This window comes from Streptomyces qinglanensis (assembly GCF_900111245.1).
Lineage (GTDB): Bacteria > Actinomycetota > Actinomycetes > Streptomycetales > Streptomycetaceae > Streptomyces > Streptomyces qinglanensis.
In genome coordinates this window covers 1-89,405 of record NZ_FOGO01000021.1, presented here as the reverse complement: position 1 = coordinate 89,405, position 89,405 = coordinate 1, and the positions used below count along the sequence as shown (strand labels likewise).

Below are 89,405 nucleotides of genomic sequence, written 5' to 3'. Positions count from 1 at the left end.
TGGGTCGCCGGAGAGGCCGCCCGCGAGCGCTACCGGCTCGCCGAGGTCGGCGTGGACGACAAAGACGTCGTCGAAGTCGGCCGCCCCCAACTCGCTCCCATCCGGCACGCCGGTGCCCGCGCGGCAGGTGGCGGAGACGGTCTGCTGACCGTGCTCTACGCGCCCACCTGGGAGGGGTTCACCGACGATCCGGGCAACACCTCGGTGCTCACGGCGGGGGAGAACATCGTCCGGGCGCTGCTGGCCGACCCGAGGGTGCGGCTGCTGTACAAACCGCACCCGATGACCGGTTCGATCGACCCGCGCGCCGGCGCAGCGGACCGGCGCATCCGCGCGCTGGTCCACCGCGCGGGCGCCGGGCGTGCGCAGCCGGATCCGGAGGCGGTCGCCGCGCTGGAGGAGGCGACCCGTGCGCTGGAGGAGCTGACCCGCGCCGACCTGCGGCAGCACGCGGACGAGGTGGAGCGGATGCTGCACCAGCAGGCGCCCGCGCCGGGCCGTGCCCAGCAGACGGCCGAGGCTCTGCGCAGGTGGGAGGAGGCGTACTGGGCGGCGCGGCCCGCCGGGCAGCACCAGGTCGTCGACGGCCCGCGGCCGGGGCTGTTCAGCTGTTTCAACGAGGCCGACGTGCTCGTCTCGGACGTCTCCTCGGTGGTCTCGGACTACCTCACCAGCGAGAAGCCGTACGCGGTCGCCAACACCAGCGGGATGACCGAGGACGGCTTCCGCCGCGCCTTCCCCACCGTGCGCGCGGCGACCGTGCTGGGCCCGGACGGCGCGGGGGTTCCCGGACTGCTGCGGACCGTGCGGCATCCGGAGGAGGACGCGCTCGCCCCGGCCCGCGCCGCGCTGAAGGTGCGGCTGCTCGGCCCGGCCGAGCCCCCCTCGCTGGTCCGCTTCGACAAGGCCGTGCAGGCCCTGGCGCGGGAGGCCGAGGTCCGCGCCCGGCACCTGCGGGAGGACGGCCCGGACGCGGCCGCGTCCGGGCCGGATCAGGCGCGGGTCGGGGTGCTCGGCGAGGACGGCCGGCCCTGACGGCTCGCGGCGTCCGCCGCCGCGCCGCCCCGGGGGGCCTGTTCGGCCCCGGCCTGCCGCATCTGGTCCGCCGGGTGCGGGGCGAGGGAGCGCAGGGCGAGGACCAGGTTGTTGTTGAGCGAGAAGTAGAGCTGGACGGCCTGGCCGCTGTCGCCGAGCCGGGTGGGCGGGACGACATCGGTCTTCTTGCGGTCCGGCAGGTCGCCCAGCAGCCGCCCCAGGCGCATCCTCTCCGGGCCGAGGCCGGGGCGCAGCCACAGGTCCCACACGCCCTCCGGGGCGCCGTCGGCGAACGCGGCGGGGAGCTCGAAGGGCAGCTCCATCCGCACGGTGTCCGGGTGGTCCGTGCCCTCCGCGTTGTCGCCGCTCCACCGTCCGGGGAACTCGAACGCCTGGCGCGGGTTGTCGCGCGGCACCGCCGCCAGCACCGGCCCGCCGGACAGTTCCTCGGTGCGCCGGGACAGCGCCGGGCGCGTGCCCCGCCCGTACAGCCGCGCCGTGAGGGTATAGCCATGTTCGCCCAGCTCGATCGAGGTGACCTCCGCGTGCCGGGTGCGGGACCAGGCCCGCACGGCGAGGTAGCCGTCGCCGGTGACATAGGGGATCCGCGGATTCAGGGTGCCGTCGCCGGCGAGCGGCGGCGGCGTGGAGAGCAGGTGCGCCGTCTCCACGAGGAGGGCTTTGACCCGCTTGGCAGCGCCGTCGGAGGTGCGCTCCACGTAGGCGTCCCACCGGGCCTCGTACAGATCCGTTCCGGAGCGCTCCAGCCGGAGGGTGACCCAGCCGTCCGCGTCCGCCCGGTCGCGGGACGGCAGCGGGAGGCGGACCGGTGCGGAGTCGTCCCGGTGCCGGGGGTGCAGGGACAGTACCGCCGCGCCCTTGGGGAGCGTGTCGGCCCGGAGCCGCACCAGCAGCGCCCCGTCCCGCTCGGCCCGCGCCCGGGCGACCGGGCGCCGCATTCCCTTGGGGGTGCCGCCCGGTGCGCCTCCGCCCACCCGCAGGGCGCGGGCCACGGGGCGCAGCGCGGGGACGAGCGCCCGCGGCACGAGACGGCGGGCGGTCCGTGCGACCCGCACCCGGCGGCCCGCGCGGGGGGCGGATGCCGCGGATGCGGACTGCCGGGCGGCAGGCTCGCGCGGTGTTCCCGACCCGGTCCGCGCGTCTTCCGCCGACTGCGTGGAGCCGGCACGCTGTGTGGATCCGGCCGATTGGACGGGTCCGGCCGACTGGACGGGTCCGGCCGCCTGGACGGGCCCGGTCGACTGCGCGGGTCCGGCCGGCTGTGCGTGCCCGTCCGCCTGGGCGGATCTCTTCGGCTGTCCGGATCCGGTTGCCCCCGCCGGTCCGGTCGCCCGTCCGGGGCCGCCGCTCGGCGGTGCGGCTTCCGGTACGGCGCGGCCGGGGGCGGCGCCCGCGCCGGGACGGCCCGCCAGCAGCCGGGTCATCAGGGCCTCGTACTCGCCCGCCACCCGCTGGGGGCAGTAGCGGGCGGCCTTCTCCCGGGCCGCGCCGGCCATCCGGGAGCGGAGGTCCGGGTCCTCGATCAGGTGGAGCAGGGCGTCGGCGTAGCCGCGTACGGTCGTCTCCTCGCTGCCGCCCAGCGGGGCGAGCAGCCCGTCCTCGCCGTTGGTGATGATCTCTCCCGGTCCGTACGGGCAGTCGGTGCTGACGACCGGGACGCCGCAGTGCATGGCCTCCACCAGGGTCATGCCGAAGGACTCGGCGTCGGAGGAGACGGCCGCGACGGAGCCCTTCGCCCACTCCGTCTCGATGGGGGAGTGGACGCCCATCAGGAACGCGCGGTCGTGGAGGCGGAGGTCGTTCAGGGTGGCCCGCAGCGCGTCCTGCTGCGGGCCGCGCCCGTACAGCCGCAGCGACCAGTCGGGGTGGACGCCGGCGACCAGTGCGAAGGCGCGCAGCAGCCGGTCGTACCGCTTGACCTTGATGAGGCGGCCCGCGGCGACGATGAGCTTGGCCGCTCCGTCGGAGGGCTCGACCTGCGAGGCGGGTACCGCGTTGGGCACGCAGGTGATCTCGGCCCGCACCTCGGGCAGGGCGGCGCGGTAGTCCGCTGCGTCCGCGTAGGAGACCGTGACGAAGGCGTCCAGGTGGGCCAGGGCGGCGTCCTGGTGGCTGCGGATGTGGTCGCTGTGCATCGCGTGGGTGAGATGTTCCTGCCCGATGCGCAGGTAGCGGTCGGTGCCGTAGGCGGCGAGGTAGTCGTTGATCTTCGGCCGGGTCCCGATGACGACGTCCGCGTCCAACCGCTCCAGCACCTCCCTCACCCGCAGGTCGCCCAGCCGGGTGGCGATGCCGCGCTCGACGTGGTCGCGGCCCTCGATGAAGCGTTCGCTGGGCCGCCGGTAGTCCGGGTGGTCCCCGTCGTAGCCGGGGGAGGAGCGGCGCAGGTCGATGAGGGAGGTGAGGGTGACGCGGGGGTCGAAGGCGAGTGCGGGTTCCTGGCGCGACCGGCGGAGGCTGACGACCTCCACCTGGTGCCGATCGGCAAGCGCTCCGGAGAGGTTCACCGTCGACCTGATCGTCCCGCCGATTCCGTAGGCGTTGTCCAGCAGGAACACGATCTTCATCCGCGGCTTCCCCTTCTCCGTGCTGCGCATGTCCACATGCTCGAAAACAGATGATTTCCACCGCCTATTTGAGGTGTGAAAAGGGAGGGGATGCGCTCGTAACACTCGTATGTCCCTCGTTCGGCCCTCGCGGCGGCATGCCGCGCCCGGATGGGCAGCCGCCGCGCCTACTGTCTGATCAATGGCCTCGAAGATCATCGACCCAGCCGGACCGGGCGGCACCGACGGCGGCCCGCCCGCCGGTTCCGGCGTGCCCGCGGACGGCGCGGACGCCGAGGGGGGCGCGGGGGCCGCCCCGGCGGCGGCCGCTTCCGGGGCGCGGACCGACCGCGGGGCGCGGGCGCCTTCCGAGGCGCCGGTCGCCTCCGCGGCGCCCTTCGGTCCTGGGGCGGTGGCCGGTTCGGAGGCAGCGGTCGACCCTGGGGCTGCAGTCGCCTTCGGGACACCTGCCGGTGCGGCCCCCAGCGCGACCGACGACGCGACCGACAGCAGCGCCGGGGGCGCGACCGACGGCACGGGGCGCCCCGCGCGGGACCCGTTCCTCGACAACGCGAAGTTCCTGCTCATCGTGCTCGTCGTGATCGGCCACACCTGGCCGATGGGGCTCGTCGAGGGCTCCCGCACCGTCAAGGCCGGCTATCTGTGGATCTCCGCCTTCCACATGCCCGCCTTCATCCTGCTGAGCGGCTACTTCTCCCGCGGCTTCACCGGACGGCCCGCGCAACTGCGCAAGCTGGTGGCCGGGGTCCTGGTGCCGTACCTCGTCTTCGAGGTGCTCTACACCGCGGTGGAGACCGCCGCCTGGGGGAAGCCGTTCCGGCTGACCCTGACCGAGCCCACGTTCGTGTGCTGGTTCCTGGCCGCACTCTTCGTCTGGCGGCTGACGGTCCCCCTGTGGCGGGTGATCCCCTGGCCGCTGCCGGTCGCCGTGCTCGTCTCGCTCGCGGCCGGCACCTCCACGCTCGGGGACGACCTGGCGCTGCCCAGGGTGCTGATGTTCCTGCCGTGGTTCGTCCTCGGACTGGCTCTGCGGCCCGCCCACTTCGCCCGGCTGCGGACCAGCGTCCCGCTGCGGTGGTGCGCCCCGCTGGTGCTCGCGGCCGGCGGCGCCGCGGCGTACGCCCTCGCACCGGGCACCGATGTGCACTGGCTGTGGATGAGCTACGGCCAGGCCGAACTGGGCGCGACCACCCTGCCCTACCTGCTCGTGCGGCTCGCACTGTTCGCGGTGACGGCTCTGATGACCGGCGCCTTCCTCGCGGTGGTGCCCCGGCGCACCCGGTGGATCACCGCGTTCGGCGCCGTGACGCTGTACCCGTACCTGCTGCACGGACTGCTGACCACCGCCGCGCACGGCTACGGCTGGGACGCGCCGCTGCGCCCGCTGGGCCCGCTGGGTGCCGGTTTGCTGACGGTCTGCGGAGCCGCCGTCGCCGTACTGCTGTCGACCGCGCCCGTACGGCGGCTCGCGCGGCCCCTCATCGAGCCACCGGTGCCGGGCCTCACCCGGCCGCGGCGCCGGGGACGCTCGCCCGGAACGAGTGAGCCAAGGACGGCGTGATGGCCTGGGACCCTTTCACCGACACCTTCGTGACTCCGTCGCGCACGGCACCCGGCGCCGCGGCCCCGCCGCGGACCGGGCCGCCGGACGGCGACGCCGCAGCGCGGTACGCGCCCACGGTCTCGGCCCTGGGCTCCTGCGCCGGGCCGGACGGCTCCGGCGGCGGCGCTCTCCCCGGCCCGCCCGGGCCCGCCTCCGGGCTGCCCGGGCCCGCCCCGGCGCCGCCCTCCTCCGGCATCCGGCGGCCCGGGGAGCCCGGCGCGGCGGACGAGGCCCGAGGGGTGCGCGAAGACGACCTCGGCGGCGCGGAGAGACCGGCCCGAGGGCCCCACCGGAGACCGGACCGAGGACTTCACCGGCGGGCCCTCGGCGCCTCCGCGGCAGGGCGGCAGAGCGGACGCGACCCGTTCCTCGACAACGCGCGGTTCCTGCTGGTCCTCCTCGTCGTCCTGGAGCACAACTGGGCACCCGTCGCCGACGCCATGCGCGGCGTCGAGGCCGCCTCGCTGCTGGTGTACTCCTTCCACCTGCCCGCCCTCGCGCTGGTGTGCGGCCACCTGTCGCGGAACTTCACCGGGCGGCCCGACCAGATGCGCAGGCTGCTGACCCATCTGCTGGTCCCCTACCTCGTCTTCGAGGCGGCCTTCGCGGGAATGCGCACCCTCTTCTGGGAGCAGCCCTTCGCCGTCACCCCGACCCGGCCGTCCTTCGCGTGCTGGTTCCTGCTGGCGCTGTTCGTCTGGCGGCTGACGGCGCCCCTGTGGCGGGCCGTCCGCTGGCCGGTGGCCTTCGCCGCGCTGCTGTCGGTCGCCGCCGGGTTCACCGACCTGGGAGACGAACTGGCCCTGTCCCAACTGCTGATGTACTGGCCGTGGTTCGTCCTGGGGCTGCGGCTGCGCGCCGACCGGCTGCGCCCGCTGCGGAACCGTGCCGCGCGCAGGTGGGCGCTGCCGGTGCTGGCCGCCGCGGCGGTGGGCGCCTGGTGGGCGGTGCCCCGGGTGAGCCGCGGCTGGCTGCTGATGGAGGCGGGCGCCCACGAACTGGGCCTGCGTCCGCTGCCGTACGTGGGGGTGCGGCTCGCGCTGTTCGCGCTCGGCGGCGTGCTCGTGGCCGCGTTCCTCGCGCTGGTCCCCGCGCGCCGCACCGGCTACACCGTGCTGGGTGCCTGTGCGCTCTACCCCTTCCTGCTGCACGGGCTCGTCGTCGAGGCCGTGCGGCAGACCGGCGGCTACCAGGTGGTGGTCACCGGCGGCCTGCTGGCGGTGGTGGGGACGACGGTGCTGGCCGTGGGGCTCACCATGCTGCTGGGGCTGCCGCATGTGCGGCAGGTGCTCTGGCCGCTGGTGGAACCGTCGTTGCCCGGATGGCTGCACGGGAGGGCCGCGGCCGAACCGGGCGACGCCGCGTCCGACGGGCGGCTCCCCCGGGTGCGGGCCCCGCAGCAGGGAAGCGGCCGGGCCGCGGAACCCCACGCGGGCGGGGCCCGGGTACCGGGCCGGGTCGCGAACGGCGGCTGAACCCCGGGTGGCCGCGGCGCTGCGGCTCGCCGAAGCTCTGCCGACACCCGGCGCGGCGGGCTCCGGCCCGCCCCGGCGGGCGGTACAGGTCTCAGGGACGCCCGTACGCACCCTTACCGAGGAGAGCGCCTCCCATGACGACCACCGCCTCGTCCGGCCGGGCTCTGCCCGACGCCGCTGCCGCTGATGCTGCCGCTGACGGTCCGGAACCGCCCCGGCCCCGGACCTTCGAGGAGGTACCCGGCTGGTTCTACCGCACGGACCTGATCCTCTTCGACTGGTTCCTGACCCGGCAGCGCGAGCTCCGGCACCGCGGCGACCTGCTGGAGATGGGTGCCTATCTGGGCAAGAGCGCCGTTCTGACGGGCGGCTACCTGAACGGTCCGGACGAACGCTTCACCGTCTGCGACCTCTTCGACTCCGAGGCCGCGCCCGACGACGCCAACGGGCGCGAGCTGCGGCGCTCCTACGCCACACTGACCCGGCGCGCCTTCGAGGCCAACTACCTCGCCTTCCACGACGCGCTGCCGCGGATCCTGCAGGCGCCGACGACAGCGGTGCCCGGCGAGGTCGCGGACGGCAGTTGCCGCTTCGTCCACGTGGACGCCTCACATCTGTACGCGCATGTGCGCGGGGACATCGCCGCCGCGCGGGACGCCCTCGGTCCGGCCGGGCTCGTCGTCCTGGACGACTACCGCTCCGATCACACGCCCGGTGTCGCCTGCGCCACCTGGCAGGCCGTGCTGGAGGACGGTTTGCGGCCGATCTGCGTGTCCGGCCACAAGTTCTACGGCACCTGGGGAGACCCGGAGCCCTGGCAGGACGCGCTCCACGCCGACCTGCGAGCCCGCGGCAAGTGCTGGCTGCAGTGGCAGGAGGTCGCGGGACGGCGGCTGCTGCTGGTGGGGGCCCGCAAGGCAGACCCGCCGGTGCTGCCCGTCTCGCGGCATGCCGAGTCCGGTACCGCCCGCAGGCCCGCACTCCGCGCGGCCGCCGTCCGGCGGCTCGCCGTCGACCTGCTGCCCCCGATGATGACCCGCGCCGTGCGCCGGGCCCGCCGCTGACCCGCCCGCCGCGACCGGCTCGCCCGCTGCGACCGGCTCGGCGGACTCGGTGCGCTCAGCACAGCCGGCGTTCGGCCACCAGCGGGTCCGGCGGGATGCGCAGGGCGGTGCGGGACCAGGAGCCCCGCAGATTGCTCCAGAAGCGGCCGGGGGTCAGCGGCGCCCGGGTCGAGTCGAGGAGGTCGGGCAGCGGGCCGCAGGTCAGCGCGTGCCGGGCGGCCCGTACCCGGCGCGGGTCGACGCCCCGGGGCACCGGTGCGCCCGGCGCGGTCAGGTCGGCGAGGATCCAGGCGCGGTCCAGCGGCTTCTCGTGCCCCGCCTTGCGGTGCGAGACGGGCTCGGTGTGGGCGCCCAGCGGGTTGCCCAGGCCGAGGATGTCCACGACCCGGCCGTCCAGCGGGAGGACGGCCCCGGCCAGCCCCAGTCGCGCCTCCGCGCCCGCGACCGGCGCCCGCACCCGCGGCGCCAGCGGCACCAGCGGGAACCCGGAGTCGCGGGGCAGCCGGAGCACCAGTGTGTGCCCGCCCTCGCGCAAGGCGTGCCGGGCGACCAGGGTGAAGTCCCGCGGCGCCGCGGTGTGGTCGTACTGGCTCACCGGATGGTGCGCGCCCAGGGCCTGCTGGTAGACGCTGTGCGAGTCGAAGACGATCCGCTCGTCCTCCAGGCTGCCCAGCGGCGGGCGGAGTGCGACGAGGCAGACCAGGCCCCAGCCCGTCACCGCTGCGGTCAGCAGGGCCGCCGCACGTCCGAACGGCAGCAGGAGGACGGGCAGCAGGAGCAGGAAGAGGGCGGGCAGCACCATCCGGCCGTGCATGAAGTCGCCGCCGACCTTCACCACGAAGAGCGCCGAGAGCAGCCCCGCCACGACGGGCGCCGCCACGAGCGCGGCGTCCGCCCCGCGCGCCGCTTCCGGCGCACAGCCGCTGCTGCTGCCGCTTTCGCCTGTGCTGCCGCTGCCGCTGCCGCTGCCGCTGCCGTTTCTGCTTCCGTTTCTGCTTCCGCGCCGGACCCGGACCAGGTGGAGCACTCCGTACGCGGCGAGGAGCCCGAGCGGCACCCACAGCAGGTACGGGTCCAGGGTGTTGCGCAGGTAGTACCAGCCGTAACCCCACTGGCTTCCGGAGGCTTCCTTGGCGATGGCCGGGAGCGGGACGAGTACGCCGTAGTACCCGGCGCGGAAGAGTTCGTAGCCGCCGGGCAGCGCGACCGCCGCGCAGGTCCAGGCGAGCGCGGTGCGCGGCCGGGGGCGCCGCACCACCCACAGCGCGACCAGGAACACCGCACCGACCAGCACGAGATCCGGCCGCACCAGCGGGCCCAGGCCGAACACGAACGCGGTGGCGGGCAGCGCCCGTCCGGGTGCGGTGAGTGCGTGCCGCAGCCCGCGGGGCGCGGGCGACTCCCGGCCCCGGTCCCGTTCCGGATCCGGGGCCGGGTCCCGTTCCGGTTCCGAGCGGGCCCGGACCAGCAGCCACCAGCAGCCGCCCAGATAGCCGAAGGACAGCCCGCTCTCCAGCCCGGAGGTCGCGTAGTCCCAGGTGGCGCAGAGCGGGAGCAGCACCAGCACGCCGACGGGCAGCAGCGCGCCCGCAGGCCGGTGCAGGCGGATCATCCGGCGGGTGCCGTCCAGCGCCAGCAGGAAGCCCGCCACGGTGCACAGCAGCCCCAGGGCGACCGCGAGCCGCAGCGGGTCGTCCACCCCGGGGACGCTGCTCCCGGCGGCGAGCAGCCACTGCCAGAGCGTCCCGGTGGAGGTCTCCGCGCGCTCGCCGGCGTTGTAGACCGGGCCGTTGCCCGCCAGGATCTGCCGCACGGTGCGGGTGTAGATCAGCGCGTCGTCGTTGGTCCAGCGGTGCCGGTACCCCAGGACGAGGACGGTCGCGCCGCAGGCGAGGACGGCGAGCGCGTTCCAGCGCTGGACCAGTGTGCCGGGCAGACCGAAGGCCCGTGGTCCCTGCGCCGGTTGGGGGACGGGGATCTCGTCGGAGCGGGACATACCGCCAGCCTCTCCCCGGGTCCGCCGGGCCCCGTGGGTGCGGCGCGCCGCCGGGTTGCCGCTCACCCGGTCGGCGGAGGGGCGCCGCGGGAAGCGGCGGAGTCCGGGTGGCCCGCGCGCGCCGGTCGCCGGACATGCCGCGTGCCGCGGCCATATTCGGCCTCGGACCGGTTCGCCGGGCCGGACCGGGCTGGAGCGGTCTCCGGCCCGCCGAAGCGGCCCCGGACTGCCGGCTCCGGCACGTCCGCTGTGCCTGCCGTGATTGCTGTGTCTGTCGTGTTCGTTGCATCCGTTGTGTCCGTTGTGGAGTTCCGCCCGTACTGCCCCGCACAGAGAGCGAGCCGTCATGCCCACTGCCGAGCCCACCCCCGACCCGGCCTCTCCCGATCCGGTGACTCCGAATCCGGCCGCCGCCCCCGGACCGGCCTCGTCCTTCCGCCCGCCGCACCACACGCGCGCGGGGGGCTTCCGCGCACTGCCGGGCGCGCAGGTCTCCGAGCGGGCCGCCGTCGGGGACGGCAGCACCGTGTGGGAGCTCGCGCAGGTGCGCGAGGGTGCGGAACTCGGCACGGAGTGCGTGGTCGGGCGGGGTGCCTACGTCGGTGCGGGGGTCCGGATCGGCGACCGCTGCAAGCTGCAGAACCACGCCCTGGTCTACGAGCCCGCCGTCCTGGGCGACGGCGTCTTCGTCGGACCGGCCGTGGTCCTCACCAACGACCGCGCCCCGCGCGCGGTGGAGCCGGACGGTGCGCTCAAGCGGGCGGGCGACTGGGAGGCGGTGGGGGTCACGGTCGCCGACGGCGCCTCCCTCGGCGCGCGTGCCGTGTGCGTGGCGCCGGTGCGGATCGGCCGCTGGGCGATGGTGGCGGCGGGTGCCGTGGTGACAGCCGACGTTCCCGACTTCGGCCTCGTCGCGGGCGTTCCGGCGCGCCGCATCGGCTGGGTGGGCCGGGCCGGGGTGCGGCTGCGTCCGGTGCCGGAGCGGCCGGGGGAGTGGGAGTGCCCCAGCACGGGCGAGCGGTACCGGGAGCAGACCGAGGAGGACGCCGCCGGGGCGGCCGGGTCCGGCCCCGGGCTCCGCGAGGTGCGGCCCGTGGAACACGGGGCGGGGGTGCGGGGCCGCTCGTGACGGGGGCCGGGCTGTCCGCGCTGTGACGGGAACCGGGGCAGGTCCGGGCAGGTCCGGACCGGCCCGAGGCGAGGGCCGGGTGGTCCGCGCCGCGAGCGGCACCGGGCGGGGTGCCCCGTGAGGAGCCGGGCGGGGCCCTGTGAGGAGCCGGGCTCCGGACGGCGCCGGTCCGCTCACGGAGTCGGCGCCGCTCACGGAGTCGGCGCCGATGACGGGGGACCGGGGGTCCGTTCCGTGACGGAGGGCACGCGGACGGCGCCGCCGCGCCCTCGTCCGGGGTGCGGGTGTAGGCAATACGAGTGATTTGTACGCAAATCATGCAAGAGGGTGGCCGGATGCGGGTCCACATAGGGCGAATCTGCCGGGGGAACCGGAGGGCACATCCGCATGCAAGGGCTGCGAAAAGACATGATTCCGGCTGCCAAGCCCACGATTCCGGCCGCCAAACCCGTACTCGGGGACGACGAGGTCGCCGCCGCCGTGCGGGTCCTGCGGGACGGCCGCGTGGTCCAGGGCCCCGAAGTGGCGGCGTTCGAAGAAGAGTTCGGGTCGCTGGTCGAGGGCCGTCCGTGCGTCGCCGTGAACTCGGGCACCTCGGCGCTCCATCTGGCGCTGCTCGCGCTCGGCATCGGGCAGGGCGACGAGGTCGTCGTCCCCTCGTTCTCGTTCGCCGCCACGGCGAACGCGGTACGGCTCGCCGGTGCCGAACCCGTCTTCGCGGAGATCGACCCGGAGACCTTCTGCCTGGACCCGGACGCCGCCGCGGACGCCGTCGGTCCGCGTACCGCCGCACTGCTGCCGGTGCACCTGTACGGCCATCCGGCACCCATGGGGCGCCTCACCCAGCTCGCGCAGCGGCACGGGCTGGCCGTCGTCGAGGACGCCTGCCAGGCGCACGCCGCCGCGCTGCACGGGCGGCCGGTGGGCGCCTTCGGGGACGCGGCCTGCTTCAGCTTCTACCCGACGAAGAACATGCACGCCCTGGAGGGCGGCATGGTCGTCGTCCCGGACGCGGAGCGGGCCCGCACCCTGCGGCTGCTGCGCAACCAGGGCATGGAGCAGCGGTACGAGAACGAGATCGTCGGTGCCAACATGCGGATGACCGACGTGGCGGCGGCCATCGGGCGGGTGCAGCTCGAACGGCTGCCGGAGTGGACCGAGCAGCGACGCACCAACGCCAAGGCGCTCGACGCGGGCCTGGCCGGCGGACTGGTCACCCCGCAGGTCGCCGACGGCGCCCGGCACGTCTTCCACCAGTACACGGTCCGGGTACCGGGCGGCTCCGCCGTACGGGACGCCGTCCAGCGCGAGCTGCAGGCCGCGGGCGTGGGGTGCGCCGTCTACTATCCGACGCCCATCCACCGGCTGAAGCCGTACGCGCACCTGGGCGCCGACCTCCCGGTCACCGACCAGGCCGCCGCCGAGGTGCTCTCGCTGCCCGTGCACCCCGCACTCACACCCGAGGATCTGGAACGGATCGTGGCCGCAGCGGACAGCGCGGCGTGCCGGGCCGGAGTGACCCGGTGACGGCGGCGAGGGCGGCCTCGGCGGCGCCGACCGCGGCCGCCGCACCCGTGGCACCCGCGGCCAACGAGCCCAGGACGGCCCGCGCGTCCCACACCGGGTCAGGCCCTGGGGCGGCCGCCGCTGCCGCGCCCGAGGAGCAGCACACCGGGTGCGGTCCCCGGCGGCGGCTGCGCGCCGGACTCGTCGGACTGGGTGTGATGGGCCGCAACCACGCGCGGATCCTCTCCGCGCTGGACGGCGTGGAGTTCGTCGGCGTCGTCGACCCGGCCGGAGCCCCGCACACCGGCGGGCCCCTGCCGCCCGGCGTGCCGGTGCTGCGCGAAGTGGCCGACCTGCTGGCGCTGGGCGTCGACTACGCGGTCGTCGCCTGCCCGACCGCGCTGCACGAGGAGGTCGGCCTGCAACTCGCCGCGCACGACGTGTGCGCGCTGCTGGAGAAGCCGCTGGCGCACACGCCGGAGGCCGCACGGCGGCTGGTGCACGCCTTCGAGGAGCGCGGCCTGGTCGCCGGGGTGGGGCACGTGGAACGGTTCAACCCCGCGCTCCAGCAACTGCGCACCCGCCTGGAGGCAGGGGAGCTGGGGGACCTCTTCCAGGTCGTCACCCGGCGGCAGGGGCCCTTCCCGCACCGCATCGCCGACGTGGGCGTGGTCAAGGACCTGGCCACCCACGACATCGATCTGACGAGCTGGATCACCGGGCAGGGCTACGCCTCGCTCTCGGCCCGCACCGTCTCCAAGAGCGGCCGCGAGCACGAGGACATGGTCGCCGTCGTCGGCTCGCTGACCGGCGGCACCATGGTCAGCCACCTGGTGAACTGGCTCAGCCCGCTCAAGGAGCGCTTCACCGCCGTCACGGGCGAGCGGGGCTGCTTCGTCGCGGACACCCTCACCGCCGATCTGACGTTCCACGCCAACGGCGCGGTGGCCACCGAGTGGGAGGCCCTGCGCGCCTTCCGCGGGGTGGCCGAGGGCGACGCGGTCCGCTACGCGTTCCCCAAGCGCGAGCCGCTGCTCGTCGAGCACGAGCGGTTCCGCGACGCGGTGCGCGAGGGCACCGGTGAGGGCAGCGGCATCGTCACGGCCCGCGACGGGCTGCGGACGGTGGAGGTGTCGGCGGCCGTGCTGCAGTCGGCGCGCGAGGCAGGCCGGGTACGGGGCGGCGCGCCCCCGGCCGGGGGAGACGCGGCCGGGCCCCTCGACCCCCTCGTGGTGGCCTCTCCCGTCGGAACGGCCACCGCGGCGCCGGACCCGGGCGGACCGGCACCCCACGACGCGGCCGTCCACGACCCGGTGGTCCTCCACGATCCGACGATCCCGCACGATCCGACGGCCCCCATCAACGCGGAGCACACGGCATGAGGCACACGCACCGCAGCATCCGGCGCCGGACGGCGCGCGGCAGCAACGCCCCCGAGGCCCCCGACGCGGCCGCCGGGCGGATGGCCGGGAGCGCCGCGCGGCAGGGTGAGGAGCGCCCCCGGGGGCGGCCGCGGCTGGCCGTCGTCGTCGGCAACACGATCGCCGGGGACTCGCGGGTGCAGAAGACCGCGATCGCCGCGGCCCGGGCGGGCTGGGACGTGACGCTGGTGGGGCGCAGCCCCTCCCGGCGGCGCGAGGAGTCGGTGCTCGGCCCGGTCCGCGTCATCAAGGTGCCGGTCTCGGCGCATGTGCGGGCCGTGGTCGCCGCCGAACGCCGCCGCCCCGGGGTGCGCAGCCGGCTCACCCAGTTCGGACTGCCCGACGACGCCGCCTGGGTGCGGGCCCGGGCCGCGCACGCGGCCTGGGTGCGCGAGCAGACGGCACGCGTCGGCTGGCTCGCCGGCCCCGCACGCGAGCGGCCGGCCCCCCAGGAGCCGCGGTCCGCCGCGCTCGCCCGGCAACTGGCCCGGGAGGCGCTCCGCGGATGGGTGCGGGCCCGCCGGTACGCGCACCGGGGCCGCGGCCGCGCCTACCGGTGGGAGTGCCGACGGGTCGCGGGTGCGACGCGGCCCACCGGCGACTGGCGCACCGACTGGCCCGAACTGCTCGACATCGACCTGGCATTCGGCCCGGTCGTCGAGGAGCTGGAACCGGACGTCATCCACGCCAACGACCATCTGATGATCGCCGTGGGTGCGCGCAGCGCCGCCCGGCTGCGGGCCCGCGGCGTGCCCACCCGCTGGCTGTACGACGCGCACGAGTACGTCCGCGGCGTCGAGTGGCCGGACGCGGTGCGCGCCGCCGCCTTCCCCGGGGTGGAGGAGGAGTTCATCGGCCGGGCCGACGCGGTCGTCACCGTCTCCGAGGAACTGGCCGGCATCCTGCGCGAGGCGTACTCGCTGCCCACCGAGCCGCTGGTCGTCGCCAATGCGCCGGTCCGCGAGACCGTCAGCGCCACGGCGGGCGAGTGCGTCCGCGTCCGGGACGTGTGCGGACTGAGCCCCGACGTGCCGCTGCTCGTCTACGCCGGATGGATCGGCCCCGAGCGCGGACTGGACACCGCGGTGGAGGGCCTGGCGGAGCTGCCGCACGCCCATCTGGCGCTGGTCGCGGGCAAGGAGAACGCGACGCTCCAGGGGCTGCTGGCCCGCGCCGAGGAACTGGGCGTCCGGCAGCGGGTGCACGTGGTGCCCTACGTGCCGCAGGAGCAGGTGCCCGACTACCTCTCCTCCGCCGACCTCGGACTGGTCTGCTTCCGGCACGTGCCCAACTGCGAGATCTCGCTGCCCACCAAGGCGGCCGAGTACCTGCACGCCGGACTGCCGATGGTCACCAGCGGGGTGCGCACGCTGCGCAACTTCGTCGAACGCACCGGCGTCGGCGAGGTGTTCGCCACCGAGGACGTCCGCTCCTTCGTGGCAGCCGTGCAGCGCGGTCTCGCCAAGCGGAGCACGCTGGCCGCCCGGATCACCGGACCGCTGCTGCGGGAACTGTCCTGGGAGCAGCAGTCGGCGGGACTGCTGGACCTCTACGAGCAGCTCGCGGGCCCGGCCGCCGCGGCCCGCCTGGCGCCCCGCGGCGTGCCGTGGTCCGCCACCGAGCAGCCCGGACTGGGCGCCTCGGGCCGTGCCGCGTCCCCGGAACCGGCGCAGCCCGGCGCGGCGCCGTCCGCGTGGCGGTCGCTGGGCAGCACCCCGGTACGGCTCGGTCTGGGCTGCGCCAACTCGGCCGGTCAGCTCGCCGGATTCGCGCGGGCCCTGTGCGAGCGCCGCCAGGACCTGTCGGCCGAGGTCGTGATGCACACCCACGACCAGAGCGTCATCTATCCGGCCGACATCTACGCGATCGGCGAGCGCACCGGCGACCTGGGCTTCCAACTGGAGCGGGCCCACCGGGTGCTGGGCTCCTACACGCACTACCTGGCCGACTCCTTCACCCCGGCGCTGGGCCGGCTCAACGGCGGCCACATCCAGGACGACCTGCCCTCGCTGTCCGCCGCCGGGATCAAGGTCGCCCTGCTGGCGCACGGCAGCGACGTGCGCGACCCCCAGCGGCACATGAGCCGTTATGAGCACTCCCTCTTCCACGCGGCCGACGAGGCCGTCCTCAAGGCCCTGACGCGGAAGAGCGCCCGCAACCGGCGGGCGGCGGCGCAGAGCGGACTGCCCCAGTTCGTGACCACCCCCGACCTGCTGGAGGAGCTGCCCGGGGCCCGCTGGGCGCCGCTGGTGGTCGACACCGGGAGCTGGGCGAGCGAGCGGCCCGCCATGGAGCGCTCCCGGCCCGTGGTCGTGCACGCGCCCTCCAAGCGGTGGACGAAGGGCACCGAGAAGGTGGTGCCGGTGCTGGAGGAGATGGACCGGCGCGGGCTGATCGAGTTCCGGATGCTCACCGGGGCGCCCTGGAGCGAGGTGCAGGAGCTGGTCAAGGGCGCGGACGTGGTCGTCGACCAGTTCGCCGTGGGCACCTACGGCACCTTCGCCTGCGAGGGGATGGCCGCGGGCCGGCCCGTCATCGCCTTCCTGGACGAGCGGCTGCACCGGTCGGTCGGCATCCGGCCCCCGATCGTCAACGCCACCCCCGCCACCCTGCGCGGCGCGGTCGAGTCGCTGCTGGAGGACCGGGACTTCGCCCGGCGCACCGCGCAGGAGTCGGCGGAGTACGTCCGCACCTACCACGACGGCACCTACACGGCGGACGTACTGGACGGCTTCCTGCGCTGAGCGCCGCGCCGCCTTCCTCGGCGGCGCGCGACGGCCGGCAACAGACGGCCGACAACAGAAGGGGACACCCGTGGAGTTCGACAGCGGAGCCGGCACGGACGGCACACCGGGCGCGGAGCAGCGGTCCGCGCCCACCGGGCGGCGGGGCCGGATCGTGATGCTGGTCTGCAACGGGGTGGAGGGCGACTCCCGGGTGCAGAAGACCGCCCGGTCGGCCGCCGCTGCCGGGTGGGAGGTGGTGCTGCTGGGCCGCTCCCCCGACGGGCGGCCCGCGTCCTGGCGGCTGGGCGGGGCGCAGGTGCGGCTGCTGCCCGTGCCGACCCCGCTCGCCCGCCCGCCGCGCGCCGCCCGGCGCCCCCTGCTGACCCGGCCGCTGGCCTACGGGCCGGCCACCGCGCCCTACCGCGCGCAGCGCGTCAAGGCGTGGCGTGACGAACTGCGCACCCGCCGCGCCGCGCTGGCCGCCGACCGGCGGTCGGCGGTGTACGCCGCGGCGCGGCTGGCCGGTCCGCGGGCCGCCGCCCGGCTCGCCCAGCGCTGGGTGGGCTTCCGCACCCGCCAGCTCGACCGGGGGACCGCGCTGCGCGGCACCGGCAGCCCGCTGGACCGGGCGGCTGTGGCCGTGTGGCGGCGCGCCCTCGAGGAGCGCTGCTGGCGGCGGCTGTGGCCCGCCCTCTACGACTTCGAACTCGCCTACGGGCGGACCGTGGACGAGCTGCGGCCCGACCTGATCCACGCCCACGACTTCCGGATGCTGGGGGTGGGTGCCCGCGCCAAGGTCCGGGCGGCGGCGGCCGGGCGGGCGGTGAAGCTGGTGTGGGACGCGCACGAGTACCTGCCCGGTGTCCGGCCCTGGCAGCACGACGTGCGGTGGCTGCCGGCCCATCTGGCGCACGAGCGCGAGTACGCGCCCTGCGCGGACGCCGCCGTCACCGTCTCCGGCACCCTGGCCGCGCTGCTGCGCGAGGCGCACGGGCTCGCCGAGGAACCGGCCGTCGTCCTCAACGCGCCGGAGGCGCACGCCGCCGCCACCGGCACCGCCGCCACCACCGACACAGGCGCCCCCGCGAGTGCCGCCGCAGGCCGCCCCGGGCCGGGAAGCCCGGCGCCCTCCGGCACCGGGACCGGGTCGCCCGACGGCACGGACGGCAGGGACGGCAGGGATGCCGGGGACGGCACGGACGGCAGGGACGCCGGGGACGGCGGGGACGGCGGGGACGGCGTGCCGAGCCTGCGTGCGCTCTGCGGCATCGGCACCGGGACCCCGCTGGTCGTCTACAGCGGCGCGGCAGCCCCGCAGCGCGGGCTGGGCACGATGGTGGAGGCGCTGGCCGAACTGCCCGAGGTGCACACGGCGCTGGTCGTGCCCCGGCCCTCCGCCGGATACCTGCGCGAACTGCGCGCGCGAGCGGCGGAGCTGGGGGCCGCCGAACGGCTGCACGTCCTGCCGTACGTGCCCTACCGGCAGGTCGTCCCCTTCCTCGCGGAGGCGGACGCGGGCGCGATCCCGCTGCACCACTGGACGAACCACGAGATCGCGCTGATCACCAAGTTCTTCGAGTACGCGCACGCCCGGCTGCCGCTGGTGGTCAGCGACGTCAGGACGATGGCCGCCACCACCCGGGAGACCGGCCAGGGCGAGGTCTTCCGCGCGGAGGACACCGCCGACTACGTCCGCGCCGTGCGCGCGGTGCTCGCCGCTCCGGAGCGCTACCGGGCGGCCTACGAGCGTCCGGGCCTGCTGGAGCAGTGGACCTGGGAGGCCCAGGCCCGCACGCTCGACCGGATCTACGCCCGGCTGCTGCACCAGGCGGCGCCGGAGCGACCCGACCATCAGGAGCAGCCGGAAGGAGACGGGAATGCGGATCTGCGTGGTGGCGCTCGGGAAGATCGGGCTGCCACTGGCCGTCCAGTTCGCGGCCAAGGGACATCAGGTGACGGGCGCGGACACCGACGCGCGCGTGGTCGCGAGCGTCAACGACGCGGCGGTGCCGTTCCCCGGTGAGGAGGGGCTGGCGGAAGGGCTGGCCGAGGCGGTGCAGGCGGGCCGGCTGGCCGCGACGACCGACACCGCGGCGGCCGTCTCCGATGCGGAGGCCGTCGTGCTCGTCGTCCCGCTGTTCGTCGACGAGCGCGGTACCCCCGACTTCCGGGCGATGGACGCCGCGACCCGCGCCGTCGCCGCCGGGCTGCGCCCCGGCACGCTGGTCAGCTACGAGACGACGCTGCCGGTGGGCACCACCCGCGACCGGTTCGCGCCGCTGCTGGCGCAGGACTCGGGACTGCTGCCCGAGCGGGACTTCTCCCTGGTCTTCTCCCCCGAGCGGGTCTTCACCGGCCGGGTCTTCGCCGACCTGCGCCGCTACCCCAAGCTGGTCGGCGGGATCGGCCCGCACTCGGCCAAGGACGGAGTGCGGTTCTACGAGTCGGTGCTCGACTTCGACGTCCGCGAGGAACTGCCCCGGCCCAACGGGGTGTGGGACCTGGGCTCGGCAGAGGCCGCCGAGCTGGCCAAGCTCGCCGAGACCACCTACCGGGACGTCAACATCGCGCTGGCCAACCAGTTCGCGCGGTTCGCCGACCGGTCCGGCGTGGACATCGACGCCGTCATCGACGCCTGCAACACCCAGCCCTACAGCCACATCCACCGCCCGGGCATCGCCGTGGGGGGCCACTGCATCCCGGTCTACCCGCGGATGTACCTGTGGAACGATCCGGAGGCGGCCGTCGTCCGCGCCGCGCGCGAGACGAACGAGGCCATGCCCGCGCACGCCGTCGACCTGCTGGCCGACGCCTACGGCGAACTGCGCGGCGCCGACGTGCTGGTGCTCGGCGCGGCCTACCGGGGCGGGGTGAAGGAGACCGCCTTCTCCGGTGTCTTCCCCACGGTGGCCGCGCTCCGCGAGCGGGGCGCGCGCCCGTACGTGTCCGACCCGCTGTACGCGCCGCACGAGCTGGCCGACATGGGGCTGCGCCCGCACACCGGGCAGCCGGTGACCGCGGCCGTGGTCCAGACCGACCACGCCGCCTACCGGGAGCTGTCCGCCGACCGGCTGCCCGGCGTGCGCGTCCTGGTCGACGGCCGCCGCGTCACCGACCCGGCACTGTGGGCGGGTGTGCGGCGGGTGGTCGTCGGGGACGGCGGCGGCCGGGAGGCGGTGGCGGTATGAGCACGGACAGCCGGGCGGCGTCCGGCACCGCCGGGCCGGACGGGGCCGCCGGCCCCGACGTCAGCGTCGTCGTCGCCGCCTTCGACACCATGCCCTACCTCACCCGCTGCCTCTCCTCGCTCGTCGAGCAGACGATCGGGCCGCGGCGGATGGAGGTGATCGTCGTCGACGACGGCTCCACCGACGGCAGCACCGAGGAGATCGCCCGCTTCGCCGCGCAGCACCCGGACCTGTTCACCACCGTGCGCCGGACCAACTCCGGCGGCCCGGCCGCGCCCTGCAACCAGGGCCTGGAGCGGGCGCGCGGCCGCTACGTCTTCTTCCTCGGCGCCGACGACCACCTCGCCCCCGAGGCGCTGGAGCGCATGGTGGCCATGGCCGACGACTGCCGGTCGGACGTGCTGCTGTGCAAGATGGTCCCGGTCGGCGAACGCACCGTCCCCACCGGTGTGTTCAGCCGCTCCACGCCGGTGATCCGGCTGGTCGGCGACGGGCTGCCGTGGGCACTGTCCAACACCAAGCTCTTCCGCCGCACCCTGGTCGAGGAGCACGGCATCCGCTACGACGAGTCGATGCCCGCCTTCAGCGACCAGCCGTTCGTGCTGGAGGCGTGCGTGCGCGCGGCCCGGATCTCGGTGCTGGCCGACCAGCCGCACTACTTCGCCGTCCGCCGGGCCGACTCCAGCAACATCACCTACCGGGCCGGGCCCGAGGTCCGGCTGCACTGCGCCGAGCGGCTCTTCGAGGCCGCCTGCCGCTTCCTGCCGCCCGGCCCGCTGCGGGACGCCTTCCACAAGCGGCACTTCCACGTCGAGGTCTTCCAGCTCTTCGGCGCGGACTTCCCCGCCCTCGACCACGAGGTGCGGCAGGCCGTGTGCACCGGGGCCGCCCGGCTGATCGGGGCGTACGGCGACGGGGTGCTGGAACGGCTCGACCCGCGCCGCCGCCGCACCCTGGAACTGGCGTGGCGGGGCGAGGTGGCAGCCCTGTGCGCCGAGATCGCCGCCGATCCCGAGCGGACCTCGCGCCCGGTCACGCCCGCGGGCCGCGCCTCGCTGGTGCGCTGGCTGCGCGGTCCGGGCGGCGCCGGCCGGCCCCCGCGGGGCGGGGGCCGGCAGCCGGTCGGTTGAGTGCCTCGGGCATGCCGGTCGGTGGGGTGCCTCCGGCGTGCCGGTCGGTTGAGCGCCTCCGGCATGCTCGTCGGTTGAGCGCCTCCGGCGTGCCCGTCAGTTGAGCGCCTCCGGCGCGGGCGGCGGCTCGGCACCGCCCGCACCCCCGGTCACCGCGCCCAGTTTCCGGGCCCGGGGCCGGGCCGTCTCCGCCCCGGCTCCGGTCGGCTCCGCCTCGGCTCCGGTCGGCTCCGCCCCGGTTCCGGTCGGAGCCGGCCCGTTCCCGGCCGGGTCCGGTCCTGCCGCTCCTGCCGCTTCCGCCGCGAGGGCCGCCTCGGCCTGCTCCGGGGTGGGCGCCGGGCGCCGTTCCGCGAGCGGCACCACCGGCGGCAGCGCCGCCGCGTCCTCGCCCAGCAGCACCCTGCGCACCGCGCGTTCGGCGGCGAGCCCGTCGTCCCAGGGGCAGAACCGCTCCCGGAAGGCACCGCGCAGCGCCCGGGCCTCCGGACCGCGCCAGGTGCCGCTGCGGAAGACCGCCGTCAGCTCGTCCTCGGTTCGGGTGACCGGGCCCGGGGTCTCGCCCGCCCGGCCGGAGAGCAGGTCGAAGTAGGTGCCGCGGGCGTCGCGGTAGCTCTCCCAGTCGGGTGCGTGGACGACCAGCGGCCGGTCGAGATTGGCGTAGTCGAACATCAGCGACGAGTAGTCCGTGATCAGCGCGTCCGCCGCCAGGCACAGGTCCTCGACCGAAGGGTGCCGGGAGACGTCGCGCACCAGCCCGCGCGCGTGCAGATCGCGCAGCACCGCGTCCCGCCTGTAGTAGTAGTGGGTGCGCACCAGCAGTACGTACTCCTCGCCCAGCCCGGCGCTCAGCCGCTCCAGATCGAGGCGGGGGACGAAGCCCCTGCGGTAGTCGCGCGCGGTCGGCGCGTACAGCAGGGCGATCCGGCCGCGCGGGATGCCGAGCCGGGCGCGGACCGCCGCGACCTCCTCCGCGGTGGCGGTCGTGAACCGGTCGTTGCGCGGGTAGCCCGCGGACAGGTCCTCGTAGCCGGAGGGGAAGACCCGGTCCCACACCTCGGCCGAGTGCGGATTGGCGGTGAGGCTCACGTCCCACCGCTCCACCCGGCGCAGCAGCTTGCCGAAGTCCATCTGCGCGGCCGCCGGGTACGGCTGCTGGTCCAGGCCCATCGTCTTGAGCGGAGTGCCGTGGTGGGTCATCAGATGCACCTGGCCCGGCCGCTTCACCAGGTGGTCGGGGAAATTGACGTTGTTGACGAAGTACCGGGCGCGGGCCAGCATCCGCCAGTAGCGCCGGGAGCCGGGCACCACATGGTCGGTGCCGGGCGGCAGCGCGGGCACCGCGTCCGGGCGGACGACCCACACACTGTGCAGCCGCGGCGCCAACCGCCGGGCCGCGGCCTCGATCGCCTGCGGATTGCAGGCCACTCCGCGGTTCCAGTACGCGGAGTAGACGGCCACGTCCGGATAGCCGGGCAGCCGCCGCTGCACGGCGTAGTAGAGCCGGTGCCCGGCCCGTGCGAGCCGCGGACGGGCCGCGCGGGCCGCGGACCGGGCGCGCCCGGCGGCGCGGCGCACCGCCTCCCGCGCCGCGAACAGCGGATAGGCGTCGAGGGCCAGCAGCCGGCAGTCCCGTGCCCGCCGCGGCGGCGGGGTGAAGCCGTCGGGCAGATGCTCGCGGTAGAGCCGCGCCGCCTCCCGGAAGAAGGCGCGCCGGTCGGCCGGGCGCACCCGCTCCTTGCGCCGGATGCAGAAGACCAGGTGCGAGACGGCCCGCTCGAACAGCAGCGGCCGGTGCCGGGCCAGTTCGGGGCGGCGCTCCAGGAAGGCGAAGAGCGAGGCGTACTGCGGGAAGATGTCGAAGTGCGCCCGGCCCGGTGAGCGGGTGATGGCGCCCTGGTGCCGCTGCCGGTAGTCGACGCACACGCGCGGCAGGCAGCCGATGGATCCGGCGCACACCAGCGCCTCGTTCGAGAGCGGCGCGTCCTCGTACAGGCCGGGTTCGAAGCGCAGCCCCTCGCGCAGGTAGAAGGCGCGCCGGTACGCCTTGTTCCAGGCGACGTGGAAGAGGGTGAGCAGCTCGGGGTGTTCGGCGGCGGTGAAGGTCTGGGTGCCGACCCCGGCGAGCTGGTCCCCGTAGCAACTGGCCTCGGCGCGCCCGTCCCAGTAGGAGCGCTGGTGGTCGAAGACCAGCACGTCCGGGCCGCCGCAGGCGGCCAGTTGCCGGTCGATCGCGGCCAGGGCGCCCGGCAGGAGGCTGTCGTCGCTGTCGAGGAAGAGCAGGTAGTCGCCGCGTGCGTGATCGACACCGGTGTTCCGGGCCCGGCCCAGTCCGCCGTTCTCGGCCAGGTGCAGCACCCGCACCCGGGAGTCGCGGGCCGCGTACTCGTCCAGGATGGCGCCGCTGTGGTCGGGGGAGCGGTCGTCGACGGCTATCACCTCCAGGTCGGTGCAGGACTGGCCGAGCACCGAGTCGAGACACTCGCGCAGGTAGCCCTGGACCTTGAACACCGGTACGACGACGCTGAAGCGGGGCATGACCACCAGTCCTTCGCTGCGGGGGGAGCAAGGGGCGTGAGAGGTGCGGCGCCCGGTCCGGGACCGCCGCCGGAGCCCGGTGCGGGCGCGGGGTGCCGCTCGGCGAGCGGTACGAGGGGCGGCACCGCCGCGGGGACGGTGGCGCCCGGGGGCGCGGCGGAGCCGGCTGCGGTGCCGAGGCCGGGACCGGTGCCGGTTGCGGTGCCGGTTGCGGTGCCGAGGAAGACGTGCCGGACCACGCGTTCGGCCGCGTGCCCGTCGTCCCAGGGGCAGAACCGCTGCCGGAAGGCGGCGCGCAGGGCGCGCGCGTGCTCGGTGGTGTGCGCGCCGGTGGCGAGGATGTCGATCAGTTCGTCCTCGCTGCGGGCCACCGGGCCCGGCGCGGCCGCCGTCACGTCGAAGTAGGTGCCGCGGGTCTCCCGGTAGGTCTCCCAGTCGGGTGCGTGGACGACCAGCGGCCGGTCGAGGTTGGCGTAGTCGAACATCAGCGACGAATAGTCGGTGACCAGCACGTCCGAGGCCAGGAACAGCTCCTCGACCGACGGGTGGTCCGACACGTCGAGCAGCCCGCCGGGCGGCTCGCAGGGCAGCCCCTGGCCGGCATGGAAGTAGTGGGCACGTGCCAGGAGGACGAAGGACGGGCCCAGCGTCGCCACCAGTCGTGCCAGGTCGAGCCAGGGCTGCCGGCCGGGCCGGTGGTCGCGGTGGGTGGGCGCGTACAGCACGGCCGTCACTCGGTCGGGTATGCCCAGCGCGGCTCGGAGGCGGGCGACGTCGGCGGCGGTCGCGGTCTGCAGGACGTCGTTGCGTGGCTGCCCGAACTCCAGCGTCGTGTACGGCGAGGGGTAGGCGCGCTCCCACACCAGCGTGGAGTGCGGGTTGCCGGAGAGGCTGTAGTCCCAGCGGTCGGTGTGCTCCAGCAGCCTGCCGAAGTCCATGCCGTCGGCGGCGGCCGGATAGGCCATCAGGTCGAGCCCCATGTGCTTGAGCGGGGTGCCGTGATGGGTCTGGAGCAGGAGCTGTCCGGGCCGTTTGCGGTAGCTGTGCGGCAGGTTGACGTTGCTGACCAGGAAGCGGGCCCGGGCGAGCGCCGTCCAGTACGCCGCCGATCCCGGCTGCAGCCGCCGTACGCCGGGCGGGAGGGTGTGCGCGTGGTCGGGCGGGCATATCCACGCGGTGCGGATGTCCGGGACCAGCTCGCGGGCCTTGGCCTCGATGGCCGCCGGATGGCAGGAGTAGCCGCGGTCCCAGTAGGCGGAGAAGACGGCCAGGTCCCGATCGAGGGGGCGGTGGCGCTGGAGCAGGTAGTGCCCGCGCAGCAGCGCCTTGCGCAGCACCCGGCGTGCGCGGCGCAGCCGGGCGCCCAGCAGGCGGCGGGCGCGGCCCGCGTGCGCGAGCAGCCGGAAGGCGTGGTGTGCCCCGTGCCGTACCAGCATCCGGCGCAGCCGCCGGCCCGGCGGCACGGCCGCGCGGCCCGCCGCGGATGCGGGCCGGTGGCGGCGGCAGTGGGCCCGCGCGCGGTGCAGGAACTCGGCGCGCGCCGACCCGGGCAGCCTGCCGGGGGTGCTGTGGATGGTGGCGAAGTGGTCGGTCATCCGCTGGTGGAGGGCCTGATGCCAGCGGTCCAGTCCGGGGCGCGCTGCCAGGAACGCGAACAGCCGGTCGTACTGGTCGAAGACGTCGAAGTGGCGGCGTCCGGTGGTCGTCAGGATGCTGCCGCCGCGGCGCTGGCGGTAGTGCACGCACACCCGGTCCAGCGTGCCGAGGGTGCGTGCGGTGAGCAGCGCCGGGAACGTCCAGGGGGTGTCCTCGTAGGTGCCGGGCGGGAAGGCGAGCCGCTCGCGGAGCAGGAAGGCGCGGCGGTACGCCTTGTTCCAGGCGACGGCGGTGAGCCGGAGCAGCTCGGGCCGCTCGTCGAGGGTGCACACGCCGGGCCCGGCGCCGGGGGTGAGCAGCTCGGGGTGGGCCGGGGGGCCGAGCGAGCCGTCCCAGTAGGCGGGAGCGAAGTCGAACAGCAGGATGTCCGGGTCGCTGGTCTCCGACAGGCGTTCGGCCAGGGCGCGCAGGGTGCCCGGGGCCATGGTGTCGTCGCTGTCGAGGTAGAGGACGTAGTCGCCGCGGGCGCGGGCGGTGCCGGTGTTGCGGGCCGGGCCCAGGCCGATGTTCTCCGCCAGATGGATGACGGTCACCCGTGGGTCGGCAGCGGCGTAGGCGTCCAGGATCTCGCCGCTGGAGTCAGGCGAGCGGTCGTCGACGGCGATGAGTTCGAGGTCCCCGAAGCACTGCCCGAGCACGGAGTCCAGGCACTCGTGCAGATACGCCTGCACCTGGTGGGCGGGGACGATCACGCTGAAACGGGGCATGGCGGTTCCGCGGGGTCGACGGGGAGCAGGGGCGGCTGCCTCGCTCGACAGGGGTGAATCATCTGATTTATCCCATACGCCGGACGAGGGCACATCCCGGCGCCGCTCCGTACCCCGTGCGCCCACTCCGAGCTGTCCGGCCCGGAGCACCGCCCTTCGGCCGCCTCGGGACGCCGCTCTCCGTCCGCCGCGGAGCGGGCCCTCCAGCCGCCCCGGAGGTGCCCTGGTGCCCCGGAACGCCTTCCCGCCCAGGGCGGGCGGGCGCCCCGCCCTCAGCCCGGCAGCCGCCGGAAGACGCTGCGCGGCAGGTGCCGCAGCACGCTCATGACCGGCCCCAGCGCGGCGGGCACCCACACCGTCCGCGCCCGGCGCCGCACCCCGTGCTCGATCGCCTCCGCCACCGCGCCCGGCGTGGTGGCCAGCGGCGCGGGCGTCCGCCCCGCCGTCATCCGGGTGTGCACGAACCCGGGCCGCACCACCAGCACATGCGCCCCCGTGCCGTGCAGCGCGTCCCCCAGGCCCTGCGCGAACGCGTCCAGCCCCGCCTTGCTGGACCCGTAGAGGAAGTTGGCCCGGCGCGCCCGCTCCCCGGCGACCGAGGAGAGCACCACCAGCGAGCCGTGCCCCTGGGCGCGCAGCGCCTTCGCGCACACCAGCCCGGAGGAGACGGCGCCGGTGTAGTTCGTCCGGGTGAGGCGCACGGCCGCCATCGGGTCCTGCTCGTCGCGGAGCTGGTCGCCCAGCACCCCGAAGGCGAGCAGGACCAGGTCGATGTCGCCCTCCGCGAAGACCTTCTCCAGCACCTCCTCGTGCGTCTCGGGGGCCAGCGCGTCGAACGGGACCGTGCGCACGGCGACCTCCGCGCCGTGCGCCGCCGCCTCCTCCCGGAGCCCGGTCGCCGCCGCGTCCAGCGCCGGTCCGGGCCGCCCCGCGAGCCAGACCGTGCGGGCGCGGCGGGCCATGAAGCGGCGCACCGCAGCCAGCGCGATCTCGGACGTGCCGCCCAGGACGAGCAGCGACTGCGGGGAACCGAAGGCGTCCTTCATGTGTGCTCCTGAGTGTTCTTCCGGGATGCCGGTTCGGGATGCGCGGAGGCGGGGTGCGCGGGGTCCGGCCGGATGCGCGGGGCCGGATGGGCGGGGTGAGGGTGCACGGGGTGCGCGGCGCCGGGAGGCGCGGGACCGGGAGGCGCGGGACCGGGAGGCGCGGGACCGGGAGACGCGGGGCCGGGAGGTGTCCGGCCGGGCGCGGGCGTCACAGGGCCAGCCGCCGGGCCAGATCCGAGGTGAAGACGCCGCGCGGGTCCAGCCGGGCGCGCAGCTCCCGGAAGTCGGCCAGCCGCGGATACATCCCGGCCAGCAGCTCGGGCCGCATGCGCGCGTCCTTGGCCAGGTACAGCCGTCCTCCGGCCAGCGCGACCTCCTCGTCCAGCAGGTCGAGGAAGTCCGCCAGCCCCGGCAGCCCGGCCGGGATGTCCAGCGCCAGCGTCCAGCCCTCCGCGGGGAACGAGAGCCACCCCGGGTCCCCGGCGCCGAACCGCTTGAGGACGGCGAGGAAGGAAGGGCAGGAGCGGCGCGAGATCAGCCGCACGATGCGGCGCAGCGCGTCGTCGTGCTCGTGCCCCACCACGCACTGCCACTGCACGAACCCCGCGCTGCCGTAGACCCGGTTCCAGTGCGGCAGCCCGTCCAGCGGGTGGAAGAAGGAGGCGAGCCGCTGGAGTTCGCCCCTCCGGCGGCGCGGCGCCTTGTGGTACCAGAACTTGTTGAAGGCCGAGACCGTACTGCCGCGCAGCAGCCCACCCGGCACGGTGCGCGGCGCGGGCGGCAACTGTCCGGGCCGGAAGGCCAGCGGATCGCTGCGCGCCGCGCGGGCCGCACGCCCCGGTCCCTGCAGCGCGGCCAGCGGCGCGTGGTCGCCGCGGGTCAGCACAGCGCGTCCGGCCGCCGTGCCGCGCGCCAGCAGGTCGATCCAGGCCACCGAGTAGCGGTGGCGGTGGTCGCTCGCGGTCAGCGTGGCCAGCAGCGAGTCCAGGTCGGGGAGCCGCTCGGTGTCCACCGCCATCAGCGACGTCTCCACCGGCAGCAGCTCCACCGTCGCGCTCAGCACCAGCCCGGTCAGGCCCATTCCGCCCGCCGTGGCGTCGAACAGTTCGGTACCCGGCACGACCGTCCGCACCTGCCCGTCCGCCGTCAGCAGCTCCAGGGAGCGCACATGGCGGCTGAAGGACCCCGAGAGATGGTGGTTCTTGCCGTGGATGTCCGCGCCGATCGCGCCGCCGACCGTCACATAGCGGGTCCCCGGAGTCACCGGTACGAACCAGCCCAGCGGCAGCAGGACCGTCATCAGCCGGTGCAGGCTGACCCCCGCCTCGCAGGTCACCGTCCCCCCGACCGCGTCGACCGCCAGCACCCGGTCCAGCCCCGTGGTGTCCAGGACGGTGCCGCCCGCGTTCTGCGCCGCATCGCCGTAGGCCCGGCCCAGGCCGCGCGGGATGCTGCCGCGCGCCCCGCACTCCAGGACCGCCGCCACCGCCTCCTGGCGGGTGCCCGGCCGCAGCACCCGGGCGCCGGTGGGGGCGGTGCCGCCCCAGCCGGTCAGCAGCCGGGCGCTGCGGTCGGGCGGTGCGGACACGTCGCGCTGGAGGTGCTGAGCGGGCATGGACGTGACGGTAAGCGCCAGGAAATGCCCGGCAGGGGAGGCTGTGCCGGAGACCTCGCCGGTGTCGTCCAAAGGTCGCTGAAAGGGTGAAACGGCGTGTGTCGGGTCGCGGCTCGGCCTGCGGCGGCGCCTGGCGCGGCAGAGTCGGAGCGTGGCAGCGAAAGCGGTACGACAGTGGGAGCGGCGGCTGTTGTGCGCTCTGGGCGACTGCGCGGCCGACGCCCGCGTGGCCGGCGCCGCCCGCGCGCTGTCCTGGAGCGGGGAGCACGCGGCCGTCTGGCTGCTGGTCGGACTCGCCGGCGCCGCCACGGACCGTACGCAGCGGGAGCGCTGGCTCCGGGGCACCGGGCTCGTGGGTGCCGCGCATCTGGCCAGCATGGGGATCAAGCGGGTCGTGCGCCGCCCGCGCCCCGAGCCGGCGGGCCGCGCCCCGCTCGTACGGACGGCCGGGCGGCACTCCTTCCCCAGTTCGCACGCCGCCTCCTCCGGTGCTGCGGCGCTGGCCCTGGGCGGACTGCGGCTGGGGACGCCGCTGGCCGCGCTGGCCGCGCTGATCTGCGTCTCCCGGCTGGTCGCCGGTGTGCACTACCCCTCGGACGTGGTGGCGGGCGCGGCGCTGGGCGCGCTGGTCGTCCGGCTGGGTGCGGCCGCCCGGCCGGAGGGTGCACCGTCGCAGGTCGTGCCCGGCCCCGCTGCGGCAGCGCGGAACGCGGAGGGGGCGCGGAACGCGGAGGGGGCGGTCGGATGACCGAACGCTCCACGCTGGCCGGCTCCCCCGGGCACCGGTCCGCCGGGGCCGCGGGTCCCGGCGCCGAGCAGACCGCCGGGCAGACGGCGGAGCCGGCAGCCGAGCAGAGCGCGGGACCGACCGCGGGACCGACCGCGGGACCGGCTTCCGAGCCGCGCCTCGCCGTTCGCGCCGCCCCGGCCACCGGGCGGCCGACCGGGTTCGCCGGGACCCTCCCCGGCGGACTGCTGCTGACCGTACGGCCCCGCCAGTGGGTGAAGAACCTCCTCGTCCTCGCGGCGCCCGCCGCCGCCGGGGAGCTGGCAGCGGTGCACACGGTCCTCGCGCTCGCCCTCGTCTTCGCCCTGTTCACCGCGGCAGCGGCGGCCGTCTACCTGCTCAACGACGCCCGCGACGCGGAGGCCGACCGGGCCCACCCCGACAAGTGCCGCCGCCCCGTCGCGGCCGGAACCGTGCCGGTGCCCCTCGCCTACGCCCTCGGCACCGTCCTCGCCCTGGCCTCCACCACGGCCGCCGCGCTGCTGTGCAACACCGGGACCGCGGCGCTGCTCGCGGGCTACGTGGTCATGCAGATCGCCTACTGCCTGCGGCTCAAGCGCGTCCTGGTGGTCGACCTGGCCGTGGTGACCGCCGGGTTCGTGATGCGCGCGATGTCCGGTGGGCTGGCGCTCGGTATTCCGCTCTCCCGCTGGTTCCTGATCACCGCCGGGTTCGGCGCCCTGTTCATGGTGGCGGGCAAGCGCTACTCGGAGGCGCTGCTGATGGGCGAGGGCGAGGGGGGCACCCGGGCACTGCTGCGCGAGTACACCGTCGGCTACCTGCGCTTCGTCTGGCAGCTCGCCGCCGGAGCCGCAGTGCTCGCCTACTGCCTGTGGGCGCTGGAGGACGGCACCGGCGCCGGGGCCACACTGTGCCGGCAGCTCTCCATGGTGCCGCTGATCCTGGCGGTGCTGCGGTACGCCGTCTTCACCGACCGCGGTGCGTCCGGCTCCCCCGAGGACGTCCTGCTGCGCGACCGTCCGCTGGCGGTCACCGCACTGTGCTGGGCCGCGCTGTACGGGCTGTCGGTCGCGGGGATGTAGACCGTGCGCGTCCGCGAGCTCCGGAGCCGTGCGCGTCGGCGCGCCCGGAACCGGGTGTGTCCTGGCGGTCCGGAGCCGTGCGCGTCGGCGAGGCCGGAGCCGTGCGCGTCCGAGGGGCCGGGGGGCGGAGGGGCCGCGCCGTGAGGGCGCGGAGCGCCCCCGCCTCCCGGCTGCCGCCGCGGCTCCGCGCCTTCTGCGCGGAGCTCGCCGGGTTCGCCGCCGTCGGTGTCTTCGCCTTCCTCGCCGACCTCGGCGGCTTCCTCTGGCTGCGCGGCCCTGTCGGGATGGATCCGATGTACGCCAAGGCCCTGTCCTTCGTGGCGGGCGTCGCCGTCGCCTACACCGGCAACGCGCTGGGCCCCTACCGGCTGCGCGGCCGCCGGGTGACCGGAGGCTGGCGGAGGTTCGGCGTCTTCGTCCTGGTCAACGCGGCGGGCGGGGCCGTGCAGCTCGGCTGCCTCGGTGTCTCCCGGCAGGTGTTGGGACTGACCTCCACCCTCGCCGACGTCGTCTCCGGCGCCGGAGTGGGTCTGGTGCTGGGGACCGCCGTCCGCTTCTGGGGGACGCGCACCCTGGTCTTCTCCGGCATGCGGGGACCAGCCCGGGTGACCGGGCACGCCGGGACCGCCGCGTCCGGCCGGTCCGCTGCCTCCGGCCGGTCCGCCGCCGCCGGCCGGTCCGCCGCCGCCGTGCCCGAGGGTGCGTCCGGCACGGACGGCGCGTCGGCCACGTGGGAGCGGTCGCGGATCGACGGCGGGGCGGGGGCCGGGTGACGGGCAGACGGCCGCCCCGGAGATCCGCCCGTCGCCGGGCGCACTGTGCCTGCGCCGGGCCCGATGCGCCTGTGCCGATGCGCCTTCGCCGGGCGCACGCGCCTACGCCGGGCCCGATGCGCCTGTGCCGATGCGCCTTCGCCGGGCGCACGCGCCTACGCCGGGCCCGATGCGGCTCCCGGAGCCACCTGGCGGGCCGCCCGCTCCATCGCGCTGGCCAGCAGCGCCAGATCGGTCGGCCCGTTGCCCAGCTCCCGCACCTGGCGGCGCGCGGGCGGATCCCCGGCGCGCGCCCAGTCCAACGGCACCACCGTGGGCCGCAGTGTCGCCGTCCGGGGGATCCGGCCGGTGACCCGGCCCGCCTGGAAGGCGACCGGCACTCCGCCGACCACGGTGCCCTCCGGGCCCCGGCGCTGACGCAGCGTCAGCGTGCCCCGGCCGCGCGGGGTGCCCTCCGCGCCGCGTTCGCCGCCGGTCAGCTCCACGTGCAGCGCCGCCGTACGGGCCGGTGCCGTGTGCACCGTCCGGTCGGCGCGGCCGGTCGCCGCGATCACATGCACGCCGAGCCGGCTCCCCGCCCGGGCCACCGCCTCCAGCGCCCGGACCACCGAACCGGCCGCGGGGCGGCCGGGGTTGCCCAGCGCCGGGTCGACCAGCGTGTCGAAGTCGTCCACCAGCACCACGAGCCGGGGCGGCACGCCGCCGGGGCCCAGCGGGGAGGGCGAGGTCAGCGAGGGCGCCGCGGCGTCGCCGTCCTGCCCCTCGGCATACCGGGAATCGCTGCGGGACGCCGCAGCACGGGGCCCTTCGGCGCGGGATCCTTCCGTACGGGACGCCTCGGCCCGGGCTGCCTCGGCGCGGGATGCCGCCTCCGTACCCGGTTCCGCGTCCGCGGGGAGCCGGTCCCCGGGCCGCGGGTCGGTGCGCCGCAGCCGGAGCGTGCGCCGGGTGCCGTCCGGCTCGGGCTCCGGGGCTCCGCCGGTGCCGGCCTGGCCGGACCGGTCGCCCGGGTCCGGCCGCCGGGCCGCCCCGCCCTCGGCCGCGGAGAGCGCCCCGACGGGCTCGTCAGGTGCTCCGGCCTGCTGCGGCAGCGCCTCCAGCCCTCCGCCGCCTCCGGCTCCGGGCCTTCCGCCGCCCTGGGCTCCGCTCCCGCCTGCGGCGCGGTCCTCCGGGGCTCCGCCGCCGTGCCCCCGGGGCCGCTGGGCGGCCACGGCAGCCCGCTCCTCGGGCGCCCGGGCGGGGGCCGGGACCTGCACGTCCTCCCCGGCCCGCGGCTCGGCGGCCGCCTCCCGTACCGGTCCCCGCTCCGGCGCCTGCCGCGGCGCCACCACCCGTCCGGAGGGGCGGGCGGCCGACCGCACATACTCCTCGAAGCTGCTCTCGTCACCGATCAGCTCGGCCCGCCGCTTCAGCTCGGCGCTCAGCGACTGCGCGAACTGCCGCATCCGCACCGGGTCGCCCGCCGTCAGCCGCGCGGTGGTGTGCGGCAGTTCCTCGCACACCCGCAGCCCGTCCCCGGCGTCCGCACCCGCGCCGTCCACCAGCACCAGCGCGAGCCGGTCCGGGCGTTCCCCGGCGGCGAGGGAGGCCGCCAGCGAGCGGAGCAGTTCGGTCTTGCCGGATCCGGGGCCGCCGCTGACGAAGGCGTGCCCCGGCAGGGCGCGGCCCGCTCCGCCGGAGTCGCCCTCGGGGACGGCGGGTGCCATCCCGGCGGGCAGCGCCGACAGGTCCGAGAGGTCGGCCTCCAGCGGTCCGTGCGGACCGGCACCGAACACCAGCGGGACCCGGCCCGTGACGGCGGCCCGCTCCGACCAGCGGGCGAGCAGCGCGGCCGGGGTCGCCCGGGCCAGCCCCAGCTCCTCCAGCAGCCGGCACTGCTCCGGCAGGGTCACGGTCGGGGCCGCCGAGGTGTCGGCCCCCGTGCCCTCCGGTTCCCGCAGCGGGGCCAGCGCCCGGGCGAACCGCTCGGCCCACGCCGCCGACACCGCGTCCACGGTGGCCACGGGCCCGCCCGGCGCCCCCGGGGCGCCTCCCGCCGCGGCCGGTCCGGGCCTGTCCTGCGGTTCCCCGCCGGGAGCCGCGGCTTCTCCGCGGAGCGCAGCTTCTCCGCCGGGAGCCGCAGGCGCCGCCCCGGCAGGAGCCGGGTCCCGGCCGCCGTCCTGCCGCTTCTGTCCGCGCGCCGGGGCGCTGTGTCCGTCCCGGGGAGCGTGTGCGTCCCGGGGAGCGTATGCGTCCTGTCCGCCGTTCCGCCCGTCGTCCCGTGCGGCCTGCCCGTCCCGGCCGCCGGTCCGTCCGGTCCGATCGGCCGGTCCGTCCGGACTCTCCGGGGTGCCGTGCGGTGCGGCCCGGCGGGCGGGGTGCAGGACCTTGACCGCCGTGGCGACGTCGCCGCTCAGCAGCGCCACCGTGCCGCACTCGGCGAACCCGGGGCAGGCGTCGTTCGCCGCTTCGAGGGTCGCGGTCAGGGGCGAGGACGGACTGGCGGGCGGCGTCTCGGCCAGGCAGAGCAGATGGATACCCGCGGCCGGGCCCTCCCGCGCCAGCCGGGCCGCGCACGCGCGCAGCTCCGCGGATCCGGGGTCGCCGTCCACCACCACGACCGCGGCGGGGCCGCGGGCGCCCGCGCGGCGGGGGGCCGAGCCCTGGGCCTCCAGCCGCCGTACCAGCTCCGCGGTGCGCGCGGCCGCCTGGTCGTGGTCGTAGGCCGTCAGCAGCCCGCAGTCCTGGCCGTGCGCCGGACGCAGATGGGGCAGCCAGCCGAGCCACGCCCACTCCTGCTGCCGCTCCCGGGCGCTGCGCGCCGGGTCGGCCGACAGCAGGACGACCTCCAGTGCGCTGGGCCCGTGCAGGGCCGTCAACTGCGCGAGCACGGACCGTGCCAGTCCGGCCAGCCGCGCCCGTGGTCCCGCCAGCCCGAGCGCGCCCGCCCGGCGCAGGTCGGCGGTGACCGCATCGCCGTGCCCGCCGCTGCGGTGCGCGATGCCGAGCCGCACCGTCAGCGCGTCCGGATGGTCCGGGCCCCGCTCCCACAGCCGAGGGCCCGGGCCCAGGGCGCTCAGCAGCACCGAGGCCGGGTCCGGCCAGCGCTTCGCACTGCCGGGCGGCGTGGACAGGCTGTCGGCTGCGGCCTCCTGACGGTTCCCGAAGCCCTCGGCCGGGTGCGCCGCGTAGCCGCTCGCGGTGCCGGAGCCGTAGCGCGTCGGCCCGTGCGGGTCCGGGTCGGGGTGCCGCGATCCGCCGCCGGGCGCCGCGCCGGGCCCGGCGGGCTCCGCGCGGGCCGTGAGGCGCCGTGCCCAGGCACTCAGTCCCCGGCTTCTGCGGGCCGCGGCCTCCCCGCCGTCCGCCGCCGGTCGGGCGGCACCGGCATCGGGGCCGCCGGGTGGTACGAGGCCCGCGCTGTGCGTCATGCCGGCCCCGGGGAAGGGGCCGCCGGACGCCGGTGCGTAGGAGTGCGCGGAGCGGCCCGGGCCGTCTCCCGTACCCCAGTGCTCGGTCCCTCGGCCGGAGCCCTCGCGGGGACCGGGCACGTCGCCGGATGCGGCCGTCCCCGCGCCCGCGCCCGTGCCCGTCCCCGTGCCCGGTCCGGCGGCGGCGCCGACCCCGGCGGGCCGCTCGGGGGCGAGGGGGGCGAGGCGGAGCCGTCCCTCGCCGTCCGGCGCCGTGGGCAGGGCCAGCGGCGCGTCTTGGCCGGACGCGGACGGATCCGCCCCGGCGGCGTCCGCGTGCGGGCCGGTGCGGGCGGCGGCCTCCAGCCGGACGGTCGTCTCGCCGATGCGCAGCGTGGCGCCGGGGCGCAGCAGGACGGGCTGCCGGCCGACCGGAGCGCCGTCGACCGTGGTGCCGTTGGTGGAGCCGAGGTCGGTGACGGTGACCGTGCCGCCGTCGGTCACGGTGACGGCGCAGTGCAGCCGGGAGACGTCGGGGTCGTCCAGCGGGACGTCGGCCTCCGCGGAGCGCCCGAGGTGGACCGTGCCGCCCTGCAGCAGGTGGATGCCGCCCGCGTCGGGGCCGCCGGTGACGTGCAGCCGGGCTCGGGCCGAGCCGTACGCCGTCAGTGCCGTGACGGCGGCGCCGTGCGCGGGGAGCGCGGCAGGAGCGACGGGGGCGTGCAGAGAGATGAGCGCGCCGTCCAGCAGCGGGGGCTCGCCGATGATCTGGCGGTGCGGGTCGAGCCGCCGGGTCCCGGCGTAGACGACCACCGGCTCCTGCGCGGCCTCCTCCTGGCCCGCCGCCTCACCCCCGGAGGGTCCGGAACCCCCGGACGGGCCGGACGCGGAGGGCGCGGCGGCCAGCGCTGCCGCGGCCGAGGTCGCCAGCGCGCTGGTCACCGCCGAGAGCACGGTGCCCGCCGGTGCCGTGACCAGTACGTTCGCCTGTCCGGCCGGCTGGGCCGGGTGGGGCTGCGCCGACTGCGGCCGGGTGGCGGGGTGTGCGGCCGGTCCCGTGCGGCCCCCGCCCGCGTCCGCCGTGCCGCGCGCGCCACGTGGCGCCGGCGCGACAGTCAGCCGGATCTGCATCTGCGCCTCCAGGTCCCGTCCGCGCCGCGCGCTCGGCGGGCAGCCCACCCACCGCGCTCACGCGCCGGCACATCGTCCGTACCACTGCATGCATACTCGCACCCGCGACCGACAGCGGAGCCGGTCCTGGCCATCCGCCTGATTCTGCCGCGCTGATGATCTTGACCGGGCGACGGCGCCGCCGCAACCATCGCCACCCCGCGTGCGTCTTCCGGGGGAGTCGTCCGGCCAGGCGTGCCCACCGGGCACTGGCTCGTGTCCGGTGCGGTGCGCCGGCACGCGCGTGCCCGGGAGCGGGTGCGGGCCTCGGCGCCGCCTTGCGCGGCGGCACTATTGTGGGCGGGATTGCAGAACGAGACCAGGGAGCGCATGACGTGCGGCCGGTAGGCAGCAAGTACCTGCTCGAAGAGCCGCTGGGGCGCGGCGCCACGGGCACCGTCTGGCGGGCCCGCCAGCGCGAGACGGCGGGCTCGGAGGCGGCGGTGGCCGGGCAGCCCGGCGAGACCGTCGCGATCAAGGTCCTCAAGGAGGAGCTGGCCAACGACCCCGACGTGGTGATGCGCTTCCTGCGGGAGCGCTCCGTGCTGCTGCGGCTGACGCACCACAACATCGTCAGAACCCGCGACCTCGTGGTCGAAGGCGATCTGCTGGCGCTCGTGATGGACCTCGTCGAGGGCCCCGACCTGCATCGCTACCTGCGGGAGAACGGCCCGTTCTCGCCCATCGCCGCCTGCCTGGTCACCGCACAGGTGGCCGACGCACTGGCCGCCAGCCACGCCGACGGCGTCGTGCACCGGGACCTGAAGCCCGCGAACGTCCTGCTCACCGAGGACGGGAACGGCATGCGCCCGATGCTCACCGACTTCGGCATCGCCCGGCTCGCCGACTCGCCCGGGCTGACCCGCACCCAGGAGTTCGTCGGCACCCCTGCCTACGTCGCGCCGGAGTCGGCCGAGGGTCGCCCGCAGACCTCGGCGGTGGACGTCTACGGCGCGGGCATCCTGCTGTACGAGCTGGTCAGCGGCTATCCGCCGTTCAGCGGGGACAGCGCCCTCGCCGTCCTGCACCAGCATCTGGCGCAGGAGCCCGAGCGCCCCGCGAACCTCCCCGACCCGCTGTGGACGGTCATCGAGCACTGCCTGCGCAAGAACCCCGACGAGCGGCCCAGCGCGGAGAACCTGGCGCGCGGCCTGCGCGCCGTCGCGGGCGGCATCGGCGCCCAGGCCACGCCGCAGGCCGCCGGTGCCGCGCTCGGGGTGGCCGCGCTGCTGGCGCCGGACCCCGCGCCCGCACCCGTTCCGGGTTCCGCGCCCGGCGCCCCGGCGGGGGGTGGCGGGCAGTACGATCCCGCGGCGCAGACCGACGTGCTGCCGCAGACCGGCGGCCCGCACGGCGCACCCGGCCCGTACGACCCGTCGGCCGAGACCAATGTGCTGCCGCAGACCGGCAGTCCGCAGGGCGGTTACGGCCAGGGCGGCCAAGGGGGTCAGGGCGGCAGTGCCGACTCCACCCGGGTCATGCCGCCGGTTCCGGGCGGTCCGCCGCAGGGCGGAGCTCCGCAGCAGGACGGCCCCCACCCGTGGGAGAGCCAGTTGCGCGCGGCCCGGGACCGCAACGAGCAGACCCAGTTCCAGCCGCTCGACCCCAGCATGGATCCGCTGCGCCGCCGTCCCCAGCGGCAGGCCCCGCCGCCGCCTCCCGGCCGCCAGGACTACGGGCAGCAGTACGGCCGGCAGGGGCAGTACGGCCAGTACGGGCAGCAGCCGCCCGCGCAACAGCCCCCGCAGCGCTACGAGCCGCAGCCGCCCAGGGGCCGGGAGCCCCGGCCGCAGCGGGATCCGCGGCAAGGGGGGCCGCCGCGCGAGCCCCGGCAGCGCCGCGAGCCCCGGCAGCGCAGCGCCAACCCCATGCGCATCCCGGGGCTGGGCTGCCTCAAGGGGTGCCTGTTCCTCATCGTCATCCTCGTGGTGGCCGGAGTGCTGATCTGGAACCTGACGGATGCTCCGCAGTGGTGGGCCGACGGCAAGAGTTTCTGGGAGTCCACGAAGGACGTGTTCCGCGAGATCGGGGACTTCTTCGACAAGGTCAACAACTGAGGGTCCGGTCCGCCCGACAGCCGAACCGGAATCCCGGGGCGCCGGACCCGAGCACCGGCGACCATGGGGATTTGTCGACACCTGAAGGGGGATTTCCCCCACAGAAGTGACAGTTACCGGCATCCGGGGCTCCCAACCCGGGCCCCGCCGCGTAGCTTTGTCGCCATGGCACGGAAGATCGGCAGTCGCTACACGGCACACCGCATCCTCGGCCGCGGCAGCGCCGGAACAGTGTGGCTCGGTGACGGACCGGAGGGTCCCGTCGCCATCAAGTTGCTGCGTGAGGACCTCGCCTCCGACCAGGACCTGGTCGAGCGGTTCGTGCAGGAGCGCAGTGCGCTGCTGTGCCTCGACCATCCGCGCGTCGTCGGCGTGCGCGACCTGGTGGTGGACGGCAACGAACTGGCCCTGGTCATGGACCTGGTGCGGGGGACCGATCTGCGCACCCGCCTGGAGCGGGACCGCCGACTGGCACCCGCCGCTGCGGTCGCCGTCGCCGCCGACGTGGCCGACGCGCTGGCCGCCGCGCACGCCGCCGGGCTGGTGCACCGGGACGTGAAGCCGGAGAACGTGCTGCTCGACGCGCTGGCGCTGGAAGGGCCCGGCGGAGCGCCGCCCGCGCTGCTGACCGACTTCGGCGTCGCCAAGCTCATCGACTCGCCCAGCCGCACCCGCGCCACCTCGATCATCGGCACCCCCGACTACCTGGCGCCGGAGATCGTCGAGGGGCTGCCGCCGCGTGCCGCCGTCGACATCTACGCGCTGGCGACCGTCGTCTACGAACTGCTGGCGGGCTTCACGCCGTTCGGCGGCGGCCACCCCGGTGCGGTGCTGCGCAGACATGTGACCGAGACCGTGGCGCCGCTGCCCGGCATCCCGGACGAGCTGTGGCAGCTCGTCCACCAGTGCCTCGCCAAGGCGCCCGCCTCCCGGCTGCGTGCCGCGGAGCTGGCGGCCCGGCTGCGCGAGCTGCTGCCGGCCCTGGAGGGGCTGCCGCCGCTCGACATCGACGAGCAGGGCGACGAATTCGGAGAGTACGGCGAGTACGGCGAGTACGGCGAGCCCGACGAGTACGGGGGCGACGACGCCTACTCCGACCGCTCACCGGGCGCGGACCGTGCGGGCGGTGCCGGTGGGGCGGCGCGCGACCGGCGTGCCGATCCCGGCGTGGTCGCCGCCGCGGGCGGGGGCGCCGTGCCCCTCGTCCACTCGCGGGTCGGTCCCGACGCGAACCGGGACACCCACACGAGCATGCGGGTGCCCGGCGAGGACGAGCTGGCCGGCGGGGCGCACGGCACGGCACGCACACCCCGCGCCGCGGGTGAGGCGCGCGCCGGATCCGCGCGGCACCGGACCGCCGTGCGGCGCCGACGGCTGAAAATAGGCGCTGTCGCCGCGCTGGCCGCCGTGGCCCTCGCGGTGGGCGGCTGGCTGGCCACCGCCGAGGAGGACACCGGCTCGTTGCGGGCCCCCGCGTCCGGGTACTCGACGGAGTGACCGGAGGCCCGTGCGGCGGTCCGGATGCGGAGCGCGGCGGCGCGTAGCAGCCTGGACGTGCCGGATCGGCGCGCCGCCCGCACCGGCCGCACCGGCCGCGCCGGGCGCACCGACTCGGTGCGGTGGGCCGTACCGGCCGTACCGGGCAGGGTGGAAGGAGGTGCCGCATGGAGGACCTCGCGGGCGCTCCGACGCTGCGCAGCGCGGGCGAGATCGCCCGGGCCCGGCAGGCGCTGCTCTCCCGGCACGCCCATGTGCTGGAGCCGGCGGCCGTCTCCCGCTGCGTGGGAGCCGATGCGGCCGACTGGCGGCGGTTCGGCCTGCACTGGGAGGACCTGGCGCCGGACGGTCACGCCGCGTGGGACGCCACGCACCGCCTGCGCCGCTACGGGCACTTCTCGCTGGACCGCACCGGTGCGCTGCGCCCGACGCCGCACCCGGCCTTCGCACAACCCGGGGACACCGGTCCCCTCCCTCTCGGGGACGACGGCCACATCGAGCCGCTGACCGACGTCTTCGCGGCCGACCCGCTCTTCAAGGCGCTGGTGCGGATGCTGGGCCGGATCGCGAGCTGTCTGCAGGACGCCGAGGTGTGGAGCGTCCGGGTGCATCCGATCCGGGTGGTCGCCTCGGCCGACCGGACCGTGCTGCCCGTTCCCGAGGGGCGGCACCGTGCCGGGGCGACGCTGGTGAGCTCCCTGCTGGTCGGCCGGCAGAACGCCGTCGGCGGGCAGCACACCGTCTACGCGCCCGACGGCACCCGGCTGCTGACCGCCACCCTGCACGAGCCGGGCAGCCTGCTGCTCGGCGACGACCGGGCCACCCTGCACGAGGTGGGTGCCGTCCGACCCGCGGAGACCACCGGGCCCGCGCGCCGGGACGTCCTGGTGACCACGCTGACGGCACACCACAGCGCGGAGCGTGACGCCCAAGTGGGCTAGGGCTGGGGTGGCGGCTTGCGGTTAGGGTGGGGAGCGTGGCAGTCGTCGATGTATCCGAAGAGCTGAAGTCCCTCTCCTCCACCATGGAGTCGATCGAGGCCGTCCTTGACCTGGGCAAAATGCGGTCAGACATCGCCGCGCTCGAGGAGCAGGCGGCGGCCCCGGACCTGTGGGACGACGTCGAGAACGCGCAGAAGCTGACCAGTCGGCTCTCCTACCTCCAGGGGCAGCTGCGCAGAGTCGAGGAGCTGCGGGGGCGTATCGACGACGTCGGGGTGCTCTTCGAGCTGGCCGAGAGCGAGGACGACGCGGACGCCCGCGCCGAGGCGGAGAACGAGCTGGCTGCGGTCCGCAAGACGGTGGACGAGCTGGAGGTCCGCACGCTGCTGTCCGGCGAGTACGACCCGCGTGAGGCGGTCGTCAGCGTCCGGGCCGAGGCGGGCGGTGTGGACGCCGCCGACTTCGCCGAGCAGCTGATGCGGATGTACCTGCGCTGGGCCGAGCGCCGTGACTACCCCACCGAGGTGTTCGACATCTCCTACGCGGAGGAGGCGGGCATCAAGTCCGCGACCTTCACGGTGAAGGCGCCGTACGCCTACGGCACGCTCTCGGTGGAGCAGGGCACCCACCGGATGGTGCGCATCTCGCCGTTCGACAACCAGGGCCGCCGCCAGACCTCGTTCGCCGGGGTCGAGGTGCTTCCGGTCGTGGAGCAGGTGGACCACATCGACATCCCGGAGAACGAGCTGCGGATCGATGTCTTCCGTTCCTCGGGCCCCGGTGGCCAGTCGGTGAACACCACGGACTCCGCGGTGCGCATGACGCACCTGCCGACCGGGATCGTCGTCTCCTGCCAGAACGAGAAGTCCCAGATCCAGAACCGCGCCGCTGCCATGCGCGTCATGCAGGCGCGACTGCTCGCCCACCGCCGCCAGGAGGAGCAGGCCAAGATGGACGCGCTCAAGGGCGACGGCGGCAACTCCTGGGGCAGCCAGATGCGTTCGTACGTCCTGCACCCGTATCAGATGGTCAAGGACCTGCGCACGGAGTACGAGGTGGGCAATCCGCAGGGCGTGCTCGACGGCGACATCGACAGCTTCCTGGAGGCCGGTATCCGCTGGCGCAAGCAGCAGGAACAGACCCAGAGCTGACGCCGCGTCAGGCCAGGTCGGGCAGGCGTCGGCCCTGTTCGACGGATCTTCGCTTGACGCGCATATGTGGGCTGGGGAAAGCTGTTGGCTCGGCATGCCTGTGTCAGGAGCGCACGGACGGGGCGAGAGAGCCCCGGTGAATACGGCGGCAGTCCGGGTGGGGGTACGACATCGCCTCGACATCGCCTCGACGGCAAACCCGGTGCGGATCGCGCTCCACGCGCAGCGGCCCCATCCACGAGTACAGCTACTGGGGGTAGTTGGAACATGAGCAAATCGAAGACGCGGCTGCGGGTCGCGCGGATCGCCGCAGCGGCCGTGTTCGCCGCGGGCGCCTCGCTGACCGCCGCAGGTGCCGCGCAGGCCGCCGATGTGTCGGACAACGGTGACTCCGGCGGCATCCTCGGCGGCATTTTCGGCGGTGGCGACAGCGACGGCGGCGGTGACAGCGGCGGCGACAGCGGCGGCGACAACGGCATCGGCGGCGGCGACGGCGGCATCGGCGGTGACGACGGCGGCATCGGTGGCACCGTCATCGGCGGCAACGACGGTGGCAACGGCAACGCCGGTGGCAACGACGGTGGCAACGGCAACGCCGGTGGCAACGACGGCGGTGTCGCCGACGGCGGCAACGGCAATGACGGCGGCAACGCCAACGGCAACGCCGGTGGCAATGGCAACGACGGTGGCAACGGCAACGCCGGTGGCAACGGCAACGCCGGCGGCAACGACGGCGGCCACGCCAACAACGGTGGCAACGGCAACGGCGGTAGCGGCGGCAACGGCGGCGGCGAGCAGCCGGCGACCACCGGCGGTTCCGGCGGTGGCGGCGACGACACCTGCGACCTCGACGGTGACCAGGTGAAGTGCGAGGTCGGCACCAACCCGGACAGCGCGGGCAGCCAGCCGGTCCAGGACAGCAAGCCGGAGGCGCCGAAGGACGAGCTGGCCGAGACCGGTTCGGGTGAGACGACCTTCCTGCTGGTGGGCGCGGCGACGATGATCGCCGGTGGCGTCGGGTTCCGCCTGATGCCGCGGCTCGCCTCGCGGCGCACTGCCGCGTAAGGAGTCAGGCTCGCACCAGCGCGCCGGGGCGCGGAGGTCTCAGGACCACCGCAACCCGGCGCGTTTGGGCTTTCCGGAGCGTGTTTCCGGGGAGCTTCCCCGGTTCCGGGGCTTCTGCAATCCCCCGGGGGCCCGGCAGGCCGGCCTTTCCGCGCTCCCGCGGACCGCCCGCCCGGAGCCGAGGCGTACCGCACTGCGGCGCCGACCCGCCGACGGACGCTCCTCGATGTCTCGCGAGTCAGTCACCCGGCGGGACGGCGCTTGCGCACGGCGCGCGTCCGCAACGTCACGCCGTGGCTACGCGCTGTGCCACAAGTGCTACTGCTATCAGTGCCGCCAGCAGGGCGATCAGCGCCGCCGGGGACAGATGCGCCAGCGGGGCCTCCCGGTGCAGCCGTTCCCGGTGGGCGCGGCACACGGCACAGCGGCCCTCGTTCACGGGCCCCGCGCAGTTGGCACACACCAGTCGATCGCATGTCATGCGAACTCCTCCTCAGTCGCGCCAACGACACCCGTGAGTGATTCGTTCCCCAGGGGTGCTCGATTCCACTCTGCCAGGTGAGGCGGCTCCACGCAGAAACAGGCAGGTGGGGCGCGGGCGCGGAAGGTGGGCTCGGGTGCCGCGTGCGCGGCACGCCACGCTTCGCGTATGGTCGCCCACACCGCTCCCGGCTGACGCCGGAGGGCGTCCCAGGAGGCCGCACCGCGGTTTCCGTTGTCCCTACCCAGGTCGACGTGGTGTATCCGTGATCCGATTCGACAGCGTCTCCAAGTCCTATCCCAAGCAGAACCGCCCGGCGCTCCGCGATGTGTCGCTGGAGGTCGAGCGCGGCGAGTTCGTGTTCCTGGTGGGCTCCTCCGGTTCCGGCAAGTCCACCTTCCTGCGGCTGCTCCTGCGCGAGGAGCGGGCCAGCTCCGGCCAGGTGCATGTGCTCGGCAAGGACCTGGCGCGGCTGTCCAACTGGAAGGTGCCGCACATGCGGCGGCAGCTCGGCACGGTCTTCCAGGACTTCCGGCTGCTGGGCAACAAGACCGTCGGGGAGAACGTGGCCTTCGCGCTGGAGGTCATCGGCAAGTCGCGCGGCCAGATCCGCAAGACGGTCCCCGAGGTCCTCGATCTCGTCGGCCTGGGCGGCAAGGAGGAGCGGATGCCCGGCGAGCTGTCCGGCGGTGAGCAGCAGCGGGTCGCCATCGCGCGGGCCTTCGCCAACCGCCCGATGCTGCTGATCGCCGACGAGCCGACCGGCAACCTGGACCCGCAGACCTCCGTCGGCATCATGAAGCTGCTGGACCGGATCAACCGCACGGGCACCACCGTGGTGATGGCCACCCACGATCAGCAGATCGTCGACCAGATGCGCAAGCGCGTCATCGAACTCGAGACGGGCCGCCTCGTGCGCGACCAGTCGCGCGGTGTCTACGGATACCAGCACTGAGGCGACTGAGGCACCGGCACCAGCACTGAGGAAAGGACGCCATGCGCGCCCAGTTCGTCCTGTCGGAGATCGGCGTCGGTCTCCGCCGCAATCTCACGATGACCTTCGCGGTGATCGTCTCGGTCGCCCTGTCGCTCGCACTCGCGGGCGGCTCGCTGCTCGCCCAGGAGCAGGTGAGCACGATGAAGGGGTACTGGTTCGACAAGGTCCAGGTCTCGATCTACCTGTGCAACAAGAACGACGCCTCCTCGGACGACCCCAACTGCGCCAAGGGTGCGGTCACCCGGCAGCAGAAGAGCGAGATCAAGGCTGACCTGAAGAAGCTCGACGTCGTCGAGAAGGTCTACCACGAGTCCGCCGACCAGGCGTACAAGCTGTACAAGAAGCAGTTCAAGGACTCGCCGCTGGCCGCCTCGCTGACGCCGGACCAGATGCAGGAGTCCTACCGGGTCAAACTCAAGGACCCGACCAAGTACCAGGTGCTGCAGACCGCCTTCTCCGGCAGACAGGGAGTCCAGGAGGTACAGGACCAGCGCAAGACGCTGGAGCCGCTCTTCAACCTCCTCAACGGTATGAACATCGCGGCCCTGTGCGTGATGTCGCTGATGCTGGTGGTCGCGCTGCTGCTGATCGTCAACACCGTGCGGGTGTCGGCGTTCAGCAGGCGCCGGGAGACCGGGATCATGCGGCTGGTGGGCGCGTCCAGTTTCTACATCCAGATGCCGTTCATCCTGGAGGCCGCCATCGCGGGGCTGATCGGCGCCGGGTTCGCCTGTGTGCTGCTCGTCCTGGGCAAGTACCTCCTGATCAACAACTGGCTGCAGCAGAGGATCACCCTGATCGAGTTCATCGGCTGGGACGCGGTGGTCGCGGTGATGCCGCTGATCCTCGCGGTGGGGCTGCTGATGCCTGCCGTGGCAGCCTTCTTCACGTTGCGCAAGTACCTGAAGGTGTGACGCAGGCCGCGGGGTGCCGTGCGCCCAACCCCCCGTGAGGCGCCCCGCACTGGCCTACACTCCGGACCATGCCAGGCTCGTGGTTCCTCGACACGCGCCCGCGCCGGCCGCGGCGCGGGGCCCTGACGATGGTCTTCGCCGGTGTGCTGGCGACCGGAGCCGCCACCGGAGCGTTCGGCGGGGAGCTGGCCGCCTTCGGGTCGGCCGCTCCCGGCAGCACCGCGCACGGCGCGGGTCGCAGCGCACTCGGCGGCCCGGCCGACGCCAAGAGGGAGTCGGCGGGCTCCCGCGGCGCCCGCGAGCGGGCCGGAGGCGACGCGGCCGACGCCGTGGTCAGCCGCAGCGGCGACCGCTGGTCCGCCGCCTACTCGGCCCGCGAGTACGAGGGGCTGCGGCAGGCCCTCGACGGCTCCTACGTGGGGGTCGGCATCTCCGTGCGGCAGACCCGGGCCGGTGCCTCGCGCACCGACGGCACCGGGAGCGGCGCCGCGGACGGGGAGAGCGCCACCGACCGCGCGGCCGGGCGCCGGACCGGGCACGGTACCGCCGTACGGGTGGAGCGGGTGCAGCCCGGCAGCCCCGCCGACCGTGCCGGGATCCGGGCGGGCGACCGGCTGCATTCGGTGGCCGGCCGGCGCGTGACGGGCGAGCCGGTCACCGCCGTGGTGGCGCTGCTGCGCGGCTCCGACCCGGATTCCCCCGCCGACGCGGCCGACCCCGGTACCCGCGTCCGGCTCCACCTCACCCGCGCGGGCCGCGACCTGCACCGCACGCTGCAGCGGGAGCGGCTGACGACCGAGTCGGTGCGGGTGGACCGGATCGGCGGCGGCGTCACCCGGGTCGCGATCCGCTCCTTCACCCGGGGCTCGGGCGAACAGGTGCGCAAGGCGGTCCGCGACCGGGTGACGGAGACCGGGCCCGTCCTGCTGGACCTGCGGGGCAACTCCGGTGGCCTGGTCGACGAGGCGGTCACGGCGGCCGGGGCCTTCCTCGACGGCGGTCTCGTCGCCACCTACGACGACGACGGGACCGAGCACGCGCTGTACGCCGAGGACGACGCGGAGCATCCCGGTGACGTCGAGCGGCGCCCGCTGGTCGTCCTGGTCGACGGCGGGACGATGAGTGCGGCCGAGATGCTCACCGGTGCGCTGCAGGACCGGGGCCGCGCCGTCGTGGTCGGCTCGCGCACCTTCGGCAAGGGGTCGGTGCAGATGCCCCGGCCCCAGTCCGACGGCTCCGTCGCCGAGCTGACGGTCGGTCACTACACGACTCCGTCGGGTCGCGACGTGGAGGGGCGCGGCATCGCGCCCGACCTCTCCGTGCGCAGCAGGAGCGAGTCCATGGAGCGGGCCAGGACAGTATTGAGTGGCCTCGAGGCCCGGTCGTAGTGGGAGAATGGACCGGCTATGGCGAAGATGAAGACGACACGGACCAAGGCCAAGGCCCAGGGCAAGGACGACAAGGACGCCCGGAAGCTCATCGCGCAGAACAAGAAGGCGCGTCATGACTACCTCGTGCTGGACACGTACGAGTGCGGCATCGCCCTGACGGGCACCGAGGTCAAGTCGCTGCGGCAGGGCCGTGCCTCGCTCGTCGACGGCTTCGCCCAGATCGACGGCGGCGAGGTCTGGCTGCACAACGTGCACATCCCCGAGTACGCGCAGGGCACGTGGACCAACCATGCCGCCCGGCGCAAGCGGAAGCTGCTGCTCCACCGGGCCGAGATCGACAAGCTCACCGGCAAGCTCCAGGAGACCGGCTACACCCTGGTCCCCCTGCAGCTCTACTTCTACCGGGGCCGGGCCAAGGTGGAGATCGCCCTGGCCAAGGGCAAGAAGGAGTACGACAAGCGGCAGACACTGCGTGAGAAGCAGGACCGCCGCGAGACGGAGCGCGCCGTCTCGGCGGTCCGTCGCCGCCAGCGCGCGACCGTCTGAGGGCCGAGCCCCGGGCCGGGGCCGGGATCGCGGCCCCGGCCAGGTGGCGCCGAAATGGTTGGCATCGGCGCGGCCGGGTCACGTATCATGGCAGCAGCATGACGGCACCGCCCGCGAGGGCGGCTGTGCAGATTGTCAACTCAACACGGGGATGATCGGTTTCGACAGCGAACGTCGAAGCAGGGGAAGCGAGCCGAGGAACGCGGCAATGATCTCGTTAACCATGTGCCGCAAAAAAATAATCGCCAACACCAAGCGCGATTCCTTCGCCCTCGCTGCCTGAGCAGCGACCTGCGAAGTGTCAGCCCGGGGTAGTTCCCGCCCCGGTTCCTGGCATCAGCTAAGGGAACTCACCGCGTAGGTCCGGTCACGGGACCTACCGGGACATCGAACAGTGACTGGGCCCGTCGGAGACTTGTCCGCGTGATCTCCGGGGCCGAGAAAATCGCAGCGGACTGCGCTCGGAGAAGCCCTGTTTCCACTTCGTTGGACGCGGGTTCGATTCCCGCCATCTCCACGAAGGCGAAAGGCGAGGTGTGCCCACGGAAAGCGTGGGCCGCCTCGCCTTCGTCGTTTCTGCGCGGCTGTCGCCGCGGGTGCGGGGGCTTCGCCACCCGCGGCCCCCTTTTTTTCGCGGCGTGGGGGGTGCTCTGCGGGGTGTGGGGGCGGGGTGTGCCCACGGAATGCGTGGGCCGCCTCGCCTTCGTCGTTTCTGCGCGGCTGTCGCCGCGGGTGCGGGGGCTTCGCCACCCGCGGCCCCCTTTTTTCGCGGCGTGGGGGTGCCCCGCCGGGCGCGGGGGCCATGTCGGTCCGATTACCCGTGTTCGGTCTTTCCTTACGGCCCTGACCTGCTCTTTCCTCTCCTCCGGCAGCGTGCTGTGATGGGGGGATGCAACGGGTCGGGGTCATGGACAGCTTGCCCGCGCGGCTCTTCCTGCTCGCGTGCGAGGTGGAGAAGGAGCAGCTCAAGTGGGGCGACCAGCTCGGGTACGCGATACGGGCCGGCACCCTCGCGGAGCTGGAGGCGCGGGGCTGCATCGAGGACGACAGGGGCAAGGTCCGCGCCGTGGGCGGGCACCGCACGGGTGACCCCGTGCTCGACGGCGCACTCCGCGTCATCGCCGAGCATCCCCGCGCCCGCCGCTGGCACACCTGGGTGCAGCGCGAACGCCGCCAGACCTGCCTCGCCGTGGAGGAGCGGCTGGCCGACGCCGGGGTGATCCGGGTGGAGAACAGGGCGCTGCGCCGCAAGCGGATCACGGTGCGTGACCGGAGTGTGCCGGGAGCGTTGCGTGCGGAGGCCGTCGCGACGCTGACCGGCAGCGAGCCGGCGGCGCGGATCGAGCCGTCGCGGGCGGCGCTGGCCTCTTTCGCGGCGCTGGCCCGGCTCTGCCCGGAGCTGGGCTGGCGGGTGCGGCACCAGAACCGCCGCCGCCTCAAGGAGCTGACCGCGCGGGCGGGCGTGGCCGGGCCCGCGCTGAAGAAGGCGATGGACGCGCGGGCCGCGGCCAACAATGCGGGGGCCGCGGGGGGCTGATTCCGTCGCCCGCGGCACCTACTCTGGGCGCAGAGCCCTGCCCCGGTGCGCAGCAGGCCCGCGGAAGGAGTGCCGCATGGTCGTCCGCAGCACGGAACCGGCTCCGGAACCCCTGGGCCCCTCGTCGCTGACCTGGAAGTACTTCGGGGACTGGCGCGGGGTGCTGCTGGCGCCGTGGGCGGGGGCGATGCAGAACATGCACCCGCAGCTCGGCGCGGGGGTGGCCGAGCACTCCCGGTTCTTCGAGGAGCGCTGGCAGCGGCTGTTCCGTTCGCTGTACCCCATCGGGGGCGTGGTCTACGACGGGCCGCGCGCGGCGGCGACGGCGCGGCAGGTCCGCGGCTACCATCGCACCGTCCGGGGCACCGACGGCGCGGGCCGCCCGTACCACGCCCTCGACCCCGACACCTTCTACTGGGCGCACGCCACTTTCTTCGTCCTCACGCTGCTGGTCGCCGACCGGCTCGGTCCGGGCCTGACGGAGGCGGAGAAGCGGCAGTTGTTCGACGAGCATGTGCAGTGGTGGCGGCTGTACGGCATGAGCATGCGTCCCGTACCGCCCGACTGGGAGGCGTTCCAGGACTACTGGACGCGGATGGCCGAGGAGGTGCTGGAGGACAACCGGCCCACCCGCGACGTGCTGGATCTGCGGATGCTCGCGAAACCGCCCGCGCTGCGGCTGCTGCCGGACACGGTGTGGCGCCTGGTGCGGGGCCCGCAGGCGCGCGCCACGGTGTGGTTCACGGTCGGGTTCTTCCCGCCCGTGGTGCGCCGCCGGCTGGGCTACCGGTGGACCGACCGCGACGAGCGGCGGCTGCGCAGGATCGGACGGCTCGTGCACCACGGCTGGAAGCTGGTCCCGCCCTCGCGCCGCTACCACCCTCGGGCGCGCGCGGGCTGGGAGCGGGAACAGGGCCGCAGGCCCCGCGGCGTGCCGCCGGTGGAGACGCCGGTCCGCAATCTGCCGCCGCCCCAGGAGCGCGACCTGCCCCAGCACTATGTTCCCCCGGTGTGAGCGGTCACCCGGGTGCGGTGAGCGGAGACGGCCAGCAGGGTGGCGAGCGCTGCCGCCGCTGCCGCCGCCACCGGGGGGACGCCGTACGCCCAACCGGCGGAGCCGAGTGATTCCGCGGCCCGGCCCCCGGCAGCCGATCCGGCGGCGATCCCGCCGAGCAGCGCGGTGACGGCGAGTGTCATGCCTTCGTTGAGCCGCCCGGCGGGCGTGAGCCGCTGGACAACTGCCATACCGGTGACCATCGTCGGCGCCGTCGCCAGTCCCGCCACCAGGAGCGCCCCGGCCACTACGGGGAGGGGGGCCGTCAGCGCGGCGAGCAGCGGCAGGACCGTGAGTGCGGCCATGGCGGCGGTGCATCCGGCCAGTCGCCGCCGGTCGGAACGGGCGGGCGGCAGGCGGCCGAACGCGAGCCCGGCGAGGGCGGATCCGGCCGCCTGGCAGGCGAGGACGGCACCGCCCGCGGCCCGGTGCCCCTGGCCGTCCGCATAGGCGAGGGTGACCACCTCCAGCGCGCCGAACACGGCCCCGGTGGCGGCGAAGACGAGCAGCAGCGCGGGTGTCCCGGGCTGCCGCAGCGGTGCGGATCCGGCCCGGTTCCGCGTCCGGCCGGGCGGGGGTTCGGTCGAGTGCCGCCCCAGGAAGAGCAGCGTGCCGGTGAGCAGCAGCCCGCAGCCGGCCAGGGTGCCGGCCTCCGGGAAGAGCGCGGTGCACAGGAGGGTGGCGAGGATCGGCCCGAGCAGGAAGCACAGCTCGTCGGCGGCCTGTTCGAACGAGTTGGCGGTGTGCCGGGCGGCCGGGTCGCGGCGCAGCAGATGTGCCCAGCGGGCACGGGCCATGCCGCCGGTGTTGGGGGTGGTGGCGGTGGCGGCGTACGCGGCGAACAGGGTCCAGACCGGTGCCCGGGTGTGGACGCAGACCACGAGCGCCAGCGAGCCGAGCAGCGCGAGCAGGGTCGCGGGCAGGGCGGCCCGGGACTGTCCGTGGCGGTCGACGGCACGTGCCACGAGCGGTCCGGCCAGCGCGGTCGCCGCCAGGCCGGTGGCGGTGACGCTCCCGGCGAGTGCATACGAACCGTGCGCGTCCGCGATCATCAGCACGGCACTGACGGTGAACATGCCCATGGGCAGCCGGGCGAGGAGTCCGCCGAGGGTGAAGCCGACGGCGCCGGGGCGGGCGAACAGCCGTGCGTACGGGCCCGCCGGGCGCGGTACGGGGCTGTCGGAGGGAGCCGGACTGTCGGAGAGAGCCGGGCCGTCGCAGGGCGCCGGGCCGTGGGACGGTGCTGGGGGGTGCACGATCACCAGCGTGCTGCCGTGAACGGTGTACCGCGGCCGGGCCGGAGCGGGAGGCCGACGGGAGATCCGGGGGAGGGGCATGCGTCCAGCGTTGCCGCGGGCGGCCGGTGCGGTCCAACACCTGTTGGCGGCCCTTTCACACACCTGTGTTGTGGATCGCGAGTCGCCCGCTTACCGTCTCCTGGTGTCCGACGACCTCTCCCCGCGCCGATTGCGGGCGTTCGTGGCCGTTGCCGAGGAACTGCACTTCACGCGCGCCGCGGCCCGGCTGTTCGTGGCCCAGCAGGCGCTCAGCCGGGACATCCGCGCGCTGGAGCGCGAGTTGGGTGCCGTGCTGTTCGTGCGCAGCACCCGGCAGGTGGAGCTCACCGCGGAGGGGGAGCGGCTGCTCCCGTACGCGCGCCGGATCCTGGCCGCCCACGACGAACTGGCGGCCGCCTTCGCGGGGGACGGTGCGCCGGGCGGTCGGCCGCTGGCTGTCGATGTGGCGGCTCCGGTCTCCACCGGGCAGCGGGTGCTGGAGGCGGCGCGCGAGGCGGCCCCGGCCGTCGAGTTCGTCGCCCGCTACTACAGCGGGCTGACCGCGGCCGCCGCCGACCTCCTCGCCGGGCGGCTCGATGTCGCCTTCGGCCGTGTCGCCGGGCTGCCGCCCGATACCCTCACCGGCCTGGAGCACGCCCTGGTGCGCTACGAGCGGGCGGCCGTGCTGCTGCCGGAACGGCACCGCCTCGCCGGGCTGGACGAGGTGCCGCTGGCGGAGCTGGCGGGCGAGACGCTGTACGCCGGTGCCGGGAACGACGGCACCGCCGAGTGGACCTCCTACGCGCGGGCCCTGTTCGCGGAACGGGGCATCCGACTGGCCGCGCCCTTCCCGAAGATCGAGGGGGAGCGGGAGTTCGCACGGGTGGTGCGGGCGAAGGGCTGGTCGGTGCTGGCGACGTCGGTCTTCGTGGGTGTCGAGGGGATGGTCCTGCGGCCGCTGACCGCTCCGGTGCCGCTCTCCCCGGTGTCCATGGTGTGGCGCCGCGGGCTGCGGCACCCCGGCCTGACCGTGCTGCGGGAGGCCGCACGCGGGTCGGCAGCGGCCGAGGACTGGTTGCGGCGTCCTCCGGACGGCTGGCTCCCGGTCCAGGACGAGGCCCTTCACTGTTGACCGCTGACCGCTGACCGCTGACCGCTGACCGCTGACCGGCTCACCCGCGCCGGCCGGCGGCCGGGGCCGACTGCCCGTGGCAGGTCAGGCGTTGGCGCCCGCGTCCACCGTGAACACCGAGCCGGTGATGCCTGCCGCTTCCGGACCGGCCAGGTGGGCCACCATGGCGGCGATGCCTTCGGGGGTGCCGTAGCGGCCGAGCGCGGTCAGGGCGCGCTGGGCGTCGGCCTGGGAGCTGTCGGCCGGGTTCATCTCGGTGTCGGTGGAGCCGGGCTGGATCAGGTTGGCCGTGATGTCGCGGGCTCCCAGATCACGGGCCAGCCCGCGGGTCAGGCCGCCGAGTGCGGACTTGGAGGCGGCGTAGAGCGTGATGCCGGGCCGCGGAACGCGCTCGGCCAGGTTGCTGCCGATCGTCACGACGCGCCCTCCGGCCGTCATGTGCGCGGCGGCGGCCTGGGCGGCGAGCAGCGCCGCGCGCACATGGATCGCCAGCGTGCGGTCGATCTCCTCCACCGTGATGTCCTCCAGCGGGCCGTTCGGGAAGATGCCCGCGTTGTTGACGAGGATGTCGAGGCGGCCGAACTCCTGCGCCGTGCTGCGCACGGCTGCCACCGGGTCGGTCGCCGACGCGCTGTCGGCCCGGACGGCGAGGGCCCGGCGTCCGGTGGTGCGGAGGTCTGCGGCGACCTCGGCCGCCCGTTCCTTCGCGTCGACGTAGGTCAGTGCGACGTCCGCGCCGTCCGCCGCGAGGCGCCGGGCGACGGCCGCGCCGATGCCCCTGCTCCCGCCGGTGACCAGTGCTGCTTTGCCGCTGAGGGGGAGTGTCGCTGCAGACGTCATGGCTGTCCTCGTTCCGATGCGGAGGGCGGAGTCGCGCACCCACTTCTCTGTAGTGAGTGATACATAATTAAGGCAGCGAGTATCCTCGGTCGTCAAGACCTTTCGGTATCGAGCGCTAAATAAGTTCGTCGTCACGGCGCCCGGCGGTTGGCCCAGCACGGCGGCACACCACGGCCACACCACGGCACACGGCGGCACAGGACGGCACGCAACGGCAGGAAGGAGGCCGGGATGGCCACACGCGGACGGCCGCGCGCCTTCGACCGGGACGCCGCTCTCGAACGGGCGATGCACGTCTTCTGGGAGCGCGGGTACGAGGCGACCACGATGGCCGACCTCACCGCGGCCATGGGCATCCGGCCGCCGAGCCTCTACGCCGCCTTCGGCTCCAAGGAGGGCCTCTTCCGCGAGGCGGTCGCGCTCTACGGCCGCACCGAGGGCGCCCGCACCCGCCGGGCGCTGTCCGAGGCGCCCACGGCCCGCGAGGGAGTCCGGCAGGCGCTGCGCGGCAACGCCTGTGCGTACACCGCCGCCGGCAAGCCTGCCGGTTGCATGGTCGTCCTCGCCGCCACCAACTGCACCCCCGAGAACGACGGGGTCCGGGCGCTGCTCGCCGAGGACCGCCGCGTGATGGAGGGCCGGATCCGGGAGCGGATGGACCGCGGGGTCGCCGAGGGCGATCTCCCGGACGGGGCCGACACCCGCGCACTGGCCGCCTTCTACGCGACCGTCCTGTTCGGCCTCTCGGTCCAGGCCAGGGACGGCGTTCCCCGCCAGGACCTGCTCGGCGTCGTGGAAGCGGCCATGGCCGGCTGGGACACCCTGACGGCCACCGGCACGGCCCCCGCCACCGAGCCGGTCCCCGGCCGGGGAAGCACTCCGTAGCCGGGCCGCGTCGGTCCGGGCGGAGCCGTCCCGCACCGGAGGGAGCCGTCTCCGCACCGGCCCGCGCCCCCGGTCGGACCGGCCGTCCCCGTCACACCGGCCGAGCAGGCCGCTGCGCGCCCTGCTCCCGGGCCGACACGCAGGTGTCGCGCGAGCTCTGGCGAAGGCCCCCCTTTCGGTACATTGAGACGCCAGTGCGTGACCTGCCGGGCGTGCCGACGGCCGCCTCCGAGCTCATGAACCTCGCAGGCGAGGCAACGTGTTCCACCTGAGTGCGCCGATCGTGACCGTGTTCCTCGTCTACGTCGTCGCCGTGCTCGCCATCGGGGTCCGCGCCTACACCCGCACCCGCACCTTCGCCGACTTCGCCCTCGGCGGCCGCAGACTGAGCGCCTACGTCGCCGCGCTGTCCGCCGGGGCCAGCGACATGTCCGGCTGGCTGTTCCTCGCCCTGCCCGGCGCGGTCTACGCGGGCGGTCTCGGCGCCGCCTGGATCGCGGCCGGTCTGGCGGTCGGCACCTATCTCAACTGGCTGTTCGTCGCGCCGCGGCTGCGTACCTACACCGAGCGCGCCGAGAACGCGGTCAGCCTCTCGGCGTACCTGGAGGAGCGGTTCGAGGACCGCACCCGGACGCTCCGGATGGTCTCGGCCGCGGTCACCCTGGTGTTCTTCACCGTCTACGTCGCCAGCGGTCTGGTGGCCGGAGGGCTGCTGTCCAAGTACGTCTTCGACATCCGCTTCGGACTCGGGGTGACCCTGACCGCCCTGGTGATCGCCATCTACTCCTGCCTCGGCGGCTTCCTCGCCGTGAGCCTGACCCATGTGATGCAGGGCCTGCTGATGCTCTGCGCCCTGATCGTGCTCCCGGCGGTCGGCGTCGCGGCGGTCGGCGGGTTCGGCGCACTGGGCTCCACCCTGGGCGACAAGAAGGTGGGCCTGCTCGACATGGGGTCCGACGTCCACTACGCGGACGGCCAGTGGTCCGCGGGCGGAGGGCTCGGCGCCGTCGCGATCGTCTCGCTGCTCGCCTGGGGCCTCGGATACTTCGGCCAGCCGCACATCCTGGCCCGCTTCATGGGCATCCGCAGCATCCGCGCGGTGCCGGCGGCCCGCCGCATCGGAACGGGCTGGGTCGTCCTCGTGCTCAGCGGCGCCACGCTCGTCGGCCTGGTGGGCATCGCCGAACTCGACAGGCCGCTCTCCTCCCCGGACACGGTGTTCATCGTGCTGAGCCGGACGCTGCTCGACCCCTGGGTCGCCGGGGTGATGCTGGTCGCCGTGCTGGCCGCCGTGATGTCGACCGCGGACAGCCAGCTCCTCGTGTCGTCCGTGGCCCTGACGGAGGACTTCTACCGCGCGTTCCTCAACCGGCGCGCCTCGGACAAGGTGCTGGTGCGGGTCGGCCGCGGCGCGGTCGGCGTGGTGATCCTGGCGGCCTTCGCGATCGCGCTCCGAGGCGACGGGCTGCTGAGCATCGTCGCCTACGCCTGGGCGGGCTTCGGGGCCGCCTTCGGCCCCGTCGTCCTCCTCTCGCTGTACTGGCCGCGGATGACCTGGGCGGGGGCCATGGCCGGGATCGTGTCGGGTGCCGCCACGGTGCTCCTCTGGAAGCGGATCAACCCCCTGCTCGGACCGCTGGAGTCGGGCCTCTACGAGATGGTCCCGGGCGTGCTCGTCGCCACCTGTGCCGCACTGCTGTTCGGCAGGTTCGTCGGCCGGCCGCCCAGGCGCGCCTTCTGGCGGATGCCCGGCGGCGGCATGAGCCAGTTGATGCTCAGTCCGTTCCTCCGCCACGCGCCGGTCGGCATCGCCGTTCTGGACTCGGACCTGCGCTACGTCTGGGTCAACGAGACACTGGACCGCCTGGTCCCGCTGGAACAGCGGCTGGGGCGGCAGATCAGCGAAGTGCTGCCCGGCCCGCAGGCGGAGACCTTCGAGGCGACGATGCGCTCGGTCCTGGAGACCGGGGAGCCGGTCATGGACCACGAGTTCCGCGGCCCGCACTACCCGGACCCGTACCGCAAACGCGCGTTCTCCGCCTCCATCTTCGTGATGACGGACCGCCAGGGCCGGCACGTGGGGATCTGGTACATGGTCATCGACGTCACCGAGCGCTGGCAGGCACAGGAGCGACTGGCCCTGCTGAACGAGGCCGCAGCCCGCATCGGCAGCACGCTGGACGTGACCCGCACAGCGCAGGAGCTGGCCGACGAGGCCGTGCCGTCCCTCGCCGACTTCGTCGCCGTCGACGTGCTGGACTCGGTCATGAAGGGCGAGGAACCGGCCCCCGGACCGGTCGGCATGACCCCCGTGCTGCGCCGCGCGGGGCAGCAGTCGGTGCGCGAGGGCTGCCCGGAGGCGACCCGCGCCGTGGGCGAAGTGGTCCAGCGCGCCCCGTCCTCGCCCGTGACCCGCTGCCTGCTGGAGAGCAGAACCCTGGTGGACCGGACGCTGGACCCCGCCACCAGCCCCTGGGTCACCGAGGACGAGTCCCTCGGCGCCTCCATCCGGGCGTTCGGCTTCCGCTCGGTGGTGGTGATCCCGGTGCGGGCGCGCGGCGTCACCCTCGGCGTGGCGACGTTCGCCCGGCCCGCCCACCGGGACCCTTTCGAGGCGGACGACGTGCGGCTGGCCGAGGAAATCGTCTCCCACGCGGCAGTGTGCGTCGACAACGCACGGCGCTTCACCCGCGAGCGCACCGCGGCGCGTTCCATGCAGCGGTCCCTGTTGCCGCAGGAACTGACGGCGGGGAACGCGCTGACGGTGGCCTCGTGGTACCTCCCGGCGGACGTCCCCAGCGGCGTGGGCGGTGACTGGTTCGACGTCATCCCGCTCTCCGGTGCCCGGGTCGCCCTGGTCATCGGGGACGTGGTCGGGCGCGGCATCAACGCGGCGGCGACCATGGGCCGGCTGCGGACCGCAGTGCGCACCCTCGCCAACCTGGACCTCCCCCCGGACGAACTCCTCGCCCACCTGGACGACCTGGTCATCGGCCTCATGGGGGCGCACAGCAGCGAGGAGCCGTCCTCGGCCGAGGACGAGACCGCGGGCACCGCGCTCCTGGGGGCCACCTGCCTGTTCGCCGTGTACGACCCGGTCAGCAGGCAGTGCACTCTCGCCCGGGCCGGCCACCTCCCACCCGTGATCGTGGGCCCGGACGGCGGCGTCGACATCGTGGAACTGCCCGTCGGACCGCCGCTCGGCCTCGGATACCTCCCCTTCGAGTCCGCCGAACGGGAGCTGCCCGAGGGCAGTCTCCTCGCCCTCTACACCGACGGCCTCATCGAGACCTACGACCGGGACTTCGATGTCGGGCTCGCCCGGCTGAGCGAGGCCCTCGCCGTGCCCGGACCCACGCTGGAGACCATCGGCCGCAACGCCCTGGACGCCCTGCTGACCGGCCCGCCGGTCGACGACGCGGCCCTGCTGCTGGCCCGGACCCGGGTACTGCCCGCGGACCGGGTCGTCTCCTGGGACCTGCCCAGCGACCCGGCCGCCGTCGGGCGCGCCCGCGCCGAGGCCGGGGAACAGTTGACGGAGTGGGGTCTGGAGGAACTGACCTTCACCACCGAACTCATCGTCAGCGAACTGGTCACCAACGCCATCCGCCACGCCACCGGCCCGGTCTGCCTCCGCCTGATCCTGGACCGCGGCCTGATCTGCGAGGTCTCCGACGCCAGCAGCACCTCCCCCCGGCTGCGCCACGCCCGCACCACCGACGAGGGCGGCCGGGGCCTGCTGCTGGTGGCCCAGCTGGCGCAACGCTGGGGCACCCGCCACACCGCGACCGGCAAGATCATCTGGACGGAACAGTCCCTCCCCGCCCCTGCGGAGGGGTAGGAACGGCGCCGCGCCTCGTACGACGCTGCGTCCACTCTGTTCGTCGGCCGGGCCATGGCCCGGGGCGCTGGGCGCGCCGCCCCGCGCCAGCCGGCCAGTGGAACCATCAGTAGAACCTGAGCTCCCGCTCCGCCGCGGCCAGTGCTGACTCCCACGGGTACGCCGCCGGATCCTCCTGGCCCGGCGGGTGCGGCCGGTAGCCCTTGCGGCCACGCAGCAGCTTCACTCCGTCCCGCCACCGAAGGTGCTCCAACGCGTCCCGCAGCGAGCGCTGTCGGTCCGTCTCGGAGTGCCAGTACGGCATGGCCAGCACCGGCCTGCTCCGGTAGGACGCCTCGGCCGGTACCGCCAGCGCCGGGTCGGGCGTGATACCCGCCGCCCAGGCACAGGCGTCCGCCGCGGACAGCGGCGCCACGAGCACGACGTCCGCCAACGGCAGGGGCTCGGACCGCCAGGGTGCGTCGTACCGGTGCCGGACCGGGTGGCCGGTCAGCTCCTCCAGTCCGGGCAGTTCCGTCTCCAGCCACCGGGCGGCGGCCGGCGTGAGAAGCAGATGCACGTCCCAGCTCCGCCGCTGCGCCGATCGGATGGCGGAGCCGATCTGCTGGACGGGGGCGGCGGCGCTTGCGCTGAGGTGGAGAACGGTGGACACGGGGAGCAGTCCATACGCCGGGCAGGGGAACTGGCAACCCGCGCAGTCGGTGCGGGCCCCCTGGGGCGCAGGAGGCGGGTCCGGCGGCAGGACGGGAACCTCATGTCCCCTCCGCCGGTGCAAGGACGTCATCGCGCGGCCAGCCGGTCCAGCGCCGCCCGGCTCTCCTCGTCCGCCGCCCGGCAGATCATCACCCGCTGGTCCGTGTCCTGAAGGGGCATGAGGACCTCGAAGTGCACGGCGAGCGCGCCGACGTCGGGATGCCGCATCATCTTCCGGCCCCGGCCGTTGACCTTGACGTCCCGTGCGCCCCACAGGCGGGCGAATTCGTCGTCCCGGGTGCGGAACTCGGTGATGAGGTCGCTCAACGCCTGATCGTCCGGGTGCGCGGCCCACGCGGCGCGCAGGTGCGCGACCCCCTCCCGCACGACGCGTTCCCGGTCGACGTAGCACTCCCGGATCTCCGGATGCATCAGGCACAGCCACATCGCGTTGCGCCGGGGCGGCGGCAGGGTGCCGAAGTCCAGCAGCAGCCCCGTCATGGCCTCGTTCCAGGCCAGGATGTCGAAGCGGTGGTTCATCACCATGGCCGGCAGCGGCCCCAGGTCGGCGACCAGCCGGGCAAGCGGTGGCGCCGCCGCCGTGGCGGGCCGGTCGGTCCCGCGGGGCCGCTGCCGGGCCAGGTCGAAGAGGTAGGCGCGTTCGTCGGGGGCCAGCCGCAGCGCGCGGGCCAGTGCCTCGGCCACTGCCGCCGAGGGCCGCAAGCCGCGGGCCTGCTCCAGCCGTACGACGTAGTCGACGCTGACCCCGGCCAGCTCGGCGACCTCCTCGCGGCGCAGCCCCGGAGTCCGCCGGGACCGCCGAGGCGGCGGCAGGCCGACGTCGTGCGGGTCCAGGCGCTCGCGCCGGGTCCGCAGGAATGCGGCCAGCTCCTGGGTCGGGTCCACGGTGGGCGTCTTCATGCCCGTTCCAACAACCAGGGTAGGACCGGCCTTCCCAGGAACCGCCTTCCCTTACCCCCGGCGAGCGGCGGTCACAGGCTTGTCCTCGACGGCGGAACACGAGCACAGGAGGACACGATGCCGCTCACTCTCGACACCTACCGACTGCTGGGACGCTCCGGGCTGCGGGTGTCACCGCTGGCGCTGGGCGCGGCGACCTTCGGCACCGAATGGGGCTGGGGCGCCGAGCCGGACGAGGCCCGCAAGCTCTTCGACCTCTACGTCGAGCGCGGCGGCAACTTCATCGACACCGCCACCACCTACACCGAGGGCAGCTCCGAGCGGCTGCTCGGCGCATTCGCCCGGGACCGGCGCGAGAGCCTGGTGCTGGCGACGAAGTACACGACGCTGCGCCGCCCCGGCGACCCGAACTCCGGCGGCAGCCACCGCAAGAGCCTGTTCGGCTCGGTGGAAGCGAGCCTCCGGCAGCTCGGTACGGACTACATCGATCTGCTCTACCTGCACGTGTGGGACTTCACGACACCCGTCGAGGAGATCCTGCGCGGCCTGGACGACCTGGTCCGGCAGGGCAAGGTCCTGTACGTGGCGATCTCCAACGCCCCGGCCTGGCAGGTGTCGCGCATGCAGGCCGTCGCCGATCTGCGCGGGTGGTCGCCCCTGGTCGCGCTGCAGATCGAGTACAACCTGATCGAGCGCACCGGGGAACGCGATCTGATCCCCATGGCCCGCGAGATGGGCCTGGGTGTCGTCCCCTACTCGCCCCTGGCCGGCGGGGTGCTCACCGGAAAGTACCGCAGCGGCGACGTGACGACCGCGGACAGCGGGCCCGGCGACGGCACCCGCAAGAGCTTCAACGCGGCCCTGGGCCTGCTCACCGAGCGCAACTTCGCCGTCGCCGAGGTCGTCCGGGAGGTCGCCGGGGAACTGGGCTGCTCACCCGCCCAGGTCGGGCTGGCCTGGACCCTGCAGAACCCGGCCGTGACAGCACCGATCATCGGCGCCCGCACTCCCGCGCAGTTGGAGAACAACCTGGGTGCCTTGGAGGTCGACTTCACCGCCGACCAACTGGCCCGCCTCGACGCCGCCGGCGCGATCGACCTCGGCTTCCCGCACGCCATGCTCGCCGGCGACCACATCCGCAACGTGACCGTGGGCGGCCTGAGGATCGAGTCCCGCCGCTGAGACCCGAGCGGTTCGCGGTGGCGACGGACCGGCCCCGGGGCGTGCGGTGTGCGCGGCCCGGGGCCGGTCCCAGCGGATTCCGGGCGATGCTTTGCATGGTGTGCTCCTCTACGGTCGTCAGTGGCTGCACCCCCTGGGGCGAGAGGGCCCGAACCCCTGTGACACGGCCGCATGTGACCCGCGTCCCACTGCTGTCGGCCGGGGCCGTGCCCGTCGGCGGAAACCCGGGTGGCCTCAGCCCTGCGGCTGGATAGAGTCGCGCTGTGCCCGAACTGCAGCGGCTGCGTGCCGACCACGCCCCGGCGGTCCTGGCCTTCGAACTGGCGAACCGCGCCTACTTCGCCGCCTCCGTCACCGACCGCGGCGACGCGTACTTCGACCAGTTCGCCGACCGGTTCGGCGCCCTGCTGGCCGAGCAGGAGGCCGGTGTCTGCGTCTTCCACGTCCTCGTCGCCGGGGACGGCCCGGTGCTGGGCCGGTTCAACCTGTACGACATCGAGGACGGTGCTGCGGAACTCGGCTACCGGGTCGCACAGCACGCCGCCGGACGCGGTGTGGCGACGTCGACGGTCCGGGAGCTGTGCCGGCTGGCCGCGACACGGTACGGGCTGCGCACACTGCGGGCCGGTACCTCCCGCGCGAACGTCGCGTCCCAGCGGGTGCTGGCCAAGGCCGGATTCGTCCCCGTCGATCCGGCAGACCCGGCAGACCCGGCAGACCTGGCCGCCCCGCTCGATCCGGCCGGCTTCGGCGGTCAGCCGGGCACCTGGTTCCGGCGCGACCTGGACGATGCGAGCCGGGCGGCTGCGGGCCCGCCCGGCCGGTGTTGACCTCCACCTCCGCCGACCGCGGCGACCTCGCAGCCTGGCCATGCCCACCGGGCCCGACCACGCCTCACCCGGCGCCGGGAACAGACCCTGGTCCGGACGGTCAGCCGCGAGTGGCGTCCCAGACCTCGCTCTGCTGGAAGTAGGTGTCGTACAGCTCCTGCACGTCCAGCAGGCTCTCCGGCGGAACCTTGCCGTAGGCGACGCGCTCGAGGTGGCGGAAGTACTCGAAGCGCTCCACCCCCGGAGTGATCACGATGAGGATGTCCGCACTCTCCCCGGGAGCCGCGGCGAAGGCGTGCGGCACGTTCGGCGGGACCACGACGAGGTCGCCCCGGCCCGCCGTGACGATCTGGTCGCCGGAGAGGAGCTGGGCCGTGCCCTCCAGCAGGTAGAAGAGTTCGGCGGAGTCGGCGTGGTGGTGGGGAGCGGCGCCGTTCGCGCCCTCGGTGAGGGTGACCCGTTGGGTGGACAGCGCGCCGCCGGTGGCGCTGCTGTCCGCCAGCAGCCGGATGGTGGTCGGGGCCTGTCCGATGACCTCGGCGTCGGCCTCGCGTACGACGTGGGACCGATCGAAGTCCGGTGGTATGAGGGACATCTGCTCGCTTTCTGGGTGCTGAGGGTGCGGCGGCCTTGCCGCGGAGAGGGTCAGACCGCGAAGAGAAGCACGGCGGAGAGCAGGACGACCGCGGCCGTGGCCGCGTGGATGCCGAAGGCGGCGGCTTTCGTGCCGCCGTTGCGGAGGACGATCACCGTGTCCCCCAGCGGGGTCAGCGAAATCACCAGCATGAACCAGGCCGCGGCTTCGGCGTTCGAGAACGCGAGCAGTGCGAGCCCGAGAAGACCCGAGACGAGGTCGCGCAGCCCCTTGACAGTCAGATACGCGGGGTCGCCGTCCTGCTTCGCCGGGACGCCGTACCCGGCAGCCGCGGCCTGCGGCTGGAAGAAGAACCGCAGACCGATGAAGACGACGAAGAGATCGAGCACCACGGCCAGGCCGTATGCGAGCGGTATGAGCACGTCTCTCTCCCTGAGGTGTGCCGAGGGTGTCCTGTGAGAAGGACGTGGCTCAGGATGCAGCACGGGACCCGGATGATCAATCGTTTGTTCCACATGATCTGAAAACCCCGGAGTTTTCGGTGACGCCTGGGGAATGCGGGTGGAGTCAGGGGACATCGAGATATTTCGGACACTCCGAGGGCGGACTCCGCATCCGGGAGATGCTCTTCACGGATCCTCTCGGCCCGCTCCGCAGCGGCTTGCCGGGCTCCCCTCCCGGAGACGGACCGGCGCCGCCTCACAGATCGTCGGCCGCGCCGTCGGGGCCCGCGAAGACGAGCTGGGTGAGGGTGGTGGGGCTGTAGGGGGCCGTCACGGTGAGCCGGTAGAGACCGGGCCGGGGCACCCGCAGGTCCACGCGGAGCAGGTCGTCGCCGTCCGCGTACGGGCTGCCGTCCCGGCTCCAGCCGTCGCCGTCCAGCGCGGACAGGGTGCACTCGACCCCGGACGGATCGTCCGTACCGGTGATCTCGACCTGCCACTCCGCGCCCGGTACGACGTAGTCCGGCACCTGGATGCCCAGCGCGCCGTCCGCCTGGTCGGGGCCCAGCGGGTCCTCCTCCAGCAGGAAGTCGACGATCGCCAGCCGGGCCGCCTTCCCGCTGGCCAGCGTGCCGTGCTGGAGCGCGAGAGGCACGGACGAGGGGATCAGGGAAGCGGAGGCGCGGTGGACGGTGCCGTCCCCCCGCACCGGGTAGCGGCGGGGTGCACCGTGGCGGTCCCGGATCAGCTCGCCGTCGGTGTGGGTGCGGAAGGAGTACTCCGCCGGCCGGACGACGCCGTCCACCAGCGTCATGGACTCGGCGGTGCGCTGCTGGATGCCCACGAGCTGGCGGTGGCGCGGCAGTGGCTGGGCGAGCAGCTTCTGCCGGAACGCCTCCGCGTCCGCGTCCAGGTCCTTGTCGCCGCCGAGCGCGGCGACGTCCGCGGAGGTCAGGCGGCGGACCTCGGCCCCCTCCTCCAGACACAGGTGGCGGGGGAGCAGATCGTGCACGCCGGGCATGGTCGCGGCCAGCGCGGCGAGCTTGCGGTGCGGCAGAGGCACCGGCGCGCCCTGGACGCCGTTGAGGATGCACGCCGCGTCGACCGCCCCCTGGAAGGGGGTGCCCAGCGTCAGCACGCCCCGGGTGTCGGCGGCGAGTTCGCTGTCGCCGCCGAGCGCGAGCGCGGCGTAGGTGACCAGGCCGCCCATGGAGTGTGCGACGAAGACCAGCCGCGCCTCGCGCTCGTCCACCGCCTGCCGCCTGGCCTCCGCGTGGGCCGGATGCGCACGCCACTCCTCCAGGTGGCGGCGGGCCTCCCGCGCCAGCAGCCGCGCATTGGTCTGCACGGGCAGCCGCCAGTCGTAGGGGAAGGTGCGCAGCGCCCGCGGATGGGCCGCGACCGCTCTCGCGTCCTCGACCAGCCGGGTGTAGGGCTCGACACCGCCGAGGAAGGGGATCCAGGTCGGAAAGCGCAGCAGCCGGCTCGCCCGCACGGACCCGCGCACCCCCGCGCGCTCCGCCTCGGTGACGTGGAGGGAAGCCAGCCCCGACCTGCTCAGCCACGCCTCGGCGAGCCAGCGCGGGTGGGACAGTCCCCACAGCACGTCGCCGTCGGCCGAGTCGACCAGTTCGCTGCCCATGATGCCGGGCACGACGACAAGAGCGTCGTGGGTGAGAGCGGGGGCGGGGACGGGGGGCATGGCGGCGTTCCACTGCGCGCGAGAGGTCATGCCTGCGACGATAGGCACCATGAGCGGCGTCGGGGGAGGAGTCGAGTTACGGGACGCCTTCTCGGCGGACGAGGAGGCGGACGTGCCGCCCCCGCGCACCCTGCTGACGCTCGCGGTCCTCGACTACCGGGACGGCGACGAGGAGTTCACCGACGGCATCCGCGAGCAGTTGGACGTGGTCACCTCGTGGTGGTCGGCCGAGGGGCCGTCCACCGCCTTCCACCAGGTGCCGAACCCGGTGCTGGAGACGCGGGACGATGTGGAGGACTTCTTCCGGGAGCGGGGGGTCCGGGAACTGGGCGGGCAGGCCCTGGTGCTGTTCGTCACCGGCCACGGCCTCTCCGGCGCGTCCCGCTCCCACTATCTGAAGCTGCCCGGCTCGGTGAGGAACCGCAAGCTCGCCACCGCCGTGCGCACCGCTGACGTGGTCGCCGCGGCCCTGGACTCGCACGCGGAGAACGTCCTGGTCATCGTCAACGCCTGCTACGCGGGCCAGTTGGCCCCCGAACTCGCCGCGCTCTACGCCGACATCGGCCAGCAGCGCCGCGAGACCTGCCGGCTGGACGTCCTGGTGACCTGCGGCCACGACCGGCCGGTACAGGTGCGCCGCTTCCCCACGCTGCTGCGCGGAGCCCTGCACCGGCTGCGCACCAACGCCGGGGTGACCACGCCGAATCTGAGCGTCGGCGACTTCATGGCCGAGTTCGAGCGCGGTCTGCGGCGCGGCCCGGAACGGGACCGGCACCGGCTGCGCCAACTGGTCAACAGCTCCAGTCCGCTCGAACCGACCCCGTGCATCCCCAACCCCGGCTACCGGCACGACCGCGAGGGCTCCGGCCCCGGCAGCGCACACGGCGGCGGCAACACCAAGGACGGCTACTGGCTCGACCGGGCCACCGGACGCACGCAGGACGAGGACAGCGGCTGGTACTTCCGCGGCCGCGAGAGCCTCAACCGCACGCTCACCACCCACCTGGACGGCACACGCGCCCGCGGCGTCCTGCTGGTCACCGGCAGCGCGGGCAGCGGGAAGTCCGCCGTGCTCGCCCGCGCGGTGGTCCTCAGCGAGCCCGCGTACCGGAACCAGCCGCTGTGCAAGGCGGCGACCGAACAGGTACCTGCCGCCACCGTTCCGCCGCCGGGCTCCGTCGACGCGGCCGTCCTGGCCCGCCACCAGGACGCCTCCCAGGTCGCCGCCGCCCTGCTGCGCGCACTGGGCGAGACCCCCGCGGCCCCCGAGTCGGCCGAGGACCCGGTCACCTGCTGGTCCCGGCAGCTCGTCACCCACCTGCGCGGCCGCACGGGACGGGTGGGCGTCGTCCTGGACGGCCTGGACGAATCCGAGGAAGCCGACCGCATCGTCACCGACGTCCTGGGCCCCCTCGCCGAGTTCTGCACCGCCCGCCTGCCGTCCCAGGCCAGAGGCGGACGGGGCGAGACGGCAGACCCCGGAGAGCCGGGAGCGCCGGACGGGTCGGGAAGCGAGAGCGGCGGACCGGGTCCCGCCGAGCTGAGCCTGCTGCTCGGCGTCCGCTCCAGCAGACCGGCCGCGGCAGCACCGGCGGACACCTGCCCCGATGCGCAGCGCGGCCTGCTCGACCTCCTGCGCGAGACGTTCCCCGGCGCCGGAGTGGAACGCACCGACGACGAGCAGAGCACAACCGACATCGCGGAGTACGTGACCGCGCTCCTCGGCGACCGCACCGACCCGCGGACCGCGCACGAAGCGGCCGCCCTGGTGGCCCGGCAGGTGTGGCCGTCCTTCATCGACGCGCGCCTGGCCGGGGAACAGCTCAAGGGCGACGCGGATCCGGTGCACACGGTGCGGCAACCGGAGTGGCAGCAGATGCTGGGGCTCGGCGTCAGGGGGCTGCTGCTGCGCGATCTGGCACTGGTGGCCGAGGAAGGGCTCCCCGCCGACGTCGCGCACGCGCTGCTGCGGGCCGCCGCCTTCGCGGAGGGCTCCGGCGTCCCCTGGTCGGTCATCTGGCCGGCGATGGCCCAGACCCTGCTGGGCAGGCCCCTGGAGAACTGGGACGAGATGATCGAGAAGCTGCTCGGCAGCCGGCTCAACGGCTATCTGACCCATGACCACCAGGACGAACGACGCGTCTACCGCCCGACGCACGAATCCCTCACCGAGGTCCTGCGCGCGGGCACCCTGTTCGACAAGGGCGACGGCGCGTGACCGAGCCGCCCGAGCGCCCCGACCGGCACCCGCAGACTCTCGGGCACCTGGAGATCCAGGGCTCCGGCGGCCACCTGGAGATCCGCGACGGGCACGCGGAGAGCCCGCGGCCCGAGCGGCACCAGGAGGCACCCGGTCCCGGCCGGCAGGCACCGGCGGTCCGGCCCGCCGACAGCCACGTGGAGATCCAGCAGAAACTGGCCGCCGCGCTGGCCGATCTGGTGCCCGACGACCCCAGCATCCCCCCGCACCCCTATCTGCGCCGCCACCTGGCCCAGCACGCGGCCCAGGGCCACGTCCTGGACGACACGCATGTGCCGCCCGCCCTGCTGCCCTGGGAGACCAGCGCCGCGGTCCGCCGCCTGCTGGCGGCCGGGGAGTCCAGCTCCCTACGGCAGCAGTGGCTGCAGGCGTGGGCCAAACTCGAACCCTTCACCCGTGACCTCACCCCGCTCTCCCGGCTCGCCAGCCTGCAACTGGCCCACCACGCCGCCACCGCCCGGCACCTGCCGCCGGAGCGGCGCGGCAACCCGCCGGAACCGTTCGCGGAGTCACCGGTCACCCCGCTGTGGAGCGACTGCGCCAGCGCCGAGAACCTCTGGGCCCTCACCGATCCCGCCGTCACCTCCCTGACGTCCGTCACTCCCCGCGGGCCCCGCCGCACGCTCGTCGTCGCCGGGGACGACCACGGCGCGGTACGCCTCCTGCGCCCGGACGGCACCGCGGCGGCCGCCCCCCTGGCCCTGCACCAGGGCGCCGTCACCCATCTGCTCCCGCTGGCCGACGGGCTCGTCGTCACCGCCGGGACCGACGGGCGGGTCACCGTGCTCGACGCGCACCGGGCCCGGCCGATACGGCAGATCCACCACCGCGAGCGCGCCTGGGTCACTTCCCTGATCCGCCACGAGCAGTCCGAGCACGCCCCCGCCCTCCTGGCGGCCTACGGCGACGGGCACATCGCCGCCTTCGACGCCGCCACGTTCCAGCCCGCCGACATTCCCCTCCCCGTCCTCGAAAGCGCCCCGGTGCTCCTCCAGAGCACCCGGCTGCCCGGCCCCGCGGACCCGCCGCGCACGGAGTGCGGATCCCCGGTCCGGGGCGGCGAAGCCGCGGTGTCGGGCCCGCCCCGCTCCGGGACGCCGGTGCTGCTGTTCGCCCAGCACGACACGGTCGGGTGCTTCGACGGCCGCACCACCGCGCGCTGCTCCCGCCATCCCGCGGCCGTCCGCGCGCTGCTGGCCCTGCCGGACCGCAGCGGCCGCTACGCGGTCGCCCTGGAGGACGGCTCACTGGCTCTCCACGACGCAGCCGCACCGCAGCTCCGCCTCCCCGCGCCGACCGGGACCGGGCCGGACACCACTCAGGCCACAGCGCTGCAGGTCGTCGAGGTCGAGAATCGGCAGACCCTCGCCTCGGCGTCGGCGGACGGCACCGTACGGCTGTGGGAACTGCCCGCTCTGCGCCCCCTGCACCTGGCCCTGCCCGGGCACTCCGCCCCGGCCACCGCCCTCACCGCCGTCACCCGCGACGGGCACACCCGTCTCTACAGCGCCGGGCTGGACTCCACCATCCGCACCTGGCCGCTGTCGTCGGCTGCGCTGCAGAACCCCCCGCCGGTCTGGACCCCGATCACCGCCAGCGCCCTCTCGCCCCCGCCCATGCGTCTGCTGGCCACTGCCGAGGAAGCCCGGACCAAGGTGTGGAACATCGAGACCGGCGCGGAGCAACTCGTCCACGAGGGGGACTCCTCGACGGCGCTCGCCTGGGTCCCGCTGGGCACCCGCCTGCTGCTGGCGGCGGGGATGAGCGACAGCAGCGTCGTCCTGTGGGACCTCACCGAGGGCGGCGCTGCCTCGACCGTCCGCGCACTGACGGGGCACTACTCACCCGCGCTGTGCCTGGTGCCGATGATCGACGACGCCACCGCGCTGCTGGCCGGCGGTGGCGCCGACGGCAGAGTCCTGGTGTGGGATCTGAGCACCGGGCGGACCGTGCACAGCTTCTCCCAGCACGTCTTCAGCGTCCGCTGCCTGGCCTCGGTGCACTCCCGGCACGGATTCCTGCTCGCCTCCGGCGGCAGCGACGGCAATGTGCGCATCTGGGACCTGCGGCGCCCCCCGCGCGAGGCGGGCGGCGGCCACCGGTCGGACCCGGTCACCATCCGCTGCGAGCAGCACGCCGTGAACGACGTGGCCTTCTTCCCTCTGGACAACGGCGGGCTGCGACTGGCGACCGCCGGACAGGACGGCTCGCTGAAAGTCTGGTCGGTACGGGAGGGGCAGGGGCAGGAGCCGGTGCCGGGGCGGCAGGAGCGGTCACGGGAGCGGTCGTACGACGGGGTCGACCTCGTACGGGAGTTCAACCCCGGGGACGGCGAACTCACCGCCGTCACCCGGTTCACCGACGGCCGGGGCCGCACCGTCTTCGCGGTCGCGGGCAGGACCGGCATCCACCTGTGGGACGCCACCGTCGACCGGCCGCTCCTGCAAGCCGTGACGGGGTATCCGGTCAACACCCTGAAAATGGCCCCGCAGCGCGCCTCGGAATCGGTCGCGCCGGTGCTGCTGGCCACCGGGGAAGCGGGCACGATGATCCTGCGCCTCGACGACAAGCGCCTCTGAGCGGCCCCTTCTCGACTCCGGCGGCTGCGCGGCTCCGCGCCCTGGGCCGGCTGGGTTCCCGAGGGCGCCGGGCAGGCAGCGGAGAGGCGGGGCGGGTGGGGCGAACGGCCGGAACCAGGGCTCAGGACCGATGCGGTGTGCTGCCGCCCGCATCGGCCCAGGGCGTGCACGGCAAAGGCTTCGGCTCCACGAAGGGCTGCGGTCCGTTCTGCCGGCCGTCCGCTGCCGCCAGATCCCGCACGTGTGCCACCGCCTCGTCCAGAAGGCCCGCGGGGACGAGCCAGTACGTGACTGATGCTGACCATGAGGCGGTCAACCGCGGGCGCCGTACCGGGATTCCCGGGTTCCCTGGGATGCTCGGGTTCCCTGGGATTCCTGGGATTCCCGGGAACGCTGCCCCGGATCCGGATCCGCACCACCACGGGTTCCGTTCGCCCTCCGACGGTTCCCCGGCCTGCCTGCACCCGCGTACCTCCTGCCGACGCGGGGCCGGGGCCCGCGGCAGGACCCCACCGGTGAGCGCTCGAACTCGGCTGTCGCCAGCCGGTGTTCCTGCCCCCGGGAGGCAGGAACGCCGGTGTGGACGGCGCTCGCGGACCTCTGGCGCGGCACCCCGGCCACGGCGTTCCTGCCGGTCAGGTGCATGATGAAGGAGGCGGACGAGGGAAAGGGCGGGGATGGCACACGGGACGGTGGAGAGGCAAGGAAGGACCCCTCCAGCACCGGAGCGCGTCGGCGGCGCGGGCTGGACGGCCGTGTGGCTGACTGGTGCCGTGGCCCTGTCGGCGGAGGGAGTCTTCGCGCTGGTCGTCTTCTTCCTGGTGGGCCTGCGGGACGAGCACTACATCGCCGGTGGCTTCGGGGCCTACATCGGATATCTCCTCGGTGCCGTGATCGCCATGGTCGTGCTCGGCCTGGCGGGGCTTGCCGGCTCGGCTGCGGTCGTCCTGCCGGTCGTACAGCTGTCGCGCTGGTCGGCCCGCAGGAAGGAGCGGACGGAGACAGTGCGCTGGTGCCTGGCTGTGTGCGGCGCGGTCGCCGCGGCTGCAGCCCTGTGCATCGGGGTGCCGACGGCGCTTCTCGGGGGCAGTTGGACTGCGCTCCCGCTGGTACTTCTCGTGGCGTTCCTCGGCCTGGTGCCCGCCGTCCTGTGCAGCCGGACCGTGACCGTCCTGCGCGGCAACCCTGCCCGGTTCGGGCTGGCCGCGGCGGTCCTCGGCTGCGGACTGGCGCTGTCAGCGGTGGTCTTCGTCGGCGGCGTGGCAGCCTACGGGACCGGCCTGCTCCAGGAGTACGAGCCGCCACGGCTCACCGACGCGCAGCTCGTCGGCACCTGGAGCGACGACCGAGGCGGCACCCTCACCCTCCGGGCCGACGGCACCGCGGTGGCCGACGAGCTGGGAGTCCATGGAGCGGAGACGGCGGACGGCGCGGACGTATCCGGGCACTGCAGTGGCTCCGGCTCATGGGCGAAGGGCACCTCGCCGTCCGGAACCCCGCAGCTCGATCTCGACGTCAGCGACTGCACGGAGCCCAACGGCTGGGACTTCGGCGGTACCGAAGAACAGCCCACCCTCTTCCACTGGATCGGCGACCCGGACTCACTCAACCGGCACGTACTGCATCGCGGGGCGTCGGCGCAGTAGTCTCCGCGGACTCGGGGGCCGATCCGGCAGCAGGAGCTCGGCGAACGGCGCGGGGACCGGGAAGAGCGGCCGGCCGAGCCCACTGCGTCCCTCTCGTCGGATGAAGCCCCTGGGGTCTGCCGGACGCCGAGTGGGGCGGGCCCCGGGACCACGCGCGTCGAGTGCGCGGGACTTGGCACCGGATGCATGCGCCCTCTCCGCGCCTCCATGCCTCAACTGTGAGCCCCCGCTGGGCACTTCCGTACGTCCCCACCCGTTGGTCCCGCTGCGCGACAATGGACGACCCGCCTCTCGGCGCACCTCTGCCCGCACCTGCCGCAAGGACTCATGACCGTCTTCCTGACCCCACCGGCCCGCCACGACGCGTCGGACGCCCGCGACGTCCGCTCCCGCAGCACAGCGCTGCAGACCGGCTCCGGCTCCGGCTCCGGCTCCGGAGCCGGCACCGGCACCGGCGCCGGAACGCCGAGGAGGCCGCGATGACCAGTCATCTTCCTCCCGTCACGCTGGTCCGCCCCCCGGAGCGCGGTGTCTGGCGACTCGGCAGGGCGGCCGAACCCCTGCGCTACAACAGGGTCGAGCCGGAGACCACGGGCGGCTCGGGTGCGGGAAGGTTCAGTCTCTTCAGCTACGGGATGCTCTACACCTGCACTGAGACCACCGGCTGCTACGCGGAGGCCCTGGCGCCGTTCCGCGTCCATCCGCGGATGCGCCGCCTGATGGCCCAGGACGGGCTGTCCGAGGGCGGCGGCCGGATGCGGCCGGGGCACCTGCCGTCGAGCTGGCGGAACGAACGCATCCTGGTGCGGCTCCGGCCGCCCGCCGAGGGGCGGTTCCTGGACGTCGAGTCCGAGGACACCCGGCGGTTCCTCGGCGAAGAGCTGAAGAGCGAACTGGGCGACTGGGTCGCCGCGGACTCTCTCTCGGACCACGACCTGCACGGCACGGACCGGCGGATCACCCGGCAGATCGCCGCCTGGAGCGTGGCCCAGCGCGACACGCAGGGCCACCAACTGATCCAGGGGATCGCCTTCCGCTCCGGATACGGCGGGCGCCGGTGCTGGGCGCTCCTGAGCGGCCCGGAGATCGAGGAGGTGGAGCGGCGGCCGATCCTCGCGGAGTCCCCCGAGTTGCAGGAAGTCGCTCGTGAGTTCGGTCTGACGGTCTGGTGAGGCTGCGGACCGGCCGGCGGGCAGCCCCGTGACCCTGTCGGACGGGGGCGGGAGCGGCGCCCCGCCGGCGAGGCGGCCGGTGGCGGAGGAGGACTCGGCCGCCCGGGACCCCGGCGGTGCCGCCGGGACGATCGGCCGTACGACTCGTCACCCGGATTGAGTCAATCTGCCGGCTGCTGTCTCGATCCCGCCGTCGGCAACTCTCCCTCCTGCTCGCATGTGGCCTGGCCAGAGACCTGAGGGGAGATCAGAGGGGGATTCGAGGGGGTTTTAAGGGTCTTTTAGAGTGGGAAAAATCTGGAGTATGGGGTGTGGTCAAGGGTAGTCTCCTTCCATCAGGAGCAGGGAGAAGGCATGTTGAGCACGCCGACTATGCACTTGTCCAGGCCCCGCGCCCTCGGGATCCGAGCACGCCAGGCGCGACGAGCGCCTTCGGAGCGTCCCGCCGCTCGCTCGCGAACCCGACGACCGCCGGTGCGGGGACAGGCACGTCCCGGACGCGGGCCCGCCCCGCGGCACAGCAGTCGCTGTCACCGCGCACCCTGCGCCTCCAACAGCCCGCACACAGCCTTCAGTGACCTTCCGCGACCAGTTCGCACGGCCCGCCCGGACTGACCTGCCGGGGGGAATGAGGAGACCATGCAGACACAGCGAGAGCCAGCCGCAGAAGCCCGAGCACACCGCGACACCGCGGAGCGGACCGTCGCGGATGTCGCGCGCTTCCTGCAGGACAACTTCGGCCAACGGGTGACGGCCCTCATCGCGGGCATCGAGGACCCCAAGCAGGTCGGCAAGTGGTGCAAGGGCAACAACGTGCCCCGGATCGATTCCGAACTCCGGCTGCGCACCGCCTACCAGGTGTTCAAGCTCATCGAGAACGGCGAGAACTCCCACGTCGCCCGCGCCTGGATGATCGGGATGAACCCCCAACTGGAGGACGACGCTCCGGTGCAGGCCATCGCGGAGGAGCGGTTCAAGGACGTCATGGGGGCCGCCCGCTCCTACCTGCAGGGCGACCTCTGAACGACCGTTCCCGGCCCGTTCCGGGCCGGGAACGCCCTCCCCGGCGCTTCCAGCCCGGCGTCGGACCGGAGGGCCGTGCTCGCTCCACCGCGCACCCGCGGACCGCGCACGCCCGCGGCAGCGGCACCAGCAGCGCGCAGGCCCCCACCCGCCGGAGCCGTCCGGCGAGCGGGGGCCTGCGCTGTGCCGCCGTCCGGCGGCGGGCGAGAGGGGCCGAGGGCAGCCCCTGCGGGAGCAACCGTGTCCGGCGGACCGCCCACCTGGCCGGAGCGGCACCGGTCCGCTCTCCGGCCGGCTGCCGACAGCCCCCGGGAAAGCCGTTGCGCCCACCGGGAGGGCGCCCTCTACCGTGGCGCCGTGACCACCCACGTGATCGTGCTCAACGGCGGCTCCAGCTCCGGCACGTCGGAGCTCGCCAGAAGCCTGCAGGCCACCCTGCCCGAGCCCTGGCTCGCTCTCGGAGTCGACGACCTGATCGAGGCCATGCCCGCGTCGCTGCGGAACGGGGACACCGGCATCGGATTCGCGGCGGACGGCGGAGTGAGCGTCGGGCCGCGGTTCCGGGAGGTGGAGGCCGCGTGGATGGCCGGCGTCGCGGCGATGGCCGGCGCGGGAGCCCGGGTCGTCGTCGACGAGGTCTTCCTCGGCGGCGGTGCTTCGCAGCGGCGGTGGCAGCACGCCCTTCGCGGACTGGAGGTGCTGTGGGTCGGCGTCCGCTGCGAGAGCGCGGTCGCCGCGGCCCGCGAACAGGTCCGCGGCGACCGCGTCCGCGGAATGGCCGCCTCCCAGGCAGAGCTGGTGCACCAAGGCGTGCGCTACGACCTCCAGGTCGACACCACCCGCACCCCCTCCGCGGAGTGCGCCCGCACCATCGCGGCCCACGTCCACCACTGACCGCTCGGCGGCCCCGGCGCGGTCGGCCCGGGAGCGGGTGGTCCGGGTGGCGTGGGGGCGACCCGGGCGCTCCGACCATGCCGCCGCGCTCCGCGAGGTGGAATCGCGTACGGTTGACGGCTGCCCTAAGGAGAGCAGAAGGGGGCCGCCGCGGTGAACGCGCAGCACAGAGCGGAGCCGGAGACCGTACGTGACCGCGAGGTCGACGCGGAGCAACAGCACCTCGACCGGGTGTACCGGAGGCTGGAAGAGAAGATCCATGAGGCCGAGTTCCTGATGGACGACGCCGCCAAGCGCGCCCAGGTGGGCACTCCCGGCGCCCTGGCCGAGCGCGATGCGCAGGTGTTCCGCGCGGGGGTCCATCTCAACCGGCTCAACAGCGAATTCGAGGACTTCCTCTTCGGGCGGATCGATCTGCTGGAGGGCAAGACCGGGGAACGGGGCCCGGACGGCGCCTACACCTCCGTGGAGCCCGCGGACGGTGCTGTGCGCGCGGTGGACGGCGAGCAGCGGGCCGACATCGCGGAGACCCTGCACATCGGGCGGCTCGGGGTGCTGGACGCCGACTACTCGCCGCTGGTCATCGACTGGCGGGCGCCCGCGGCGGGGCCCTTCTACCGGTCCACCCCCGTGGCGCCCGGCCGGGTGGTGCGCCGCCGCGTCATCCGCAGCAAGGGCCGGCGGGTGCTCGGCGTCGAGGACGATCTGCTGCGCCCCGAGCTCACCGCCCGGCTGGACGGCGCTCCGCTGGCCGTGATCGGTGACGGGGCGCTGATGGCCGCGCTGGGGCAGGCCCGCAGCCACGCGATGCGGGACATCGTCTCCTCCATCCAGGCCGAGCAGGACGAGGTCATCCGGGCGCCCGCGGCGTCGGTCACCGAGGTGGCGGGCGGCCCGGGAACCGGCAAGACGGCGGTGGCCCTGCACCGCGCCGCCTACCTGCTGTACCAGGACAGGCGCCGCTACGCGGGCGGCATCCTGATCGTGTCCCCGACTCCGCTGCTGGTCTCGTACACGGAGGGTGTGCTGCCCTCGCTCGGCGAGGAGGGCCAGGTCGCGATCCGGGCGCTGGGCTCGCTGGCCGAGGAGACGGCGGGCGCGGAGGCGACGACGTACGACGAGCAGCGCGTCGCCCGCGTCAAGGGATCGGCGCGCATGGTGAAGGTGCTGCGCAAGGCGGCCCGCGGGGCGCTCGACCTGGGGCTGCGGGCGCCGGTGCCGGAGCGGCTGCGGGTCGTCGCCTTCGGCGGACGCCTGGAACTGGACGCGGCGGAACTGGCCGCCGTGCGTCAGCAGGTCCTCGGGGGCACCGCGCCGGTCAATCTCATGCGGCCCCGTGCGCGGAAACTGCTGCTGGACGCGCTGTGGGAGAAGTCCGGGGCGCACCGGCGGCACGAGGACCCCGAACTGGCCGCCGAGGCCCGGCAGGGCTTCGACGAGGACATCGCGTCCGAGGACGTGTTCACCGACTTCCTCGATGCCTGGTGGCCGGAGCTGGGCCCCCGCGAGGTGCTCGCGGCCATGGCCGACGAGGCGCGGTTGGGCCGCTGGGCGCGGCGCGTGCTGCGGCCCGCCGAGGCGCGGATGCTGGCGCGCTCCCTCGCCGCGCGCCTCACCCCGCAGGGTGAGGGAGCGCTGTCGGTGCACGACATCGCGCTGCTGGACGAGCTGCGCACGCTGCTGGGCGCCCCCGCCCGCCCCAAGAAGCGCGAGGTGGACCCGGTGGACCAGCTCACCGGGCTGGAGGAGCTGACCACCGCGGCCGACCGGGACGGGAACGGGCGCCGGGAGCGCGCCGCCGACCGGCTGCCGTCGGAGCGCACCGAGTACGCGCACGTCATCGTGGACGAGGCGCAGGACCTCACTCCCATGCAGTGGCGGATGGTGGGCCGCCGCGGGCGGCACGCCACCTGGACGATCGTCGGCGACCCGGCGCAGTCCTCCTGGACCGACCCGGACGAGGCGGCCGCGGCGCGGGACGAGGTGCTCGGGAAGCGGCCCCGGCGCCGCTTCGAACTGACCGTCAACTACCGTAACCCCGCCGAGCTGGCCGTCCTCGCCGACCGGGTGCTGGCGCTGGCCATGCCCGGGACGGCGCCGCCGCGCGCCGTGCGGTCCACCGGTGTCGACCCCGAGTTCGCCGTCGCGGGCGGCGTCGCGGGCGATGCCGCAGGTGCGGTCGCGGGCGATGGCGCTGCTGGCGTCCCGGGCGGTGACCGGGGCGGCGGTGACCTGGGCGCGGCGGTGCGGGAGAGTGCCGCACGACTGCTGGCGGAGGTCGAGGGCACCGTCGGGGTCGTGGTCGCGATGCGGCGGCGGGAGGAGGCGTGGAAGTGGCTCGCGGGACTGGGGGAGCGGGTCGTCGCGCTCGGGAGTCTCGAGGCCAAGGGACTGGAGTACGACGCTGCGCTCGTCGTCTCCCCCGCGGAGATCGCCGACGAGTCACCCGCCGGACTGCGCGTGCTGTATGTGGCGCTCACCAGGGCGACGCAGCGGCTGTTGGTGCTCAGCGCGGAGGCCGACCTCCCCGACGAGGCGGGGGTCCCCGACCTGCTGCGGGACTGATCCGCCGGGGCTCGGCACGGCCTGCGGAACGGCTTCAGAAGCGGTGCGTGCGGGGGGAATCGCGGCGGCGGGTCGTTTGTTAGCCTGGGTGTGGCACCGGCCCGATCCATGCCCCCGGGCCCAACCATAGGCGCTCAGAGCGCCCACTTGCCGCGAGGCGAGCTGGCGGGTCGGTGTCATTGAACGTGAAGCGAAGAGGGCTCCCGTCGTCCGGACGGGAGCCCTCTTCGCTGTGTGGACGCCGCCCTCGGCGGCGCAGTCCGCGGTGGTCGACCCCGGTGGTCGGCCGTGGTGGTCGGTCACGGGGGCCGGAACGGGGCCGACGGCCGACAGCGGTCGTCCGCGGTGGTCGTCCGTGGCCGTCCGCAGTGGTTGTCCGCGGGGCGTCCGAGGCCGTCCGGGGGTCCTCGGCCGACCGTCGCCGGCAGCCGCCGACAACAGAGGACAACAGACGACAGCGGATGACAGCGGACGACAGCGCGGTCGACCCGCCTGGTCAGCCGACCACGCGGACGCCGTCGGCCTGCGGGCCCTTGCGGCCCTGGGTGATCTCGAACTCGACGCGCTGTGCGTCCTCCAGGCTGCGGTACCCCTCACTGTCGATCGAGCTGTAGTGCACGAAGACGTCCGGTCCGCCGCCTTCCTGTGCGATGAAGCCGTAGCCCTTCTCGGCGTTGAACCACTTGACCGTGCCCTGAGCCATGTTTCCGGGTCTCCTGTGATGCAGAGGCAGTGTGCGGGCCGATCCTAAGTCGGTTTCGGTCCGTTTCAGAGGAATTGGGGCCGTTTCTCTTCCGGTTCTCTTCCGGGGAACCGCGGGGCCCGCACCCGGTCGCACAGGTGACAATCTCTCGGATAGTGGAATACGATTTCCGAAACAAGGGATGCGTTACCACGTACCGGGGGGTAGGTGGGACGATCTGTTGACGTGGCGCGCTGCAGGCCGTAAGAAATGCGGCCCCCGCGCGCACGCGCACAACGTGACAAGGGAAAGCAGAGGAAGTCGGCAATGGCGCCAAGCGTCTCCTACTCGATGACGGTCCGCCTGGAGGTCCCCGCAGGCGGGACGGCGGTCAGTCAGCTCACCACGGTCGTGGAGTCCTCCGGAGGCTCGGTCACGGGTCTCGACGTGACCGCCTCGGGCCACGAGCGGCTGCGGATCGACGTGACGATCGCGGCCAGTTCCACCGCGCACGCCGACGAGATCGTGGCCGAGCTGCGCACCATCGAGGGCGTCGCCATCGGCAAGGTCTCGGACCGTACCTTCCTGATGCACCTCGGCGGCAAGATCGAGATGTCCGCCAAACACCCCATTCGCAACCGCGACGACCTGTCGATGATCTACACCCCGGGCGTGGCCCGGGTCTGCACGCAGATCGCCGAGCACCCCGAGGACGCGCGACGCCTGACGATCAAGCGCAACAGCGTCGCTGTCGTCACCGACGGCTCCGCCGTGCTGGGCCTGGGCAACATCGGCCCGCAGGCGGCGCTTCCGGTGATGGAGGGCAAGGCGGCCCTCTTCAAGCGGTTCGCCGGGATCGACGCCTGGCCGATCTGCCTGGACACCCAGGACACCGACACGATCGTGGAGGTCGTCAAGGCCCTGGCGCCCGGCTTCGCCGGGATCAACCTGGAGGACATCTCCGCGCCGCGCTGCTTCGAGATCGAGGCGCGGCTGCGGGAGGCCGTCGACATCCCCGTCTTCCACGACGACCAGCACGGAACCGCCATCGTGGTGCTCTCCGCGCTCTACAACGCGCTGCGCGTGGTGGGCAAGCGGATCGAGGACGTCCGCGTCGTGATGTCCGGGGCGGGCGCCGCCGGTACGGCGATCCTGAAGCTGCTGCTGGAGGCGGGCGTCAAGCACGCCGTCGTCGCGGACATCCACGGCGTCGTCCATGCGGGCCGCGAGGACCTGGCGGATGCCGAGGAGGGCTCGCCGATGCGGTGGGTCGCCGACAACACCAACCCCGAGGGGCACACCGGCACCCTCAAGGAGGTCGTGGTCGGTGCGGACGTCTTCATCGGCGTCTCCGCGCCCGACGTCCTGGACGGCAGCGACATCGCCAGGATGGCCGAAGGCGCCATCGTGTTCGCGCTCGCCAACCCGGACCCGGAGGTCGATCCGGCAGCGGCCCGCGAGTCGGCCGCCGTGGTGGCCACCGGACGGTCGGACTTCCCCAACCAGATCAACAACGTGCTGGTCTTCCCGGGTGTCTTCCGCGGCCTGCTGGACGCCCAGTCCCGCACCGTGGACGACGCGATGATGCTGGCGGCCGCGCGGGCGCTGGCCGACGTGGTCGGCGAGGACGAGCTGAACCCGAACTACATCATTCCCAGCGTCTTCAACGAGAAGGTCTCCGGCGCCGTCGCCGGCGCGGTCCGCGAGGCCGCGCTGAGCGAGGGCGAGGCGAAGGCCGCCAAGGAGCGGGCCCAGGCCGGCTGAGGGCTCTGCTCTGCTCGGGCCGGCTGAGGGCTCTGCCGGGGCCCACCGGGCCTGCTGAGGGCCTGGGCAAGACCCCACCGGCCCCACCGGCCCCACTGGGCCTCGCCTGGCCCACCGGCCTCCACCGGGGGCTGTGCACGTCCCGCCGCGGTTGCTCGGCGGGGGCAGCGCCGTCCGGCGGCGCGTCGCGGCTCGCGGCCGCGAGGCCCGCGGCCACGAGGCGGTCCGCGTCGGCCGGGAGCCCGCGCCGGAGGGGGCACACCGTGCGGCGCCGCCTGCGGCCCGTGCGGGCGCCGCGCAGGGGCGTGACGCCGTGTCGGCAGCGGGGGCCCCGGCGCGTCGGGCGGGGGTTCACTCGGGCGGGCCCCTTAGTGTTGCGGGCAGCCAGAGGCCAAGACACGTCAGCACGCGCGAGGGCGCCGGATGACGCCGGATTGGCTTTCCCGCCGCAGGTAGGGGCAGGATGCATTCCCAAGGACTTCGTCCGAGGGGGAGACCCCGAAACGGACCTTGTCCAGGGGGATACCCCCACGGGGCGCGCGGGCCCGAAGGCGGACCCGGGTCCGGGGACTGTCGGAGGGCCCTGGCAGCATCGGCTTCGATCTCACGCCTCATCGGCAAGAAGAACACGGGAGTACGAATTATGAACCGCAGTGAGCTGGTGGCCGCTCTGTCCGAGCGTGCCGAGGTGACCCGTAAGGACGCCGACGCGATCCTGTCGGCGTTCGCCGAGACCGTCGGCGAGGTCGTCGCCAAGGGCGACGAGAAGGTCACCATCCCCGGCTTCCTCACCTTCGAGCGCACCCACCGGGCGGCGCGCACCGCGCGCAACCCGCAGACCGGTGACCCGATCCAGATCCCGGCCGGGTACAGCGTCAAGGTTTCGGCGGGCTCCAAGCTCAAGGAAGCGGCGAAGGGCAAGTAAGCCCTGAGGCACTGAAGCAGAGGGCGGCCCCCCACTCGGGGGGCCGCCCTTCGTGTGTCCGCGGCCGGGGCGCGGTACCGCCCCGGGTGCTCTCGCGAGACCGCCCCGAGCCGGGCCCCGCTCTCCGGACCTGCAGCCGAGCCGTGCACTGAAACCGGGTGCTGGGCGCCCCGTCGGGGGACCGGAAACCCCCTCCGTCCCCAGCCGGGACCCCCGGTCCGGGGAGGAGCCGGGACCCCCGGTCCGGGGAGGGCCGGCAGCCGCGCCCGGCCCCCGTCCTCGGGACGCACCCGGCGGGTCCGGGTGCCGCGCGGCTGCGGCGCCCGGACCGGACCGGAGTCAGCCGTCGTCCTCCCCGAACGCGAGTGGCAGCGCTCCCAGGTCGACTTCCTGGAGGGAGGGCAGCAGCAGGGTGCCGGGGGCCTCCTCGATGCCGTCCACAGTCGGGACGGCGATCACCCGGCAGCCTGCGGCGCGGGCGGAGGCGGCGCCGGTGGGGGTGTCCTCCAGGGCCAGGCACGCGGTCGCGGGGACCCCCAGGAGGCGGGCGGCGGCCAGATAGGGGTCCGGGTGCGGCTTGCCGCGCGGGGTCTCCCCGTGTGCGACCGAGCAGGTGAAGCGGTGCGGCCCCAGAGTGGTCAGCACCAGGTCGGCGACGGGCCGCTCGGACGCCGTGACGAGCGCCACCGGGACGCCCATGCCCCGGGCGCTGTCCAGCAGCGCCAGCGCGCCCGGCTGCACCGTCACCCCGGCGCGCACCCGCGCCGTGAACGCGGCGTCCAGCCGGTCCTGCGCGGACGCGGCGGCCAGTCCGGTGCGCTGGGCCACGAGCGCGGCCGCGCCGTCCAGCGGCAGGCCCGCGAAGGGGGCGAGGGCGGCCGCACCGGCGTCGGCGCCGTGCTCGGCCAGCAGCTCGGCGAGGGTCGCAAGCCAGTCGCGCTCGGTGTCGACGAGGGTGCCGTCCATGTCGCAGAGCAGGGCGGCGGGCGTCCGGCCGGTTCCCGGCCGGACGCGGGGGGAGGCGGGCGCGGTGGCGCCTCCCGGCGGCAGGCCGGGGGAGGGCGGGGGAGTGGGCAATGCGGGCTCGCACTTCGTCGGTGGGTGGAGGCTGCCGACACGCGGGTCGCGCGTCGGCGGGTCGGCTCACGCGCGGGTGCGCGCCAGCGGATTGGTCTGCGTGGAGTTGCGGACGGTGAAGACGACCGAGCCGGGGCGGTAGCGGTCGTCGGAGGTCTCCACGGGGCGGCCGTCGGCCGTCGTGGTGGTGCGGCGCACCCGCAGCAGCGGGCTGCCGCGGCGTACGCCCAGGTGCTCCGCGTCGGCGGTCCCGGCGGCCACCGCGTCGATGTGGTGCTCGCCGTGTGCGAAGACGAGCCCGCTGTCGTCGTGGAGCCGCTGGGTCACCGACTCGCAGTCGGCCGGCAGCCCGTCGACGGCGGTGCCGATCCACTCCGCGTAGACGGTGCGCTCCAGCAGCACGGGCTCCCCGTCCAGGGTGCGCACCCGGAGCACGCGCAGCACCGGAGCGCCGTGCGGCACCTGGAGCAGTCCGGCCTCCTCGGGGCGTGCGGTGTCCCAGTCCGAGGCCACCACCAGTCCGCCCGCGGTCCGGCCTCCGGCGCGTGCCCACTGGGCGAAGCTGCGCAGTTCGGTGAAGGTCTGGCTGGGCGTGGTGGACAGCACCACGCGGCGGGCGCCCTGCCGGGAGCCGATCAGGCCCTCGGCGAGCAGCGCGGAGACGGCTTGCCGGACGGTGCCGCGGGAGGCGCCGTGCGCGGTGGCGAGTTCCGCCTCCGAGGGGAGGGTCGCGCCGACCGGGTAGTGCCCGTCGGCGATGGCGCGGCGCAGCTCGTCGGCGATCCGCTCGTGCCGCGCGCCGCCGCGCTGCGACGGCGTACGGCCAGTGGTCCTGCGGCGGCCACCGCGGGCGGACTCGGACATGGGGCGACTCCCTCGACGTGCTGCGCTCACTGGCTGCGCTGGCTCCGCCAGATCATGCCATCTGTGCGCAGCAGTGCGCACATCACTGGGCCGGGGCAGATGCGTATATCCGCAGTTCGCAGCGCTAAACCTGTTCGCAAATAACGCTTTGAGCTGGGAGTTTGATGAATACCCGGGCTTTGCGCCGTGGGGTGCGTACTGCTAGCTTGCCCACGCTCAATGAATCGAGCTTGTCCATACAGGTGACGGGCGCGAACCCCAGGAGTGGAAACGTGAAGGCAGACCATCTCAGCCGTAGGAGCCGCCTGTTGACCGCCGCGGCAGCGGTCGTCACTCTCTCCGCCGCGGCAACCGGCTGCGGCTCGGCACCGGCGCAGGGCTCGGACAGCGAGGCGAGCAAGGCCCGCTCGGCCGCGGACCTGGGCGGCATGGACAAGCTGGTGGCGGCGGCGAAGAAGGAGGGCGAGCTGAACGTCTACGCCCTCGCGCCGACCTGGTCCAACTACGGCCAGATGATCAAGACCTTCGAGAAGAAGTACGGCATCGAGGTCCACAACGAGGACCCGGGCGGCAGCAGCCAGGGCGCGCTGAACGCCGCGGCCAAGCGCAAGGGCCAGGACCGCGCCGTCGACGCGCTCGACCTGGGCACCGCGTTCATGCAGCAGGCCAAGGCCAAGAAGCTGCTGGCCCCCTACAAGGTCAAGGGCTGGGACGCGATACCCGACTCGCAGAAGCAGTCCGACGGCTCCTTCATGAACAACTACGGCGGCTACATCTCCCTCGGCTGCGACGCCAAGGCCGTCAAGAAGTGCCCCAAGAGCTTCAAGGACCTGCTGAAGCCGGAGTACAAGAACAAGGTCGCCCTCAACGGCAACCCGAACGAGTCCTCCTCGGCCTTCTCCTCCGTCATCGCCGCCTCGCTCGCCAACGGCGGCGGCTTCGACGACGTGCAGCCCGGCCTCGACTTCTTCGAGAAGCTCAAGAAGAGCGGCAACTACGTGCCCGTCGAGTCCACCAAGGCCACCATCCAGAAGGGCGAGACGCCCATCTCCATCGACTGGGACTACCTCAACCTCGGCTATGGCGAGGAACTGAAGTCCAAGAGCGTGGACTGGCAGGTCAACGTGCCCACCGACGGCCAGTACTCGCAGTACTACAACCAGGGCGTCAACAAGTACGCGCCCCACCCGGCGGCCGCCCGGCTGTGGCTGGAGTTCCTCTACAGCCCCGAGGGCCAGAACATCTGGCTCAGGGGCTACTCGCGGCCCGCGCTGCTGGAGAAGATGACCGAGGACGGCACCGTCGACAAGAAGGCCGCCGCCAAGCTCCCCGAGGTCGAGGGCACGCCGAAGTTCCCCACGCACGCCCAGGAGGCCGAGGCGCAGAAGACCATCAGCGAGGGCTGGGGCGCGGCGGTCAGCTGATGGCTGTGACGACCCCCGCCTCCGCGGCCGACTCCGCCGCCCCCGCGACCGGGCAGCAGCCCGGCGCCACCCCGCCCGCGTCGGCGCGCCGCCGCGCGGGCGGCGGCGCCCGGCACTGGCGCTGGCCCGCCGTCGTACCGTTCTTCGCGTTCATGGCCGTCTGCTTCGGCCTGCCCGCCTGCACCCTGGCCTACAACGCGTTCACCGTCGTCGACCCGGCCACCGGCGCCGACCACTACAGCCTGGAGAACGTACGGCACTCGCTGTCCGGCGCCTACGCCACCGGACTGGCAGGCAGCGTCAAACTCTCCCTGCTCAGCGCCGTGCTGGCCACCGTCCTGGGCACCGTCATCGGGCAGGCGCTGCTCAGCTCCCGGAACGGGGCGCTGCGCAAGGCCGCCGTCTCGGCGTCCGGCGTCTTCGCCAACTTCAGCGGAGCGCCGCTCGCCTTCGCCTTCATCGCCACCCTCGGCACCACCGGAACCGTGACGCGGCTGCTGCACCTGAAGAGCACCGGGTTCAGCCTCTACACCTTCACCGGACTGGTGCTGGCCTACCTGTACTTCATGGTGCCGCTGATGGTCGTCACCGTGCTGCCCGCACTGGACGGCGTCCGCACCCAGTGGCGGGAGGCCGCCGCCTCCTGCGGCGCGACCAAGGCGCAGTTCTGGCGGCACGTGGGGCTGCCGGTGCTGATGCCCTCGCTGCTGGGCGGAGCCGTGCTGATGTTCGGCACCGCCTTCGCCTCGCACGCCACCGCCGCCGTGATGACGGGCAGCTCGGTACCGCTGATCACCATCCAGATCGCCAACGCGCTGTCCGGCAACGTCCTGGTCGGGCAGGAGAACCTCGCACTCGCCATGAGCCTCAACATGGTGGTGATCGCGCTGCTCGTGATGGCCGTACAGATCCCGCTGCAACGACGGAGCAACCGATGGCTGGGCTGACCGCCACCCCCCGTGTACGCCGGGTGCGCAAGCGCCCGTACGGCAGCTTCCTGGTGCTGCTGCTGGCCGCGCTCTACTTCCTCGTCCCCGTCGCCGCCTCCCTCTGGTTCACCGTCGACGACCCCGGCAAGGGCGTCACCTTCGGCGCGTACGCCCGGGGCCTGCGGGACGAGGGCATGGCCACCAGCCTCGGCCTGTCGATCCGGCTCGGCCTGGCGACGGTCGCGCTGGGGCTGCTGCTGATGGTGCCCACCATGGTCGTCGTCGCGCTGCGGCTGCCCAGGCTGCGCCGCGTCGTCGAGGTGCTGTGCATGGTGCCGCTCATCATGCCGCCCGTCGCCCTCGTGGCCGGGGTCAGCACGGTGCTCTCCTGGGAGCAGGATCTGGCCGACACCCCGCTGTGGGCCACCTTCCAGGCGCTGCACAACAAGAGCTTCCCGCTGGTCCTCGTCCTCGTCTACACCGTCATGTCGCTGCCGTTCCTCTACCGCTCGCTGGACGGCGGACTGCGCGGCACCGACCTCAAGACGCTGGTGGAAGCCTCCCGCAGCCTGGGCGCCTCGCGGCTGGGCACGCTGTGCCGGGTCGTGGTCCCCAACCTGCGGCCCGCCATCGTCAGCGGCGCCGTCCTCAGCCTGGCCATGGTGCTGGGCGAGTACACCGTGGCGAGCGTGCTCGGATTCGAACCGTTCTCCGTGTGGATGGTGCACGTCGGCGACTACGAGGCCCAGCTCTCCGTCGCCGCCGCCATGCTCAGCCTGCTCATCACCTGGGGCCTGCTGCTCCTGCTCACCAACCTCGCCGGCGGACGCACCCGCAACCGGAACCGCAACCGGAACCGGACCGGCGACCGGAGGAAGACGACCGTATGACCACCACCGCGCGCACCGACACCACCGACACCACAGCGAGCACCGGCACAGCCGCCGCGACCGCACCCGGCACGGCGGCCACCCCCGAGGACCAGCCCGGCGGCGTCGGCCTGCGGCTGCGCGGACTGCAGCGCTCCTTCGGCGCCACCACCGCGCTCGACGGGCTCGACCTGGACATCACCCCCGGTGAACTGGTGGCCCTGCTGGGCCCGTCCGGCTGCGGCAAGACCACCGCGCTGCGCATCATCGCCGGGTTCGAGAGCGCCGACCGGGGCGAACTGCTCATCGGCGGCGAGGACGTGACCGCCGTGCCCGCCAACCGGCGGGACATCGGCATGGTCTTCCAGTCCTACAGCCTCTTCCCCACCATGACGGCCGCAGAGAACGTCGCCTACGGGCTGCGCGTCCGCAAGGCCCCCAAGGCGGAGCGGGCGGCGCGCGCCGGTGAACTGCTGGAACTGGTCGGGCTGCCGGGCCGCGAGAAGCACTACCCGCACCAGCTCTCCGGCGGCCAGCAGCAGCGCGTCGCACTCGCCCGCGCCCTGGCCATCCGCCCCCGGATCCTGCTGCTGGACGAACCGCTCTCCGCACTGGACGCCAAGGTGCGGCTGCAACTGCGCGAGGAGATCCGCCGCCTCCAGCTCGAACTGGGCATCACCACCGTCTTCGTCACCCACGACCAGGAGGAGGCGCTGTCGATGGCCGACCGCGTCGCGGTGATGCGGGACGGCCGCCTGGAGCAGTGCGCCCCGCCGAACGAGCTCTACGAGCGGCCCGCGACGCCGTTCGTCGCCGAGTTCGTCGGCACGATGAACCGGCTGCCCGGCGTCGTCCGCGACAGCGGCACCGTCGAGGTGCTCGGACGGCGGCTGCCGGTGCACGGGGAGTGCCCCGGCAGCGGCCGCGAGGTGGACGTCCTGCTGCGCCCCGAGGGGCTGAAGGTGCACACCGGCGCCGAGGCGCAGGGCGAACCGGCGACCGTCCGGGTGGCCACCTTCCTCGGCGGCGTCACCCGCCTCCTGCTGAGCACCGACTCCGGAGCCGAGGCCAAGGCCGACCTGCCGAGCTGGGAGGCGGAGACCCTCACTCCGGGCGCCCGCTGCACCCTCACCCCGCACGACAACCCGGTCCTGGTGGAGGAGGTCGCCCGCTGACGGCTGACGGCTGACGGCTGACGGCTGACGGCTGACGGTCGGCGGCTGACGGCTGTCGGCTGATTGCTGACGGTCCGCGGCTGGCGGTCGAGGGCCGGCGGATGCCGCTGGCCGCCGACGCCGACGCATTGATAGCCGACCGTTGATCGCCGACCGCTGGGCTTCGGTCGGGTCCGGCCCGTCGTACGGGGGGACGACGGGCCCGCGGCGAGTTCCTTCGCGGCCTGCGGTGGTTCATCGCAGGCCGCGCGGTGCTTCTTCGCGTTCCGCCCCGGGCGGGGCCGGGGCGGTCGGCGGTCGGACGGCACCAGGACGGCCGGGCAGGGCCGGGGCGGCTCGCGCCGCTGCCCGGCCGGGCCGGTACCGCTGCCCGGGAGGCGCCGCTGTGGGCGGGCGCTGCCGTTACGGGCGCTCCACCTTGGCGCCGAGATCCGCCAGCTTGTGCATGAAGTTCTCGTAGCCGCGGTTGATCAGGTCGATCCCGTGCACCCTGGAGGTCCCCTGCGCGGCCAGTGCCGCGATCAGATACGAGAAGCCGCCGCGCAGGTCCGGGATCACCAGATCGCTGCCCTGCAGCTTCGTCGGCCCGGACACCACGGCCGAGTGCAGGAAGTTGCGCTGCCCGAAGCGGCAGGGCATCCCGCCCAGGCACTCGCGGTAGAGCTGGATGTGCGCCCCCATCTGGTTGAGCGCCGAGGTGAAGCCGAGCCGCGACTCGTACACCGTCTCGTGCACGATCGACAGCCCCGACGCCTGCGTCAGCGCCACCACCAGCGGCTGCTGCCAGTCGGTCTGGAAACCCGGGTGGACGTCCGTCTCCAGCGCGATGGCGTTCAGCGGGCCGCCCGGGTGCCAGAACCGGATGCCCTCGTCACCGATCTCGAACGCGCCGCCCACCTTCCGGAAGGTGTTCAGGAACGCGATCATCGACCGCTGCTCGGCGCCGCGCACGAACACGCTGCCCTCGGTCGCCAGCGCCGCGCTCGCCCAGGAGGCCGCCTCCAGACGGTCCGGCAGCGCCCGGTGGGTGTAGCCGCCGAGCTTGTCGACGCCCGTGATGCGGATGGTGCGGTCCGTGTCCATCGAGATGATCGCGCCCATCTTCTGCAGCACGCAGATCAGGTCCTCGATCTCCGGCTCCACGGCCGCGTTGGACAGCTCCGTGACGCCCTCCGCCAGCACCGCCGTCAGCAGCACCTGCTCCGTCGAGCCGACCGACGGGTACGGCAGCCGGATCTTGGTGCCGCGGAGCCGCTGCGGGGCCTCCAGGTACTGCCCGTCGGCCCGCTTCTCGATCGTCGCGCCGAACTGCCGCAGCACGTCGAAGTGGAAGTCCACCGGACGCCCGCCGATGTCGCAGCCGCCCAGCCCCGGGATGAAGGCGTGGCCGAGCCGGTGCAGCAGGGGACCGCAGAACAGGATCGGGATCCGCGACGAGCCCGCGTGCGCGTCGATGTCCGCGACGTTGGCGCTCTCCACATGGGAGGGGTCGAGCACCAGCTCGCCGGACTCGTCCCCGGTGCGGACCGTGACGCCGTGCAACTGCAGCAGTCCGCGTACGACCCGGACATCGCGGATGTCCGGCACGTTGCGCAGGCGGCTCGGTTCACTGCCCAGCAGCGCGGCGACCATGGCCTTGGGGACGAGGTTCTTCGCACCCCGGACACGGATCTCGCCCTCGAGCGGGGCGCCACCGTGGACGAGGAGTACGTCGGCTGGGCTGTCGGTCATGGATCTCCGCGATTCCGCGAGACGGGATGGGACAACAGGCAAGCGTAATGGCCCCGTCCGGTGCCGACCCAAGCCCGTGGGGGGTCGGCGACTGTCACAGGTACGCAATAACACGGAGGGTCGTCCACCTGTCACCTCAGGTGCTGTATATGCGTGCTGCGGCGGATGGGTACTGGTGCGTATGCGTTCTGAGGTGCTCTGCGGCTCGAGGTGCGCCGCTGGGATGCGCCATGCCCTGAAGTGCCCCGCGGCCTGAAGTGCCCCGCGTTCCGCGGGGCCGTGTGCGGGGCCCTGCGCTCTGTGTGCTGGTCTCCGGGCTCTGCGGCGCATGGTGCGGCTTCCGCAAGGTGGTCGAGGGGTCTCAATGGGTCACCGGCGGGCGGCCGGTCTGTGCCGGGCGCCCTGCCCGTACCCACCCGGCCCGGCCCGCGAGCCGCCCCGCGCCGCACCCCGCTTCGGCCTCCGAGGCCCCCGATCCGGCCATTGGGTCCCGCAAACGGCCCAGGTGCGGGATCATTGCCGTATGACCGAGGTGTCCTCGCTCACCGGACGACTGCTCGTCGCCACACCGGTGCTGGCCGATCCGAACTTCGACCGCGCGGTGGTGCTCCTCCTCGACCACGACGAGGAGGGCTCACTGGGCGTGGTCCTCAACCGACCCACCCCGGTGGACGTCAGCGACATCCTGGAGCCGTGGGCCGCGCTCGCCGGGGAGCCCGGCGTCGTCTTCCAGGGCGGCCCCGTCTCGCTGGACGCGGCGCTGGGCGTCGCGGTGGTGCCCTCCGGCAGAGGCGACCGCTCCGACGGGGATCCGGCCCTGAGTGCCGAGGACGCCCCGGGCGGCCCGGCCGGGTCCGTGTCCGGGGGCCCGCAGGCAGGGCGCACGCGGGAGGACGGCCCGGCGGCGGAACCGCAGGACCGGTCCGGCGGACGCCCCCGGGAGCCGGACGCACCGGGCACCGCGGACCGTGCGAGCACCGGGGCCGTGCACGCTGCCGGGAGCGGGGCGACGGCGGACACCGGTACCGCCGAGCGGCAGGCGACGGAAGAGCCCGGAGCTGCCGAGCATGGCACCGGGGGCCGCGGGGCGACCGGCGAGCCCGGCACTGGAGACCGACCGGCGACCGGCGACCGCGATGCTGGTGACCGTGGACGCCGGCAGCCCCAGGAGCGGGGTTCCGCGGGCGGTGGCGAGTCGGCGGGCGAGGGCGGCGCGGATGCCGCGGAGGCCGACACCGAGTACGGCGACGCAGGGCCGGAGACGGACACCGTCCTCGACACGGACGGGCCGCTCGGGTGGCGCCGCGTGCACGGTGCCATCGGCCTTGTCGACCTGGAGGCCCCGCCCGAACTGCTCGCCGCCGAACTCGGCTCCCTGCGGATCTTCGCCGGGTACGCGGGATGGGGCCCGGGGCAACTGGAGAAGGAGCTGTCGGAGGGTGCCTGGTACGTCGTCGAGTCCGAGCCCGGCGACGTCTCCTCCCCGGCTCCTGAGCGGCTGTGGCGGTCCGTCCTGCGCAGGCAGCGCAGCGAGCTGGCGCTGGTCGCCACGTATCCGGACGACCCGTCCCTGAACTGAGCTCCCGGCCGGCCGGGCGGTGCCCGGGAGGCGGCGCCGGGACGAGTCCCCGGGCCCCTGCAAGCGGCCCCGAACTGGGGTCCGTGCGGGGCCCCCGACGGGTGACCCGTGTCCCGGCCCATGCCTGACGTGTTCCGGTCGCATGAGTACCCTTGGACTGCATGAGCACTCTTGAGCCCGAGCGCGGGGCGGGCACCGGCACACTCGTCGAACCGACCCCGCAGACATCGCACGGTGACGGCGATCACGAGCGATTCGCCCACTATGTCCAGAAGGACAAGATCATGGCGAGCGCGATGGAGGGGACTCCCGTCGTCGCGCTCTGCGGGAAGGTCTGGGTCCCGGGTCGCGACCCGAAGAAGTACCCGGTCTGCCCGATGTGCAAGGAGATCTACGAGACGATGGGTGCCGGAGGGGACAAGAACGGCAAGGACGGCAAGGGCGGCGACAAGAAGTAGCCCGCCCCCGCGTCTGAGCTCAGCGCCCCCGCGCACCCGCGCACCGCGGCTCCGTACCGCGCGCGTTTCACACTGCCGCCCCGCCCGTACCCGGTACGGGCGGGGCGGCAGTGCTGTGTGCCACAGCCTTCTCCCCGCTGGTTCGGGATTGTTGTGCTCCGGTTCCCGCTGGTGAAGTCGGTGGGTGGGGTGCGGGGTGCGCTGCTACCGTCAGGTGCACGACAGTTACCTGATGCTA

General features: G+C 74.3%; 64 protein-coding genes, 1 other RNA gene and 2 pseudogenes. 48 read left to right on the top strand and 19 right to left on the bottom strand.

The window, feature by feature from the left end; genetic code table 11:
- Window positions 1–1,035 (top strand): annotated as a pseudogene (locus BMX65_RS30510) (hypothetical protein); the annotation flags it as partial.
- On the opposite strand, the gene BMX65_RS30505 reads toward BMX65_RS30510, so the two are convergent.
- On the bottom strand, window positions 993–3,623 hold the full coding sequence (locus tag BMX65_RS30505) for a glycosyltransferase (RefSeq protein WP_075003596.1): 2,631 nt from the start codon (window positions 3,621–3,623) through the stop codon (window positions 993–995). The pseudogene BMX65_RS30510 and the gene BMX65_RS30505 sit on opposite strands and share 43 nt — an antisense overlap.
- 181 nt (window positions 3,624–3,804) lie before the next feature.
- Here BMX65_RS30505 and BMX65_RS30500 point away from each other — a divergent pair, with 181 nt between their 5' ends.
- From BMX65_RS30500 to BMX65_RS30490, 3 genes are all read left to right on the top strand, one after another.
- Window positions 3,805–5,184, top strand: a complete 1,380-nt coding sequence (locus tag BMX65_RS30500; protein ID WP_075003585.1) for an acyltransferase family protein — start codon at window positions 3,805–3,807, stop codon at window positions 5,182–5,184.
- Window positions 5,184–6,701: an acyltransferase family protein gene (locus BMX65_RS30495; protein WP_075003584.1), complete on the top strand. Its 1,518-nt coding sequence runs from the start codon at window positions 5,184–5,186 to the stop codon at window positions 6,699–6,701. The genes BMX65_RS30500 and BMX65_RS30495 overlap by 1 nt, the downstream gene beginning before the upstream one ends.
- Window positions 6,702–6,835: 134 nt before the next feature.
- The gene (locus tag BMX65_RS30490) at window positions 6,836–7,765 is read left to right on the top strand and encodes a class I SAM-dependent methyltransferase (RefSeq protein ID WP_075003583.1); all 930 of its coding nucleotides are present in this window, start codon (window positions 6,836–6,838) and stop codon (window positions 7,763–7,765) included.
- 55 nt (window positions 7,766–7,820) lie between these two features.
- Here the strand turns inward: BMX65_RS30490 and BMX65_RS30485 are convergent, their stop codons facing one another.
- Window positions 7,821–9,761 (bottom strand): arabinofuranosyltransferase AftB family protein, encoded by a 1,941-nt coding sequence (locus BMX65_RS30485; protein WP_075003582.1) that lies wholly within the window; start codon window positions 9,759–9,761, stop codon window positions 7,821–7,823.
- Window positions 9,762–10,236: 475 nt separating this feature from the next.
- Between BMX65_RS30485 and BMX65_RS30480 the strand changes: the two genes are divergently transcribed.
- The 7 genes from BMX65_RS30480 (at window position 10,237) to BMX65_RS30445 (ending at window position 20,861) form a co-directional block, all read left to right on the top strand.
- Window positions 10,237–10,890 (top strand): acyltransferase, encoded by a 654-nt coding sequence (locus tag BMX65_RS30480; RefSeq protein ID WP_075003595.1) that lies wholly within the window; start codon window positions 10,237–10,239, stop codon window positions 10,888–10,890.
- A gap of 408 nt (window positions 10,891–11,298) precedes the next feature.
- Window positions 11,299–12,417 carry a DegT/DnrJ/EryC1/StrS family aminotransferase gene (locus tag BMX65_RS30475; protein ID WP_075003581.1) on the top strand — a complete coding sequence of 373 codons (1,119 nt, stop codon included), beginning with the start codon at window positions 11,299–11,301 and terminating at the stop codon, window positions 12,415–12,417.
- A 197-nt stretch (window positions 12,418–12,614) separates the two neighbouring features.
- Window positions 12,615–13,778, top strand: coding sequence for a Gfo/Idh/MocA family oxidoreductase (locus tag BMX65_RS30470; protein WP_239502282.1), 1,164 nt, complete (start codon window positions 12,615–12,617; stop codon window positions 13,776–13,778).
- Complete coding sequence (locus BMX65_RS30465) at window positions 13,775–16,561, top strand: glycosyltransferase (protein WP_075003579.1); 2,787 nt, start codon at window positions 13,775–13,777, stop codon at window positions 16,559–16,561. Before BMX65_RS30470 ends, BMX65_RS30465 begins: the two co-directional genes overlap by 4 nt.
- 70 nt (window positions 16,562–16,631) lie before the next feature.
- Window positions 16,632–18,566, top strand: a complete 1,935-nt coding sequence (locus BMX65_RS33860; RefSeq protein ID WP_244905682.1) for a glycosyltransferase — start codon at window positions 16,632–16,634, stop codon at window positions 18,564–18,566.
- Window positions 18,451–19,731, top strand: coding sequence for a nucleotide sugar dehydrogenase (locus tag BMX65_RS30450; RefSeq protein WP_239502281.1), 1,281 nt, complete (start codon window positions 18,451–18,453; stop codon window positions 19,729–19,731). Before BMX65_RS33860 ends, BMX65_RS30450 begins: the two co-directional genes overlap by 116 nt.
- Window positions 19,728–20,861 carry a glycosyltransferase family 2 protein gene (locus BMX65_RS30445; RefSeq protein ID WP_075003577.1) on the top strand — a complete coding sequence of 378 codons (1,134 nt, stop codon included), beginning with the start codon at window positions 19,728–19,730 and terminating at the stop codon, window positions 20,859–20,861. Before BMX65_RS30450 ends, BMX65_RS30445 begins: the two co-directional genes overlap by 4 nt.
- A 96-nt stretch (window positions 20,862–20,957) precedes the next feature.
- Here the strand turns inward: BMX65_RS30445 and BMX65_RS30440 are convergent, their stop codons facing one another.
- The 4 genes from BMX65_RS30440 to dprE1 form a co-directional block, all read right to left on the bottom strand.
- On the bottom strand, window positions 20,958–23,396 hold the full coding sequence (locus BMX65_RS30440) for a bifunctional glycosyltransferase/CDP-glycerol:glycerophosphate glycerophosphotransferase (RefSeq protein WP_239502275.1): 2,439 nt from the start codon (window positions 23,394–23,396) through the stop codon (window positions 20,958–20,960).
- Window positions 23,294–25,759 carry a bifunctional glycosyltransferase/CDP-glycerol:glycerophosphate glycerophosphotransferase gene (locus BMX65_RS30435; protein WP_075003576.1) on the bottom strand — a complete coding sequence of 822 codons (2,466 nt, stop codon included), beginning with the start codon at window positions 25,757–25,759 and terminating at the stop codon, window positions 23,294–23,296. The genes BMX65_RS30440 and BMX65_RS30435 overlap by 103 nt, the downstream gene beginning before the upstream one ends.
- 272 nt (window positions 25,760–26,031) lie before the next feature.
- Window positions 26,032–26,805: a decaprenylphospho-beta-D-erythro-pentofuranosid-2-ulose 2-reductase gene (dprE2, locus tag BMX65_RS30430; protein ID WP_075003575.1), complete on the bottom strand. Its 774-nt coding sequence runs from the start codon at window positions 26,803–26,805 to the stop codon at window positions 26,032–26,034.
- A gap of 208 nt (window positions 26,806–27,013) precedes the next feature.
- A complete protein-coding gene (dprE1, locus tag BMX65_RS30425) occupies window positions 27,014–28,420 on the bottom strand; it encodes a decaprenylphosphoryl-beta-D-ribose oxidase (RefSeq protein ID WP_075003594.1) in 1,407 nt (468 codons plus the stop codon).
- Window positions 28,421–28,571: 151 nt separating this feature from the next.
- On the opposite strand from dprE1, the gene BMX65_RS30420 reads away from it, so the two are divergent.
- The 3 genes from BMX65_RS30420 (at window position 28,572) to BMX65_RS34215 (ending at window position 31,023) form a co-directional block, all read left to right on the top strand.
- On the top strand, window positions 28,572–29,168 hold the full coding sequence (locus BMX65_RS30420; protein WP_420856844.1) for a phosphatase PAP2 family protein: 597 nt from the start codon (window positions 28,572–28,574) through the stop codon (window positions 29,166–29,168).
- Window positions 29,165–30,250 carry a decaprenyl-phosphate phosphoribosyltransferase gene (locus tag BMX65_RS30415; protein ID WP_079172153.1) on the top strand — a complete coding sequence of 362 codons (1,086 nt, stop codon included), beginning with the start codon at window positions 29,165–29,167 and terminating at the stop codon, window positions 30,248–30,250. Before BMX65_RS30420 ends, BMX65_RS30415 begins: the two co-directional genes overlap by 4 nt.
- Window positions 30,251–30,390: 140 nt before the next feature.
- On the top strand, window positions 30,391–31,023 hold the full coding sequence (locus BMX65_RS34215; protein ID WP_338068965.1) for a GtrA family protein: 633 nt from the start codon (window positions 30,391–30,393) through the stop codon (window positions 31,021–31,023).
- Between the two features lie 155 nt (window positions 31,024–31,178).
- Here BMX65_RS34215 and BMX65_RS33855 read toward each other — a convergent pair whose 3' ends face one another.
- The gene (locus BMX65_RS33855; RefSeq protein WP_079172152.1) at window positions 31,179–35,540 is read right to left on the bottom strand and encodes an FHA domain-containing protein; all 4,362 of its coding nucleotides are present in this window, start codon (window positions 35,538–35,540) and stop codon (window positions 31,179–31,181) included.
- 374 nt (window positions 35,541–35,914) lie between these two features.
- Between BMX65_RS33855 and BMX65_RS30390 the strand changes: the two genes are divergently transcribed.
- The 5 genes from BMX65_RS30390 to BMX65_RS30370 all read left to right on the top strand — a co-directional run bounded on the left by BMX65_RS30390 (window position 35,915) and on the right by BMX65_RS30370 (window position 42,290).
- Window positions 35,915–37,636 carry a serine/threonine-protein kinase gene (locus BMX65_RS30390; protein WP_075003573.1) on the top strand — a complete coding sequence of 574 codons (1,722 nt, stop codon included), beginning with the start codon at window positions 35,915–35,917 and terminating at the stop codon, window positions 37,634–37,636.
- A 165-nt stretch (window positions 37,637–37,801) separates the two neighbouring features.
- Window positions 37,802–39,133: a serine/threonine-protein kinase gene (locus BMX65_RS30385; RefSeq protein WP_075003572.1), complete on the top strand. Its 1,332-nt coding sequence runs from the start codon at window positions 37,802–37,804 to the stop codon at window positions 39,131–39,133.
- Window positions 39,134–39,300: 167 nt separating this feature from the next.
- Window positions 39,301–40,074, top strand: coding sequence for a 2OG-Fe dioxygenase family protein (locus tag BMX65_RS30380; RefSeq protein WP_075003571.1), 774 nt, complete (start codon window positions 39,301–39,303; stop codon window positions 40,072–40,074).
- Between the two features lie 35 nt (window positions 40,075–40,109).
- A complete protein-coding gene (gene prfB / locus BMX65_RS30375) occupies window positions 40,110–41,225 on the top strand; it encodes a peptide chain release factor 2 (protein ID WP_075003570.1) in 1,116 nt (371 codons plus the stop codon).
- A 267-nt stretch (window positions 41,226–41,492) separates the two neighbouring features.
- Entirely contained in the window at window positions 41,493–42,290 is a 798-nt protein-coding gene (locus tag BMX65_RS30370; RefSeq protein ID WP_075003569.1) for a hypothetical protein, read from the top strand.
- A gap of 286 nt (window positions 42,291–42,576) precedes the next feature.
- On the opposite strand, the gene BMX65_RS30365 is transcribed toward BMX65_RS30370, so the two are convergent.
- Window positions 42,577–42,771 (bottom strand): hypothetical protein, encoded by a 195-nt coding sequence (locus BMX65_RS30365; RefSeq protein ID WP_075003568.1) that lies wholly within the window; start codon window positions 42,769–42,771, stop codon window positions 42,577–42,579.
- A 265-nt stretch (window positions 42,772–43,036) separates the two neighbouring features.
- Here BMX65_RS30365 and ftsE point away from each other — a divergent pair, with 265 nt between their 5' ends.
- The 7 genes from ftsE to BMX65_RS30330 all read left to right on the top strand — a co-directional run bounded on the left by ftsE (window position 43,037) and on the right by BMX65_RS30330 (window position 49,171).
- Complete coding sequence (gene ftsE, locus BMX65_RS30360) at window positions 43,037–43,726, top strand: cell division ATP-binding protein FtsE (RefSeq protein ID WP_075003567.1); 690 nt, start codon at window positions 43,037–43,039, stop codon at window positions 43,724–43,726.
- Window positions 43,727–43,767: 41 nt separating this feature from the next.
- A complete protein-coding gene (gene ftsX, locus BMX65_RS30355; protein ID WP_019354264.1) occupies window positions 43,768–44,682 on the top strand; it encodes a permease-like cell division protein FtsX in 915 nt (304 codons plus the stop codon).
- A 68-nt stretch (window positions 44,683–44,750) separates the two neighbouring features.
- A complete protein-coding gene (locus BMX65_RS30350) occupies window positions 44,751–46,070 on the top strand; it encodes a S41 family peptidase (RefSeq protein WP_075003566.1) in 1,320 nt (439 codons plus the stop codon).
- 27 nt (window positions 46,071–46,097) lie between these two features.
- The gene (gene smpB / locus BMX65_RS30345) at window positions 46,098–46,619 is read left to right on the top strand and encodes an SsrA-binding protein SmpB (RefSeq protein WP_075003592.1); all 522 of its coding nucleotides are present in this window, start codon (window positions 46,098–46,100) and stop codon (window positions 46,617–46,619) included.
- A 147-nt stretch (window positions 46,620–46,766) separates the two neighbouring features.
- Window positions 46,767–47,139: a transfer-messenger RNA gene (gene ssrA / locus BMX65_RS30340) on the top strand.
- Between the two features lie 387 nt (window positions 47,140–47,526).
- Entirely contained in the window at window positions 47,527–48,156 is a 630-nt protein-coding gene (locus BMX65_RS30335; protein WP_075003565.1) for a GOLPH3/VPS74 family protein, read from the top strand.
- A 76-nt stretch (window positions 48,157–48,232) separates the two neighbouring features.
- On the top strand, window positions 48,233–49,171 hold the full coding sequence (locus tag BMX65_RS30330; RefSeq protein ID WP_075003564.1) for an oxygenase MpaB family protein: 939 nt from the start codon (window positions 48,233–48,235) through the stop codon (window positions 49,169–49,171).
- Here BMX65_RS30330 and BMX65_RS30325 read toward each other — a convergent pair.
- Complete coding sequence (locus tag BMX65_RS30325; protein WP_107437625.1) at window positions 49,153–50,547, bottom strand: MFS transporter; 1,395 nt, start codon at window positions 50,545–50,547, stop codon at window positions 49,153–49,155. The genes BMX65_RS30330 and BMX65_RS30325 overlap by 19 nt on opposite strands.
- Before the next feature lie 103 nt (window positions 50,548–50,650).
- Between BMX65_RS30325 and BMX65_RS30320 the strand changes: the two genes are divergently transcribed.
- Window positions 50,651–51,619, top strand: coding sequence for a LysR family transcriptional regulator (locus tag BMX65_RS30320; RefSeq protein ID WP_075003563.1), 969 nt, complete (start codon window positions 50,651–50,653; stop codon window positions 51,617–51,619).
- Between the two features lie 84 nt (window positions 51,620–51,703).
- On the opposite strand, the gene BMX65_RS30315 is transcribed toward BMX65_RS30320, so the two are convergent.
- Window positions 51,704–52,459 carry an SDR family NAD(P)-dependent oxidoreductase gene (locus tag BMX65_RS30315; RefSeq protein WP_075003562.1) on the bottom strand — a complete coding sequence of 252 codons (756 nt, stop codon included), beginning with the start codon at window positions 52,457–52,459 and terminating at the stop codon, window positions 51,704–51,706.
- A 231-nt stretch (window positions 52,460–52,690) separates the two neighbouring features.
- On the opposite strand from BMX65_RS30315, the gene BMX65_RS30310 reads away from it, so the two are divergent.
- Both BMX65_RS30310 and putP read left to right on the top strand, forming a co-directional pair.
- Complete coding sequence (locus BMX65_RS30310) at window positions 52,691–53,344, top strand: TetR/AcrR family transcriptional regulator (RefSeq protein ID WP_075003561.1); 654 nt, start codon at window positions 52,691–52,693, stop codon at window positions 53,342–53,344.
- Between the two features lie 259 nt (window positions 53,345–53,603).
- Entirely contained in the window at window positions 53,604–57,185 is a 3,582-nt protein-coding gene (putP, locus tag BMX65_RS34210) for a sodium/proline symporter PutP (protein ID WP_075003560.1), read from the top strand.
- Between the two features lie 106 nt (window positions 57,186–57,291).
- Here the strand turns inward: putP and BMX65_RS30300 are convergent, their stop codons facing one another.
- Together BMX65_RS30300 and BMX65_RS30295 are read right to left on the bottom strand one after the other, a co-directional pair.
- The gene (locus BMX65_RS30300) at window positions 57,292–57,837 is read right to left on the bottom strand and encodes a flavoprotein (RefSeq protein WP_075003559.1); all 546 of its coding nucleotides are present in this window, start codon (window positions 57,835–57,837) and stop codon (window positions 57,292–57,294) included.
- Between the two features lie 128 nt (window positions 57,838–57,965).
- Entirely contained in the window at window positions 57,966–58,799 is an 834-nt protein-coding gene (locus BMX65_RS30295; protein ID WP_075003558.1) for a helix-turn-helix transcriptional regulator, read from the bottom strand.
- Between the two features lie 117 nt (window positions 58,800–58,916).
- Here BMX65_RS30295 and BMX65_RS30290 point away from each other — a divergent pair, with 117 nt between their 5' ends.
- A complete protein-coding gene (locus tag BMX65_RS30290; RefSeq protein WP_075003557.1) occupies window positions 58,917–59,981 on the top strand; it encodes an aldo/keto reductase in 1,065 nt (354 codons plus the stop codon).
- Window positions 59,982–60,244: 263 nt separating this feature from the next.
- The gene (locus BMX65_RS30285) at window positions 60,245–60,811 is read left to right on the top strand and encodes a GNAT family N-acetyltransferase (RefSeq protein ID WP_075003556.1); all 567 of its coding nucleotides are present in this window, start codon (window positions 60,245–60,247) and stop codon (window positions 60,809–60,811) included.
- Between the two features lie 100 nt (window positions 60,812–60,911).
- Here BMX65_RS30285 and BMX65_RS30280 read toward each other — a convergent pair whose 3' ends face one another.
- The 3 genes from BMX65_RS30280 to BMX65_RS30270 form a co-directional block, all read right to left on the bottom strand.
- Window positions 60,912–61,406 carry a cupin domain-containing protein gene (locus BMX65_RS30280; RefSeq protein WP_075003555.1) on the bottom strand — a complete coding sequence of 165 codons (495 nt, stop codon included), beginning with the start codon at window positions 61,404–61,406 and terminating at the stop codon, window positions 60,912–60,914.
- A 50-nt stretch (window positions 61,407–61,456) separates the two neighbouring features.
- Entirely contained in the window at window positions 61,457–61,828 is a 372-nt protein-coding gene (locus BMX65_RS30275) for a DUF4267 domain-containing protein (RefSeq protein ID WP_075003554.1), read from the bottom strand.
- 277 nt (window positions 61,829–62,105) lie between these two features.
- Complete coding sequence (locus tag BMX65_RS30270) at window positions 62,106–63,581, bottom strand: esterase/lipase family protein (protein ID WP_239502274.1); 1,476 nt, start codon at window positions 63,579–63,581, stop codon at window positions 62,106–62,108.
- A gap of 19 nt (window positions 63,582–63,600) precedes the next feature.
- On the opposite strand from BMX65_RS30270, the gene BMX65_RS30265 reads away from it, so the two are divergent.
- From BMX65_RS30265 to BMX65_RS30235, 8 genes are all read left to right on the top strand, one after another.
- Entirely contained in the window at window positions 63,601–65,769 is a 2,169-nt protein-coding gene (locus tag BMX65_RS30265) for an ATP-binding protein (protein ID WP_239502273.1), read from the top strand.
- Window positions 65,766–68,390 carry a WD40 repeat domain-containing protein gene (locus tag BMX65_RS30260; RefSeq protein WP_239502272.1) on the top strand — a complete coding sequence of 875 codons (2,625 nt, stop codon included), beginning with the start codon at window positions 65,766–65,768 and terminating at the stop codon, window positions 68,388–68,390. The genes BMX65_RS30265 and BMX65_RS30260 overlap by 4 nt, the downstream gene beginning before the upstream one ends.
- Before the next feature lie 773 nt (window positions 68,391–69,163).
- Window positions 69,164–70,036, top strand: coding sequence for a hypothetical protein (locus tag BMX65_RS30255; protein ID WP_143081901.1), 873 nt, complete (start codon window positions 69,164–69,166; stop codon window positions 70,034–70,036).
- 327 nt (window positions 70,037–70,363) lie between these two features.
- On the top strand, window positions 70,364–70,519 hold the full coding sequence (locus tag BMX65_RS33125) for a hypothetical protein (RefSeq protein ID WP_162637700.1): 156 nt from the start codon (window positions 70,364–70,366) through the stop codon (window positions 70,517–70,519).
- Entirely contained in the window at window positions 70,516–71,208 is a 693-nt protein-coding gene (locus tag BMX65_RS30250) for an RES domain-containing protein (protein WP_075003552.1), read from the top strand. Before BMX65_RS33125 ends, BMX65_RS30250 begins: the two co-directional genes overlap by 4 nt.
- A gap of 639 nt (window positions 71,209–71,847) precedes the next feature.
- Window positions 71,848–72,231 carry an XRE family transcriptional regulator gene (locus BMX65_RS30245; RefSeq protein WP_075003551.1) on the top strand — a complete coding sequence of 128 codons (384 nt, stop codon included), beginning with the start codon at window positions 71,848–71,850 and terminating at the stop codon, window positions 72,229–72,231.
- 357 nt (window positions 72,232–72,588) lie between these two features.
- On the top strand, window positions 72,589–73,125 hold the full coding sequence (cpt, locus tag BMX65_RS30240) for a chloramphenicol phosphotransferase CPT (protein WP_075003550.1): 537 nt from the start codon (window positions 72,589–72,591) through the stop codon (window positions 73,123–73,125).
- Window positions 73,126–73,278: 153 nt separating this feature from the next.
- Window positions 73,279–75,690, top strand: coding sequence for a HelD family protein (locus BMX65_RS30235; RefSeq protein WP_075003549.1), 2,412 nt, complete (start codon window positions 73,279–73,281; stop codon window positions 75,688–75,690).
- A gap of 496 nt (window positions 75,691–76,186) precedes the next feature.
- On the opposite strand, the gene BMX65_RS30230 is transcribed toward BMX65_RS30235, so the two are convergent.
- Window positions 76,187–76,393, bottom strand: coding sequence for a cold-shock protein (locus BMX65_RS30230; RefSeq protein WP_019354305.1), 207 nt, complete (start codon window positions 76,391–76,393; stop codon window positions 76,187–76,189).
- A gap of 306 nt (window positions 76,394–76,699) precedes the next feature.
- Here BMX65_RS30230 and BMX65_RS30225 point away from each other — a divergent pair, with 306 nt between their 5' ends.
- Window positions 76,700–78,136, top strand: coding sequence for an NAD-dependent malic enzyme (locus BMX65_RS30225; protein WP_107437624.1), 1,437 nt, complete (start codon window positions 76,700–76,702; stop codon window positions 78,134–78,136).
- Window positions 78,137–78,779: 643 nt separating this feature from the next.
- Window positions 78,780–79,061: an HU family DNA-binding protein gene (locus BMX65_RS30215; RefSeq protein WP_016469244.1), complete on the top strand. Its 282-nt coding sequence runs from the start codon at window positions 78,780–78,782 to the stop codon at window positions 79,059–79,061.
- A 339-nt stretch (window positions 79,062–79,400) separates the two neighbouring features.
- On the opposite strand, the gene BMX65_RS30210 is transcribed toward BMX65_RS30215, so the two are convergent.
- On the bottom strand, window positions 79,401–80,039 hold the full coding sequence (locus BMX65_RS30210) for an HAD family hydrolase (RefSeq protein ID WP_280529002.1): 639 nt from the start codon (window positions 80,037–80,039) through the stop codon (window positions 79,401–79,403).
- Window positions 80,040–80,204: 165 nt separating this feature from the next.
- Window positions 80,205–81,002: a GntR family transcriptional regulator gene (locus tag BMX65_RS30205; RefSeq protein ID WP_239502270.1), complete on the bottom strand. Its 798-nt coding sequence runs from the start codon at window positions 81,000–81,002 to the stop codon at window positions 80,205–80,207.
- A 272-nt stretch (window positions 81,003–81,274) separates the two neighbouring features.
- Between BMX65_RS30205 and BMX65_RS30200 the strand changes: the two genes are divergently transcribed.
- From BMX65_RS30200 to BMX65_RS30185, 4 genes are read left to right on the top strand one after another with little or no spacing between them, the layout of a single operon-like run.
- Window positions 81,275–82,426 (top strand): extracellular solute-binding protein, encoded by a 1,152-nt coding sequence (locus BMX65_RS30200; RefSeq protein ID WP_075003546.1) that lies wholly within the window; start codon window positions 81,275–81,277, stop codon window positions 82,424–82,426.
- The gene (locus tag BMX65_RS30195) at window positions 82,426–83,373 is read left to right on the top strand and encodes an ABC transporter permease (RefSeq protein WP_075003545.1); all 948 of its coding nucleotides are present in this window, start codon (window positions 82,426–82,428) and stop codon (window positions 83,371–83,373) included. The genes BMX65_RS30200 and BMX65_RS30195 overlap by 1 nt, the downstream gene beginning before the upstream one ends.
- Window positions 83,361–84,245 carry an ABC transporter permease gene (locus tag BMX65_RS30190; protein WP_075003544.1) on the top strand — a complete coding sequence of 295 codons (885 nt, stop codon included), beginning with the start codon at window positions 83,361–83,363 and terminating at the stop codon, window positions 84,243–84,245. The genes BMX65_RS30195 and BMX65_RS30190 overlap by 13 nt, the downstream gene beginning before the upstream one ends.
- On the top strand, window positions 84,242–85,399 hold the full coding sequence (locus BMX65_RS30185; protein ID WP_239502269.1) for an ABC transporter ATP-binding protein: 1,158 nt from the start codon (window positions 84,242–84,244) through the stop codon (window positions 85,397–85,399). The genes BMX65_RS30190 and BMX65_RS30185 overlap by 4 nt, the downstream gene beginning before the upstream one ends.
- Before the next feature lie 402 nt (window positions 85,400–85,801).
- Here BMX65_RS30185 and murA read toward each other — a convergent pair whose 3' ends face one another.
- Window positions 85,802–87,130: a UDP-N-acetylglucosamine 1-carboxyvinyltransferase gene (gene murA / locus BMX65_RS30180; protein ID WP_075003543.1), complete on the bottom strand. Its 1,329-nt coding sequence runs from the start codon at window positions 87,128–87,130 to the stop codon at window positions 85,802–85,804.
- Window positions 87,131–87,653: 523 nt separating this feature from the next.
- Between murA and BMX65_RS34395 the strand changes: the two are divergent.
- The 3 genes and pseudogenes from BMX65_RS34395 to BMX65_RS30170 all read left to right on the top strand — a co-directional run.
- Window positions 87,654–88,073: pseudogene (locus BMX65_RS34395) on the top strand (YqgE/AlgH family protein); the annotation flags it as partial.
- A 42-nt stretch (window positions 88,074–88,115) separates the two neighbouring features.
- The gene (locus tag BMX65_RS34390) at window positions 88,116–88,709 is read left to right on the top strand and encodes a YqgE/AlgH family protein (protein WP_420856845.1); all 594 of its coding nucleotides are present in this window, start codon (window positions 88,116–88,118) and stop codon (window positions 88,707–88,709) included.
- Between the two features lie 161 nt (window positions 88,710–88,870).
- Window positions 88,871–89,167: a DUF3039 domain-containing protein gene (locus BMX65_RS30170; protein WP_019357562.1), complete on the top strand. Its 297-nt coding sequence runs from the start codon at window positions 88,871–88,873 to the stop codon at window positions 89,165–89,167.
- The last annotated feature ends 238 nt before the right edge of the window (window positions 89,168–89,405 follow it).

Bases quoted from the DNA above. Each gene is read 5' to 3' on its own strand.
- BMX65_RS30505 (WP_075003596.1), bottom strand. From the start codon at position 3,623: ATGAAGATCGTGTTCCTGCTGGACAACGCCTACGGAATCGGCGGGACG.
- BMX65_RS30500 (WP_075003585.1), top strand. From the start codon at position 3,805: ATGGCCTCGAAGATCATCGACCCAGCCGGACCGGGCGGCACCGACGGC.
- BMX65_RS30495 (WP_075003584.1), top strand. From the start codon at position 5,184: ATGGCCTGGGACCCTTTCACCGACACCTTCGTGACTCCGTCGCGCACG.
- BMX65_RS30490 (WP_075003583.1), top strand. From the start codon at position 6,836: ATGACGACCACCGCCTCGTCCGGCCGGGCTCTGCCCGACGCCGCTGCC.
- BMX65_RS30485 (WP_075003582.1), bottom strand. From the start codon at position 9,761: ATGTCCCGCTCCGACGAGATCCCCGTCCCCCAACCGGCGCAGGGACCA.
- BMX65_RS30475 (WP_075003581.1), top strand. From the start codon at position 11,299: ATGATTCCGGCTGCCAAGCCCACGATTCCGGCCGCCAAACCCGTACTC.
- BMX65_RS30470 (WP_239502282.1), top strand. From the start codon at position 12,615: ATGGGCCGCAACCACGCGCGGATCCTCTCCGCGCTGGACGGCGTGGAG.
- BMX65_RS30465 (WP_075003579.1), top strand. From the start codon at position 13,775: ATGAGGCACACGCACCGCAGCATCCGGCGCCGGACGGCGCGCGGCAGC.
- BMX65_RS30445 (WP_075003577.1), top strand. From the start codon at position 19,728: ATGAGCACGGACAGCCGGGCGGCGTCCGGCACCGCCGGGCCGGACGGG.
- BMX65_RS30440 (WP_239502275.1), bottom strand. From the start codon at position 23,396: ATGCCCCGCTTCAGCGTCGTCGTACCGGTGTTCAAGGTCCAGGGCTAC.
- BMX65_RS30435 (WP_075003576.1), bottom strand. From the start codon at position 25,759: ATGCCCCGTTTCAGCGTGATCGTCCCCGCCCACCAGGTGCAGGCGTAT.
- dprE2 (WP_075003575.1), bottom strand. From the start codon at position 26,805: ATGAAGGACGCCTTCGGTTCCCCGCAGTCGCTGCTCGTCCTGGGCGGC.
- dprE1 (WP_075003594.1), bottom strand. From the start codon at position 28,420: ATGCCCGCTCAGCACCTCCAGCGCGACGTGTCCGCACCGCCCGACCGC.
- BMX65_RS30415 (WP_079172153.1), top strand. From the start codon at position 29,165: ATGACCGAACGCTCCACGCTGGCCGGCTCCCCCGGGCACCGGTCCGCC.
- BMX65_RS33855 (WP_079172152.1), bottom strand. From the start codon at position 35,540: ATGCAGATCCGGCTGACTGTCGCGCCGGCGCCACGTGGCGCGCGCGGC.
- BMX65_RS30385 (WP_075003572.1), top strand. From the start codon at position 37,802: ATGGCACGGAAGATCGGCAGTCGCTACACGGCACACCGCATCCTCGGC.
- BMX65_RS30380 (WP_075003571.1), top strand. From the start codon at position 39,301: ATGGAGGACCTCGCGGGCGCTCCGACGCTGCGCAGCGCGGGCGAGATC.
- BMX65_RS30370 (WP_075003569.1), top strand. From the start codon at position 41,493: ATGAGCAAATCGAAGACGCGGCTGCGGGTCGCGCGGATCGCCGCAGCG.
- BMX65_RS30365 (WP_075003568.1), bottom strand. From the start codon at position 42,771: ATGACATGCGATCGACTGGTGTGTGCCAACTGCGCGGGGCCCGTGAAC.
- ftsX (WP_019354264.1), top strand. From the start codon at position 43,768: ATGCGCGCCCAGTTCGTCCTGTCGGAGATCGGCGTCGGTCTCCGCCGC.
- BMX65_RS30350 (WP_075003566.1), top strand. From the start codon at position 44,751: ATGCCAGGCTCGTGGTTCCTCGACACGCGCCCGCGCCGGCCGCGGCGC.
- smpB (WP_075003592.1), top strand. From the start codon at position 46,098: ATGAAGACGACACGGACCAAGGCCAAGGCCCAGGGCAAGGACGACAAG.
- BMX65_RS30335 (WP_075003565.1), top strand. From the start codon at position 47,527: ATGGACAGCTTGCCCGCGCGGCTCTTCCTGCTCGCGTGCGAGGTGGAG.
- BMX65_RS30330 (WP_075003564.1), top strand. From the start codon at position 48,233: ATGGTCGTCCGCAGCACGGAACCGGCTCCGGAACCCCTGGGCCCCTCG.
- BMX65_RS30325 (WP_107437625.1), bottom strand. From the start codon at position 50,547: ATGCCCCTCCCCCGGATCTCCCGTCGGCCTCCCGCTCCGGCCCGGCCG.
- BMX65_RS30315 (WP_075003562.1), bottom strand. From the start codon at position 52,459: ATGACGTCTGCAGCGACACTCCCCCTCAGCGGCAAAGCAGCACTGGTC.
- BMX65_RS30310 (WP_075003561.1), top strand. From the start codon at position 52,691: ATGGCCACACGCGGACGGCCGCGCGCCTTCGACCGGGACGCCGCTCTC.
- BMX65_RS30295 (WP_075003558.1), bottom strand. From the start codon at position 58,799: ATGAAGACGCCCACCGTGGACCCGACCCAGGAGCTGGCCGCATTCCTG.
- BMX65_RS30290 (WP_075003557.1), top strand. From the start codon at position 58,917: ATGCCGCTCACTCTCGACACCTACCGACTGCTGGGACGCTCCGGGCTG.
- BMX65_RS30280 (WP_075003555.1), bottom strand. From the start codon at position 61,406: ATGTCCCTCATACCACCGGACTTCGATCGGTCCCACGTCGTACGCGAG.
- BMX65_RS30270 (WP_239502274.1), bottom strand. From the start codon at position 63,581: ATGACCTCTCGCGCGCAGTGGAACGCCGCCATGCCCCCCGTCCCCGCC.
- BMX65_RS30265 (WP_239502273.1), top strand. From the start codon at position 63,601: ATGAGCGGCGTCGGGGGAGGAGTCGAGTTACGGGACGCCTTCTCGGCG.
- BMX65_RS33125 (WP_162637700.1), top strand. From the start codon at position 70,364: ATGACCGTCTTCCTGACCCCACCGGCCCGCCACGACGCGTCGGACGCC.
- BMX65_RS30250 (WP_075003552.1), top strand. From the start codon at position 70,516: ATGACCAGTCATCTTCCTCCCGTCACGCTGGTCCGCCCCCCGGAGCGC.
- BMX65_RS30245 (WP_075003551.1), top strand. From the start codon at position 71,848: ATGCAGACACAGCGAGAGCCAGCCGCAGAAGCCCGAGCACACCGCGAC.
- BMX65_RS30230 (WP_019354305.1), bottom strand. From the start codon at position 76,393: ATGGCTCAGGGCACGGTCAAGTGGTTCAACGCCGAGAAGGGCTACGGC.
- BMX65_RS30225 (WP_107437624.1), top strand. From the start codon at position 76,700: ATGGCGCCAAGCGTCTCCTACTCGATGACGGTCCGCCTGGAGGTCCCC.
- BMX65_RS30215 (WP_016469244.1), top strand. From the start codon at position 78,780: ATGAACCGCAGTGAGCTGGTGGCCGCTCTGTCCGAGCGTGCCGAGGTG.
- BMX65_RS30205 (WP_239502270.1), bottom strand. From the start codon at position 81,002: ATGTCCGAGTCCGCCCGCGGTGGCCGCCGCAGGACCACTGGCCGTACG.
- BMX65_RS30195 (WP_075003545.1), top strand. From the start codon at position 82,426: ATGGCTGTGACGACCCCCGCCTCCGCGGCCGACTCCGCCGCCCCCGCG.
- BMX65_RS30190 (WP_075003544.1), top strand. From the start codon at position 83,361: ATGGCTGGGCTGACCGCCACCCCCCGTGTACGCCGGGTGCGCAAGCGC.
- BMX65_RS30185 (WP_239502269.1), top strand. From the start codon at position 84,242: ATGACCACCACCGCGCGCACCGACACCACCGACACCACAGCGAGCACC.
- murA (WP_075003543.1), bottom strand. From the start codon at position 87,130: ATGACCGACAGCCCAGCCGACGTACTCCTCGTCCACGGTGGCGCCCCG.
- BMX65_RS30170 (WP_019357562.1), top strand. From the start codon at position 88,871: ATGAGCACTCTTGAGCCCGAGCGCGGGGCGGGCACCGGCACACTCGTC.